Origin of the sequence: Leifsonia poae (assembly GCF_027921845.1) — a bacterium.
GTDB lineage: Bacteria > Actinomycetota > Actinomycetes > Actinomycetales > Microbacteriaceae > Leifsonia > Leifsonia poae.
This window is the reverse complement of sequence record NZ_BSEN01000006.1, coordinates 301,154-415,292: the sequence shown is the minus strand read 5'-3', so window position 1 is coordinate 415,292 and position 114,139 is coordinate 301,154. Positions and strand designations below refer to the sequence as shown.

Genomic DNA, 114,139 nt, shown 5'->3' with positions numbered 1-114,139 from the left:
GGCCGGTCATCGCCACCACGATCCTGACCCTGTCCGGGGTCTTTGCCGTGATCAACTTCACCGTCGTGCTGCTCAGCCAGGACACGAAGGTGGGCTTCGGCCTCGACGCCGCCACCTCGGCTCTCCTCTTCCTCGCGCCGCCCGCCCTGATCGGTGTATTCGCGGCGCCGCTCTCCGGCTGGCTGGCCGGAAAGCAGGGCTGGATCCGGATGCTGCGGGTCGGCATGGTGCTCTGCATCGCGGCGCTCGTCGTCATCAGCCTCCTGCCGCACAACGAGGCCGTCGTCTTCGCGATGATCGCGCTGCTCGGCCTCACCTACAACGGCCTCGTGCTGACGACCACGAACGGGCTGGGCGTGCTGCTCTCCCCGCCGGACGCGCCCGCAGCGCTCCCCGGCCTCAACGGCGCCGCGTTCGGCATCGGCGCGAGCCTCGGAATCGGTATCGTTGCTCCGTTCGCAGCGCAGGGGACGATCGCCGGCTACGGCACCGCGCTCTGGATCTCCGTCGGCATCACCGTGCTCGCCTTCGTCGCCAGCATGTTCATCGCGCCCCGCCGCGGCCAGACCATCTGATCCGCACCGAACCGCGGGGCATCCGGATCACCTGGATGCCCCGCACCACGACCTGACACTCAGAAACACGGAGCAACCCGCATGACAACCATCGACACCCCCCGCCGCCCGGTCTACTTCGACTGCGACACCGGCATCGACGACTCGCTCGCCCTCGCCTACCTGCTGGCGTCTCCCGAGATCGAGCTCGTCGGCATCGGCACGGTGAGCGGCAACGTGAGCGCCGCCCAGGCCGCGGAGAACACGCTGCGCATCCTCGCGCTCGCCGGACGGGGCGACATCCCGGTCGCGGTCGGTGCGCACGACGCACTGACCCGCGCGTTCGAGGGCGGGGCGCCGCACGTGCACGGCTCCAACGGAATCGGCGAGGTCGAGCTGCCCGAATCCGGGCTCACGGCGATCGACCTGGACGCGGCGCAGCTGCTCGTGCGTCTCTCGCACGAATACGAGGGACGGCTCGAGATCATCACCGTCGGACCGACGACCAACATCGCCCTGGCCCTCCGGCTCGACCCGACGCTGCCCTCACGGGTGGTCGAGGTGACGGCGATGGGAGGGGCCGCGTTCGCCTCGGGCAATGTGACCCCGGTCGCCGAGGCCAACATCTGGAACGACCCGGAGGCGGCCGCCGAACTCATCGCCGCCCCCTGGCCCGTCGTGCTCGTCCCACTCGACGTCACGGTCGAGAACACGCTCGAGGAGTCCCACCGCCAGCAGCTTCTCGACTCCGACCGCCCGCTCGCCCGCGCTGTCGGCGAGATGCTCGACTTCTACTTCGACTTCTACGTCGAGCTCTACGGCCGCCGGAGCAGCGCGCTGCACGACCCCCTCGCAGCGGCGATCGCGGTCGGCGGCGTGGTCGCCACCAACGCGCCCCTGGTCGACGTGGTCGTGGATGCGACGCACGGCCCCGGCCGCGGTCAGACCATCTGCGACCTCCGCGGCCAGCGCCTCGGCCCGGTCGATCAGACGGGCGCGCACGTGCGCGTGGTGCTCGGCACCGACCGCCCGCTCGACGCCCACCTCGTGGAGCGGCTCACGGCATCCGTGTAGGGCGGCCGCCGAGGCGTGTCACCCCCGGGAGGAACCCGCGCCCGCGACGCCCCTGGTCAGCGCCCGCCGGTTCTTCTCGTACCGGCCCTTGCCGATCGTGCGCCACAGGAACCGGACGGGCGCCGGCAGATTCTCGCGTTGCCACTCCGCTCCCTCGTCGGGCTGAGCCGCGAGAATCGCGCCGAGCGTCTCCCAGGTCTTGCCCTTGGGCGTCGCCTTGCGCCCGTGCTCGGCGAACCAGTCGATCTCCTTCGGCGTCAGCGTGGTCTCCATGACGGGAACGATGTTCGCCTCCTCGTCGGGCAGGTGAACGGCGAGGGCCGCGTTGATCCCGTCGAGAGCGGTCTGTATCGCTCGCGCATCCGCTTGCCGCCCGCTCGCCCGCCAGGCAGGTAGCGCCGCATCCATTTCGTTCAGGTGCACGAGCAGCTCGGCGTGGTGCTGCTTCATCCGCTCGACGTGCACGGTGCACGTCGGCGCGCGCTCCTCGAGCGTTCCCCACAGGTGGGTGTCTTCGCCCTCGTGATGGGCGTGGAGGGAGACGGAGAGCATCGCGAGGTGGTCGCCCACGACATCCGCGTGCGCTCGATCGCCGTCGGCGACGCCCGAGACCAGCCTCGGTGCCTCGGCGAAGCCCGCGCGGAACAGCCGATGGATCTCGGCCATCCCACGGGCATCGCAGGTCTTGACGTCACCGCTCGGGCGCTTCGGCGCATCGCCGCTCGGGGGCAGGGCTGTCGCGGGCATGAGTCCTCCGTTCGTCGATGAACCGGCGAAGGCACTCTATTCGGACTGCGGGCGGGCGACAAGACTTGCGTGAGAATTGCTCACTCGTCGCGAGGTTCCGCCCTACCCCCTCTGTGGCGCATCATCCGGAGGCGGTCACGCCCGTTCGATGTCGGAGAACAGACCGGTGAACGAGGATCCGGTGCCGATGAGCCGCTGGAAGAACTCGCCGGCAGCCGGAGTGGCGACGGCCGCGGACGCATCCTCGTAGCTGTCGAAGTACAGGTCGAGCGTCCGGTGCGCCGGCGTCGGGGTGCCGTCCTCCTTCGGCCAGACCTTGGCCGCCTCCAGGCGACGGAGCCCTGGAAGCCGTTCCGCCAGGGCGGACAGGCCGGGATAGTCGGCCTCGAACGCGGCGGGATCGGCCGGGTTGTCGATGATGAGGGTGATCTTGGTGGGCATGGTTTCTTCTTTCTCTAGGAGTTGATGGAGTCTCTAGGAGTTGTTGGAGGCGAGCCCGGTCATCGGGTGCCTGCTTTCGCGGTGCGGCCCAGGCGGATGGCGGAGACGAGGAAGAAGATCCCACCGAGGGTCGCGTAGCCGGCGAGCCCGACAAGTGACGGCGACGAACCGCTGGACATCAGGATGAACCCGAAGCCTGCGAGAACAGAGATTCCGCCGCTGATGATCATCGGCCACTGCCCGCCGAGACCGCGGCGGGTGAGCCCGACGATCAACTGAACAGCGCCGGCCGTGAGTGCCCAGAGACCCCACACGACCAACACGGCCGATGTGCCGGATGTCGCGGCGAAGCCGAGTGCGACCGCCGCGAGCAGGCTGAGCGCCATGTTCACGTAGAGCAGGGCAGCCGGTCGCGTGGAGCGCGTGGCACGGTGATCCACGACGGCCGCCGCAAGATCGAAGACCGGATAGAGAACCAGCAGGACAGCGACGAGCGGGCTGACCGCGGAGGCCGTAAGCGCGACGACTGCGGCCCACACGACGGCGAATCCGAAGCGGATGAAGTAGAGGCGTCTGAGAGCACCGGCGATCGTCGCCGTGTTCCCGCTTGTGGTGATCGTGGTCACGAAGGTCCGTCCTTTTGGCAGTTATTCGATGTAGAATGACTAGTCACTCTACAAGGAGTAACCATAGGCACCGATGGACCAGGAACGCAAGCAGCCAAGGAGGAAACACCTATGATCGACACCGTGAAGCCGTCGATGCGCGAGCGTCTGATCGAGTCCGCGACCGAACTCTTCTACGCCAAAGGACTGCGCGCGGTGAGCGTCGGCAGCGTCATCGAGCGCGCCGGCACGACGAAGGTCACTTTCTACCGGCATTTCAAGAGCAAGGACGATCTCGTCGTCGCCCACCTCGAGCTGCGTGCCAAGCAGGAACGCGACGGCATCACCGCGGCGATCGCGGCGAGCGCCGACCCGGACGGCGTGTTCCAGGCGATCGCGGGCGCGCTGGGAACGATGGCCTGCGAGCAGGGGTTCAGAGGGTGCCCGTTCATCAACGCGGCGGCCGAGTATCCGGATCCCGCCAGTGCGGTGCGCCAGACGGTCGACCAGCATCGTGCCTGGTGCCTGGCGACGTTCGAGGAGGTCGTGACCCCGCTCGGACTCCCCGACCCGCCGGCTGTCGCGCACGACCTCATGCTCATCCGCGACGGTGCGATGGTCGCCGGCTACCTCGACGACGCCGACATCCTGGCGGCGTCCTTCCTCCGGAGCGCTCGGGCTCTGACTCGCTCGAACGCCGCGTAGCGCGTGAAGAGTGCGACGATCGGTCGAAGGCCGAATGACTCCGTGCGTGCTCTTTAAGTCGGCATCCAAAGACCGCTTGGTGGCATTAGAGAGCTTCCACGTAGTGGAGACCCGCAACCGTTGTCTCCACAGGCGCGACGCCATCGGCTGACACGAGGAAGTCCACCGGACCGCTGCCCGTGCGGCGCACGACAGCAAGTGCTCGACCGTCGAACGTCGCATGCGCGGCACCGGCATAGTTCGAGCTGGGCGCCGGGTCGGCGCCACCGAAAGCGAGGAGTTCACCGTCGCCCGAGACCTGCACGGTCAGTGCTTTGTCGCGGTCGGTGAAAACACGACCTTCCGAGTCGGCGAGTGAGATGTCGATGAAGACGAGCCTGTCATCCGGGACGCCGGGATCAACCTCGATTTTCAGTACCGGCACCCCTGTCGCGGTCCGGAGGCTGTAGACCTCCGCCCTTTCTCCGCCACGAATTGCGGTCGCGATCAGCTCGCCAGCCTCGTACGGAACCTGGAACTCAGCCCTGAAGCGGTTCCGGGGGCCCGCCGCAGCGACGCCGAGAGACGTTGAATTGAGCGAAAGTTCGACCTCGTCGGCGTCGCTGTATACCTCGGCGGTGAGCGTTCGCCCTTCATTTCCGGACCAGGTCCACGAGCCGATGCTGTCGCTCCATGTCCACGGTCCCGCGTAGAAGGACGTACCGTCGGGGCGGGGTCGCTGAATGGCGATGTACGGTGCGGTGCGCAGGCCGAATAGGATCTCGCGATAGTACGAAGCCGGTCGTCGATTTCCGATCAGGTCAATGTCGCCGCACCAGGCCGCGATCCATGGGAAGGGGCCGCCGTGGGTGGGCGCTTCACCTTCCAGTAGATACTGTGGTCGGCCGATGCCGACCTCGCCGAGGTAGTCGAAGCCGGTCCAGGTGAAATCGCCGATTATGTGGCTGTTCTCTCGTACGAGCTGCCAGTTGACGTCGATGTGGGTGGGGAAGGTCTCGGTGCCCACGATGACACGGTTCGGGAAGAGTTCCTTGTCGATTTCGTAGCGGGCGTCGAGGTAGTTCATCCCGGCGATGTCGAGCACACCGAAGGATTCGGCCGTCTTCTCCGTCACCATCGGCGAGGCGCCGATCATGTTCATGAATTCGCCCGGACCGGACATCAGTGTGTTGATTCCGGCGCCCTCGTCGGCTCCAGCGCCTCGCTCGGCGGCGAGCTTTTTGATGTCGTCCATCACGGCGAGCATTCCGTTGACGGCATTGGTCACGAATCGTGTCGGATCGAGTTCACGCACTTTCTCGGCCAAGGCTCGCCCCGTGAGGCCACCTTCAGGAGAGCCGGTTTCGGGGATTTCGTTCCCGATCGAGTACATGATCACTGATGGGTGGTTGAAGTCTTTGGCGATCATGGCTTCGACGTCGCGCTCCCACCACTCGGCGAAATGGAGCGAGTAGTCGTTGGGCATCTTGCCCGAGGTCCACATGTCGAACGTCTCGTCCATTACATACATCCCGAGTCGGTCGCATGCTTCGATCATCGATGCGCTGAGTGGGTTGTGGGCTGAGCGGATCGCGTTGAAGCCTGCCTCCTTGAGAAGGCGAACACGGCGTTCCTCCGCGGCTGCGAAGGTGGCCGCGCCGAGGATGCCGTTGTCGTGGTGGATGCACGCGCCACGTAGTTTCACTGTCTCGCCATTGATCCTCAGGCCGTGCACGGGGTCGACCTGAAGGCGTCGGATACCGAACTTGGTGGCGGAGTGGTCGATGGGATCGTCTTCGAAACGAACGTTGACGTCCGCCGTATACAGCGCCGGGGACTCGGCTGACCAGAGGGCTGGGTCGGCGACGTAGAGTCGCTGCCGGCTGACGCTGGTGGTGTGCGCAGCAATCGTCACTCGTGCTGTTCCATTGGCGATCTCGGCGCCGGCCGGGTTGGCGAGGAGAGCCTCGAGGTCTACCGTGACGGGACGGTTCCGGGTGTTCTCGACAACGATCTCCACCTCGACGATCGCGCCCTCGGCGTCGATGTCCGGAGTCGAGACGCGCAGCCCGTTCGTTGGGATGTGCACGTCGGATCCGGTGAGCAGCCACACATCTCGGTAGATGCCGGCGCCGGTGTACCAGCGCGAGTCCTTGCCGCTACGGGCCTCGACCTCGAGGAGGTTTTCCTCTCCAGGCAAAAGGAACTGGTCGGCGTCGATGGTGAATCCGGAGTATCCGTACGGGCGCTGGCCCGCGAACGCGCCGTTGATGTACACCATGGCGTCGCGGTAGACGCCTTCGAACTCGAGCACGATCCGGCTGCCTGCGAGCTCGGCGGGGACGTTGAACAATTTGCGGTACTGGTACGCGCCATCCGGAAAGTACGCGACAGCGCCGTCGCCGTTCGGGTCTCGCTCTCGGGCGATCTGAGCGTCGTGCGGAACGACGATGTCCGTGTAAGGGGCAACTTCGCCGCCGAGCTCGGCAAACGGGTTGACCTTTTCACGGAACTGCCATCCGTCGTTGAACGGTGAACGCTTCATTGAATTTCCTCCTGTTGGACCTAGCCAGTCATCGCGTGCCGGATCAGGTCGAGAATCCCGAGGGTCTCGAGACTGTCGGCAAGTGGGTGGGTGGGGTGTTGGGTGAGTCCGGTCTCGATGGCCTCCCCGACGGCGGCGAGCATGGGCACGTACCCGAAGCCGCGCTTCTCGAAGGAGGTGACCTCGGGACTGCTGAGCGCGTCGGGGATCGAACCGCTGCGCGTCTCGAAGCTTGCGGCAGCCCAGAATGGCGCGGGCACGGTAATCCAACCGTCAGTGCCATTGATGGACGCGTTCGGCTCCAAGTACTCCACCATTGACGCACCGAGCTGGGCGAACCGGTGGTTGTCGTACTCCAGGGTGATGTGCTCAGCCAGGTCGACGCCGTCCGGTCTTATTCGCCCCGTAGCTGTGATGGCGCCGGGCCTGCCGAGCACATCGACAGCCAGTGTGACCGGGTAGATGCCTTGGTCGAGCAAAGCGCTGCTCGACCGCTCCGCGCTCCATCGTTCCGAGTCCGGCTTGTCGAACGGCAGACCGAACGACGCGCGCACGCTCCGCACCTCGCCGATGCTGCCGGCAGCGATTGCGTCGAGCATCGCACGATAGGCGGGATGGAAACGCATCCACATCGCCTCCATCGCAAATCGTCCGCTGTCGTAGGCAGCCGCGACGATCTGCTCCGCCTCAACTGCATTTGCGGCGATGGGTTTCTCGATCAGTACATGCTTGCCCCTCTGCAGAGCCGTGATTGCGAGCGTCGCGTGCGTCGAGTGGGGCGTCGCGATGTACACCATGTCGACTTCGGGCTCATCGAGCATGGCGTTGAAGTCGTCGTAGGCGCGTTCGAAGCCGAATTCGTCGCTGAGTTCGGCTGCCCTCGCCGCATCCCGGGAGCACACCGCGAAGCGTCGCGCTCCCGGGATGAGGGCAAGATCAGATGCGATGAGTCGGGACACCTGGCCGGTGCCCACGACCGCCCAGCCGAGTTCGCTTTGTGCCGTCATCGGATGGCTCCGTCAAGCCTGTGCTTCGGCGTCGTGTCGCTCCGCACGTCGCGCGGCGAGGTCCCGCTGAATCTGCGGCAGATTCTTGTCGATGTTGAGGAACCAGATGATGACGCCCATCAGCGCGGCAACGATCAGGGGCAGCCAGAGGTAGAGGAAGATCTCCATGCTCACGGCCGACGCTGGCTGGGTTGCTGCCTGCCCGTCGTAGTTACCGGCGGCGAGCAGCCAGCCGACGAGTGCGACACCGAGACCGGCTCCGAAGTTCTGGCCGGCGGTCGCGGCAGCGTAGGTCATTCCGTCGAGGCGCACGCCGCTCTTCCACTCGCCGTAGTCGACGACGTCAGCGACCAGGGCGAACAGTCCAGCAGCGATTGGGATGCCTCCGACGGCGCGCACGAGGCCTCCGCTGATGAGCAAGGTGAGGTTGGTCGGATCGATCAGCGAGATCAGAGCACCGACGACAGTGACGACGACGCCGATGAGGATGAGCCTGCGCTTGCCGAATCGTCCGATGACGGCCGGCATGAACCACAGCCCGATGATGAGCGGGAGGATCTGGATGAGGCCGAGGAAGCTGTAGATGTTGGGGTCGCCGAGCACATCCTTCGCATAGTAGATTCCGACGCCTGCCGCTCCGGTGAGGAGGTAGTTGAGCAGGAAGAATCCGAACGCGAGGAAGAAGTACGGGTTGCGGAACAGGATGCGCAGCGTGGCGCCCAGGGGCAGCTTCTCACCGTCATCCTTCTTGATGGTGCCCTTGACGCGTTCCTTGGTGCCGAAGAAGACGATGAGGAAGGTGACGGCGGAGATCACGCCATAGACGATCGAGATGAATGTCCAGCCGCCCTGGCCACCGCCATTGGCGGTGACGATCGGGATGGTGATGAAGTTCACCACGAGGGTGGTCACGAGCGCGAAGAAGGTGCGGATGACCGTCAGAGAGACGCGCATCTTCGAGTTGCTCGTGATCACGGAGAGCAGTGTGTGATAGGCGAGGTTCGATCCGACGAAGCCGACCCCAAGGCACAGGAAGTACATGACGAAGGCGTAGACCTCCTTCGCCCCGGTCGGCATCCCCGCCGGGATATTGAACAGCAGGATGAAGGAAATGACGACCACGGGGGCGCTGAACAGGATCCAGGGTCGCGCCTTGCCCCAGCGGGTCGAGGTGCGGTCGATGAGCGTGCCGAGCAGAAGATCCATCGTGCCGTCGAGGACCCGGCCGAAGAGCAGAAGGGTTCCGGCGATCGCGGCGCCGATCCCGACGGTGTCGGTGAAGTAGAAGAGGAGGAATGCGGAGATCGGCGCGAAGATCAGGTTGCCTCCGATGTCGCCGACGCCGTAGGCGAGGCGCTCACGGATCTTCAGTCGCTCACCACTGGTGTCCCCGACGGCCTCTCCTACGGCCCCGGCTGCGAGCGATGCGGTCAGCGAATCCTCTGTGCTGAGGGCAACGGCGGCTCGTTGCTGTTCGGCTGACGTGCGGGTTGAATCCTTCGCCATCGGTTGACTCCTTCGTCGATTACAGGTGCGGCGATCTAGTGATGCGAGATTAGGTGACACGTGTTACTGACACGCGACACTAAGATAGACACGTCAAGTGTCACGTGTCAACACGTATGTGACAGACTGGCTCAATGACCGTAGGGCTGCAGACGACGAGGCGTCCGACAAGCGCCGACGTGGCGCGGGAAGCGGGCGTCTCGCGCTCCACGGTGAGCCAGATCCTCAACGGAGACGACGAACGCTTTCCGCTCGCGACCCGCGAACGCGTCCGCTCGGCAGCCGAAGCTCTGAACTACCGGCCATCACGAGCCGGCCGAGCGCTCGTCACAGGGCTCAGCGACATCGTGGTCGTCGTGGTGCCCAACGCCACGTTCGGCCCACATCTTCAGGACTCGGTCGATCGCATCACCAACGCAACTGCGGCGTCTGGCATGAGCGTTGTAGTCCGCTTCGGCCGCCCAGACGACGAGTCCACGCTGATCTCGGTTCTCGACCTGCGCCCGGCTGCCGTCGTGGACATGGGCGTGTTCACCAATGCGCAACGGGAACGGATCGAGGCGGCCGGCACTCGCGTGGTGCCGCGACGACGCCTCGACACACCGACGGGTGACGTCGACCCTGTCGACATCCTGATCGGTCGTCTCCAGGTCGACGAGCTTCTCCGAGGCGGTGAGCGACAAATCGTATACGCGTCACTCGACGATGGCCGCCTCGACCCGTTCGGCCCACCGCGCTTGGAAGGCATTCGCCGCTCGACAGCCGCGCATGGCTTGGTCGAGCCGATCACCATACGGGTACCGCTGTCTGAGAGCGGAGCGGTCGAAGCCCTCCTGCCGCTGTTGCAGCTGTCCGATGGCCCACCACTCGGCATCTGCTGCTACAACGACGACGTCGCAATCGCCGTCATCGCCGCAGCGCGCCGACTTCGTCTCGACGTGCCGAACCGGATCTCGCTGATCGGAGTTGACCGAACCGACATCGGGCAACTTATTTCCCCCCGCTTGACGACCGTGGCGGTCGATCAGCCCGCGTTGATGGACTCCCTCAGCCGCGAGCTGGTGCGCAATCACAGTCGGGGCGACGAGGATGCCCCGGGTGATGCCGTCCTCGATGCGAGTCACCTAGTGCGTGTGGTGGCGGGCGAGACCTCCTGACCTGGAGCGCGGCAGCCGATTGAGCCGAGTTGACCATTCGTTCCGACACTCAGCCGGCCGTGGCGGGAGTCGGTTCCCCGAGCGACAGCATGAGCCGGTTCGCCCAGTTGAAGAACGCCGCCCCGTTGATCGCATCGATGATCGCCAGATCGTCGAGACCTGCCTCCCGAAGCTGCCGCACGTTGTCCGCGTCGAACGCGTTGGGGATCACGGTGAGGGCGACCGACGCGTCGATGACGGCGCGCCACTGCGGATCGTCCTGCTGCCCGAGGGGTCCCTCGTCGAGCAGGCGCTGCACGTCGTCCGGCCGCTTGGACTTGTGCGTGGCGAACCGGGAGTGGACCGACGCGCAGAAGATGCAGCCGTTGGTGCGGGAGGCACTGGCGGCCGAGAGCTCGCGCAGCGCGCGGGTCAGGCCGCCCTTCTCGTTGTAGAAGATGTCGTTGTCGGTGCGGGTGCGAGCGCCCAGGATGTCGGGGTCGCGCACGAGCAGACGGAAGTACGGGCTGTTCGCCCGCCCCTTGTCGACGAGTCCCTCGTAGTGGCGCTCGGTCAGCTCGTCGAGGGGCAGCGGCTCCAGCCACGCCTCCCAGCCGAGCTCGGCCTGGGTGAAGGCGTTGGGCGCCTCGATTTCGTGCCGGATGACGGTGCCGCTCATGCGAGCTCTCCTTTCAGGACGGTGAGCCCCGCGACCACGCGGAGCTGGAAACTGAGGAACGCGACCAGCTGGGACAGAGTGACGATGCCGGTCGTGGACCAGCCGGCGTCGAGCAGCACCTGCAGGGCGTCGGCCGACGAATCCCGCGGCCGGTAGACGAGCAGGTGCGTGTGGGCGAGTGCGGCGACGAGGCGCTCACCCGCCGCCCCGGTCAGTGCCGCGTCGGGCGCCCACACGAGACCGGCGACGTTCTCGACGGTCAGGGGTCCGGTGGGGTAGTCGCCGTACGGCCCCTCGGTGAGCGCCCCGGGCAGCGCGGCCTCGAGGACGGCGAGGAGGCCGGCGTCCTCCGCCGCGAGCAGGTCGCGGTAGTGGGAGGCGGTCGGCGACTGCGAGAGGGCGACCGTCCAGTAGGCGACGGCGAGCCGCTCGCGCTGACTGACGTCCTCGCGCTCGTCGGAGTGGAAGAGGGCGTCGTAGCTGGCCTGCGCGTTGGCGCGCGCGTTCGGCCGCTGGTCGCGGAGGGCGTCGAGGGCGTCGCCAGGGGCGATGCCGACGAGCTGATCGATGACGTCGGTGGGCATGGGCGGTCCTTTCGGTGATTCTCGGGTGTCAGTGGTTTCGACTGTCAGTGGTGCGCGGCCGCGGTCACGGCCGGCGTCCAGTCGAGGAGCTCGGGACCGACCTCGGCGGCGATGAGCTCGATGGAGCGCAGCACCGCGTCGTGCGGCGGGTCGATGGGGTGCTGCTGGAAGGCGACGTCGGTCGCCCGCGCCAGGATGCCGTCTGTCCGAAGCGTCGCCAACACCTGCTCCGGCGTCCCGATGTGGATGTCGAGCCAGGCCAGCAGCTCGGCGTCGGAGACCCCGCGCGGAACCTCCAGCCGCTGAGCGTCGATGAAGCTGCGCCCGCGGTCGATGCCGCGTCGAATCCACCGGTCCGCCTCCGCCTCGGTATCGACGACGAGCGCCGAGCGAGACGCCAGGATGCGCGGCTCGACGCCGTCGGGGAGCGCCGCCAGGTAGGCGTCGACGACGGCCTCCTGCAACTCGGGCGAGGTCGGGTCGGTCCAGTTCTTCCGCGGCTGGGTGCGGGAGAGCATCAGGCCGTTGCCCCGGCGTCCGATGCGTTCGGCCCCCGCCGCGGAGAAGGTCGCTTCCCACACCGCCCCGAGCAGATCGGGTGCGGCGGGGTACAGCGTGCCGCCATCCGACGTCAGCTCGTCACCACGCAGGGCGGCCACCAGCGTCTCGCGATGACGGTCGTAGATCGCCGCGCGGTCGCCCGACTCGTGTCCGAACGGCGGGAACGACGACGGGGTTCCTCCCGACCCGATCCCGAGCTCGACCCGGCCGTTCGAGAGCAGCTGCAGCACGGCTGCGTCCTCCGCGACGCGCAGCGGCTCCTCCAGGGGCAGCGTCACGATGCCGGTGCCGAGGTGGATGCGGGAGGTGCGCGCCGCCGCCTGCGCGAGCAGCACGAACGGTGATGGAAGACCGCCCTCGTCCTCGTGGAAGTGGTGCTGGGCGACCCAGACGCTGTCGAGCCCGACCTCCTCGGCGCGAACGAACTGGTCGAGCGCGTTGCGGTAGCGATCGAGGGCGCTCCCGTCGTCGAGGAGCCGGGTGAAGAACCCGAGCCGCTGGGGTCGCTGCACTGTGTCGGTCACTGTCCCGCCTTTCCGAGATACGCCTCTTGGATCTGAGGGTCGTCGAGCAACTCCTGCGCGGTGCCCTCGAGCACGATCGCTCCCGTCGCGAGCACGTAGCCGCGGGAGGCGATGGAGAGCGCCAGCTCCGCCTGCTGCTCGACGAACAGCACGGCTACGCCCAACTCCTGATTGATACGGACGATCTCGTCCAGCACCTGGTCGACGAGCTTCGGCGACAGCCCCATCGTCGGCTCGTCCATGCACACCAGGCGCGGTCGGCTCATCAGCGCGCGGGCGAACGCGAGCATCTGCTGCTCCCCGCCCGACAGCGTCCCGGCATGCTGGCGGCGACGCTCGGCGAGACGGGGGAAGTGGGTGCGCATCCGGTCGAGGTCCTCGGCGACGCCTGCCTTGTCGCGCCGCGTGTACGCGCCGGCGATCAGGTTCTCGTCGACGGTCATCTCGGGGAAGACGCGCCGGGCCTCCGGTACCGAGGCGATGCCGGCAGCGACCCGGCGGCGCGTGGGCGCATGGGTGACATCCTCGCCGGCGAACCGGACGGTACCGGTCTTCGGCCGGACCAGGCCGAGGATGGTCTTCATCGTCGTCGACTTGCCGCTGGCATTGCCGCCGAGGAGCGAGACGATCTCCCCCTCCCCCACAGTCAGCGAGTTGCCCCGCAGCGCGTGGAAGGGGCCGTAGTACACGTTCACGTCGTCCAGCGCGAGCAGCTCGGTCATTTGAGGTCCACCCCTCCCAGTCCGCGGCGGCGGCCGAGGTACGCCTCGACGACGGCGGCGTTCGTCCGGACCTCGTCAGGGCGCCCCTCGGCGATGATGCGGCCGCCGTCCATCACGATCACGCGGTCGGAGACGGCCATGACGAGGTCGAGCTTGTGCTCCACCAGCAGGATGGTCTGGCCGGCCGCCTTGAGCTCCAGCAACTGCTCGAGCACCTCCGCTGTCTCCGACTGGTTCATCCCGGCCGTCGGCTCGTCGAGCACGAGCAGCTTGGGTGCGAGAGCCAGGGCGCGGGCGATCTCGGTGCGCCGCCGGTTGGCGTAGCTGAGCGAGTACGCCGGGTCGTCGCGCCGTGGCCCGAGCCGCGCCTCGAACCGGTCGATCTCGGACTCGACGACCGCCGCGATCTCTGCCTGCTCCCGGCGGGAGGCGGGCGTGCCGACGATCGCGATGTACAGCTCGGCGAGCAAGGGGATCCAGCGCAGCAGGAACACATTCGACAAGCGGCGGAACGGGCGGTTCGCCGTCAGTGTCGAGTGGAGTCCGACCTCAATGTTGTCCGCCACGGACAGCGTCGCGAAGACGCGTCCGTTCTGGAAGGTGCGGGCGATGCCGTGCTCGGCGATCCGCGCGCTGTCCGCGCGCTCGATCCGCTCGCCCTCCAGAGCGATCGTCCCGCTGTTCGGCCGGAAGGTGCCGGTCACGAGGTTGAGCGTCGTTGTCTTGCCGGAGCCGTTGGGTCCGATGATGGAGACGACCTCTCCGTGTGCAACGGAGAAGGAGATGCCGTCGACGGCCTTGACGCCGTCGAAGTGCCGTTCGAGGTCGCGCACGTCCAGTAGTGGTTCGCTCATGCGTTCTTCACCAGGATCCCTCCCGGCCGGAACCGCACCGCGAGGATGAGGACCAGCCCGTAGACGATGATGCGCAGCTCGGGTGTGAACCGCAGCAGCTCCATCGCCCCGATCAGCACGATCGCGCCGATCACCGCCCCGTACGGCAAGTTGATCCCGCCCAGGATCACGATCGTCACCACGAGGAGCGACATCAGCATGGTGAAGATCGTCGGGTCGATGTAGGTGTACTGGTGTGCGAGCAGGGAGCCGCCCACGCCGGCGAAGAAGCCAGAGACGGCGAACGAGAGCGCCTTGTAGTTGCGGCCGCGGACTCCGGAGGCGAGGGCTGCGACCTCGTCCGAGCCGACGGACGAGATCACCTTGCCGAGGTGGGACCCGCGGATCCGCCACATCACCAGCAGGGTCAGCACGAGCACGCCGAAGTCGATCAGATAGTACGCCTGCGGGGTGTTCAGCGGCGTCCCGAACCACTCGGGGACGGGGATGTTGTAGAGGCCCTGCGGCAGCACCAGCTGGATCACCGCGACGATGGCGATACCGAGGCCGAGTGTCGCGATCGAGATGTAGTGGCCCTTCACCCCCCAGATCGGCGAGGCGAGGATCGATGCGACGACGGCGGCGACGATTCCGGCGACGGGCAGCGCCACCCAGAACGGGAAGTGCAAATACAGCGAGAGCAGCGCCGAGGTGTACGCGCCGATGGCGATCGGGCCCGCCTGCCCGAGCGCGAGCACGCCCGCCTGCCCGGCCGTCACGGTGAAGCCGGCGGCGATAATCGCATAGACCAGGACCTGGGTGCCGGTGGTCAGCACGTAGTCGTTCGCGACCAGCGGGATGACGACGCCGCCGACGAGGAACGCCACGAGCCACACCCACCGCGGGATGCGGATCGGCCGCCCCTTGCCGAGGAAGGTGCCCGTCAACGGCTCGCTCGAGACCAGCGGCACCTTGCCGAGCAGACCGCCCGGGCGCACGATGAGCACCACGATCAGGATGACGAACACGATGATCTGGCGCGCGGTGTCGCCGAAGAAGTGGATGCCGAACGCCTCCAGGACGCCAAGCACGAAGCCGCCGATCACCGCCCCGACGAGCGACCCGAGCCCACCGAGGGTGGCCGCGACGAAGGCGGTGAGCCCGACGTCGAGCCCCGAGTTCGGGTTCGCGATTCCGACGTAGAGGGCGATGAAGACGCCGGCGAGACCGCCGAGCGCTGACGCGATCACGAACGACACGTGCTGCACCTGGCCGACGGGGATTCCCATCTGCAAGGCCGCCTCCTGGTCCTGCGCGGTGGCCCGGATGGCGCGGCCGACCTTCCCGTACTTGAGGAACAGGGTCATCACGCCCATGATGACCGCGGTGGTCCCCAGCATGACGACGTCGGAGGTACCGAACCGCATGTTGCCGATCTGCAGGTTGGATGTCGGCAGTACGTCGGGGAAGACGCGGAACTGCGCACTGAACGCCATCTGGGAGGCGTTGTCCAGGATCAGTGAGATGGCGTACGTGGAGAGCATGGCCGCCAACGGCAGGTACTTCGCGAGCGGGCGCACGACGGTCACATTGATGAGCAGGCCGATCGCGCCGCAGACGACGAGCACGGCGATCAGTGCGAGCCAGAAGGGGAGCCCGAGCTTCACGATGAAGAACCAGGACAGCATTGCGCCGAGCCCGAAGAACGAGAACTGGGCGAAGTTGACGACGTTCATGACGCCGAAGACGAGTGAGATGCCGACCGCTCCGAGGGCGTAGACGTTCCCTCGGAGCAGGCCGGCGATCAGAGTGTCGAGCATGGTGTGTTCGGTGGCGTCAACGGGTCAACCGTTGTACGCGACCCAACTTCCGTCCTTCAGGATGCTCGGGGTCAGCTGCGGCGACGCGACGCGACGGGTCGACTGGTCGAAAGTGATCTTCCCGTAGACGACGCTCGGGACATCCTTGACCTTCTTGAAGCCCGCGAGGATGCCCTCCCGGCTGGTGCCACCGATCTTCGCCGCCTCGACAGCCACGTGGAGGGCGTCGTAGGCGCCCGCCTCGAAGCCGGTGACCTCGGTTTCCTGCGGGTACTTCTTCTTGAACGCCTTCACGAAGTCCTGGACCTCCTTCGCCGGGTTGGAGGCGAGGAACTCCGCGCCGTTGATGGCACCCTCGGCGTCCTTGGTTCCGTCGAACGACTCCTCGTCCTGGCCGCCGTAGAACGCCCCGTCGTAGCCGATCGCGCGCAGCTGCGTCACGATCTTCGCCGCGTCCGGGCCGTAGCCGATGTGCACGAACGCCTCAGGCTTGTCGGCCACGGCCTTCGTCAGCGACGGGCGGTAGTCGTCGGAGGTGTCGAGCACGCCTTCGGCGTCGGTGATCTTCAGACCGACCTTCTTCGCCTCAGCCTTGAACGCGTTGTATGCGGGGATGCCCCAGTCGGCAGTGTTCAGGTAGCTGACACCGACCGAGTCGATCCCCTGCTTCTTGATGTAGTCGGCCGTCCACGTGTAGGTGGCGCTCGTCGTGATGGATGTCGACCACTGGTACTGCGTGCCCTTTGCCGTGAAGTCGGGGTTGGAGTTGTTGAAGCCGTACTGCAGCAGCTTGCCCGCGGTGTAGATCGGCGACGCGGGGATGGATGCGGCCGAGGAGTAGTCGCCGAAAACGAGGCTGATGCTGTCGTCGCCGACGAACTTCTGCGCCACGGCCACGGACTGCTTCGGGTCGGACTGCGAGTCCTCGTACTTGAGCGCGACCGGGTGGCCGTCGATGCCGCCGTCGGCGTTGACCTCCTCGACTGCCAGGTCGAAGGCCTCTTTGAACTGCTCGCCGTACTGCGCGTACTGTCCCGTCGTCGCGGCGGAGACGCCGAAGTAGACCGGGCTCGTACCGGACGAGTTGTCAGACGATGCGCCGGCGCCGCTGGCGCAAGCGGCGAGGCCGACGATCGCGAGAGTCGCGACAGAAGCTGCGGCCGTGCTGCGGATAAGTCTCTTCATGATCGTTTCCTTCGGGCTGCGTGGTGGGGGTTCGATGCAACGCCGAAGCTAGAGGCTGTTTCTCGCGACAGCACCCCTCACAGTCACAGTCGGTAGTGATGCGTAATCAGCTGTCACGAAGATTGCGATTCGATATCGCAGAGGGCTAGGCGCGCTCTGTTCGTTTCCCAGGAACGACGAAACCCCCTCGCCGGAGGGGGTTTCATGAAGTGCGGAGACGGTGGGATTTGAACCCACGGTGCCCTTGACGGGCACTCCACCTTAGCAGGGTGGTGCACTAGGCCGAACTATGCGACGTCTCCTGAGCGTCCGGACCGCAGACGCACGACAGCCATCATAACGGACATCGCGCGGCGGTTCGGACAGCCGGTTCGCAGGTTAGACGCCGTAGCCACCGTAGGTGTGCATGAGGCCCATCAGCGACGAGAACAGTGTCGCCACCCAGATGATGGCGATGATGATCGACACGACGTACAGCCCGATGGCGACCCAGATCGGTGCGAGTCCACGACCCGGGGCGACCTTGCGGACGACGATCGAGCGGCCGATCACATAGACGAGGAAGCCGGGGTTCACGAAGACGAAGAACGCCCAGGCCCAGTGGAACGGGCGCTCGACGCCCTTGCGCTGCAGGTCCCGGTAATCGAGCCAGGCGAAGACCACGACGAGCGCGTCGACGATGAAGCCGCCGAAGATCAGGATGAAGTAGGCCGGGTTGAGCAGGAAGCTCGGGTCGGTGTAGGCGCGAACGCTGCCGTCGGCGGTGCGGGTGAGCGCGATGCCCGAGAGCGGGTTCCAGAACGGGAGCACCAGCACGAGCACGAACGGCAGAGCGACGACGAGCCAGATGTACGCGTTGTAGATGGCGGCGCCCGGCGCGAGCTTGGCGCGCTCGGGGACGACCGCGCGCGGATACGGGGTCGCATAAGTGGACGGCGCGGCATAGGCCGGCTGCTGCGCAGCGGCGGGCTGCGTGTATACGGGCTGCGTCGGGGCCACCGGCTGCGTCGGCTGCACGGGCTGTGCCGCCTGCGGGTCGGGAGCGTAGTGCTCCGTCCACTGGGCGCCATCCCACCAGCGCAGTTGCGGGCCTCCGTTGGGGTCGGCGTACCAGCCGGCCGGGACCTGTCCGTTCGTGTTGCTCATCGCACGACTCCAGTTCTGCCGCCTGCGGCGACGCATACCGTTCGATGGTATCGCCGCCGACCTATGGATCATCCGAGCGCTGCCCCATTTCGTTGAGGGCGGCAAAGCCTCCGTTGAGGGGTGGCAAACGCAGGTAAACACGCCGATGAAGCCCGCGTTTGCCGCCCCTCAACGAAGCCGGCGGACGATAGCCTCTTCCCTATGACCGCGCGCATCGCCAACGTCACCTTCCATGCCGAAGACCCGGCGGCCCTCGCCCGATTCTGGTGCGCCGCCATGGGCTATCCCGAGTGGACCTCCTGGGAACCGGACGAAGTCGCCGCGCTGAAAGAGGCGGGGATGGACGACGACCAGCTCGCCGAGCGTGCAGAGGCGTGGGACCAGAACCCCGCCCACCAGCGCTTCTACTTCACCCGGTACCACCACGAGCGCCGGCAGCGGAACCGCATGCACATCGACATCACACCGTTCGAGGACCGCCGCGCGTCACGCGAGGAACTGGAGGCCGAGCGGGACCGCCTCGTCGCACTGGGAGCATCCGTCGAGAAGACGCTCGACGGTTCGTGGGGACCGTTCGAGGAGTTCGCGATCATGATGCGGGACCCTGAGGGCAACGAGTTCTGCCTGCAGTGACCGGCCCGACCTCACGGAGCCGACGACCCTGAGCCTCGAGCGGCCTCCCACTCGCGGCGCAGGATGGCGTAGCCGAGCGAATCGGTGAAGTCACCGCCCGCGACCGGCCAGGCTTCGCGATAACGCGCCTCCTGCACGTACCCGCAGGCAGTGAACACACGTTGCATGCCGAGATTGTCCGCGCGCGTCGTTCCCTCGATCCGGCGGACGGCGGGGTCGGACTCGAAGACGCGGCTGGTGGCGAGGCCGAGAGCACGACGGCCGATGCCGCGTCCGCGATGGATGGTCGCCAGGCGGAGGTCGAGCATCGGCGATCCGTCATCGAGCTCGTCGACCGAGACGATGCCGGCGTGCGCGTCATGTGGCACGGCGATCCACCATGCCGCCGCTCCGGGCGGGCTGTAGAGACCGGCATCCAGTCGCCCGGCTGCGGCCGCAGCGCTGAGGGTCGCTGCCGAGTGGAACGGCCACGCGTTCGCACTGAGGAAGTCGATGACACGGTCACGGTCGCGCGGCAGGACCAGCTCTCGCAGTTCGATTTCCATCTCGCAACCCTAGCCGCGTCCGAGCGCGGGCCAACCGCTCAGTCGGAGTGCGCGTTCCTGCGAGCGCAGCGCATCCGGTGGTAGCTTCACGATTGTTACGAAGAGCCCAGCCGGCTGCCCCTTGCGGTAGGTCCGGCGCGTTTCGCCAGAGACTCTCCTCGAGGCGGGGTATTCGTAGATGGGATTCACGATGCTGTCGTTCTTCCGTCCTGCACTACTGCCCTCCCTCGCCGTCATCGCGTTGGCCGGTCTCGGCGTCGCCCTCGCGGCGCCTGCTTCGACCGGCAACGCGTCGAAGACGATCATCGTCGCGGTCGACGGTGACGACCACGCCTCGGGCAGCGTCTCCGCCCCACTCCGCACCGTGCAGGAGGCCGTCAAGCGCCTCAGCGGGAGCAAAAGCGGCGGCACCGTCGACATCCGCGGTGGACGCTACTACCAGAAGATCGATCTCACCGGCGTGACCAGGATCACCGTCGAGGCATATCGGCACGAGCACGTGATCCTCGACGGCTCCCGGTTCACGCCCGCCGACGGCCGGTCCGCGATGGTGAACATCAGCAACAGCTCGCACGTGACGCTCACGGGCGTGGAGATCACCGACTATCGGTCGAGCGCGCTCGATGCGATGCCGATCGGCATCTATGTGCACGGAGCAGACGATCACGTACTCATCAGCGGCAACCACGTGCACGACCTCGGCAACGACAACCAGACTCTCGGCAGCTTCGATATCAACGCGCACGGCATCGCGGTCTACGGTGACAACGCCGCCCACTCCATCACCGCCCTGACGATCACCAAGAACACGGTCGACCACCTCAGCCTGGGTGCGAGCGAGAGCGTGGTGGTGAACGGGAACGTCGACGGATGGGCCATCACGAACAACGACATCCACGACAACAACAACATCGGCATCGACGCGATCGGCTATGAGTCGACCCTGACCGGCAAGGATCGGTACACCGACCTCAATCGCGCCAGGAACGGTGTCATCTCGGGCAACCGGGTGAGCTACATCCGGTCGCAGGGCAACCCCGCGTATTACGAGGATGGCGTCTGGTGCAATTGCGCCGACGGGATCTACATCGACGGCGGCACGCACATCGATGTGACGAACAACGTGGTGACAGGCAACGACATCGGGATCGAAGTCGCCGCCGAGAACCCGCGCGGTTCGGCGGACTTCGTCGACGTGCGATCGAACACGATCGACAACAGCCTCTATGTCGGCATCGCCACCGGCGGGTACTGCGACGGCGCGAGCGACTGCGGCGGCGTGAAGACCGGCCAATCGCACGACAACAGATTCACCGGCAATACCTTGCGCAACAACAACAAGCTGAACGACGGGTCGCCGGAGATACTCATCCAGTTCTACGCCTACGACAACGTGATCCAGAACAACACGATCACGGCGACCAACGACGCCGGCGCGCTGCTCGGCACGGTCGATCGGGCCGGCGCCGACAAGGTCAGCGGCCACAACGTCAGCGATCGCAATCGGTTCGCAGTGAGCGGGACGACGAACGTCTCATTCGGATGGCTGGGAAAGACGTACTCCAGCCTGAACGCCTACCAGAAGGCGACGGGACAGGATCTGCACAGCACGCTGAGGGTGGGATGACCGCAACCGCTATAGGGTGAGCTTCATGAAGCGCAGCTGGCCGTTTCTCGTCGTGGGCGTGATCCTGGCCGCCATCGGGTTGGTGTGGACCTTGCAGGGACTCAACGTGCTGCGCGGCTCCGCGATGAGCGGCTCCTCCTTGTGGGGAACCATCGGTCCGATCCTGCTCGTCGTCGGTGTGGTGCTGATCGTCGTCGGGATCGTCCGCCGCCGCCGGGCGCGCTGACGAGAGGCCTTTCGGCAGCCGTCGCTACGGCTACCGCACCCGCTCGGCGCCCACCCGCTTGTGGAGCACCACGAGTCCGGCCGAAGCGATCAGCGCCAGCACGGCGGGGATGACGAACACGAGCGGCAGTCCGATCGTCGCCGCGCCGATGCCACCGGCCAGCCCGCCGAGCGCCGAGCTCAGGGCAGGCGCCGTGATGAAGATCGCCGATGCCGTCGCGATCGCGGTCGGAAGCAACCGCTGGGCCACGATGATCCCGAGCCCGGCGAAGACGCCCCAGACCCCACCCATCAGGATCTGACCGGCGAAGAGCCCGACCGCGGTCCCCGTCGTGGCGAAGAGCACGTTCGCCACCACACCGAACAGCGCGCCGACGACCATGAGCGGGATCATGCCCGTCCGTCGCGCGACGACCACCGCCAGCGGCATGAGCGCCAGCTCCACCAGCGGCTGGATGCCGATGATCGCACCGCTGAGGGCAGGCGGGAGGTGCAGCTGCTCGTTCATGTAGATCGGAAGGTAGGCGTACTTGATCGGCTCGCCCGCGTAGACGAGCACATACAGGCCGGTGAACGCGAGAAGGGGCAGCATCGACCGCACCGGCACGTGCGCCCGCGCAACAACCGCGCCAGAGGGGTGCGTCTCGGTGACGGGCAACACGTCGGCCCGTTCGCGCAGCGTCCCGATGGGAATGATCTGCGCGAACGTGCAGACCGCGGTTGCGATCAGCGTCACCCGCAGGCTGGTCTGGGCTGCGAGATACGTGCCGGCGACCGGGCCGATCACCCAGCCGAACGTCAGCGCCATCCGCACGATCGACACGACGCCGTCACCGACGGGTGTCGGCGTCGCCGCGAGCTCGTCGTGGATCGCAGCGAACAGCTGTGAGGCGGCGGCGCCCGCGAAACCCAGGATGACCGCGCTGACGACGAACGGCATCCAGAGCTGACCGGCGAAGGCGATCGCGAGCCAGCCGACGCCGCCGGCAACGGCGCACAGCCGGAAGAGCCCGAGCCGGCGCCCCGTGCGATCCGAGCGGCGGCCGATCAGATAGCCGGCGATCGGCGCGGTGAGGTTCGTGAGGTAGTACAGGCCCGCGACCGCGAGCGAGCTGCCGAGGTCGTTCACCAGGAACTGCGCGATCTGCGGTGCGGCGGCCGACGTGCCGAGCCCCGACAGGAAGAGCGCGACCGTCGCGCCCCGATAGAGCGGGTTCTGGAGCACGACGCGCACGGCAGACGGGGAGCGGGTGAGCTGGTCGGTCATGTGAAGTCGCGTCCCCATCGAGCGAAAGCAGAAAACCGTTAAGCGAACGGTTTCTGCGATGCTACGTGGTCGAATGGATGCACGCAAGAAGCCTCTCCACCGGCATCTGCCGAATGCCGGAACCACGGCGCGCGGTGCACGCGCGATGCCATAGTGGAACCCGACCGGCCAGAAGGGGGATCGTGTTGACACCCTCATTTCGACGCGATCAACGAGGAGCGCGGCCTGTTCGGCGGGCAGGGGTCACCTTCGAGGATTGGTCACGCACGAACGACGAGGCTCGCCGGCGCGCACGGCGCGCACTCGAAGGGTCCCGGTCTGTGGTGATCGACGCCACAAGCTCGCCCCGGTAACGTGCCGGCGGACATCGTGATGAACCGACTCCAGACCAATCGTGAGCCGGGATCGAGCCTCCTAACCCTGCTGCAGAATCCGGATGGCGTTGCCGAAGGGGTCGCGAACGCCCATGTCCGTTCCGTAGAAGTGCTCGGTGGGCTCTTGCGTGAAATCGGTGACGCCGCGTTCGCGAAGGGTGTCGTAGAGGGCGTGCGCGTCGTCGGTGATGAAGACGAGCCCGCCGCCCAGCGCGCCCTTGGTGATCAGCTCGCGGATCTGGTCGGCTGTCTGCTGGTCATGCAGCGGCGGACCGGGCTGTTCGAGCGAGATCTCGGTTCCGCCCTCGCCGGGCACGCGGACCGTCAGCCAGCGGTAGTCGCCCTGCTGCACGTCGTTGCCCTTCTCGAGCCCCAGCTTGCCGACGTAGAAATCCAGCGCCTCGTCCTTGTCCAGCACGAAGATGGTCGTGACATTCAGTGCAGTGATCATCGTGTTCTCCCGTTCCGTTCGCGTCAGTTGCCTCGATCCTAGGGAGCCGCTCCCTGGCGCGGCTTATCCGAATGTGCTCTGTGCTGCAGGGCGATGCACCGCGCCGAGAGGCCTCATCGCCGCGAGCTGTACGCAGTGCGGCGCGACGATCGGGCCGTGCCCCTCCCGATAGGCGGTCGGCGTCTGCCCGACGATCTCGCGGAAGGTCCGGCTGAACGTGCCGAGACTGCTGAAGCCGACATCGAAGCAGATCTCCGTCACCGTGCGTCGGGTCTCGCGCAGCAGGAACATCGAGCGCTCGACGCGGCGCCGCTGCAGGTAGTGGTGGGGCGACTCACCGAAGACCGCACGGAAGCAGCGGCTGAAGTGCGCGGGCGAGATGTGGGCGACCGCCGCCACGGCAGGCACATCGAGCGGATGGGCGTAGGCACGATCCATCGCGTCACGGGCACGCAGCAGTCGCCGGTTGAGTTCTTCCGCCTCGCGGCTCACCCTTCCAGGTTAAGCCGCCGTCGACGGCCGCGTCAGTCCTCGCGCTCCGCGAGCGCGTTCCCCAGGTCGCTGCGGAAGTAGAGCACGCTGCGCCCGTAGCGCGTCGACGTCACGAGGCGTGCATCCCGGAGCGCTCGCAGGTGCTGGTTCACGGCGGTGGTCGTGACGCCGAACCGTGCGGCCAGTTCGGTGGACGATGCGGGTTCGGCGACGGCGTGCAGCAGTGTCGTGCGGGTGCGCCCGATGAGCGCGACGAGGGCGCGGTCGTCGACGGGGGCGCCCTTCTCCCACATGATCCCCTGCCCCCTGGCCGCGTACAGGATCATCGGCGGCTCGCCGGCGGCGATCGGCGCAGACACCCGACGGGAGAACATCGTCGGCACCAGTGTCAGCCCATGTCCACCGATCAGCTCGTGGCGGTTGACCCTGGTGTGCAGCGTGACCGAGAGCACGCGGTTCTCGAAGTGCAGGTTCGGCGAGATGCCGTTCAGCATTCCGGCGACGCCGCCGCGGGCGACCTCGCGCCCGCGGTACACGATGTCTGCTTCGAGGATGCGGCGCATCCGCTCCCAGTGCGGCGCGAACGCGACGGTCCAGTAGTCCGCGAGCACGTCGACCATCCGGTTGATCGCGCGCGCAGGGGACCCGCGGAGCGGAGCGGGGAGCTCGCCGTGCACCTCGGTCAGCTGCTGCCGGAAGCGATCGGGGTCGAGCCTCCGCAGCGCGTCGAGTTCGTCGTCGATGCGGGTGAGCGGGCCCATCGGGCGCGGGTTGAGGAAGTCGGGCGTGGTGAGACCGTCGTTCACGAGGGCGTGCAGAACATCCTGATCGACGGTGCGCCGGGCGTCCTCGGTGAGCCGCACCCACGGCAACTGCAGCGGGTACAGGTCGGGCCGCTTGAGCGCGCGGATCGAGAGCCCCAGTTCGCTGAGGGGCGAGAGCGCGAGCCGGATGGCGCCGATGTCGTCCTCGTCGAGCTCGTACGTCAACATGAAGCAATACGCTACATCGATTCGCCGTGACGCGCGATGCTGCGATAACGGACAGGTGCTCACACAGACTCGCGCAACCCCGCCCCTCCTGACCGCCCTGGCCGATCCGGTGCTGCGTATCCTCGCGTCCGCTGCACTCGTCAACACGCTCGGGCGCGGCGTCTTCCTCACGCTGTCGATCCTCTATCTCACGTTGTTCGCCGGGCTGTCCGCGACGGCCGTCGCCATCGTGCTGACCATCGCCAGCGGGGTCGGCGTGCTCACGTCGATCATCGCCGGCCACCTCGCAGACCGGATGTCGCCCCGTCGCCTCCTCGTCACCCTGGTCGCCGTCGAGGGGTGCGCCCTCATCGCGTTCGCCTGGTCTTCGGAGGTCCTCGTCGTGACCGCACTCGCCTCTGTGACGATCGGCGCGAACCGCGCGTCGAACGCGGTCCGTTCCGCGATCATCGCCCGCGCCTTCGAGGGGCCGTCCCGCGCGGGGACCCGAGCGATCCTGCGGGCGGTCTCGAACGCCGGCATCGCTCTCGGCTCCGCGGCCGCCGGCATCCCGGTGCTCATCGGCACGACCGCCGGCTACCGGATCACCTTCGTGCTCGCGGGCTGCGCGACCCTGGCGGGCGCCGCGACGCTGCTCGCCCTCCCGCGTTCGGTCGACGTGTCGGCGCGCGGGGCCGATCCGTCGAACACCCCGACGGATGCGCGCACTTCCCTCCCGGTGGGCCGTTCACCGTTCCGAGACCCGCGCTACCTCTCCCTCACCCTGCTCGCCGGCATCTTCGCCATGCAGTTCGGCGTCGCCGAAGTCGGACTCCCGATCTGGGTCGTCGCACACACCCAGGCGCCCCACGTCATCGTCTCGATCGCCCTCATCGTGAACACGGCAGGAGTGATCCTGTTCCAGATCCCCCTGTCGAGAGGTTCCGAGAACATCCGGCGCGCCGGGAACATGACCGGCCTCGCCGGCATCCTGATGGCTGCGGCCTGCTTCGCGTACAGCGGAGCCTCCGGCGTGGTCGCGCCTGCAGCGGTGGCCGTGCTCCTCGTGGCGGTGCTCCTCCACACATTCGCCGAGATCCTGTCATCGGCCGGCACCTGGAGCCTCAGCTTCGAGCTCGCCGATCGCGCGCGCCCCGGGGCGTATCAGGGTGTCTTCGGGATGGGCTTCGCCCTCGGCAGCATGCTGGCGCCCCTGGTCGTCACCGTCACCGCCCTCGACCACGGGATGCTCGGCTGGGTCGCCCTCGCTTTCGTCTTCCTCGGCTCGGCTGGCGCCGTGCGTGCACTCACCGGCGGTCGGCGGACGCGTCAGTCCTCTCGCGTGGCGACGATGATCGCCTCCGGCCGCTTGCCCGGCTCCGGGGTGGAGGTGGGGTCCAAACGCGCGCGGACCTCCCGTACCATGAACCCCGCTGATTCGATCCGCTCCGAGAGCAACTCGACGGGCCAGTAGTAGGCCGTCGTCACGGCGTGGTCGAACGGTTGCAGCGCGGCGCCGGTGAAGAAGCCGACGAACAGAGACCCACCCGGAGCGATGACCCGGGCGAACTCCTCCAGCAGAGAGTGCAGGTCGGCCGGATCCGTGTGGATCAGCGAGTACCAGGCCAGCACTCCCCCAAGGCTTCCGTCGGCGACGGGCAGGCTCTCGGCCCGGCCTTCGTGGAAACGCGAGTCCGGGTAGTCCCGCCTAGCCGCCGAAAGGAACTCCGGCACGGGCTCCACGCCCTCGATGGCAACGCCATGCCGCCGCAGGTAGTCGGTCCATTGACCGGGCCCGGAGCCCACATCCAGCACGCGACCGCGAACACCCGTCGCCCACCGGAGAATGGCCTCCCGGTCGGCATCCGGCACATGCGCGATCCGCCCGACGGCCTCGATGTACTCCGCTGCCCGGGAGCCGTAGGCCGCTCTCACCGCGTCGAAAGTCACGGTCGGATGCTATCGAAGGGGCTCCCCCTCTTGCCCCGTACGCGCACACGGGCTTTGCTGGACGCAACGAGATTCCCCCTCGTCAGGCACGACGTGCCGGGTCGTCCGATTGGATCCACCATGATGCTGCACTCGAAGTCGACTGAACACATCCACCACCACGACCACCTGCCCAGCCCGGCCACACAGGCCGCGATCGCGGCAGCGGTCGTATGGACGCTCGCCTGGAAGGGCGCGTCGCTCTGGCGTGCGGCGAAGAACGACAGCAAGCCGTGGTTCGCGGTGCTGCTGGTCTCCAACACGCTCGGCGTGCTCGACGCGGTCTACCTGTTCGGCGTCGACCGGGCCCGGCGTCGGCGCGAGCGGGCCGCCGCGGTGCTGAGCGCCGCCGTCGGCCAGCCATCGCAGGCGGGTCACACCCTGGAGATGTGAACCACCGCGACCGAGCGGCCGCCCGTGACGGATCAGTGAGGCCAGAACCCGGCCCGCATCAGGTCGCACTGCGCCTCGTCGAAGAGGCGCTGGAAGTCCGCGGAAGGTGCCGCCTTCCCCGTCACGCTCCGCCGAGGATGAATGCCGGCGAGGCGCAACAGGTCTCGAACCGTGCGTCGCGGGCGCGGCGCAGCTGACTGCGGGATGGCGAAATCGGCCGACCCCCGCATGGAACGCTCGTTCTGACTCATGCCTCCACGTCGAACGAGTACGACCCGAATCGACAGTCAGCGCCCACAGAGCGCAGACCGGTCAGTCCGGGCTCTCTGGCTGAACGAGGTGCTCGTCGTCACCGGTGAGCCACCTCGCCAGGCGCGCATCCGGTGCGGCGCCGAGCAGGAGGAACCGCAGCAGCAGGCTGAGCGGAACCGCCAGGATCGCCCCGATCGGGCCGAGCAGCACCGTCCAGAGCACGACCGAGAAAAACGTCAGGGTGATGCTGAGCCGAACGGTCTTGCTCACGAACCGAGGCTGCACGAGCACTTGCAGCACGACGTTCACTGCGCAGTAGATCGCGACCACCAGCAGACCGAGCCCCCAGCCGCCGGTGACGATCGCGAGCACCACGGGCGGAATCAGGCCGATGACGAAGCCGATGTTCGGGATGTAGTTCGTCACGAAGGCGAGAACCGCCCAGGCGAACGGGGCCGGGATGCCGAGCGCCCACAGCGCGAGGCCGTCGATCACCGCGACGATCAGGCCGAAGATCGAGTTGACCAGGTAGTAGCGGCTCGTGCCGTCGGCGAAGTCCCGGAACGTGCGGATGCGCATGGCGTGGCCCGCCGCCACCTCCGCCGGGATGTCGCGGAACCGCGCCGCGTCCACCGCGAGGTAGATCACGTAGGCCAGCACGAAGAAGATCGCGGTGCCGAGGCCCAACAGGGACTTGCCCGCGTTCAGGAGCAGCGGCAGCAGGGCATCCGGCCGCAGTGCCGACCCGTCGAGGCCGAGACCACCGAAGAACACGGCCACCTGGTCCGAGCTCTGCTCCAGCTCGTCGCCGTAGTCGGTGAGCACGTGCCCGAACTGCACGAGCGCGAGCCCGACGATCACCGCCAGGCCGATCAGCACGGCGTAGGCGATCGCGATCACGACCGTGGTGCCGAGCCACCGGGGAAGGCCGCGCCGATCGAGCGGGCGCCGGGCCGGATGCGCGACGATCACCAGGATCGCGCCGAGCAGCAGGGGGGCCAGCAGCCCCCGGCCGGCGGAGATCGCCCAGGCGGCGACCCCCGCCGCCGCGAGCGTGAGCAGCACCCGCGTCGGCTGCGCGAGTGCTGCCGCACGCTGCGGCGGACGATCGGTCATCCGGAGATCATCCCGATCAGGGGACGACGATGTTGAACCCGGGGTCTCCCGGGTCGAGCACGCTCGTGAGCTGCGCGAGCACGCCGGCATCCCCGTCGACCGTGAGGCCGTCGGACGTCGTGTCACCGCCCGCGAGGGCGAGGAAGCGCGGTTTGGTCAGGGTCAGGTGCAGCTGCGCATCCCCCTTCGGTTCGCGCTCGACGTAGATGAACACGCCATTGCGCAGGGTCAGGTGGAAGCTGCGGCCGAGATCGCTGAGCGTCACGTCGAGCGACAGGTCGAGGTCCCACGCCTTCGGCCCGTCGACCGTGATGGCGATGGCATCGAAGATCTGCTCCGGCGACAGCTCGCCCATGATCGCCGGTGCGTTGGTGGAGATCGGCGTACCGAAGTTCCCCTCGCGCAGTTCCGTCGCTCCGGAGAGGAAGAAGTTGCGCCAGGTGCCGTTCTCCGACCCGTAGCCCAGCTGCTCGAGGGTGTCGGCGTACAGCGACTTCGCGGCCGCGTTCTCCGCATCCGCGAAGACCGCATGGTCGAGCAGGGTAGCCGCCCACCGGTAGTCGCCCTCGTCGTACGCCTGCTGCGCCAGTTCGACCACGCGGTCGACACCACCGATCGCGGCGACGTACCGTTCGGCGAGCGGCTTCGGCGGGTGCGGCCAGAGGCGCGCGGGGTTGCCGTCGAACCAGCCCATGTACCGCTGGTAGATCGCCTTGACGTTGTGCGAGACAGAGCCGTAGTAGCCGTGCGTGCTCCAGTTCGCCTCCAGCGCCGGCGGCAGCTCGATGACCTCGGCGATCTCCGCGCCGTTGAGACCCTGGTTGAGCATCCGGAGGGTCTGGTCATGCAGATAGCCGTAGAGGTCGCGCTGCACACCGAGGAAGCTCCTGACGTCGTCGTTCCCCCAGGTCGGCCAGTGGTGGGAGGCGAAGATCACGTCGGTGTCGGCGCCGTAGCGCTCGATCGCCTCGGTGAGGTACTGCGACCAGACGTGCGGGTCGCGCACGACCGCCCCCCGCAGCGTCAACAGGTTGTGCAGGTTGTGCGTGGCGTTCTCCGCCATGCACAATGCACGATAGCTCGGGATGTGGAAGTGCATCTCCGACGGCGCCTCGGTTCCCGGCGCCATCTGGAACTCGAACTCCACCCCGTCGAAGGTGTGGCTCTCTCCGGTGGTGGTGATCTCGAGCGTCGGGACCATGATCCCCGGCTGGCCGGTCGACGTCGTCTGGCCGAGGCCCGCGCCGACCTGGCCCTGCGGCCCGCGGGCGAGCGCCGCCCCGTACATGTAGCCCGAGCGACGGGACATCGCGGTTCCGGCGTAGACGTTCTCGGAAATCGCGTGCTCGAGGAAGCCCTCCGGCGCGACGATCTGCACCGTGCCCGCGTCGACCTCGTCCTGGCCGACGATGCCGAGCACACCGCCGAAGTGATCGATGTGACTGTGCGAGAAGATCACGGCGACGATCGGACGATCGCCCCGATGCGTGCGGTAGAGCGCGAGCGCTGCCGCGGCCGTCTCCTTCGAGATGAGCGGGTCGACCACGATCACCCCGGAGTCGCCTTCGATGAACGACATCACCGAGAGGTCAAGACCACGGGCCTGATAGATGCCCTCGACGACCTCGAAGAGGCCGTGCTTGGCGACCAGCTTCGACTGACGCCACAGGCTCGGGTTCACAGACGCCGGCGCATCCCCGTCGACGAAGTCGTACGTGGACGCATCCCAGACGACGTCGCCCGCCTCGTTGCGGATCGCCGGGTCGTCCAGGGTGCCGAGGAAGCCACGCTCCACCGCGTCGAAGTCGGCCGTGTCGGCGAACGGGAGAGTGCTCATCAGCGCCTCATTGGCCGCTGCGACGCTCGGAGTCGGATCGTTCTGCTTCATGCGATCTCCTTTCGGGAAGAGTCCCGTCTCACCTGACGATTCCGTAAAACAGCACCTCGCGTCTATAGGTCACGTCGCCCGGTCACGTCGCCCGGCGGGATTACAGCGTGCGCTCCTCGGCGACCGGCGTTGCTTCGACGGCAGGGGCATCCGCGGTCTTCTCGTCGGTGCCCTTGATCACCCAGAACACGACGATGAGTGCAAGCACACCGACCACAGGTGCCAGGAAGCTGGCGTACGGCACGCCGAGAGGGGCGTGACCGACCGAGAACACCGAGACGTCCCACAGTCCGTGCAGCAGCATCGCCCAGATCAGCGACCCGGTCACCCGGCGCACGATGTAGAACGCGGTTCCGGATGCGAACGCGAGGACCACCTGGGGCAGGGTGCTGCTCAGCGGCGACCCGAGGGCGGCGTTGACGAGGTGCATCAGGCCGAAGAGGACGCTCGAGAGAAACCACGCCCAGCCTTCGTGCAGCCGCGACCGGAACGCGGTGAGCACCAGACCGCGCGCCATGATCTCCTCGTTGAACCCGACCAGGATGCCGAGCGAGACGAGCGCGAAGATGAACGACGCATCGAACTCGGACCAATCGGTGCTGAAGATGTTCACCAATGCCAGCACGGCCATGACGATCGGCACGAAGATCGGCCATTTGTGGTGCGAGCGCTTCCGCTCGAAGAGCGCCGGCCGCCACCACCCCAGCGCCGAGGTCGTGATCACGAGCAGCACGGCCGCGACGGCGAGGTCGACCACCGCGCCCTTCCAGGTCTCCTCCGCCGTGGCGCCGATCCTGGTGTATGGGACTCCCATCAGTTTCGTGACCAGGAACACCACGAAGACGTAGCCGATCCAGATCACGAAACCCATCCAGAGACGAGGGTGGATGCGCATGCGTAGTGCCTTTCTAGGAGGAGACGGGGGTCAGCCGGAGAAATGCGTGTACGCCATGAACCTACCGGGGAGCCGGGACCTTGGTCCTCGGCAGGAGCAGTGCGGCGATGAGGCCGACGACCCCGAGGATCCCCAGGACCGCCATCGCGATACCGTATGCTGTGCCGCCCGCGTCGATGTTGGCGACGAGGATCGTCCCGGCGATCGCCGTGCCGAGGGTGGAGCCGAGGTTGGAGACGCTGCGCGAGAGGCCCGAGATCTCACCCTGCTCCTTCTCGGGGAAGGCCGACTGCACGACGTTGACCGACGGGGTGAGCATGAGGCCGAGCCCCGCGCCGATCAGGAAGAGTCCGGGAACGAAGGACCACGAGTTGGAGCCTCCCGCGACCAGCCAGATCAGCAGCGCGACCCCGGGAACGCAAAGGACGAACCCGGTGATGATCAGGCTGCGCTGGGAGAACCGCTTCGCCAGGCGTCCGGCCAACAGCGAGGTGAGCAGCAGCCCCACGGTCGCCGCGGTGAAGATCACACCGGTCTGGATCGCGTTGTGGCCGCGGACGACCTGCAGGTAGGCGGACACGGTGAAGGACGTGCCCATCAGCAGCACCCACTGCAGGTTCTGGGTCACGAGCGCGATGTTCGACATCCGGTTGTGGAAGAGCGACGTCGAGAGCAGCGCCTCCTTGCCGGTGCGCTCCCGCCGCCGAATCCACCAGAAGAAGAGCACGAGGATCACGACCCCGGCGATGACCAGTGTGACCATCAGCGGAACGCTGTTGTCGGCGGCGAGAATGCCGAGCACGAGCACGAAGAGCCCCAATGCCGAGAGCACGGCACCCACCGTGTCGAACGGGCGGTCGGGCTGCGGCGGGATCGGGTCGGTGAGGCGTCGGCTGAGCAGCAGGATGATCACGATGATGAGCGCCTGGAAGAGGAAGGCGGCACGCCAGCTGATGGCGGTGGTGATCAGGCCGCCGATGAGCGGACCAGCCGCAGCGCCGATGCCGCCGAGGCCGCTGATGATGCCGAACGCCCACGCTCGCGTCGCGATGTCCGACAGGTAGATCGTGGTGAGGATGTAGACCGGCGGAATCAGCAGGGCCGTGCCGACACCCTCCAACAGGCTGTTGCCGATGATGAGCGCCCACAGTCCGGGCGCCGCGGCGCTGACCAGCGCACCGACACCGTAGATGGCGAGGCCGAGCACGAAGCAGCGTTTGCGACCGAGCTTGTCGGTGAGCTTGCCGGCGGGGATCATGAGCGCCGCCATCGTCAGCAAGAAGAGGGTGATGCTGATCTGGATGCCCTGGACCGTCGTATCCAGATCGCGCGACATGTCGTTGATCATCACGTTCATGTTGGAGCCGGCGAAGCTGCAGATGAACTGCGCCAGAGCCAGCGGCGCGATGAGGCGACGGGCGGTCGCGCGGGACACCTCAGGCGTGGATGCGGTCACGGCCGACTCCCGTCCCGGAAGGCGGCCTTCCGATGGGACCACATGCTAGTCCGCACACGTCCGGGAGGATAGGCCGCCCGTGGCGGACCCCTCGTAAGACCCGCCGGATCATCCCGTCCGGGTGATGTCCGCCAGGAGGTGATGGCTCGAAGCTGTGCGTGGGTGCCGCATCCCCATGCGGCGAAGGATCGTGGTCGGCCGAGCGGTCGGCGGATGAGGACAGGAGCTGTGACATGGCTGATGAGCCCTACGTAGCGATTGCTGCGCAGTATGCGAGCGAAGACGACGCGGTGGCCGATTTCGACCGGATACATGCGCACTTCAAGGATGAGGGAAAGCACGCAGCCTTCGACGCCGCGGTGGTCGTCCGCGACAAGGAAGGGAAAGTCTCCATCCCGAAGCGCGACGACGGAGCCAAGCATCACGGCGGCAGGAAAGGCCTCGCCATCGGCCTTGCGGGCGGACTCGTGGTCGCGCTCTTCCCTGCGGTCGCCCTGGGCGGCGCCCTCCTGGTCGCGGGCGGCGCCGGCGCCGGCATCGGCGCGATCGCGGGCCACATCTCGAACAGGTCGTCCGCGGAAGATCTGAAGACGATCAGCGAGACCCTCGACGCCGGCAGCGCAGGAATCGTGATCGTCGCGGCCCCCGGCGAGGTCGACGAAGTCGAGAAGCTGCTGACGCACGCGACGAAGGTGACGAAGAAGGAGATCGCCGTCGACGACGAAAAGCTGGAGAACGAAGTCCAAGACGCCAGCGAGTAGCGCGCGAAACCGGGATAAGGGGTAGGGGTGCAGAGGCTCCGTGTAGCGGCGGCGGCGGCGGCCGCGGCTGTGTCCGCCGTCGTCGTGCTTGCGGGATGCTCGGATGCGAGCCCCGTCGACCGTGCGCAGGCGCAAGTGTCCGCCAAGGAGAAGGCCGTCAAGGATGCCACGACCGCGCAGGCGGCCGCATCCGACAAGTTCTGCACGTCGAGCAAGACCTACATCGTCGCGCTCGACCGGTACGGCGATGTGCTGAACGCCACCGCGCCCACGGTCGGCGACGTCACGGATGCCGGCGAGGATCTCGCTAAACCGCGTGCGGACGCGTTCGACAGCGCTGAAGCAGCGGTCACGGCGCAGCAGGAGCTCGAGACCGCCGAAAAGGAGCTCGCCGAGGCGCGCGCGGCCCTCGACCGGGCGAAGGCGGGACCGTCGAGCTCGGCCTCCCCCTCCCCCGCCACTCCCGCCCCGACATCCACCCCGCTGGTTCCCGCCGCCACGGTGGACCGCGTCAAGCAGGCCGACTCCGAGTTCGCCGCGGCGCAGGAGACGATCACCGACAAGACGGCGCTAGCGGACGCCTCCGAACAGTTCAACAGCGCAGCCGTCGCGCTCGAGTTCGCCTGGCTGCGACTGTTCGCCGAGGCGGGATGCCTGACCGATGAGCAGGCCCAGGCGAGCGTGAGTTCGTACGTGACCGCGCTCCAGCAGGATCTCGCGGCGGCGGGATACTACGGCGGCGCGGTGGACGGCGTCTATGGGCCGCAGACCGTCGCTGCGGTCGAAGACCTGCAGAAGGCGAGCGGCCTGCCCGTGACGGGAGCGGTCGACAAGGCCACGGCCGCAGCGCTCGAGGCGAAGCTCCAGGCGCTCGGTGGCGCGGCCGCTCAGCAGAGCGCCGCGACGACGGCAGCGGTGCAGCAGACACTGAAGCTCGTCGGGTTCTGGGACGGACCCGTCGACGGCGTGTGGACGCCCGCTTTGACCGACGCGGTGATGGCGTTCCAATCGAAGCTGGGCGTCGAACCGACGGGCAAGGTGGACGCCGCGACGGTCAACGCTTTCGAGAAGGCGTTGAGTGCGGCGAAGGCGCCGAAGCCCACCGCGAGCCCGTCGCCCACCCCGTCCCGTTGACGGTTACCGGGCTTGCGAACGATCCGGGGCCTCAGGTTCGGCGCCGATCTCATTCCAGCAGGATGATGCCGCCGATTCTGCCCGCAGCTAATTTCGGCAGCATCAGCTCCCGCGGAGCTGCGGGTGAACGGAGAGATTCATGTCACACATCGACCCGGCGGCGGTCACCGCGCCGGTGACGCACTCCATCGATATCACGGCGGTCTTCGAGCAGAACGCCGCACCCGTCACGCAGCCCACCAGCGACACCGAACCGAAGGAGAAACAGTCATGACCACCGTCGACCGCACAGTGAACACCGGATGGGGCCGTTTCGCCGCCCTCATGGTGCTCATCGCCGGGCTCTTCAGCGTGCTCCAGGGCATCGTCGCCGTGTTCGCCCCCGACCCGTACTACGTGGTCGCGAACGGGTCCCTCTTCATCCTCGACATCTCCGGCTGGGGATGGTGGAACATGATCATCGGCGTCCTCGCCGTGCTCACCGCAGGCGGTCTGTTCGCCGGCCAGACGTGGGCGCGCATCATCGCCGTGATCCTGGCCGTGCTGAGCGCGATCGGCCAGCTGTTCCTGATCCCCGCCCAGCCCTGGTGGTCGGCGATCCTCGTCGCCATCGATGTTCTCGTCATCTACGCGGTCACCGCACACGGCGGCCAGGTTAAGGAAGAGGTCCGGTCATGAACTTCTGGGATTTCATCGTCTATTCGTTCTGGATCTTCGCGTGGATCGCCTACCTGATGGTGCTCTTCTCGATCATCGCCGACATCTTCCGCGACCACACCCTGAACGGCTGGCTGAAGGCGGTGTGGATCATCTTCCTGGTGTTCGTCCCGTTCATCACGGCTCTCGTCTACCTGATCGCGCGCGGGCCGAGCATGACGAGACGCAAGATGGGGGACATCCAGAGGGCGCAGAGCGACACCGACTCCTACATCCGCACGGTGGCGTCGACCAACTCGCCTGCCGAGGAGATCTCCAAGGCGAAGACGCTGCTCGATTCCGGCGCCATCACCCCTGCGGAGTTCGAGACGATCAAGGCGCACACGCTGGCTTCATCGTGATCGCATGACCACGGCAAAGGATCTCCGTCCCCGGAGCGTGACGGTGGCCGCAGCGTTGACCTGGCTCTCGGGCACGGTCAACCTGGTCACCGGCGTGCTGCTGCTCTTCCAGCTCGGCAACGCCGACCTGGTCGCGCGGTTCGGAAACGCAGCCCTCGTCATCGTCATGGCCGTCGCCGTCATGATCCTGGGGGTGGTGATCCTGATCGTGTCGAGCGGCCTGTTCCGCGGAAGCAACGGCGCCCGGATCGTCGCGACGATCTTCCAGTCCGCCTCCATCCTGGCGGCGATCGCACTGTCGATCAGGGCGCCATCCTTTCTGTTGGCCTCCGTCGTCAGCATCGTCGTCTCGATCACCGTGATCGCGTCGCTCTTCAACGACCGCGCGGCGGAGTACTTCCGCGCCTCCTGAGCCTGGCCAGCAACGGGCGTGAGCCGATGAGCTAGTCGAAGTGGATGCTCAAGTCTCCTTCGATGAAGCCGGAGTCCGGCCCCAGCGGGAGGGCTGCGCGCGGCCCGAGCGCGCGGATGGCCGCTTCGTATCGTTGGACGAATTCTTCATCCTGGAGGTCGTCGGTCCCGTCTTCCTTGGTGGCCATGAGCTGGCTGGCCGGACCGACGAGCAGGAGCGCTTCGTCCCGCACACCGGACGGGGAAAGGCAGGGCACTCTCATCTCTTCTGCAGCCGACTGTTTCGCAAGGGCTTCCGCGTAACGCAGCACGACATCCGCGATCGCGTCACCGGTCACGAGCGTCCCGCCCGCGTAATGGATTCTTCTCACTATCGCTTCGCACCTTCCATCGGGACCCTGTCTTCTTCGTCGTCCACGCCGTTGGGGGACGGTTCCGCCGTGACGATCATCCCCATCGGACCTTCGGCTGACGCATTGAGCTCCGCCAGCCACTCCCGGTTGATCGACGGCACCCTCGAACCGTCGAAATGGAACATCAAGGGGATCGACGGGTGCACCCACACGGTGGTGCGCCCTCCGCCCTGGTCGCGCGCGTCGCGCCAGGAGAGCGCGAACGGCTGCTCACGCTTCAGCCTGTTGATCGCAACGACCTGGAGATGCGTCAGGAGCCGGTCATCGATGTCGATCTCGCGTGATCCGTAAACCAGCTTTCCCATCTTCTCCTCTCCCCTCGTTCCTGAATTCCGCTCGTACCGAATCGATCCTGAAGGACGGTGGGCGGGGGTCGCCGGTCGGCCTCGCCGGCGACCCCGCGGTCTCTCGGGAAAGCATTCAGGTCGCCCGCCTGACGCGGTCCGACATGCACATCCGAGAGGTGCCCGATGGCGGATCAGGCCGCGACGGCCTGCTGCCTGGTCTCACTCGCCGACCCGATCGAGATCTTGCGGGGCTTCGCCCGCTCGGCGATCGGAATCACGACGCTGAGCACTCCGTTGTCGTAGCTCGCACTGATGCCTTCCGGGTCTACGTCGTCGCCGATCGAGAACTGCCGCATGTACGAACCGAACGGACGCTCCTGCGCCAGCCAGCGCCCGTTCTCCCGGTTGCCCACGGAACGCTGGGCACGAATGGTCAGCAGATGACCGTCCACGTCCACGTCGACGGAGCCCGGATCCACTCCGGGCAGGTCGGCGTTCAGCACGTACTGATGTCCCTCCCGGAACAGATCAACCGGCATGATCCGCGGCTGCCGGCTGGTGTCGAAGATGCTCTGAGCGATCCGATCCAGCTGGCTGAAAGGATCAAATGACATCGACATAATGAGATTCTCCTTTCGATCGTGGGTACGCGACGGGGTCGGATCAGGATGCTGCGCGCATCCGGACCCTGTCCTGTCGCTGCAAGTTATCTTCATCACTTGCTGCATATTTTCTACAACGATTCTTGACACTCTGCAAGTGGAACCCGCACAATTTTTCTATGAGCGAGAACCCCGAGAGCCGGCCGGTCTACAGCATGGCCGTCGCGGCCGAGCTCCTCGGGCTACCCGCGGCGACCCTGCGCCTGTACGAGCGCAAAGGACTACTCACTCCGGCCCGCACCGAGGGGGGAACCCGCCGGTACAGCGCCGACGATATCGAGCGGATGCGGCGGGTCTCCGAACTGCAGGACGACGGGGTCAACCTGGCCGGCATCGGCAAGGTGCTCGCCCTCGAAGGCGAGAACGCCGCCCTCCGCCAAGAGGCGGCCGACCGAACCGAGAACGGAGCGGAGGCGGACGCAGGCTAGTCGGACGTCGCTGCGCCGGCCGCCGCGGTTCCGGCCGTTTCGTTCGCGGCGGATGCGGCCCAGCTGGCGAGCAATCGGAGGCGCTCTGCCGACGGGGATCCGGGCTCGGCGGTGTAGACCATGAGCACCAGGCCGGGCTCGGCGGTCACGGCGAGTTCCTCGTAGGCGAGGGTGACCTCCCCGACCACCGGATGCACGAAACGTTTCGTTCCCGCCCCGTGGGTACGCACATCGTGCGCGCCCCAGAGCTGCCGGAACACGTCGCTTCGAGTGGAGAGCTCCCCCACCAGATCCTGCAATCCCTTGTCGTGCGGGTCGCGACCGGCCTCGGCACGCATGATGGCGACACACATCTCGGCGAAGACGTCCCAGTCGGGATAGAACTCGCGCGACGCCGGGTCGAGGAATTGGAAACGTGCGAGGTTCGGAGTGCGGCCGCCGTCGCCGATCAGCGGCGAGTAGAACGCCGTTCCGAGCGCATTTGTGGCGAGGAGGTTCTGCTGGGGGTCGCGCACGAAGGCGATGCCCTCGGTGATCGCGTTAAGGGCCCACGCGAGACTGGGTCGTGCCGCTGCCGACTTGGTCGCGCGGCGGCGGGGCCGTCCGGAGAGCGGGATGCCGTCGGCGGCCCGCGCGAGGTCGAACAGGTGCGCCCGTTCGGTGTCGTCAAGCTGGAGCGCACGGGAGATCGCCTCGAGCACCGACGAGGAAGCCCCGGCAATCGCGCCGCGCTCCAGCTTCGCGTAGTACTCGACGGAGACGCCGGCGAGCATCGCCACCTCGGATCGGCGCAGCCCCGCGACGCGACGGTTGCCGCCGGACGACAGGCCGGCCGCTTCGGGGGTGACCTTCGCCCGCCGGGACGTGAGGAACTCGCGCACCTCTGACCGGTTGTCCATGCGACCAGGCTACGTCCGCATCCGTCGGGGTGGGGTTCCCTCCGAGTACACCCCTCGGCAGAGACTCCCTCACCGTGCGGCGATCGCATTGACTGGTGAGACGACATTCAAGACAAGGAGCACCATGCGTGGAGTAGTCATGTACGGCCCCGGCGACGTCCGGGTCGAGGAACGCGAGACCCCGACCATCGTCGAGCCGACCGACGCGATCATCCGGCTGGCCGCCACCTGCATCTGCGGATCCGACCTGTGGCCGTGGCGGGGAGCAGACGACGTGGACGCCACCCCGATGGGCCACGAGTACGCCGGGGTGGTGACGGCGATCGGGGACGACGTGAAGAACGTCCGGGTCGGTGACTTCGTCGTCGGCTCCTTCTTCGCCTCCGACAACACCTGCGAGATCTGCCGGGCCGGATACCAGTCGCGTTGTGTGCACGGCGAGCCGGGAGCCCCGACCGGCGCCCAGGCGGAGTTCGCGCGCATCCCGCTTGCCGACGGGACGCTCGTCGCCACGCCGGGACAGCCGGATGCCGACCTCATCCCCTCTCTGCTCGCGGCCTCAGACGTGCTCGGCACCGGCTGGTTCGCCGCCGTCGCCGCCGAGGTCGGCCCCGGCAAGACCGTGGCGGTCGTCGGCGACGGCGCGGTCGGACTTCTCGGCGTGCTCGCCGCCAAGCAGCTCGGAGCCGAGCGGATCATCGCGATGAGCCGTCACGCCGACCGGCAAGCGCTCGCCCGCGAGTTCGGCGCCACCGACATCGTCGAAGAACGCGGCGACGACGGCGTGACCAGGATCAAGGAGCTCACCGACGGTCTCGGCGCGCACTCGGTGATCGAAGCGGTCGGAACGCAGGAGTCGATGATGCAGGCCATCCGATCCACCAGACCCGGCGGACACGTCGGCTACGTCGGCGTCTCCCACGACGTGGAGCTCCCCGGCCAGGAGCTCTTCTTCTCCGGTGTCCACCTGCACGGCGGACCGGCGCCCGTCCGCCGATTCCTCCCCGACCTCATCCAGCTCATCTGGAACCGGGAGATCGACCCCGGGAAGGTCTTCGATCTCACCCTGCCGCTCGCAGACGCAGCGGAGGGCTACCGGGCGATGGACGAACGTCGCGCGATCAAGGTGCTGCTCACCGTTGACTGAGCACACGACCCACTCCGCCCCCGTTCAGACCCTCGGCCGTCGCCGTGGGCGACTTCCCGGCGCCATCTACGTGCTCGCCGCCGGCACGTTTCTGATGGGCACGACCGAGTTCGTCATCGCCGGCCTCCTCCCGGAGTTCGGAGCGGACTTCCACGTGTCCGCGGCGACCGCCGGCACGGCGATCACCGTCTTCGCGATCGGGATGATCGTCGGCGCGCCGGCGATGGCGTTGCTCACCCTCCACCTCCCCCGACGGCTGACGCTCGTGCTCGCCCTCGCGGTGTTCGCCGTGGGTCACATCGTGGCTGCCATCACCCCGAGCTTCGAGGTACTGCTCGTCGCGCGCTTCGTGACAGCCCTCGCGACGGGTGCGTTCTGGGCGGTCGCCGCTGTCGTCGCAACGCGCTTGGCCGGCCCGGGTTCCGCATCCCGGGCCTTGGGAATCGTGCTGGGCGGCGGGATGCTCGCCAACGTGCTCGGTGTACCCCTGGGCGCGTGGGCCGGCCAGCTGCTGGGCTGGCGGGGGCCGTTCTGGGCCCTCGCCGCTCTGGCCGTGGTGGCCGCCGCCACCGTCGCGCGCACGATTGCCGCCGATCGACCCGACCAGGCGGCACCGTCGATCCGCGCCGAGCTCGCCGGACTCCGGTCACCACGCCTGTGGCTGGTGCTCGCCATCTGCGCCACCGTCACCGGCGGTGTGCTGTCGACGTACAGCTACATCGCGCCCCTGATCGAGCGAGCCGGCGTTCCCGCCGTCTGGATCCCGTTCGTGCTCCTGCTCTTCGGGATCGGGGCGTTCGCCGGCTCGCTCCTCGGGGGTCGTGCGGGCGATGCCCACCCCTACAGCACGCCGGTGGTGACGGCGGCGATCACCGCGGTGGTGACGATCGGGCTGGTGCTCGGCTCATCCGTGGCCCTGCTGACCGTGCTGCTGTTCACGATCCTCGGCTTCGCCGGGCTCTCCGCCAACCCCGTGCTTGTCTCGCTCGCCGTGCGCTACGGGCATCGCGCACCCACCCTCGCCAGCGCGATGGCCACCTCCCTGTTCAACCTCGGGACCGCTGTGGGCACCGGCGTGTCGGCGGCCGCGATGGGCACGTCGCTCGGCGTTCTCGCGCCGCCGATCGTCGCCGTCGGTTTCGGCGCGATCGGAGTCGTCCTCGCCGGCACCCTCGCTGTGCTCGAGCGCCAGCGCCGATCAGCGGGAAGGCGATGGCGCTCGAGCTGAGGGCCTCAGGAGATCCGCGAACGCTCCTCGGCCACGATGGCGTTGACACGGGCACGCTCGGCCCGGCCGTAGGTCTCGCGGGTGACGAGGATGCCGATCAGTCCGATGATTGCGGCCGACATGTAGAGCAGCGATGCACCGGGCCACCCGAGCCAGCCCACGAGAGCGGCGGCGAGCAGAGGCGCGAAGCCGCCCAGTGCCGCGGCGATCTGGTAGCCGAGAGAGGCGCCCGAGGTGCGGGTGGAGGTACCGAACTGCTCGGTCAGCAACGAACCCTGGGTGCCCGTGAGTGAAGCGTGGATGAAACCGATGCCGAAGATGAACACGGCGATGACGAGCGCAGGCGTGCCGTCGTTGGTGAGCAGGTACATCGGGAATGCGAACAGGATCGCAACGATGCAGGCGACGATGTAGATCGGGCGACGCCCGACCCGGTCGGTGAGCGAGCCCGCCAGGAAGGTCATCACGATCGCCACGATGCTCGCGGCGGTGAGGGCTCCGAGCGCCGTGGGCCGGATGTCCGGGAATCGCTCGGTGAGGTAGTTGAGAAAGTATGTAGCCGTGGAGTAGTAGGCGAACGACTCGACGATGCGCAGCGCGATGACGCGGAGTACGCTCTTCCAGTCTCGCCGGATGGTGGTGAGGAACGGGTTCTTCTCGATCTTGCCTTCGGCCTTCGCCTCCTCGAACTCGGGCGATTCCGACAGACGGGAGCGCACGATGAGGGCGACGATCACGAGAACAGCGCTGAGAAGGAACGGGATGCGCCAGCGCCAGTCGCCCTCGAGGTTGGCGCAGATGAGGAACATGGCGCTGGCCAGGGCGATGCCGAGCGGGTTGCCCGACTGCGGGATGGCCGCATACATACCGCGCCGGTTCCACGGGGCGTGCTCATACGTCATGGTGATGGCGCCGCCCCACTCGGCACCGAACGCGAGGCCCTGGATCATTCGGATGATCACGAGCAGGATCGGGGCGAGCACGCCGACGGTGGCATACGTGGGGAGCAAGCCGATGAGGAAGGTGGCGCCGCCCATCACGAGCATCGCACCCACGAGAACGGGCTTGCGGCCGAACTTGTCGGCCAGATAGCCGCCGATCGCGCCGCCGAGCGGGCGCATCAGGAAGCCGACGGCAAGGGTCGCGAACGAGAGCATGGTGCCGACGAAGCGGTCGCTCTCGGGGAAGAAGACCGCACTGAAGTACAGGGCCGATGCGGTGCCGTAGGCGATGAAGTCATAGTTCTCGACGCTCGTGCCCAGGGCGGCTGCGATCGCCGTCTTGTTCCGGTCTTTCGATCCCAAGGCAGATGTCTGCCGGATCGTGGTGGTGTTCGTCACTGATGGATCTCCTTTGATCGATTGGGGAGGGGCAGGGGTCAGGGGTTAGTGGTCTGCAGCGATGAAGGTCTCGGGCACGAGCTGGTCGAGAGCGTTCAGCTTCGCCACGCGGCGGCGGGTGTCCAGATCGTCGTCGAACGTGGCCGCAAGGAACTCGGCCACGATGTCGTCGATGAATGCGGACGGCGCGAGCCAGGCCCCGAGAGCGATGACATTCGCGTCATCGTGCTCGACGGCCTGATGCGCTGAGTACGACTCGTTGGCGAGACCGCAGCGGATGCCGGGGATCTTGTTGGCGGCCATGATGGCGCCGGCTCCCGTTCCGCAGACCAGCACGGCACGCTCCGCGCTCCCGTCGAGCACGCGGGCGCAGGTCGCCTGGGTGATGTCGGGGAAGTCGACCGGAGCCGTGCTGTCTGTGCCGCAATCGATCGCGGTGTGGCCGAGCCTCTCGATGGCGTCGATGACGCGCTGTTTGAGGGGGAAGCCGGCGTGATCGGCTCCAACGGCTACTCTCATGCGGAAGTCCTTTCAGGGGTGGCTGCGAGCATCCGCTCGACGTCGCGCAGGGCGGGGATGGACGAAGATGCACCATCGCGGGTGACGGCCAGTGCCCCTGCGGCTCCGGCGAGTTCGAGTCGCTCGCCCAGTGGCAGCCTTAGATGCGCGGCGAGATAGCCGACGAGCGTGTCACCGGCGGCCGTGGTGTCGACCGCGTCGACTCGCGGAGCGCGGACGCGGCCGGAGCCCTCGGCCGAGACGTAGACGGCCCCGTCGGCGCCGAGCGTGCACACGGCATCGACCGCCCTGTCTCCGTTGTGGCGGATCGCATCGACCGTCTTTGAGAGCAGGCGCGCGGTGTCGTCCGCTCCGTCGCTTCGAGGTTGTTCGACACCGAGGAGTGCCGCAAGCTGAGCGAGTTCGTTCTCGTTGACGACGAGCAGGTCGATGTCATGGACGAGATCCTGGGGAGCGACCGGCGCGGGTGCGGCGTTCCAGACGACCACCGCACCGGCTCTGCGAGCAATGTCGGCAGCGGCGCGGTTGGCGGCAGCGCTCACCTCGTTCTGCAAGACGAGTACGTCTCCCGCGCCGATGGTCGCGAGTTCCGCGACGGCGACGCTGTCGTCGAGCAAGGCATTGGCGCCTGGCAGCACCACGATCGAGTTCTCGGCTTCGTCGTCGACGAGCACGAGCGCCCGGCCTGTCAGCGCATCCCGCCGTGCGACGATGCCGTCGACCCCGACTCCGCGGTCATTCAGGGCCCGGATCATGACCGCCGCTTCGGCGTCGTCGCCGACCGCGCCGATCATGAAGGTCGGTGCGCCCGCACAGGAGGAGGCGATGGCCTGGTTCGCGCCCTTGCCTCCGGGCGAGGCATCGGCACTGGAAGCGAGAACGGTCTGCCCCGGAAGCGGCAGGCTCGGAACCCGGTAGCACGTATCGGCATTGATGCTGCCGAAGACGAAGACAGTCGATCGTTCTGCGCGAGCCATGTGCACCTCCTCGTGAAACGTTTCCATGGAAACGATTCCACGGCGTCGACGTCAATGATGCATCAGTCGCTCGCGATCTGCAAGTCGAGCGCGCGACTCAGGAGAGCGCGCGGTCCACGAGGCTGGTGGCCACACGCCGCGAGCTCACCGGGCGGCCCTCGATGAGGTCGATGAGCCCGGCTACCCCGAGCCGGCCGATCTCCGCCGCTCCGATCCGCACAGCGCTGATCGGAGGTGTCGCAAGCTCGAACCAGTCCACATCATCGAAAGAGATGACTTCGACTCGCGCGGCTTCGACGGCACCGAGACGGCGTCGCAGACCGCGCACCGCCCCCAGAGTCGTCGGTTCGTTCACACCGAATACTGCCGTCGGCCGTTTCCCGCGATCGAGAACGCGGAGCATCGCGGCCTCGGCACCGTCGGCGAGGAAATCTCCCTCATCGATCAGTCGGTCATCCATGCTGATGCCGTGCGATCCGCGCCCGGCGAGATAGGCCACCCGGCGCTCCGCGGCCGTGGAGAAAGCGGTCGGGCCGCCGATGAACGCGACCTCCGTGTGACCGCGACCCTGCAGCCAATCGAGAACCAGGGCGACTCCCTGCGCATTGTCGGTGGAGAAGAGAGGAGCGTCGAGACCGTCGAGGCTCCGATTGAGCAGAACCACGGGCAGCCTCGATGCCACCAGTGACTCGAGCTGCGGGGAGATCGGCCCCTGCGGAGAGAGCAGCAGCCCGTCGATGCGCTGCGTGGCGAAGATGCGCAAGTACTCGTCAGCCTGGGCCGCGTCCTCGTTGGCGTTCGCCAGCAGCACCGCGTAGCCGCGGCGCATCGCTTCGCTCTCCGCGGCGTGGGCGAGCTCGGAGAAGAAGGGGTTGCGGATGTCCGACACCAGCAGCCCGAGCACTTCTGTGCGGGACCGGCGCAGCGCCCGCGCCGTCCCGTTCCTGACATAGTTGAGCTCCGCCGCCGCGGCGAGGACGGCCGCCCGGGACTCGGGAGAGGTCTGGGCGCTTCCGCTCAGAACGCGCGATGCCGTGCCCAGTGCGACTCCGGCGCGCTCGGCGACATCCTTGATCGTCGACATCGATCCCCCTCGAGTGGAAACGTTTCATCCTCACGGAATACAGTAGCTCCCACGGTTCCAGGACGCCGGATGCTCTAGAACCAGTGCCTCTTCTTGAGAGCGATGTAGGCCCAGAGCTCGAGGGCGACGATGAGGGCGACGATGAGCACCCACCCGTACGGCCAGTTGGTGGCCGGGAGATCCTTGAAATTCATCCCGTAGATCCCGGCGACGACCGCCGGGATGGCAAGGAGGGCGGCGAAGGCGGAGATGGTTCTGGAGTCGCTGTTCTGCTCCGAGGCGACCGCGTTCTCATGACTCGAGATCACCCCGTCGAGCGCCGAGCGCTGGTCGTCGGCGAGTCGAGCCGCACCGGCGAGGTCCTCGATGAGGTCGAGCACGTACGGGGCAAGACCGGGGTGAAGCCGGGAGTAGTCGACGAGCTTGTCCCGGCTGTTCCCGAACGCGACGGCGAGTGTCGTCACGGCTCGGTCGACGCGGCCGATTCTGCGACGGAGCTGATAGATGCGGAGGGTGTCGTCTTTCTGCGTCTCGTCGAACACCTGGTCTTCCAGCCCCACGAGGTCTTCTTCGATGTCACGGGCGACGGCGAGGTAGCCGCGTACGACTCTCGCGACGATTGCGTGCACGCCGCCGAGGGTGCCGAAGCCGAGAACGCCAGGGTAGGCGGCATCGAGCGCCGCCGACACGTCGAAGCTTCCCGAACCTCGCCGGGAACCGACCGTGACGAGGAGGCCCGGCCGGGCGAACACGTACAGCTCGGACATGGTCGTCTCGGAGCCGTCGGCGGCCGACTCGAGCACCCGCAGCACGATGAACAGCTGCTCGTCGAACCATTGCACCTTGGGTTGCTGGCGCCCGCCGGCGATGTCGTCGCGGACCAGAGGATGCAGCCCCACGCCTGTTCCGAGAGCTTCGAGCTGCGCAGGGTCGTGGCCCGCCAGCCCGATCCAGACAAAGCCGCCCGCCTCGCTCGAAGAGTTGTCACCGATGTCGTCGGTGGAGATCGTGTCTGATTGGGTGAACGCTCCGTCCGCGCTGTAACGCCGAACGGAAAGCGCGCGCCCTTCCGCGCTGGACAGTTGCATGAGGCGATTCTGGTCGCGCAACCGTATTTCCGCCAGCGGTCGCCCGACATCCGGTAAGCACTCCGAACTCAGAGACCGCTGGGGCTTGTACCGGCGTCGACTCGGGGGGACTATTCGGAGTGCGGAGGTAGAGGCGATCGAGTGCCCTTCCGACACCCTCCTGGTCCCACCTTCCCGCTCATATCTCAACGCACTCCTGTGCACGGCAGCGATACCGGGGATGGTACCTGCCGCGCAGAGCGATCGGGGAAACCCGAGCCAGACTCCGACGATCAGGATGGTCTGGGCAGTCTCTGATTTTCTGGGCAGCCCTGCTCTGCTCCTGAAGGGGCCGTGATCGCCGGCGCATCGCAATACGTGGAACATCATCCATGGAAGGAAAGATCATGAAAGCAGTCGTGTACGAAGGCGCGCGCTCGGTCAGCGTCAACGACGTTCCGGACGCTCGCATCAAGCAACCGACGGACGTCCTGGTCCAGATAACAACGACCAACATCTGCGGCTCCGACCTTCACATGTACGAGGGGAGGACAGACTTCGAGACCGGCCGCTGGTTCGGCCACGAGAACATGGGGCAGGTCATCGAAGTCGGCGATGGCGTCGGCAAGGTGAAGGTGGGCGACTACGTCGTCCTGCCGTTCAACGTCGCGTGCGGCTATTGCAAGAACTGCGAACGAGGCCTCACCAACTACTGTTTGACGGCGCAGCCGAAGAAGGAGTGGGCCGGCGCCGCTTACGGGTTCGCCGACATGGGCCCGTGGGCAGGCGGACAGGCCGAACTGCTGCGCGTCCCCTGGGGTGACTTCAACTGTCTGCGGCTCGGAGAAGACGCGGAAGAGAAGCAGACCGACTACGTAATGTTGGCCGATATCTTCCCGACGGGGTATCACGCCACCGAGATGGCGAACGTCAAGCCGGGAGATCAGACGGTCATCTATGGCGCGGGGCCGGTCGGCTGCATGGCTGCCTATTCCGCCATCATCAAGGGCGCGGGCAAGGTGATGGTCGTCGACCGCCACCCCGATCGCCTGAAACTGATCGAGGAGATCGGGGCGATCGCGATCGACGACTCCAAAGTCGACCCGGTGGAGGCGGTCAACGAGATGACGATGGGACTCGGGGCCGACAACGGCTGCGAGTGCGTGGGATACCAGGCGCACGACGTGGAGGGCCACGAGCACCCGAACATCACGCTGAATAGGCTGGTCCAGTCGGTCCGGTTCACGGGCGAGATCGGAGTGGTCGGCGTCTACATCCCACAAGACCCCGGCGCGTCCGACGAGCTGGCCAAGCAGGGAGAGGTGGCCTTCGATTTCGGTGAATTCTGGTTCCGCGGTCAGAAGCTGGGCAGCGGCCAGGCCCCGGTGAAGAAGTACAACAGGCGACTGCGCGACCTCATCGCCGGAGGGAAGCCGAAGCCGTCGTGGATCGTCAGCCACGAGCTCGACCTCGACCGGGCGCCCGAAGCCTACGAGCACTTCGACAACCGCGATGAGGGGTGGACGAAGGTCGTCCTCCACCCGGCCGCCGCACTGGCGGGGTGAGGTCGCCCCTTAGTGCTTCAGCGGCCGCCCAGTGCTGTCGCGCACCCTCAGTTCGGGCTGAATCAGCGGGATGGTGCCCGACGGTTCGCCGCGCAGGGCGCGCAGCACGCTGTCCACCGCACGGCGGCCTACCTCGGTGAAGTCGAGCCGCACCGTCGTCAGGGCGGGCTGGAAGTATGCGGACTCGTCCCGGTCGTCGAACCCGACCACGCTCACATCGCCGGGGATGGAGATCCCGCGGTCGTCGAGCGCCTTCATGACGCCGAGGGCCATGGCGTCATTGATCGCCAGGACCGCCGTCACCGATCGGTCGCCGGCGATCCGGACACCGGGTCTGTACGACGTCTTCAGGGTGGGCTCGAAGATGTTCGAGAAGCCGACCATCCGCCGCACCTTGCGCATAGCATGCGCCACAGCCAAGGCGATCGCCGGATGCGCCGTCCCCGCCGCGTACGTCACCGAAGACGATCATCTCGTCCGCTATTCGGGCAAGACGAGTCGCAGACTCGATCTGCTGGTGGAGGCTCGCGCCGGCATCGACGGGGTACTGGAGAACGACGCCGTGTGGCGCTACGCACTGTTCTTCCGGGGAAACGGCAAGGTCAAAGGAGCGTTCGCGCTCCAGACGGAAGCCGAACCGTCGCGCGAGGAGATGTTCCTGCTCCACGCGCTGGCCGAGCCGACAGGGGCTGCGCTGGCCACGGCCGAGCTCATCGACCGAGAACGTCGGCAGGCGAAAGACCTCCGACAACTCGGCGAGGCGCAAGCGGGCTCGAACCGCTCGATGGCGGCGACGATCGTACGCCTGAACGCTCACCAGCAGATCCGGGATTCGATCGTCGCAGCGGCCGGCACCAGCAATGCCGAAACTCAGATCGTCACGGCGTTGAGCGCGATCACGAAGCGATCGGTCGTGCTGCAGGACTCCTTGGGCAACGAGCGCGCGTTCATCGAGGTCGACGACTCCAGTGCGCCGGCCGCGCTACCGGAGACCGGATGGCAGTCCACCCCGATCCGCTCGGGCGGCGAGGCCCTCGGCGTGATCGGAATCTACGATCCGGATGACGACCGGAGCGACGATGATCGATTCGCGGTCGAGTTCGCCGGTGCGATGATCGCCGTGGAGCTCGCCCACCACCGCCGCGTCGCGGAAGTGGAGATCCGCCTTGGCCGCGACCTCGCGGACGAGCTCGTGACCGGCGGCGACGTTGTCGACGCGCTCGCCCGCGCCGAGTCGCTCCACTTCGATCTGAGCGGCTTTCAACGGGTCGTGATCGTCTCCTGGGAGTTGCCGACGCCGAACGGTGTCGACATCAGCGAGGCCATGCGTCACGAACTCGCAGAGCTGCGAGTGCCGGCCCTCATCTCACGGCGATCTGACACGGTCCTCGCAGTGGTCAACGACAGCCGCGACTTCTCGAGCCTCTACGAGAGACTGTCATCCACCGTCTTGAGCACGCTGGGCACGGTCGGTGTCGGTGGACGCAGCACCGTCGACGATCTGCCCCGCTCCTTCGCCGAGGCGAGCAGGGCCCTACAGATCCGCATCGAGTCTCGTCGGCCCTACGGACTGTCCAACATCGACGACCTCGGCCTGCTCCGCATCCTCGACACATCGGACGACGGGTTGGAGCTCGACCGGTACCTCGACGAGTGGCTCGGCGCCCTGGTCGATCACGATCGGGATCACCACTCCGACCTGGTGCACACGCTCACCGTCTACCTGGATTCGGGGGGCAACTACGATCGCACGGCGAATTCGCTGATCATCGGGCGCAGCACGCTGCGGTACCGGCTCAGCCGCATCCGCGAGGTGAGCGGCCGCGACCTCGCAGATCCGGACTCACGGCTCAATCTGCACATCGCCGTCCGGGTCCGGGCGGCTCTGCGAGACAGCCTGCGCTGAACGGCTCTCTTGTCCTCTGGGTCGCTCGCAAACCGTGACTCGCCTGGCGTGCTCCGGTCATGGTCGCAGGGTGCCTGGCATCATGCGGATCGAGTGCGATGGCCGACGGGATCTTTTCGCGGACCAATGGGCCGCGATTTCCGTGCAACGAAGAAGAAGTGGATGGACGTTTATGGGGGCGACCTCTGCTGAAGCGGTGTTGGCGCAGTTCACGGCGGCGGTCGATTCGGAGGGGCTCGGCGTTTACGGTGTACACATCCGAGTGGGCGAGGAGACGGCGTCGCACCGTTGGCGTAGCGATGATCGCGAAAACCTGTACTCGGTGTCCAAGGGTGTGTGCGTGTTGGCCACTGGCATGGCCATCGATGAGGGCCTGCTCGACCTGGACCTCCGCGTCATCGACGTTTTCGGGGACTTATCCCTCGGGGAGGGAGTCGGTGACGTCACCCTCAGACAGCTGCTCACAATGACCAGCGGAATCGACTTCCTGTGGTTCGGCCACGAGCCGATCCCCTGGCCCGACCTGGCGGCGGAAATGCTTCGCCGTCCCTCTGCCGGTCGTCGGTTCCAGTACTCCGACGTGAGCACGTATGTGGCGATGCGGATGCTGGCCGAGCGGGTGGGTGATGTTCGCGACTGGCTGATGCCACGCCTGTTCGAGCCGTTGGAGATCGACAACCCGCAGTGGCATCGTTGCCCGCTCGGCTTCATCATCGGCGGCACCGGCCTTGAACTTCGCACCGACGAACTGGCGCGCATCGGCGATGTACTCATCGATCGCGGGAGCTGGAAGGGCGACGTCCTCGTGTCACCGGGCTGGGTGGATGCCATGCACACCTCCTGGGTCGAAACAGGGCGCCCGTCACCGATGGACCGATACGGATTAGCGACCTGGGCGGGACCGGACGAGGCCTGGCGACTCGAGGGACGATACGGCCAGTTCGTCGTTGTGCACGGCGACGCCGTTGTGACGATCACGGCGCACGAGGAGTCGCTCGAGGACCGACTCTCCGAACTAGCGGTTCAGTTCACTGCCTGAGGCACGACCACGCCGTCCTCGGTGTGCGATTTCAAGCTTGTTCAGGTGGTCATTTCGGGCCGGGGTGGCCGCCACGGGAACTCGTTGTGTGCAGCCAGATCGGGTTGGTCATCGCTGCCATCGACCCGAAATTGAGCTTTGGCCCCATGGAGGTTGCACCGGCTGATCCGTCGGCCATGGGGTGGCGGACTTCAGCCCGCACATAGGCGGCGATCTCCGGTCGCGTGAGCCAAGTGATGGTTGCGGCGCCGGACGCGGGCAGGGTCGACTGAAGCATTTGACCCTCGTCGGTGAAGAGGCGAACCGTGCCATTGGGCACACCGGAAACGTCGACGGTGACAGTGATGTCTTCGTCGCGCGCGGCCCGCAACGTCTCGCCGATGCCGGCCACGACACCGCGTGACGTCGCGGCGACGAAGGTCAGATCGACATCGGCTGACTCCGCGAGCCATGACCGCCCGGCTTTCAGCCCCGCCAGGATCGCAGTCCGGGAGAGATCGTCCGCCAGCACGACATTGTGAGGCAGCCCGATCACATCGGTCGGGTTGTGCGCGTCGCTGTTCCCAAACGCGGGCAACCACTTCTTGCCTGTGCGTGCGGACTCCGCGAGCAGGTTGTCCCAGGTCGAGACCGCAGCGTCATCGTCCCAGCCCCAGGGACCGGTCCAAACCTCGGTGCCGTCGAGACCGTCCCAGCCGTACTTCCACTCGCTCGCAATCCACGGGCAGTACATATGTGCCGACACATTGAGGCCCCCGTCGGCTTCAACCCGTTCCTGGAACTTCGGGAACACGCCGTCCCGCGCCCGGTAGCGCCAATCGATGAAGTCACCAGGTCGAGTTCCAAGTGCGAGCCAGTGACCGTTTCTAGTCGTGACCTCTTCGCCGGTGATGATCAAGAGATCCGGCCCCGCGAGCGGACCCCAGACACCATGCGATGAGGTCGTGTTGTGATCAGTGGAGACCATGAAGTCGAGTCCGCGGGCGCGGGCGCCGGCTGCGACCTGGTCAGGCGTATTACGTCCGTCGGAGTACACCGTGTGCAGGTGACAGTCGCCGCGGTACCAAGCGCGGCCGCGCCCCGAGGCAGTCGTGGCGGGGTAGGACGGCTTGAATGCAGCGCCGCGCGCGCCAGAGACCAGGGTGACCTGGACCTGGTAGTCCATGCCCTGAGGTGCGATCTGGTAAGGGCCGAGCACCACGTGCCACGTGCCGGGCATCACGTCGCCGGGCAGATAACCGGGTGTCGCCTCCGAGCGGCTGATGGAGAACTCTGTGCGGAATCCGCCGGACCAACCGCGAAACCCTTCGCCGCCGACATCGATACCGCGCGCGTCGAATATGCCGATGTCGCACGCGTTTCCGGGCGTTCCAGCTGGGACGCCGGGCTTCGAGTATGTGTACGAAACCGAGATCTGAGCTGTACCTGCCGGGACGACCACCGGCAGGTAGACAAAGTCCGGAGAACCAGGAACGAGGTGCCCCGTGATCGCCTTGGTCTGCGTCCCAGCAGTGGTAGCCGCCTGTGCTGACACCTCGGAGAAGACCATCGGAAGAAGCGCCACACCAGCACCGGCTCCGATCGCAGCGAGAAGAGAGCGCCGCGAGAGGCCCGCTTCACGGGGACCAGATGTCACACTGTCTTCACGAAAGTCCATGCCTCGACAGTCTCCGACCGCATCGTCGAGAAAACGACGCACGAGTGAACCGCGATCGACCACTAGCTGACCGTTGCGTAACCCGATCAGGGGACACCACCAGGGCGAGACCGCCCTCGCTGGTCTCTTTGTACTCGGTGCTCAGCCGGCTACGTCGGGGTCGGTGAGTATCCGGGTCAGTGTGCTTCGGCCGAGGGCGCTCATTTCCGGGTTCGATTCCCGGTAGTACCACGGGAGGCCCATCGCCTGCTGGAACGCCCAGGCCGCACCACGCTGCCACTCGACGTCGTCGCATCCCAGCTCGGAGCGAAAGGTCGCGCGGGCATCGCCGTCGAGCATGTGCCAGGCAGCGACGAGGTCGAGCGCCGGGTCGGCCGGCGCGAAATCGCCGCCGTCGAGGACCCCGGCGAGTCGCTCACCATCGACCAAGACATTGGCCGGGATGAGGTCGCGATGGCTCATGACGACCTCGGCGGCCGGCGGAAGGGAGCGGAACCCGTTCCAGAGGGCACGGAGCCGCTCGACCGGGAGTAGACCTTCGCTCTCGCGAAAACAGACGTCCATCCATTCGTCGGAATCCTGCAACCGACCGCCGCGCCCCGTACTCATGAACCCGCGCCCTCTGGTATCCGCGCCACGGAACGCTTTCAGCAGGGCAGCGAGATCTCGTGCGAATCGCGTGGACCCGGCCAAACCATCGGGTGTCGCAACGTCCCCGGTCAGCCACGTCTGCACGGACCACGGCAGCGGATAGCCGTGGCCGGGTTCACCCATCGCGACGTGGACGGGCGTCGGGAACGGGCAGCATGCACTCAACTCCCGCATCGCTTCGGCTTCCCGGGCGATGTCGGCCGCAACGTCCGCCGGGTCGATGTCTCGGAGCGGGAACCGTGCGGTGAACTCAGACCCGATCCGGTAGATCGCGTTGACGGTTCCGGTGCTCGCTACGCGGCGGATCGGCTCGTGCCGCCACGTCGGGAACTGCTCGACGATCAACTGCTGGACAAGCGCATCCTCGATCTGGAGTTCGTCGGAGTGCATAGCCATAGGGGCGACCCTAGCCGAACACGTTACGAGCGGTCAGGGCACGTACGACCCGTAGCCGGGGTAGTCGATCGCCTCGAGAAATGGTGCCGAAGACCGAGTCCCTTTCGTGCCCGCTGGCGTTGAACCGGCGGGTCGAGGTCAGCCGACCGGCCTTGGTCGGCGGGGGCTGACGCGGTTACCGTGGTGGCATGAGCCCGTCGTCGAGATCCGAGACGTTCCTGGAGGTCGCCGGTGAGAAGGTGCGCATCTCGCATCCCGACAAGGTCGTCTTCCCTGAGCCGGGCCTGACCAAGCTCGACCTGGCACGCTATTACGTCGCCGTCGCCGACGGCGCCCTCCGTGGCGCGGGCGGGCGCCCGATGGTGCTCAAGCGCTTCGTCAAAGGCATCGCGCAGGAGCCGTTCTTCCAGAAGCGCGTCCCGGATGATCACCCCGGCTACATCGAGACGGCGACGCTCCACTACGCGCGCGGCACCTCGGCCGAAGAGGCCGTCCTCCGGAACGCCGCCGGACTCGTCTGGGTGTCGAACCTCGGCTGCCTCGACCTCAACCCGCACGCCGTGCGCGCCGATGACCTCGACCATCCCGACGAACTGCGGGTGGACCTCGACCCGATGCCCGGCGTCGACTGGTCGCAGATTGTCGACGTCGCATTCACGGCACGCGAGGTCCTCGAGGATCACGGTCTCGTCGGCTGGCCGAAGACGAGCGGCTCACGCGGTCTCCACATCCTCGTTCGCATCGCACCGAACTGGGGATTCGCCGACGTGCGCCTCGCCGCTGAAACGCTCGCCAGGGAGGTCGAGAACCGCGCGCCCGGGCTGGCCACGGCGCGCTGGTGGAAGGAGGAGCGCGGCGAGAGCGTCTTCGTCGACTTCAACCAGAACGCCAAGGACCGTACCGTGGCGTCCGCCTACTCCATCCGGCCGCTGCCGGATGCCCGGGTCTCGACGCCGCTCGACTGGGACGAGGTGCGCTCGCGGCGCCCCGAGGAGTTCACCGTGCCGACCGTGCTGCAGCGGTTCGCCGAGCGCGGCGATCCGCACGCCGGCATCGACGACGCGGTCGGTTCGCTGGACGCCCTGCTCGCCCTCGCCGAACGACTCGGGCCGTCGGAAAAGCCGCCGCGGACGGCCGACGGCGGGGGCCGCCGCGTCTCGCTGATGCCGCTCATCGAAATCGCGCGCACGAAGACGAAGCCCGAGGCGCTCGCAGCGCTGGAACGGTGGCGAGTGCAGAATCCGGTCGCCGCCGGCCACCTGCATCCCGCCGACGAGCTCGTGGACGGGATGCGCGGCGCGAGCTCGCTCTGGTACCGCGTCCGGGTCAACCTGCAGCACGTGCCCGAGGGCGACCGACCCGCGCAGGGCCCACTCCTCGCCGAGTACGACCCCTGGCGCGGACGGGCCTGACCTCAGATCGGCAGGGAGGCGATCAGTCCGTCGACGCGGCCCCGGATGTCGTCGCGGATGCGGCGGACGGTATCGATGTCCTTGCCCGCGGGGTCCTCGAGTTCCCAGTCCTCGTAACGCTTGCCGGGGAAGATCGGGCAGGCGTCGCCGCAGCCCATGGTGATCACGACGTCCGACTCGCGGACCTGCTCGGTCTCCAGAATCGAAGGGACCTGGTCGGAGATGTCGATTCCTTCTTCGGCCATCGCCGCAACGGCGACCGGGTTCAATGCTGTGCCCGGTTCGGATCCGCCGGAGAGGACTCGGACGCGGTCGCCGCCGAGTTCGCGCAGGTAACCGGCGGCGATCTGTGAACGGCCTGCGTTGTGGACGCAGACGAAGAGGACGGTCGGCGTGATGTCGGTCATAGGTGTCTCCGTGAATTCGTTGGGGTGGGCCGCCACCCGGGAGGGGCGACGGCCCGTGACGTGTCAGCAGCAGTCAGGCGCGCACGAACCGTCGGGCAGCGTCTGGCAGTCGTCGCAACATCCCATGATGATTCTCCCTTCTTCATCGACGGTTGTCGATGAACCCAGGGTGAACGAATACATTGACGTTTGTCAATGTATCGATGAGAATCGATGCATGTCGACCATCGAGCTCCTCCCCTTGCGCGATCTGCAGGCCTGCTGTGCGCCGATCACCGGGGAGGTGATCAGCGAGGAGAATGCGATCTCGTTGTCCCGCGCCTTGAAGGCGCTCGCCGACCCGGCACGGTTGCGGCTGCTGTCGATGATCGCCGCGCATGCGGATGGGGAGGCGTGCGTGTGCGACCTCACCGAACCACTGGCACTGTCGCAGCCGACCGTGTCGCACCATTTGAAGATTCTGACCGACGCCGGCTTTCTGACCCGCAGCAAGCGCGGGACCTGGGCGTATTACCGGCTCGCCCCCGGGGCGCTCGACACCGTCACCTCGTTTTTCGCCGCCGTCTAGGTCGGGCCATCGCTGCGCGCGGGTGGCGGAAGCGCTGAGGGGCACAGCGTTCCCATCCCCGAATTCAGACGTAGGTGCGCAGCAGTTCCCAACCGCCGTCGGCGGCGGGGCGGACGTCGAACATCCGCACGTCGCCGTCAGCGACCGAGCAGCCCTGGAATCGCCAGCCGAAGATCCGGCCGGCCGGGTGCGTCAGGGCGTCGTGCCAGGTGTCCCGCAGCAGCGGTGTCGGCTGATCGGTGACGACGTAGCGGGTGCCACGCCAGACGATCCGGGTGGGGCGTCCGTTGTCGGTCCAGACAGAGACGATGTCGGTCGCGTGCGTCATGCTCATGAGGGCCTCCAAAGGGGTCGGGGATGGTCCTATTGAACCATTAACATTCGAACATTTGTTCGAGTGAATTCTGGGCTGGCGGCGACGACGGATGCGATAGTGGAGTGCCGATCATGAGAGAAGGGGACTTGTCCGGATGCGCGCGATCGTTGTCGAGCAGTACGGCGGACCAGAAGCACTGCGCCTCACAGACGTGACGGCGCCGACGCCGGGCGGCGACCAGGTGAGCATCGCGGTGCAGGCCGCGGCAGTGGGTCTCATCGACGTCCTGTTCCGCCGCGACGGGCTGGGCGGGCTGGTCCCCGTTCCGTTCATCCCTGGCATCGAGGTCGCCGGCCGGATACTCGAGGTGGGCGACGATGTGGAAGGGCTGACGCCAGGGCAGCCAGTGGTCACCCTCAGCCGTCCGGGCACCTCCGGCTACGCCGAGATCGTCGTCGTGCCGGCGAGCGTGGTCCTCCCGCTCGATGACGATTCAGGGCCGATAGCGCCGGACACCGCCGTTGCCGGCATCCCCAACGTCGTCACGGCACTTGCGGCTCTCGACGACGCGGCGCGACTCCGGGCGGAGGACGAGGTCCTGGTCCTCGGTGCCACGGGCGGCCTTGCAAGCGTGTTCCCGTCGGTTGCGAAGGCGCTCGGCGCCGGCAGGGTGACTGGCGCCGTCAGCCGGGCCGGCAGTGTCGAGCGGGCGCTCGCCCTGGGATACGACGACGTTCTGCTCACCGACGAGTTGCCCCACACGGCGGCACGGTTCGACGTGATCGTGGACCCGGTCGGTGGCGCCTCGAGGGTCGCGGCCCTCAGTCTGTTGCAGCCCCTCGGGCGCTTGATCGCCGTCGGCAACGCGTCGGATGCCGAACAAGTGCTCGTCGGCACCAACGATCTCTGGCTCAGCAACACGGGGGTGGTCGGGTTGAACATCGCCGCGCTTCTGGAGGCCCGTCCGCAACGGGTGCGATCTTTGGCCGCGCGGGCCATCGACCTCGTGCGCGCAGGCGCGGTGATCGTGCCGGTCGAAAGCCTTCCGCTGGAACAAGCCGCCGAGGCTCACCGCCGATTGGAGAGCCGCGAGGCGGTCGGCCGAATCGTGCTCACGCCCGTGACCTCAGAACGTCGACTTTAGACGGAGTTCCAGTGCCGGAGCCCAGCCGGTTCGAGACGAATCCAGATCATGGTGATGAATCGGCCCGTGAAGTCCACGGCGACCGACGCGATCGGCGCTCCGGCACGAGTGATGATCAGTCCGGCCTGATTGTTCACCGATCGTTCGTCGACGAGGACATCCGCCGTCCGCGTGAACCCGTGCTCGAGCACGATGGAGGCGTCCTCGAAGCCCTGAACGACACGAATGCCCGAGGGCCCGCCGTGGCCGGAGTCGACAACGACCGAGACAGTCGGCGCCACGAAAGTGCGCAGCCTGTCTCTGTCGTGCGTCTCGGCGGCCACATGCAAGTGGTGGACAGCTCGATAGTGAAGCGGACGCGCGAGCCACTCCCAGACGGACCAGCCGCAGCGAGCGATCGCAGGACCGAGCATCCGTCCCGTCGCCGTCGCCCCTCGTGTGATCTCGGACATTTCGATCGCCTCCATCCGGCCTGCTCTCAGCGCCGCTACAACTAAGACCGATCGGGCGAGGGTTTTGTGACCCACATGCGGGCAAAGGTCGCAGGCGCCGGTGGCTCAAGCCCGCGAGGCGTAGTCGACCGAACTGCGAACGGGTCAGCTCCCGTCGATGAGTTCCTGTACGGCCGCGGCGAACGCGACCGGCGCCTCCTGCGGCACGTTGTGGCCGACACCTTCGATCAGGCGGTAGGCATAGCGACCGGTGAACTCGGCACGCTCGATGTCGCCCCGGGGCGACCCCGTCACGCCGTCCGCGCCGGCCTCCAGCACAATGGTCGGCACCGTGATCGGCGGCCGCTCGGCCAGCGCGTCCTCAACCGGCTGCAGACGCGGGTCGCCCTCTGCCAGCCCGAACCGGTGCCGGTACGAGTGAACGACCACCTCCACAAAGTCCGGGTTGGCCAAGCTCTCCCTGCTGCGCTGAAACGCCCCTCGGCCGGCCGTCCAGGTCGGCGACCAGGTCTCCCACAGCACTCGGGCGAACTCCTCGGGGTCCGCAGCGAACGCGGCAGCTCCCCACTGCGAGTGCAGATAGTACTGATACCAGCGCCGCCTCTCGTCCTCCGGCGGAAGCGGGCGCGGCTGGCCACTCAAATCCTGCACGTTGTAGCCGTCGACCGTGACCAGCCCGGACACCCGCTCGGGGTGCAGTGCGGCGAGAATGCACGCCGCACGCCCACCCCAGTCGTAACCGGCGACGACGCAGCGCTCGAGCTGCAAGGCATCGAGGAGTTCGAACAGGTCAGTCCCGAGGGCTGCTTGCTGGCCGCTCCTGATCAGCTGATCGCTCCGAAATCGGGTCGGCCCGAAACCCCGCAACCACGGCACGATGACGCGAGCGCCGTGGAGCCGTCGAGCGACCTCGTCGTAAGCGCTCACGTCATACGGGAACCCGTGAAGCAGGACTACGGGCACCCCCGCCGCTTCCCCGCTCTCCAGGTACGCGACCTCGAGATCGGTGGTGCGCGCGAATCGGGGAGACAAGGTCACCCTCGTAGCCTAGGCATCCGTTCGTGCGCCGACGGTATGGCGTGCCGAATCGCCGGGTGTCAGGACTCGGGCCTCCGTCGGCCTGTGCGAGGCCCCTAGCCTGGCTAGCAGATCGCTCATATTCTGAGTTCATGGCTGATCTCGCGATCTATCTGAGCTACCCGGAACCAGCCCCGGTCATCGATTGGCTTCAGATTCTCGGCTTTCGCATCGTCGTCCGGAATGAAGAGGGCGGTCGAGTCAACCATTGCGAAATGCGCCGCGGCGACGCAGTAGTGATGTTGGCAGTTGACGATGCGCAATACACCCGTCCCCCGCTGCTGGGGGCCTCAACTGGCGTCGGCGCCTACCTGGTTGTCGAACCGATGGAGGTCGACGAGCTCTATGCCGCTGCCGTAGCTCGGGGAGGTCAGGGCGTGTTCGCCCCGGAGGAAACCGCGTGGGGCGCACGGCGTGCGCGGGTGCTGGACCCGGGAGGGCGTGAGTGGACCTTCGGAAGCTACCGCCCCGGCGAGGGCTAGCCGGCTGTATGGCCGCTCGTTCTTCTCACTCCGCCTGAGACCGGCGAAACCGGGCAGGGGTGTCACCGAGCTCTGCGCGGAAGGCGCGGGCGAAAGCCGACTCCGAACGAAATCCCACGGCGGCGGCGATCGCGGCGACGGATAGATCCGTCCCCACCAGCTGATCCGCCGCCGTCATGAGGCGCGCACGCGCTAGAAAGCGGCCGAAGGTCATGCCAGTGGCCGCCTGAAAGTGCCGGATGAATGTCGCGCGCGACATTGACGATCGCCGCCTCAACCGGTCGATCGACCAGTCCCCGCCCGGATCGTCGAGCACGAGGCGCACGATCTCGCCCATCCTCGGTTCGCTGACGGCGGTCCAGAGGAGCGAGTTCCCCCCACTGCTGGCCGGCGTGCGCAGCACGAGCGCCATCAGCACCGTGCAGAAGGCGGACATGATGGCGGCCGACCCGGCGCCGTCGTGGGAGGCTTCCGATCGCATCAGCGAGCTGAGGCCGGTCAGCAGGTCCCGTCCACCCTCGGAACGGAACAGCGACACATGGGTCGGGGTCGGAAGGGAACCGAAGAGGATGGCCCCGGCTCCGGCGCCGACCGTGTAGTGACCGCAGAACAGGTCGATCACCGGATGCCCGCCGCCCTCGCTGCTCGTCAGCGCGAAAGTCCGACCCTGGCGCTCCGTAGTCGGCCGCAGCACGCCGGCGCCCTCGGTGACGACGCGATGACTGCTGCCGGCGGGGATCACCACCACGTCTCCGGCGCATCGTGATCAGCGTGCCCTCCACCTCGAGCCGGCATTCCCCCTCCAGCAGCACGTGGAACGGCACCTCGCGTTCCCCCATGCTGTCGACTTCCATCCGGGTGGAGGCTGCCAACAGGCAGCGCTTGTCGAGGGTGGCGTCGAGGCGCGCCATCCTCAGCAACCGGCTGATGTCGTCCATGTGAGACTTTCGGGCTATTTGTTGCGACGAAACGGACTATTCGTATCACATCGAGCGATACAGACTCAAGGCATGGACACAACAACAGCACTCACCGCCGACGTCCTCGTGATCGGTTTCGGCAAGGGGGGCAAGACCGCAGCACACGCCCTCACCGACGCCGGCAAGCGCGTCATCCTCGTCGAGCAGTCCGATCAGATGTACGGCGGCACCTGCCCGAACGTCGGCTGCGTGCCGACGAAGATGCTCGTGCACTACTCCAACTCCAAGCGGCTGGAGGACGAGGCCCAGCAGTTCTTCGCCAACTCGATCGAGGGCGTCCGCGCTCTGACGAGCGCGTTCCGGGCCGGGAACTTCGCCTCCTTGGACGGCAAGGACACCGCCACCGTCATCACGGGTGCCGCGCGGTTCGTCGACGAGCACACCGTCTCGATCGGCGAAGGGGACGACCGCATCACGGTCACCGCGCCGACGATTCTGATCAACACCGGCTCGGAGCCGATCGTGCCCGACATCGAGGGTGCCGGCGCGAGCGCCTTCCAGGTGAGCAGCACGGATCTGATCCACGCGGAGCGGCTCCCCCGCCACCTTGCGATCATCGGAGGCGGATACCTGGGCCTGGAGTTCGCGTCGATCTATCGGCAGTTCGGCGCGCAGGTCACCGTTCTGGAGGAGGCAGACCGGCTCCTGGCGAAGGAAGACACGGACGTCGCCGAGGTCGCCACCGGCATTCTCGCTGGCGACGGCATCCGGATCATCACCGGTGCCACCGTCACGGGAATCACCGACACCGCGTCGAACGCGGTCATCACGTACGTGAAGGACGGCGAGAGCCACACGGTCGAGGCGGACGCGTTCCTCGCTGCGACGGGCCGCCGGCCCGCCACGGACTCGCTGGACCTCCCGGCCGCGGGGGTCGAAACCACCGCACGCGGCGCCGTGATCGTCGACGAGCACCTGAGGACGAGCCGGCCGCACATCTTCGCCCTCGGCGATGTGAACGGCGGACCGCAGTTCACCTATGTCTCCCTCGACGACGCCCGTATCGTCATCGACCAGTTGCTGGGAGACGGTACGCGTGCTACCAGCGACCGCGTCGCGGTCCCGAGAACCCTGTTCATCACCCCGCCGCTGGCCACCGTCGGGCTGACCGAGCGCGAGGCGCGCGAACAGGGACTGAACATCCGGGTGGCACGCGAGAATGTGGCGGACATCGTCGCGATGCCCCGCGCGTACACGGTGGAGGAGACCCGCGGAGTGATGAAATTCATCCTCGACGCCGACACCGACCTCATCCTGGGCGCAGCGATCCTCAGCATCGACGCGCAGGAGATCATCAACACGGTCGCTCTCGCCATGCGCCAGCGCGTCACCGCGACGACTCTGAAGAACGCGATCTATACCCACCCGAGCTCGACCGAGGCACTGAACGAAGTGCTCGGCGTGATCGTCGGATAGTGGCTACCCGCCGATGATCAGCGCAGCCGGTCGAGCAGGTGATCGCCCACACGGAGAGCGTTCGCCATCGCGGTGAGGGCCGGGTTCACCGCTCCGATGCTGGGAAAGAAGCTGGTGTCGACGACATAGAGGTTGTCCACCTCGTGCGCTTTGCAGTCGGAGTCCAGCACCGATGTCGACGGATCGCGGCCGAAGCGCACCGTCCCGGCTTGGTGCGCACAGCCGGCGACGGGGATGTCGTTCTTCATGTAGGCGTCGCGTGGAATCAAGTGATGCGGGTGCATGCCCAGATGGCTGAGGTGACCCTTCACCCGGCGATAGAGCTGCTCGAGCGGCTCCCGGTTGTTCTGGGTGTAACTCAGCACAACATCGCCGTCTTTGTTCAGCGTGACCCTGTTGTCGGGAACCGGCAGATCTTCTGCCGAGAGCCAGAAATCGACCGCGTGCTCGGCCATCTCCTGCAGGGTGAACTCTGGCGCGAGCTTCGCGATGTGCTTCTCGCCCCGGTACATCGGCGGCGATGATTTGCCGACCATCTGCACGTTGCCCATGGGGAACTCGAAGTCGTCGTCGCCGAGATACCAGTCGTTGAGTCCGAGTGTCTTCTGGAATCGGGTGTCGTTCTTCTCCATCGAGATCGCCAGGAATGCCCGGCTGTTGTGGAAGACGTAGTTGCGGCCGACCTGATCGGACCCATTGGCGAGCCCGCTCGGGTGACGGTCGTTCGCGCTGGCGAGCAGAAGCTTCGCGGAATTTGCCGCACCGGCGGAGACCACGACGATCGAACCCGTGAACCGCTGTTCTTCACCGTCGACATCCGCGACGATGGAGGTCACGGCGCGGCCGGATGCGTCGGTCTCGAGCCGTCGGACCTCCGCATTGCGCACCAGGGTGACGTTGTCGTGCGTGATCGCGGGACGAACGGCGATCACCTCGGCGTCCGATTTCGCATGCAAGAGACAGGGGAACCCGTCGCAGGTCGCCGAGCGGATGCAGGGGCTGAACGCGGGATTCGCCTCGTCGAGCATGACACCGTTCGGGGAGTGGAAGGGATGCAACCCCACCCGGCTCAGGTCGTCGAACAACTCCTGGATGCGCGGCTCGTGAGACACCGGCGGGTACGGGTATGGTCCGCCGGGCGGGTCGGTGGGATCCTCACCACGGATGCCGTGCACCTGATAGAGGTCTTCGGCTTGCTCGTAGTAGGGCGCGAGGTCGGTGTAGCTGATCGGCCATGCCGGCGAGATGCCCCCGTGGTGCTTCAGCTCACCGAAATCTGCCTCACGCAACCGGTACAGAGCAGCCCCGTAGAACTTCGTTGCGCCGCCCACGAAGTAGTGCACCTGAGGCTGGAATGCCTTCCCGTGTTGGTCGTACCAGGTGTCCTTCGAGATGTAGCGGTTGTCGACGAAGACGGCCGTCGCATCCCAGTTCTCAGGTTCTCGGGGAAGCCAGTCACCGCGTTCGAGGATCAGTATCCGCTTGCCGGAGGTCGCGAGCCGGTGGGCGAGCGTGCCTCCCCCGGCACCCGACCCAACGATGATCACGTCGTATTCATCAGCCATGACTTCTCTCCTCCAGGATTACAGCGACAACTCTGCGAGTCGATCGGCGAGGATGATTCGGGCCCCCGCTTCGATGAGCGCCAAATGGGAGAACGCCTGCGGGAAGTTCCCCAGGTGCCGAGAGCGGCCGACCTCGAACTCCTCCGCGTACAGGCCGAGCGGCGACGCGATCCTCAAGAGGCGCTCGAGCAGGTCGGCGGCCTGTTCGCCCTCCCCGACGATCGAGAAGGCTGAGACGAGCCAGAACGAGCAGATCAGGAACGTGCCCTCCTTGCCCGACAGCCCGTCGTCGGTCTCGCCCGTGACGTAGCGCAGCACGAAGCCGTGCTCCGTGAGCTCCGTCGCGATGGCATCGACGGTCTTCCTCATCCGCTCGTCATCACCGGGCAGGAATCCGAAGATCGCTGCGAGCAGCGTTGAAGCGTCCAGCGCGTCGGTGTCATAGTGCTGACGCAGCACACCGCGTTCGCTCACGCCGTGTTCGAGAATGTCGGCGCGAATCTCGTCCGCGGCCGCGCTCCAGGACTTTTCGAGCTCGAGGTCTCCCCTGATCTCGGCGAGCTTCGCGGCACGATCCAACGCCACCCACCCCATCAGTTTCGACGACACGTAGTGTTGCGGCGCTCCGCGTGCTTCCCAGATGCCCTGGTCGGGTTCTCGCCATGAGGCCAGCGCGGACTCGGCTTGCGCTTTCACAAGCGGCCAGAGTCGCCGGGGCAGGTGCTGGTTGCGTCGCGTGTGCAGGAGAAGCGAGTCGAGAACCGCACCGTAGACATCGTTCTGTCTTTGGTTGAAGGCTCCATTCCCGATCCTGACCGGTCGAGCGCCCTCGTACCCGGAGAGGTCATCCCTGGTCGACTCGGTCAGGTCGCGACGGCCATCGATGCCGTACATGATCTGCAGGCCGCCGTCCTCGTTCGGTTCCAAGTCGGCCACGAACTGCATGAACTCATCGGCTTCCCAGTCCAGATTGAGGAAGTGCAGCGCCTGCAGGGTGAAGGTGGTGTCCCGCATCCAGGTGTACCGATAATCCCAGTTCCGCTCGCCGCCCGGCGTCTCGGGAAGCGAGGTCGTTAGTGCGGCGACCGTTGCGCCGGTCGGCATGTAGGTGAGGCCCTTGATCGTCAGTGCGGACCGCTCAAGTGGGTGTCGAAGAGGGTGGTCGGGGATGCGCGCTCGGGCCAGCCAGCGGCGCCAGAACAGCACGGTGCGTTCGATCCGGTCTGCGGCATCGTCCACGTCGCGCGGGGACGCGAACTCCTCAGCCCAGGACAGCGCGCAGTACGCCTTCTGGCCCGCCGCGAGGGTATGCCGCGCGCGGGCAGAACTGCCCTCCAAACCGATGGCCATGTTCGTGCTCAGCCGGAACTGCTGCCCAGCACCCGTGGCGTCGGCCGCATGCAGGTCGTCGTCGACGAGCGACCAGCCCGCGGGCTGGCGGCCGTAGTCGAACGCCGGCTCGCAGTTCAGTTCGACTTCGACGGAGCCCTCGAGACACTCCACCAATCGCACCAACATATGGTCTGCATCGTCGTCAGCGGGAGGTCTCGTGTGCGGCGTGATGCGGTCGGGACCAGTACGCGGGCCCATCGTCAGGGCGTCGTGCACCAGCAGCCATCCACCCGGCGTGTGCCAGGTCGTCGTCAGCACGTTCGTCCCTGGCACGTAGGACCGCTGGGTCGGCACGTTGATGCCGTACGGGCCGAACCGGAATGAGCCGGCTCCCCTGTCGAGCAGGTTGCCGAATGCGCTCGGCGAGTCGAACGCGGGTACGCATAACCAGTCGACCGAGCCGTCCGGAGCGACGAGCGCCCCGGTGTGACAGTTCGACAGGAACGCGTAGTCGGCAATGGGCGGGAAGGGCGACGTGAGGCTCATTTCGCGTCTCCCTCGGACTCCACGATCCACGGGCCCTGCCAGCCACCGTGATCCGCCACGAGGGTCGACGCGATCGCGGGTCCCCAGGTTCCCGGCGCGTACGGATGCACGGCCGGCGGGTTGTCGATCAGCGGCTGCATGATCCGCCAGTTCTCCTCCACCACGTCCTGGCGCTTGAAACGGCCGGAGTCTCCGACGATGGCCGCGTGCAGCAGCACCTCGTAGGGGGTGGCTCCCTCACCGCCCTCGTCCGCGAACTCCGCGTCCAGTGTTATCGCCTGGGGCCCCTTGCCATCGGCGCGGTGCGCATCCACGACGAGGCGAGCACCGGTAGAAGGATCCAGCTTGACGACGAATTCGTCACGGACGGGCTTGCGATCCTCGCCGGCACCCAGCCCGAGGTGCACGGGAGGCGGCGCACGGAAGACGACGCGCAGTTCCGTCTGCGTGACAGGAAGCTTCTTTCCGGTGCGGATGTAGAACGGCACGCCCGCCCACCGCCAGTTGTCGATCTCGAGCCGCAGAGCCGCGTAGGTCTCGGTCGTCGACCCCTCGGCGACTCCCTTGATCCGTTGATAGCCGTCGTACTGTCCCCTCACGTAGTGCGCGGGATCGGCTGCCTTCACGGCCCGGAACAGCGTGACCACCGCGTCGCGGAGTGCGTCAGGATCGTCTCCGGACGGCGGCTCCATCGCAGCCGCGGCCACCACCTGCATCAGGTGGTTGACGACCACATCCCGCAGAGCACCGACCGGGTCGTAGAAGTGGCCACGGTCTTCGACGCCGAAATCCTCGGCCATCGTGATCTCCACGCACTCCACGTAGCTGCGATTCCACAACGGCTCCAGCACGGTGTTGGCGAACCGGAGGTAGAGGATCTCCTCGTAGCCCATCTTCCCGAGGTAGTGATCGATCCGGTACAGCTGCGCTTCATCGAGGTATTTGTGCAGTTCGGATGCCAGTTCCTTCGCGGACTCGAGGTCGTGACCGAACGGCTTCTCCACCACGACGCGCCCGGCAGCAGTGAGGCCGGCCTCCGAGAGTCCCTGTGCGACTCTGCCGAACAGGAACGGGGGAATCTCGAGGTAGAACACCGGATGCTTGGCTCCGCTGATCGCCGCACCGACCCTCTCGTACGTCGCCGCGTCGCCGAAGTCGCCCTGCACATAGGCCAACCGTCCGGCGAAGCGTTGGAACACATCCTCGTCGAGTTGTTCGCCGGTGGCGGCGATCGAGTCCCGCGCGCGCTGCACCAATTGTTCAAGCGTCCAGTCGTCGACGGCCACGCCGACGATGGGGCAGTCGAGGAGCCCGCGGCGTTCGAGTCGATACAGGGAACGGAAGGTCATCACCCGGGCGAGGTCGCCGGTTATCCCGAAGATCACCAGCACGTCGGCGACGGCCGACCACTGGTCCTGGGCTGAGGATGTCGTCGGCGCGGTTGAGCTTGTCATCGCTGTCTCCATACTTTTGATCAGTCCGCGGCAGCCGCTGCAGACTCTGTGGTTGACGGTTCGGCCGTCGGCGGTGGTCCGGCGACGCGGCGGCGAAACACGACGTACGAGTACGCCTGGTACAGCAGGACGATGGGGAAGCAGACCAGCGCGACGATGCTCATCACGCTCAATGCGTAGTCCCCTGATGCGCTTCCCGCGACGGTCAGGCTGTTCGAAGCGCTCGTGCTCGACACGAGCACATTCGGGTAGAGGCTGACGAACAGGGAGGCGACCACGGCCGCGATCGCGATCGAGCTCGCCGAGAACGCGAGTCCGTCCCGTGCGCGGAACTGGGCGATGAGCGAAGCCAGCACCGCGAGCAGCGCCACGGCGAGCACCGCGTAGCCGCCCGGCCCCGGATGCGCGACCAGAGCCATCCACAATCCGAAGACCGCGACCATGGCCAGGTCGACGAAACCGATCACGTGACCGAACCGACGGGCGCGCCCCCGCACCGCGTCGGTCGTGCGCAATGCGAGGAAGGTGGAGCCCTGCAGAAGGCAGAGCGCCAGCATGGTGAGACCGGTCCAGACGCCGAGACCCGTGAACAGACTCGCGAAGTCGCCGGTGAAGTTGCCATCGCTGTCGATCGGGAGACCGGCCACCAGGTCGCCGAGCGCGATCCCCAGCACGGTCGGCGCGACGATGCTGCCGAGAGTGAGGCACAGACTCCAGCCCCAGCGCCAGCCGTCCCCTCGACCCCGGCCGCGCCATTCGAACGAGATCCCGCGCACGATCAGGGCCACGAGCAGAAGCACGATGGCCAGATACGACGCCGAGATCCAGGTGGCGTACCAGGCCGGAAAGGCCGCGAAGATGGCGGCAGCTCCCACGACCAGCCACACTTCGTTGCCGTCCCAGAACGGACCGACGGTGTTGATGGCGACGCGCCGTTCGGTGTCGGAGCGGCCGATGACGGAGTGGATGGCGCCGACACCGAAGTCGAAGCCCTCGAGCACGAAGAACCCGGTCCAGAACACGGCGATGATGATGAACCACAGATCGGCAAGATTCACGGCGCGCGCTCCTCCTCGGCTCTATCGGTCAGTAGGTCAGGACAGGGGTGTCGGTGCGGGCGTCGTCGTCGGAGCTCTCATCGATCTCTTCCAGATCGCGCCGGCCGAAGCGCAGCATCAACACCAGATCGAGGACGGCGAGCACGATGTAGACCAAGAAGAAGGCCACGAGGCTGATGATCAGCTCCGTGGCGGAGACCGTCGTGCTGGCCCCGTCAGAGGTCTTCATCAGGCCCTGCACGATCCACGGTTGACGCCCGTTCTCGGTGAGGAACCAGCCGGCCGTGTTGATGATGAATGGTATGGGCACAGCCCACGTCGCGATGAACAGGAACGCTCGGGACGTGGGAAGTTTGCGCCGCAATGCCAGCCACGCGCCCCACAGAGCGAAGAGGAACACGAGCGTTCCGAGATACGCCATGACGCGCATCCCCCAGTACTGCACGAACACATTCGGCACGTAATTGCCGGCTCCGTATTGCTCGACCGATTGTTGCTGCAGTTCGTTGAGCCCGACGACTTTGCCGTCCCAGGTGCCGGTCGCCAATATCGAGAGAAGGTGCGGGACTTCGATGATCTTCGTCGGCGTCTCGTCGTTGTTGCCCCCGCCGATCTGGAACAGCGAGAACGAGCAGGGCTGGCACGTCGTCCATTGCGCTTCCGCGGCAGCGATCTTCATCGGCTGATAGCCGGTCTCGATCACGCCGAGGTGGCTCCCGACGCCGAGGGCCAGAGCGGAGGCCGGCAGCAGGACCACGAGCGACAGCACCGCGGATGTCTTGAAGAGCCTCCGCCCTCTGCGCAGCTGCCACGCCGACACCGCGAGCATCACCATCGCCCCGGTCACCAGCGATGCGAGGATCACGTGGAGGTATCCCCACACGAACACGGGGTTGGTGAAGAGGTCGCCGATCGAATTGAGGACGGGTCGCCCGGTCGCCGTATCGGTGGCGTACCCCACCGGATGCTGCATCCACGAGTTGGCAGCCATGATGAACGCCGCCGACAGCACAGCACCCGCCGCCACCAGCCAGACCGAGAGCAGATGCACGCCGCGTGGCAGCACGTTCCAGCCGAACACCCAGAGCCCGAGGAACGTCGACTCCAGGAAGAACGCTGCCAGCCCCTCCATGGCCAGAGGAGCACCGAACACATCGCCGACGAACACCGAGTACTTCGACCAGTTCATCCCGAATTGGAACTCCTGCACGAGCCCGGTCACCACGCCGATCGCGACGTTGATCAACAGGAGAGTGCCGAAGAATTTCGTGAGGCCCTTGTGCCGCGGATCGTGGGAGCGGAACCACGCGGTGTGGAGGAGCGCCACGAGGAACGCGAGCCCGATCGTCACCGGAACGAAGAAGAAGTGGTAGATGCTCGTCGACGCGAACTGCAGTCGAGCCAGGTCTACCAGATCCACGACAACGGCCCCCTCTGGTCCGTCCAGACGGGAATCCCGTCCCGTCGAGCGTGTTCACGCAATCGGCTCGAGCCTGCGTAACGGTCGAAACCGGCGGTCGCGGGTCCTAGTGTGCTCCCCCCCACGACCCGACCGCAACGGTTTGAGGAGATCCGACGTGGCGCCGTGTCACAACCCCGCCAGGCGCTCGTCTTCGTAGACGAGCGTCTCGTTCTTGGGCGTGCGATCGGGACATCATCCCCGACGGGTGATGTGACTTCCGTTCCGTCTCCCATACCTTCGCATCACGTCGCCGCTGCCGTTCCAGCTGGAGGAAGCTCATGAAACCCGATCGCCACGCTCGCGCACTGCTGCCGATTCCTGACCGCCCGGCACCCGGTTTGACCACCTATGACGCCAGGGATCCCGACACGGCGTATCCACCCATCGAGCCTCTGATGCCGCCTGAAGGCGCACCGAATGTGCTGATCGTCCTGATCGACGACGCCGGGTTCGGGGCGACGAGCGCGTTCGGCGGTCCGTGTGCGACCCCGAACGCTGAAAGGCTCGCGGCGGGCGGTCTGAAGTACAACCGGTTTCACACGACGGCACTCTGTGCGCCGACGCGGCAGGCGCTGCTCACCGGCCGCAATCATCACTCCGTCGGGATGGGGAGCGTCACCGAGACCGCGACGTCGGCGCCCGGCAACAGCTCGGTGCGGCCGAACACCAAAGCCCCGCTGGCGATGACTTTGAAGTTGAACGGGTATTCGACGGCGCAGTTCGGCAAGTGTCACGAGGTGCCGGTGTGGCAGTCCTCCCCGATGGGTCCGTTCGACGCGTGGCCGTCGGGTGGGGGCGGGTTCGAGACCTTCTACGGCTTCATCGGCGGGGAGAGCAACCAGTGGGATCCCGCTCTCTACGACGGGACGACCGCGGTGGAGCCGCCTGCGACACCGGAGGAGGGGTATCACCTCACCGAGGATCTCGCCGATCACGCGATCAGCTGGATCCGGAGCCAGAAGGCCCTGATGCCGGATAAGCCGTTCTTCGTCTACTTCGCGCCCGGTGCGACGCACGCACCGCACCACGTCCCGAAGGAGTGGGCCGACAAATACAAGGGCCAATTCTCGGACGGGTGGGACGCCCAGCGCGAGCGGACGTTCGCCCGCCAGAAGGAGCTGGGCGTGATCCCGGCGGATGCTGAACTCACGGCGCGCCACGCTGAAATCCCGGCATGGGACGACATGCCCGCCGCGCTCAAACCGGTGCTCGAACGTGAGATGGAGGTGTACGCCGGGTTCATGGAGCACACCGACTTCCACGTCGGCCGGGTGCTCGACGCCATCGAAGACCTCGGCATCCTCGACGACACGTTGATCTACTACATCATCGGCGACAACGGGGCGTCCGCCGAAGGAACCCTCAACGGCGCCTTCAACGAAATGGCGAATTTCAACGGGATGGCCGGCCTGGAGACGCCCGAGTTCATGGCATCCAAGATGGACGAGTTCGGCGGCCCCACTTCGTACAACCATTACGCCGTCGGGTGGGCCTGGGCGATGGACACCCCGTTTCAGTGGACGAAGCAGGTCGCTTCGCACTGGGGCGGCACGCGCAACGGCACGATCGTGCATTGGCCGAACGGCATCGAGGAGAAGGGCGGCCAGCGCTCCCAGTTCACTCACGTGATCGATGTCGCGCCGACCGTCCTCGAGGCAGCCGGTCTACCCGAGCCGACCGTCGTCAACGGTGTGCAGCAGTCCCCGATGGAGGGCACCAGCATGGTCTACACCTTCGACGAACCCGCCGCGCCCGAACGCCATGACCTCCAGTACTTCGAGATGTTCGGCAACCGAGGCCTGTACTACAAGGGGTGGAGCGCCGTCACCAAACACCGCACTCCCTGGATCATGACGGGCGAGAAGATCCCGGCATTCGACGACGACAACTGGGAACTCTACGACGGCAGCAACGACTTCAGCCAGGCCCACAACCTTGTCGCAGATCATCCCGAGCTGCTCGCCACGTACCAACGACTCTGGCTCATCGAAGCAACGAAATACAACGTGCTGCCCCTCGACGACCGTGGTGCTGAGCGCTTCTCCCCCGACACCGCAGGTCGGCCGACTCTTGTTCACGGCAACACCCAACTCCTGTTCGCGGGCATGGGCCGACTCTCCGAGAACAGCGTCATCAGCATCAAGAACAAATCGTTCTCGATCACCGCCGAAATCGTCGTGCCCGAGTCCGGAGTCGATGGTGTGATCGTCGCCCAGGGCGGCCGCTTCGGCGGATGGAGCTTCTATGTGAAGCAAGGGATACCCAAGTTCGCCTACAACGTGCTCGGCATCCAGGAGTTCGTCATCGAAGGCGCACAGCCGGTACCCGCAGGGACGCATCAGGTTCGGACAGAATTCGCCTACGACGGCGGCGGTCTCGGTAAGGGCGGAGACGTGACCATCTACTGCGACGGCGACGCCATCGGCAGCGGACGAGTCGAGGCCACGCAGGCGATGATCTTCTCAGCCGACGAGACCACAGACGTCGGCTACGAATCCGGCACGGCGGTCGCAGCCGACTACACGCCGCAGACCAGCAGATTCACCGGCAAGATCAACTGGGTCCAGATCGACATCGGTGACGACGACAACGACCACTACATCGACCCGGAGGAACGCTTCCGCATCACGATGGCCAGACAGTAGGTGCGGAGGGCCGCGATCCTGGGTAGTCGCTCGCTTCAGCAGCACATACGCGTCGGACATGCACGTGCCGTGCCGAGCGTGAAACCGCTCCCATCCGAGTGTTTGCCTAGGCATTGCGTGTTTACCGAACTGTTACCGGAATATGTTGCCACACACACCGAATAGGCACACACTTTAGGAGCCATCGCTCACCGTCGAGCCTGGCCACCCAGGAGAGTGCCCTCCTCGCATGAGAAAGGGAGAGACATGAAGAAGTCTTCATTGATCCCCGTCACACTGGTTGTTGCAGCGTCCGCGCTGCTGCTCAGCGCTTGTTCCGGATCAGGCAGCGGCGGCTCCGGTACCAGCACAGGCGCCGCCACGGCCACCCGGGCGTGCGTCATCCTTCCCGACTCGTCATCATCCCCACGATGGGAGAACGGCGACCGCCCCGCCCTCGACAAGGCGTTCACCGATGCCGGCTTCACCGCCGACATCCAGAACGCGCAAGGCGACCCGAACAAATACGCCACGATCGCCGACCAGCAGCTCACCAAGGGCTGTGGCGTCATGATCCTGGTCGACTACAACGGTGCCGCCGTCGCCGTGACCGAGAAGGCCCAGAAGCAGGGCATCCCGGTCATCGCATACGACCGTCCGATCACCACAGGCACCGCGGCCAACCCGTCGATGCTCGCCGACTACTACGTGTCCTTCGACAACAAGAAGGTCGGCGCACTGGAAGGCCAGTCCGTCGTCGACGGTCTCAAGGCCGCAGGCAAGGACCCCGCGACAGCGAAGGTCGTGTACATGGGTGGAGACCCGACCGACGGCAATGCCAAGCTCTTCCACGATGGTGCCGTCGAAGTGATGAGCGCCGCTGGAATCAAGCCGGCCGCTGAGCCGACCGGTGTCTGGGACGGCCAGAAGTCGGCGACCAACTTCGAGCAGGCCCTGACCTCGCTCGGCGGTAAGGTCGACGCCGTCTGGGCTGCCAACGACACCAACGCAGCTGGCATCATCACGGTTCTCGACAAGAACGGACTGAAGGTTCCCGTCTCCGGACAGGACGCCTCGACCGCCGGACTGCAGAACGTGCTTCTCGGCAAGCAGACCGCCACGGTCTACAAGCCGTTCAAGCTCGAGGCCGACGCGGCATCCAAACTGGCGATCCAGTTGCTGAAGGGCAACAAGCCGTCAACGGATACCCAGCTGTACGGAAAGCCGTTCATCGCCACCACCCCGATCCTGATCACCCCGGAGAAGGTCGAGACGGTCGTCACCGCCGGCGACGCGAAGGCATCCGACATCTGCACGGCTGAGGTCGCCGCAGCGTGCGCCAAGTACGGCGTCAAGTAGACAGATAGCCAGACGAGAAGGCTCCGCGTCGTCCCAGAGGATGCGACGCGGAGTCTTCTCGTGGACGGCCCGGGCGACCCCGCGGCCGTCTCTCCCTCACGAGGACCGCGACGCCTGAGCGATTGGGGCGTCCGAGATCAAGGAATCAGGCATGAACTCGCCCATCATCGAACTGACCGACGTCAAGAAGAGCTTCGGTCCAGTGAGCGTCCTCAAGGGCGTCTCGCTCAGCATCTATCCCGGTAAGGTCACGGCACTCGTCGGCGACAACGGCGCCGGAAAGTCGACGCTGATCAAGGGCCTCGCCGGGGTGCAACCCTACGATGAGGGCGAGGTGAGGGTCGACGGCGAGCTCGTCGCATTGCACAACCCTCGCGAGGCCGCACGGCTGGGCATCGAAGTCGTATACCAGGACCTCGCGCTCTGCGACAACCTGGATATCGTCCAGAACATGTTCCTCGGTCGCGAGGAACTCGCCGCCGGCACCTTCGACGAGGGCCGGATGGAACGCGAGGCATCCGAGACCCTGCGCTCGCTGTCCGTGCGGACGGTCAAGTCGGTGCGGCAGAAGGTGTCGTCGCTCTCCGGTGGGCAACGACAGACGGTCGCCATCGCGCGTTCCGTGCTCAAGTCCGCCAGAGTCGTCATCCTCGACGAGCCGACGGCCGCACTCGGTGTCGCACAGACCGAACAGGTGCTCTCGCTCGTCAAACGACTTGCCGAACGCGGCGTCGGCGTCTTGATGATCAGCCACAACCTGGTCGACGTCTTCCAAGTCGCCGACCACATCAACGTTCTCTACCTCGGCCAGATGGTGGCCTCCGTCGAGAGATCCAAGACGACCAGCGACGATGTCGTCGGATACATCACCGGCAGCAAGACCTACACGGGAGCAGAGAGATGAGCGCACTCGAAGAATCAGTGACCCCCGCGCCGGAGACGTCGCCGCCCGACCTCATCGGAAGCGGCCAGGAGGGCAACCTCCGCGATCAGGTGACTGCCTACCTGCAGCGACTCCGCAATGGCGACATGGGCGCGCTCCCCGCCATCGCCGGGTTCATTGTGCTGAGCATCCTGTTCACTCTGCTCAGCCCGTACTTCCTGACGGAGCGCAACTTCGCGAACCTCCTGACCCAGGCGGCAACGCTCGTGATGCTGGCGATGGCCTTGGTATTCGTGATCCTGCTCGGAGAGATCGACCTCTCCGCCGGTGTCACCTCGGGCGTAGCGATGTCTCTGTTCGTCGTGCTCTCCGACCCAGGTGGCCTCGCCATGAACTGGATCGTGGCGCTCATCGTCGCCCTCGTCGCCGGCGTCATCATCGGCCTGTTCATCGGGTTCTTCGTCGCCCGCGTCGGGATCCCCTCGTTCGTGGTGACACTCGGTCTGTTCCTCGGCTTTCAAGGGGTGCAGCTCATCATCATCGGCAATGGCGGCCTCTATCGCATCCAGCAGGCCGAGATCCTGGCGATCCAGAACAGCAACCTCCCCACCTGGGGCGGGTGGGTGATGCTGGCCATCATGCTTCTGGTCTCCGCGGGCACGTCCTACTTCGATCGCCGTCGACGCACGCGAGCGGGTGTGCCGAATCGCACGATCGCCCTGGTGTGGGCTCGTCTCATAGCGATCGCCGTCGCCGGCGGAGTTGTCGTGGCCCTCCTCAATCAGGACCGCGGCACGGGCTTCCTCGCCGTGTCCGGCGTGCCCATCGTGGTTCCGATCACTCTCGCGATCCTCTGGCTCGGCACGTTCGTGCTCGATCGAACCCGGTTCGGCCGCTACATATACGCGATCGGTGGCAACGCGGAGGCCGCCCGCCGTGCGGGCGTGAAGGTGATCGCGATCAAGTGGGCCGCCTTCGCAGTGTGCTCCACCCTCGCCGTCGTCTCCGGCGTGTTCAGTGCGAGCAAGGTGGGGTCGGTGGATGCGGCGTTCGGCCGCGACATCGTACTCAGCGGTATCGCGGCCGCGGTGGTCGGCGGCGTCAGCCTTTTCGGCGGACGCGGACGGCTCATCCACGCCGCGATCGGCGCCCTGGTGATCGCCGTCATCACGAACGGTCTCGGCCTGCTCAACCTCCCCGGCGGCGTGAACTTCTTGGTCACGGGCGGCGTCCTCATTCTCGCCGCGACCGTCGATGCGCTGTCGCGGCGTCGGGCCGGCGGTTCACTCATCAGACAATGAACGCTCGTCTGCCTCGTGGGGATGCAGGCCTCGAAGTGGCCGTGCTCGATGGCCACGTCGAGGTCGCGCTCGGGTACCTGGGCCACGCCCGGTGGTCGGTCACCGCGAACGGCCGGTACGCCGGTATCGTCAGGGAATGGGGCAACGGCTACCAGGCACGGTGCCCCGGGGATGAGTCCATCGGCGGGGCGGACCGGGAGGACTGGACCGTCGCGCTGCACCTGCTGCTGATGGAGGCGGACATAGCGGTCGCGGTCTCGGCCAGAGCAGTGTTCCGTTAGCGGTCCGGCGCATGTACTCGCACGCTACCCAGGGCCGTGTCTAGCCCTCGCTGACAGGCTGCCGCCAGCCCGGACGCTTCCAGTCGTGGCGGTGGATCAGGGCTCGGGCTCAGACGGGGGCGTCGCGGCGCGTCAGCCCACGGAATTCTGCGCGCAAGCTCGCGCGGGGGATCAAGGCATGAGCGCAGCGGTGCTCGTGCGCACGATCAATTCCGGCACCGGAAAGTGGGCCGGCTCGGGCGGGGTCGAGCCTTCGATCTCGGCGATGAGCAGGTCGATCGCACCGATGCCGAGCAGGCTGAAGTCCTGACGCACCGTCGTCAACGGGGGCGAGAAATGCTTCGCCTCCGGGATGTCGTCGAAGCCGACGACGCTGATGTCGCCGGGGACCGAGAGCCCGAGATCCGCCGCGGCGTGGATGATGCCGAGAGCCATCTGATCATTGGAGGCGAACACCGCGGTGAAGTCGCGCGGACGAAGGAGCTTGAGCCCGACGTCGTAGCCGAGATCGGACGTCCAGTCCCCGAGCGCGGGCGGCGGAGGGGCGATGTCCCATGACGACATCTCCTCGAGGAATCCGTGCATCCGCTCCTCGGCCTCGTTCCAGTCCTGGGGACCCGCTAGGTGCAGGATGCGCGAATGGCCGAGCTCGAGGAGATGTCGGGTGGCGAGCCTCGCTCCTTCCCGCTGGTCGAACGCGATGACCCGCTCACCGGGCGCATCCCGCCATTGGAGGCTGATGAACGGCACCCGGATCGAGACACGCTGCAGCGCCTCGTGAGCCCGCTGCTGCGGAGCGATCATCACCACTCCGTCGACGCCGTGCGCAAGAAACGTGTCCAGCGCCGCGGCGAGACTCGCCTCGTCTTCACGGGCGAGTGTCGCCGACACGATCGCGTACCCACGCGCTCGTGCCGCTTGGTCGACGGCCGCCGCAGCACTGAAGGGCCCATAGTGGGATCGCGCCGTGACGACGACCCCGATCGTCTTGAACCGGGACGTGGCCAGAGCGCGCGCGGCGCTGTTGGGGCGCCACGCGAGCTCGTCGATGACCTTGCGCACCTGCGCCTCGGTCGACGGCTTGATGTATCGCTCCCCGTTGAGCACGCGGGAGACCGTCTGGCGCGAGACGCCGGCGAGCCGGGCGATGTCGCGGATCGACAGCGGGCGGGAGGACCCGTCTTCGACCTTGTCCGTCATACCTGCTCCGGTTCCGGGCGGTGCGGCGGCGACGCCGGCACTCGCGGTGATGTGCTGATCTTAGAGCCGACGGATGGCGCGCGGCCCACAGCCGATGGGCGCCCGTCGGAGACGACTTGCGGCGTGCTGCTTGACGCGTGGGTGAGATGGGGCATAACGTCTTACCGTTCTGGGACCGGTCACAGATTTGGGACAAACCTAGCGGACGACGAGGGAGTCGCACACACGATGGACCACGAGTTGCAAGGAAGCGATTCGCTCCACGACGCCGCCGAGGTACTGCCCGCACCGCGAAGGACCGTTTCCCGATCACTGGAATCCGCGCGCGATCTGCGCGCGGCCCACTACCTCTCTGGAAGGGAATCACAGTGAAGTTCAAGAGAATCGCGATCGGGGCCGCTGCTATCAGCGTGGCCATCATGCTCGCTGCATGTTCCGGCGGTCGGCCGGCGACAGGATCCGGCGAAGGAAGCACGGACAACAAGGGCGCGCTGGTCGGCGTCGCGATGCCGACCAAGGTGTCCGAGCGCTGGATCGCCGACGGCAACGCCGTCAAGAGCGACCTCGAGAAGAACGGCTACAAAGTCGATCTGGAGTACGCGAACAACGACATCCCCACGCAGGTGCAGCAGGTCAACACGATGATCACCAAGGGCGCGAAGGTCCTCATCGTCGCCTCCATCGACGGCGGTTCTCTGACCGACCAGCTCGACGCGGCAGCGAAGGCGGGCATCAAGGTCATCTCGTACGACCGCTTGCTGACGGGCGACAAGAATGTCGACTACTACGTGTCGTTCGACAACTACAAAGTCGGCGTCTACCAGGCCAACTCCCTGCTGACCGGTCTCGGCGTTCTCGACGCTTCCGGCAACAAGACCGGAGCCAAGGGTCCGTTCAACATCGAGGTCTTCGCCGGTAGCCCCGACGACAACAACGCGACGTTCTTCTTCAACGGGGCGATGGACACGCTGAAGCCGTACATCGCCGACGGCACTCTCGTGGTGAAAAGCGGGCAGACCGCGTTCAACCAGGTGGCCATCCTGCGTTGGGACCCGGCGACCGCCAAGGCGCGCATGCAGGACCTGGTCGCCAAGTCCTACTCCGGCGGAGCAGCCGTGCAGGGCGTGCTCTCACCGTACGACGGACTCTCCGACGGCATCCTGAGCGCACTCGAGGGCGCAGGCTACGGGTCGGGCGGGAAGAAGCTCCCGATCATCACCGGCCAGGACGCCGAGGTCGCCAGCGTGAAGCAGATCATCGCCGGCACGCAGTACTCGACGATCTACAAGGACACCCGCCAGCTCGCCAACGAGGCCGCCAAGATGGCCAACGACATCCTCACCGGCACGAAGCCCGAGGTGAACGACACGAAGAGCTACGACAACAAGACCAAGATCGTGCCGAGCTACCTCTTCCAGCCGGTCGTCGTCACCAAGGACAACTACCAGAAGGTGCTGATCGACAGCGGCTACTACAAGGAATCCGACCTGAAGTAGCCCCGCCGGGCATCAGACGGGTGGGCGTGGTCATCGGCCACGCCCACCCGCACGCGACGAAGCAAGGGAGACCATGTCCACCACGATTCTCGAGATGCGAAACATCTCGAAGACCTTCCCCGGCGTCAAGGCCCTGCAGGATGTCTCGATCTCGATCGAAGAGGGTTCCGTGCATGCCATCTGCGGCGAGAACGGCGCAGGAAAGTCGACGCTCATGAAGGTCCTGTCCGGGGTGTACCCGCACGGCACGTTCGACGGCGAGATCCTCCTCAACGGCGAACCCGTCGAGTTCAAGTCGATCAATGACTCCGAATCGGCCGGCATCGTGATCATCCACCAGGAGCTCGCGCTGTCGCCCTACCTCTCGATCGCCGAGAACATCTACCTCGGCAATGAGCGGCAGCACGGCGGGTTCATCGACTGGAACGAGACGAACCTCGAGGCCGGCAAACTGCTGCGACGGGTCGGGCTGCGCGACAACCCGATCACGAAGATCAAAGACATCGGCGTCGGCAAGCAGCAACTCGTCGAGATCGCGAAAGCGCTCTCGAAAGAAGTGCGCATCCTCATCCTGGATGAGCCGACCGCCGCCCTCAACGACGACGACTCGGCGCATCTCCTCGAGCTGATCCGCCAGCTCCAGGAGCACGGGATCACGTCGATCATCATCAGCCACAAGCTCAACGAGATCAAAGCGATCGCCGACCGGGTGACGATCATCCGCGACGGCAAGACGATCGAGACGCTCGAGATGCGCGGCGACGACACCAGTGAGAACCGGATCATCAAGGGGATGGTCGGCCGGGATGTCGCGAGCCGCTTCCCGGATCACGTGCCGCACATCGGCGAGGAACTCCTGCGTATCGAGGACTGGACCGTGCACCACCCGCTCGACCGCACGCGCAAGGTCGTCGACGGAGCGAATCTCACGGTGCACGCCGGGGAGATCGTGGGGATCGCCGGGCTGATGGGCGCCGGCCGCACAGAACTCGCGATGAGCGTCTTCGGGCGCAGCTACGGCGTCAACATCAGCGGCCAGGTCTACAAACGCGGCGAACCGATCTCGGTGAACACCGTCTCGAAGGCGATCGCGAACGGCATCGCCTACTCCACCGAAGACCGCAAGCGCTACGGACTCAATCTGATCGACAACATCCAGCGGAACATCTCGATCGCCGCCCTCGACAAGCTCGTCGATTGGCTCAAGTTCGTCAACGAACTCAAAGAGCGCACCGTCGCCGAGGGCTACCGCAAGAGCATGAACATCAAGACGCCGAGCGTCTCCACGCTGACCGGCAAGCTCTCCGGCGGCAACCAGCAGAAGGTCGTGCTGTCCAAATGGATGTACGCCGACCCCGACGTGCTCATCCTCGACGAGCCCACCCGCGGCATCGACGTCGGCGCCAAGTACGAGATCTACACGATCATCGACCGGCTCGCCGATGCGGGCAAAGGGATCATCGTCATCTCGTCCGAACTGCCGGAACTCCTCGGGATCTGCGACCGCATCTACACCCTGAGCGAGGGGCGCATCACGGCGGATGTCCCCCGCGAGAAGGCAACCGCCGAATACCTCATGCAACTCATGACCCAGGAACGCGAGAAGACCACAGCATGAAAGCGCTCACCACCGCCCTCAACTACCTGACCAGCCAGCTCCGCCAGATCGGCCTGTTCATCGCACTGATCGTGATCGTGCTGTTCTTCCAGATCACGACCAACGGCATCACGCTCGCGCCGATCAACGTCTCCAACCTCATCGTCCAGAACAGCTACATCCTGATTCTGGCGGTCGGCATGGTGATGGTGATCATCGCGGGGCACATCGACCTCTCCGTCGGTAGCGTCGTGGCCTTTATCGGCGCCATGGCCGGCGTCATGATCTCGACCTGGCACCTTCCGTGGCCGCTCGCCGTCGTGCTCTGCCTCGTGCTCGGGGCTCTGGTCGGCGCCTGGCAGGGATATTGGATCGCCTACTTCGGAATCCCGGCCTTCATCGTGACGCTGGCGGGCATGCTCGTCTTCCGCGGTGCGGCCCAGATCGCTCTCGGCAACCAGCAGATCTCCTTCTTCCCGAAAGAGTTCCGGGCGATCGGCTCAGGCTTCCTCCCCACGTTCGGCACGTCGGGCTACGAACCGCTCACACTGATCATCGGCCTCCTGGCATCCATCGCGATCGTTGCCGGAGCCGTCCGTCAACGCCTGGTGCGCCGCAAATACGATCTCGAGGACGAACCGATCTGGTGGTTCCTCCTCAAGGTCGTCTTCCTGGTGCTGCTCGTGATGATCGTCACGCTCCTGCTCGCGAGCTACAACGGCACGCCGATCGTGCTGATCATCCTGGGCGCGCTGGTCGTCGGCTACACGGCGATCATGAACCGGTCGGTATTCGGACGGCACATCTACGCGATCGGTGGCAACTTGGCGGCCGCGCAGCTCTCCGGCGTCAAGACGAAGCGGGTGACCTTCCTGCTCTTCGTGAACATGGGGGTGATCTCGGCGATCGCCGGCCTGGTGTTCACCGCGGGCCTCAATCTGGCGAGTCCGAGCGCAGGAACAGGGTTCGAGCTCGACGCGATCTCCGCGGTGTTCATCGGTGGCGCCGCGGTCACCGGCGGCATCGGCACGGTGCCAGGCGCGATCATCGGTGGCCTGATCATCGGCGTGCTGAACAACGGCATGTCCATCCTGGGCGTCGACAGCGACTATCAGCTGCTCATCAAGGGGCTCGTGCTGCTCGCGGCCGTCGCGTTCGACGTGTACAACAAGCGTCGCTCGGTCGGGGTGTGAACCCGTCGGCTGCCGGTCGACTCAGCCGGCAGCCGACCCGCAAGCCCGCCAGCAGGCTCATCCTCAGGGGGTCGCGTCGCGTTCTGCCCGCAAGGCGTCGACGGCGAGCGTGGCGAACCGACGCGCTGCCGCATCCCGGCTAGGCGCGGACACGGATGCCAGCCCGCGGCCGGCGAGCAGTACGAGCACCAGGTCGTCGATCGTGAAGTCGGGCCGCAGTCGTCCTCGCCTCTTCGCCCTCGCGGCGAGGCCGCCCAGCATCCCAAGCAGTTCGCGTCGATGCTGGGCGAACACAGCTGCGCCGGGGCCGACGGAGAGGAAGGCGTCGACGAAGCCGTGGTTGCGGACGTTGAGGGCGGTCAGGCGCTCGATGACCGTGGTGAAGCCGTGCCACGGATCGGGATCGGCACAGCCTTCTTCGACGATCGTGCGGCACGCTGCCAGCTCGATGTCGAATGCCTCGTCGATCAGTGCCTGTTTCGTCGGGAACCGACGGTACAGCGTGGCGGGGCCGACCTCAGCGCGGCGGGCGACCTCGCGCATCCCGACGTCGAGGCCGCGTTCCGAGAAGAGCGTGCGCGCTGTCGTGAGGATGCGGTCCCGGTTGTCCTGCGCATCTGCGCGGAGCATCTGAGTCATGCACCCTCTTGTCGTTCTCACTTCGGCCAAGCGGACGGGGGCGTCCACTACCGTGAAGAGAATACCGCAGCGAGAAGGAGAACACGTGCGTGCGATTGCGATCCAGGAATTCGGCGACCCGGGCGGGATGGCGGTGGTTGATCTCCCCGCACCAGAACCTGGCGCCGGGCAGGTGCTGATCGAGACGGAGGCGATCGGGGTAGGCGGCGTCGACGCGGTCATCCGGCGGGGAACGCTCGGCTCCGGCTACCCGCGTGGGATGATCCCTGGCAGCGAGGTCGCCGGCACGATCATCGGCGTGGGTGCCGGCGTTGCTCCCTCATGGATCGGTCAGCACGTCTGGGCGTTCACGGGCACGGCGGGCGGTTACGGTGAGCTCGTCGTCGCGGAGGCGGTCGACGTGACCCCGCTCTCCGCCGGCCTGTCGCCGGTGGACGCCGTGACGATCGGCAGCGCCGCCACCGTCGCCAGGTTCGCCCTTGCCCGAGCACCCTTCGCTTCCGGCGAGTCGGTCCTGATCCGCGGCGCGGCGGGCAGTATCGGCATTGCCGCGGTGGAGCTCGCCGCACGCGGAGGAGCGTCCGTGGTCGCCGTGACCACGTCATCCGCGGAGCGCGGGCGGCGGCTCGCGGCACTCGGAGCCACCGACGTGCTCGACCGATCCGGCAACGGCAGCGGCGGTATCGTCCGGCGGTTCGACGTGATCGTGGACATCGTCGGAGGCGACGCCGTGCCGACCTTCATCGACCGGCTCGCACCCAATGGCCGCATGGTGCTCGTCGGCGCTGTGGCGGGCTTCCCGCCCGCGGACTTCGGGATGCGCCTCCTACAGAGCTTCCAGGAGTCACGATCCGTCGCCACCTTCAGCCTCGCCTCCATCGCCCCGTCCACGCGATCGTCCGCTCGCACCCAACTGTTCGAGGCGACCGCGCGCCGCGAACTCCACCCCGTCGTCCACGCGATCATGCCGCTCGAGCGTGCGGCGGAGGCGCACCGCCTCATGGACGAGGGCACCGTCTTCGGCCGCATCGTCCTGACCCCATGACCGACTCGGTCCAACATTGTGCGGACTCACTCCGGCTCGTCGGTGCTCCTGGTCGCAGGCTCCAGATCGGTGACGCCGTTGCCGGTTGCGATGTCGAGCGGGACAGAGACCTGGTCGTGGGCGATCACCCACCCGTCTCCGAGTCTCCGAAAGCCGAATGTGGCGCGAACCCACATCCCGCTTGTCGCCACCCCGTTCTTCAGCGTCCCACTCAACCGGCCGAAGCCGTGCCCGAATGCGACATCGTCACTCGCCACCACCGTGAAATCGCGGATCTCGTATGCGAGCTCGTCGAAGAACGCGAACGCGTTCTCCCAGTTCTTCATTTTCGCGTCGAGCCCGACATGCTGCAGCGGCGGGTCGATGTCGAAGGACACGACGTCCGTTGTGTACAGCCGGCGTAGGCCTTCGACATCCTTCGCATGCAGGCAGTATGCGAGCCTGTCGACCTGGCGTCGGATCGCGGCTTCGTCCACCTCGTGTTGTGTCGGCATTGCTCCACTCCTCCCGCTCATTCGTGTGTCATCGTGCTTGTCATGCCGGCCGGATCAGAATCCGATGGCAGCGCGCAGCAGTAGTACTGTGCTGCGACCGGGTTGCGGCTCTGCGTTCAGGACGAGGACGTGGTTCACTGCACTCGGCGCGCCATAAAGGGCCTGGGCACGACCACTCTCCAGCGGGAGGCAGTGTTGCTCGATGCGCTCCAACGCAGTGCTCAGGTCGGGAACGATCTTCTGCGCTCCCACGACCCAGATCCGGTTGGCAGCGCCTCCGGAGTATGAGGGCAGCTGACTTCCGGTTGCGGAAGCGATGACTAGCGAGCCCGCTTCCGTGACGGCTGCGACACTACCGACGACGACGTCGGGCGCGGCGAGCAGCTGTCGGATGTCGTTCAGCTGGGTGGCACGGTCCATGCTCACCGCGAGGGGCTTCAGCGCGTTGTAGCGGCCGCTGGCATTGATATCGCCTTCGATGCCGGAGAGACGAAGCGTCTCGCTCGCGCTGGTGAACACACTGGCGCTTTCGGGAATCAGTTGCCGAACGCGAACTCGCGCCGCATCCGGACCATCGAGCACTTCAGCGGCGAACCCCCGAGCACTCAGGGCATCGGCGACCCGTTCCAACCGAGACGCGGATGCCGGTTCGGTGAAGAGTGCGGCCGGCGTCACGCCGGTCATGACGGCTTCCGCTGCTGAAGCTCGGCCAGGCGATTCTCGATCTCCTCGTCCGGCACCTCCCGCAGGTGCTGATCGAACGCCCAGCGATGCCCGGAAGGGTCGAGAACCTCACCCGTCCGGACACCCCAGAACGCGTCATGAACGTCAGCGCTCACCACCGCCCCGCCCGCCACCGCCTGCTGCATCGCCGCGTCGGCATCGTCGACACCGAGCCGGTAGGCAGCCACGGAGACCCCGGTCGAGGAGGGAGCGGCCAGCGTCGTGCCCGGAACCGGCTTAGCCAGAGCGAGCTGCAGACCGTGCACGCGCAGGTCAGCAGTCGCGATGGACCCATCCGGCAGGCGAAGGATCCGGGTCACCGTCGCGCCCAGAGCCTGCTCGTACCATGCGATGCTGCGCTCGATGTCGTCGACGATCAGATGCAATGCGAAGTGAGGTGTTGTCGTGGTCGACGGATCCATATCTTCCTCCGGGGGTCGTGAACAAGTCGTTTCATCAGTACGACGACGCAGCCTGCGGAATGTGAGGGACGGTTCCCGGCCTAGGCCCAGTTGCGCAGCTTCTCGGGGTTCCTGATGACCCAGAGCCGTTGGACACGGTGCTCCGCGATGTCGAATGCGTACACGGCGACCGTGACGCCCTCGTCGATCGCGACGAGGCCCGGCTGGCCGTTGACCGTACGTTCGAGCAGCGCCAACGCACCGGCTCGCTGTGCGAGGGCGACGAGGTAGCGGGCGATCTGCTCGCCACCCTCGATAGGGATTACCGACGCAGTGGCACGGCCGCCGCCGTCCGCCACGGCTGTAGCCGACGGGTCGAGGACTTCGATCAGCGCACCGATGTCCTTCAACTCCCATGCTCGCTTGAACTCCCGGACGACTCCTGCCCGTTCAGCCGCGGGAACCGCAGCCGGCCTGGCATCTTTGATCCGACGCCTGGCCGAAGACGCCAGTTGGCGGCAGGCCGCCGGTGTGCGCCCCACGATCTCGGCGATCTCGGGGAACGGGAACCGGAAGACATCGTGGAGGAGAAACGCTACGCGTTCGGCGGGAGTCATCGAGTCGAGTATCACCAGGAAGGCCATGTCGACAGACTCGTCGAGCGTGATCCGGTCCGCCGGATCACGAGGGTCCCCTGCCCCGCCGCCGTGCCACTCGACCGCATCAGGCACGGGTTCCGGGAGCCATTCGCCGACATAGCGCTCCCGTCGGGCGCGCGCCGAGCCGAGCAGATCGAGGCATACGCGACTGACGACGGTGTTCAGCCAGGCGCCCGGCGATGTGATCGCCTCCTGCTGTTCAGCGGAAAGGCCGTACCACCGGGCGTATCCCTCTTGAACGGCATCCTGCGCGTCGGCAAGGGAGCCGAGCATCCGGTAAGCCAGATTCAGCAATGACCGCTGCTCGGCGAGGACGGAGTGTTCCCTGGGCACGTCCTCGTCTGTACGTCCTTGTCTGTCGTTCACGATGTCCTCCACTTCTTCGACGAAGCAACGGGTCCTACTGTGAGCCATCGCCATCATCATCGCGCGCTGTCGTGACCGGCGCGCCGACGTTGCCGCTAGGGACCTGGCCGCCATCGCCGATGACTTCGATGGCGGCCAGGAGCTATTCGCCGGCAACAGGAGCTATTCGCCGGCAAGCGGCAGGAAGACTCTCATCGTGCTCGGTCCGCGGTTCGCCCACTGGAAGTAGGGGCGAAGTTCGACGGTCGTCTCGGATCGTCCGTCGGCGGACGGGGATGAGCCGTACGGCCACACCGCGGAGCCAGGCTCGGTGATCGCGATCGACACCGAGGCGCCGTCCGGCGTCTCCCGCAGCGGGCTGCCGGTTCTCAGGCTGACGGAGTCCACCTGCAGCGCCGCGGGGAGGTCGGTCGATTCGACGCACAGCACCAGCGGGCCGCGTTCGACGGCGGCGGTGCCACGCAGTGCATCGATGCGGGGATCGGGATATGTCAATCGCGGGGCCAGCGGAAGGTCGAGCAGCAGCGGCTCGTTCGGGTCGAAGCGCCTCCGCAGGCGCACGTACCCGTCCTCGGCGGCGAGCGTTCCCCCGCCGATCGTGATGGCAGCATCCCCAGCCCACGACGGGATGCGCACGCTCAACTCGAGCTCGTCGTCCGCCTCCACAGTGATCGAGACGTGTCCATCGAAGGGGTAGCCGAGTGTTCGCATCTGCAGCCGGACCGGCGAGCCGTTGACGGACGTCGCGACATCGAGGTCGCCGAACTGGTGGAGCTGCAGGCCATCGGACGACGCCGTCGCGAAGTAGGACGCGACGCTCGCCAGGGTGCGGGCGACGTTGGTCGGACAGCACGAGACCTCGAACCAGGGCGCCCGGAGACTCGCTTCGGCACGCTCGCTCAGCTCGTCCTCCACGGGTTCGGACCCGAGGGTTCGCTGGTGCAGGGTGTTCGTGTAGTAGAAGGCTTTCCCGTCCTCCCTCGGTGATACGAGTACGGCGTTGAGCAGGGTGCGCTCGATCAGGTCCGAATACTTGGCCTCGCCGGTGGCGAGGAGCAGCCGCCAGCTGAGCATCACCGATCCGATCGCAGCGCAGGTCTCCGCGTAAGCCCGATCGGCGGGCAGCTCGAAGTCGCTTCCGAACTCCTCGTTCTGATGATGCGACCCCACTCCGCCGGTGAGATACGTCCGCGCAGCCAGCGTGTTCGTCCACTGACGTTTCACGGCGTCGAGCAGCTCGGCGTCACCGAACTCGGTCGCAACGTCGACGGCACCGGCCGCGAGGTACTCCGCTCGCACGGCGTGACCTCTCAGAACGTTCGCGTCTCGCACGGGGATGTCGTCGAGGAAGTACTCGCTCGATTGGAAGAGTGTGGTCTTGAGCCGGCCGCGGCCGCGGCGCTCGATGAAGATACGGGCGAGCTCCAGATACCGGGGTTCCGACAGTGCTCGTCCTAGTTCGGCGAGCGCCGGTTCGATCTCGGGATGCCCGCAGATCGCGTCGCGGCCGTTCGGCCCGAACTCGATGTACACGTGGTCAGCGAGACGCCGGGCGACGTCGACGATGAGGTCGTCGTGCCCCGTTCGAAGCCGGGCGACCGCTGCCTGGAACAGGTGCCCGAAGCAGTAGAGCTCGTGACCCCATTCGAGGTCGGAGAACCTCGGCCTCTGGCCTTCACGCCCGAACGAGGTGTGTAGATAGCCGTCCGGCTCCTGCGCTGCCGCGACACGGGAGACGAGGGAGCGGTAGGTCCGGTCGAGTTCGGAATTGTTGCTTCGGCCCAGTTCCCACGCCATCGCTTCGAGCAGCTTATAGACCTCCGAGTCGACGAACTCGATTCCGTCGTGATGATCGGCGACGGTGCCGTCTGCGGCACGGTCGAAGTTTCCGATCCAGCCGATGCGCTCCATCCAGGTGAGGCAGTGGTCGATGATCGTGGTCGCGTTGAGGTCCTGCTTGTGCGCCCAGAAGCCGCCGACGATGCGCGCTTCCTCCGATCCGAGCGGCCGGAAGACCGATCGGGACGGGCTGACCGGACCACCGGCCGTGGTCGCGTCGAGGGTGTCGGTCATCGTTCTCCTGAAGTCTTGGCACGGTTGCGGCGTGCCGCATCGGTCGTCAAAGTGAGGTAGCAGCTCGCGGTCCAGGTGTACGCGCGATCACGGAGGCCTTCGCCGGTCACCGCGTCGAAGTTCTCCGCGAATCCCGAGCGCTCGCACGCTGCACGGAAGCTGCTGCTCACCCGGTCGGCGAGGTCGGTGTGACCCGCGCGCCGCAATCCGTCCTCGATGAGGAAGGTCGACGGTGCCCAGATCGGACCGCGCCAATAGCCGTCGCTCTCATAGAGGTCGGAGGCGACCGGCTCGGTCGCCGGTCCCCACTCCGTCAGGTGCTCTCCGATCGTCGCCGCGAGAACAGCGGCGACGTCGTGCGGCAGTTGATCACCGAGAACGATCGGCAGCGAGTTCAGCAGGCTCGTCGCCGGTGCCGTCGCACCGCTGACCGCATCCTTGGCGATGAAGCCGGAGCCGGTCCACAACTCCGAGAACAGGGCTGACTCGATCGCCGCAGCGGCCGAGTCCCACTCGTCGCCCGATTCATCGAGAACGGCTGCCAGGGTGCTGAGTTCGCGGAGCTGCAGAAGGAGGAACGCGGCGAGATCGGGCGAGACGATCACCCGAGACGCGTCGAACGTGGTCGAGTTGTCCCAGCCGCTGTCGTTCCCGTGCTGATAGTAGGGAAGTGGTGCTCCTGGCGCCCGACGGTAGTTCAGCCAGAAGCGGGACCAGTCGGCCAATCGTCCGTGGACCAGCTTCAGCTCCTCGGCGGTGAACGGTCGTGCGGATCGCGCCCTCAGCTGGGCGAAGGCCCAGCCGTGGATCGGGGGTTTGACGAAGTTGTAGAGCACCTCGGAGTGAGTGATGGAATCCGGCAGTGCGCCCGATGCGTCCTGGTGGTCGAAGGGCAGCAGGAACTGGGCGAGAGCAGCATCCGGATCGGCATCGGCCAGAGCGATGGCGTTGAAGCAGTGATCCCAGCTCCACACCTTGTCCATCCAGTGCTTCGACATCAGGATCGCTTCTCTACCGACGAAACCCGACGGAGAGACAGTGGCCGACCAGAGCACGTACGCCGCCTTCACCTGTGCAGCGCTTTCCCCGGGGTCGCCGAGTACTCCGCGGGCGTACTTCTGGAACTCGAGCCGCTGCCGGGAGAGAAGCTCGTCGAAGGTCGAGCGGCGATCGTACGGAGAAGCGGCCGTCTCGAACTCCTCGAGCGCGATCTCCCACGGAACGGCCGAGTCGAGGGTGATGTCCCGCTCCGCCGCTCCGACGACACCGGCCCCGGTTACGCGGGAATCGCCGGTCACGACCGTGAGACGGTAGCGCCGCCCGGACTCGTAGCTCGTGAGAACTGTCGAACCGTCGAACGGGTCGATGAAGAGGTAGCCGCCGGTGAACGGCGTGAGCTCCGACGACGCGACGAACCGCATCCCGAGCCCGGTGCCGCGCAGGCGGATCGCGCTCGGTCCGTCGAAGACGGCCTCGATGGATCCGGCGGACGAACGCCAGGCGAGCACATGCGGCATCATGACCGTGTCCGCGGAGACCGGTTCGTCGCCCACCACCGGGATCAACCCGAGAATCGGGTGCATTCCCGTCTGGTGGGTGACCAGATGCACTTCGTCGGAGCGCCGGTGGAGTCCCACGACTCGGGAGAGGTCGATCCAGGCGCCGCGAGTGGAGAACGGCACCTCGTCGATGTCGAGTTCGAGGTCTGTGGTCTGCAGCACGGGCTCAGTCCTTGACCGCACCGGCGGTCACGCCGGCTGCGACGTACTTCTGGGCGATGACGAGCAGCAGCGCGGCGGGTATGGATGCGACGACCGCGGTGGCCATGATGGCATTCCATTCCTGGTTGTTGTTGCCGATGTACTTGTAGATGCCGAGTGTGATCGTCTGCATCGTGCCGCCGCTGTTGAGCGTGGACGAGAAGATGAAGTCGGACCACGCCCACAGGAACGCGAACAACGACACCGTGACGATCGAGTTGCGGCTGACGGGTAGCACGATCGAGCGGAACGTGCGCCACGTGCCTGCGCCGTCGATCTTCGCGGCGCTCATCAGCTCGTCGGGGATGCCCGACATGAAGGCGCTGAAGATCAGCACGCCGAACGGGACGGCGAGCGTGGAGTCGGCGATGATGAGTCCCCAGAGCGTGTTCAGGATGCCGAGGTTCAGGTAGATGGCGTAGAAGCCCATCGCCATGATGATGCCCGGGATCATCTGGGCGATCAGCAGCACGAAGTTCATCGCTCCGCGACCCTTCGGGCGCAGCTTCGCCAGGGAGTACGCGGCCGGTGCCGAGATGGCGACGGTCAGCACGACCGTTCCGAGTCCGATCAGCAGGCTGGTTCCGAGGTATGGGAGCTGGTCGCTCAGCACCGCCTGATAGCCCTCGAATGTCGCATGGATGGGGAACAGGTTCGGCGGGCTCTTGCGCATCTCGGTCGTCGGCGTGAGCGAGACGTTGATCATCCAGTAGACCGGGAAGAGCATGATGAGCGTCAGAACGAGCCCGACGATCGTCTTCCACCAAGGACGCTTCCCGTTCATGCGATGTCCTGCTTTCGCTGGGTGCGGATATAGATGAATCCGAAGATCAGGGCGATGACGATCAGCACGTTGCCGACCGCGGCCGCCGGGCTGAAGTCGGGCAGGGTCGATGCGAACCCGAGCTGATACGACCACGTCGCGAAGGTCGTCGACGATGTGCCGGGACCTCCCCTGGTCATGATCCAGATGATGTCGAACACCTTGAGGGTGTAGATGAGGCCGAGCAGGATCGTGATCGCCGAGACCGGCTTCAACAGCGGGAAGGTGATGCGCCAGAACTTCTGCCACCCGTTGGCGCCGTCGAGCGACGCCGCTTCGTAGAGGTCGGTGGGGATGTTCTGAAGACCCGAGTAGATGATCACCAGATTGAACGGGATGCCGATCCAGATGTTCGCGATGATGACGCTCGTGAGCGCCCAGTCCGGCGACGTCAGCCAGTTGATGCCGTGCAGCCCGAATGCGTTGAGCACCGAGTTCACAACGCCGGAGTCGCTGTTCAGCATCCACGACCAGGTGGACGCCGAGACGATGAGCGGAAGGAGCCACGGAACGAGGAACAGCGCGCGAAGAGTCGCCGACAGACGGAAGTTCTGGTAGAAGAACACGGCCAGCGCCATGCCGATCGTGAACTGGAAGATGATCGACACGATGGTGAAGAGAGCCGTGTGCAGGAAGGCCGGCCCGAAGGTCGGGTTCTGGAAGATCTTGATGTAATTGTCGAATCCGACGAACGGCGCACCCCCCTGAACGAACGAGCGCACCGTGTAGTCGCGCAGGCTCAGCTCGATGTTGCGATACAGGGGGTAGGCGTAGAACACCGCCAGGTAGATCACTACCGGAGCGAGGAACGCCCAGGCGGCCCACTGCGGGGATCGCCGGCGCCGGGGTCGAGGCCGCGGCGGGGTGGCGGAGGCCGCCACCCCACCGGGGTGTCCGACAGAACCGGGAGGAACTGTCTGAGTGGTTGTCATCGGTTTACCTTTGGTGCGTTGTTTCGATTACTTGGTCGCCGCTTCGGCCGCGGATTGGGCTGCCTTGAGTGCGGCCTGCGGCGTCTGGGAACCGCTCAGCGCATTCTGTACCGCACCCCACAGCTGCTGCGAGATCTTCGGGTAGTCGGTGCCGAGGTCGTCGCTGGTGCGGCCCTTGGCTGCGGCGACCGCATCCACCCAGGGCTTCAGCTCGGGGTTGGCTGCGACCTGCTCCTTCTGAGCAGCCTCTGTCGGAGCGATGTACGAGAGGGTCGTGTCGGTCTTGACGAAGTTCTTCGTGCTCGTCAGACATTCGGCGATCTTCTTCGACGTCGCATACCGCGCGGTGTCCTTCTGGACGGGAAGCGTCATGAATTCGCCACCGGTCGGCGCAGCAGCGTCTCCGCCGTCGATGCCGGGAACGGTGAGGATGCCGTAGTCGATGCCCGCCTTCTTGACGTTGCCGAGCTGCCACGTGCCGTTCTCGCCGAATGCGAAGTCACCCGTGGCGAACTCCTGCCAGCTGGTGGTCTGCGTGTTGTTGATCACCGAGTTGGGTGCGTACCCCTTCTTGACCCAGTCGGTCCACAGTGCGAGGGACTGGACGGCCTTGTCGGAGTCGAGCTGCTTGAGGTTCGCGCCGGAACCCCAGAACCACGGCAGGAACTGGAAGCTGCCCTCTTCGGTGCCGATCGCGGAGAAGGTGATGCCCTTCTTGCCCGCGGCGGTGACCTTGCCGAGAGCATCCGTGAGACTGCTCCAGTCCTTGACAGTGGCGATGTCGACGCCGGCTGCCTTCAGAACAGTCTTGTTGTAGTACAGGGCCAGGGTGTTTGCGCCGATCGGAACTCCGTAGGTCTTCCCGTCCAGCACACCGGCGGCCAGGATGTTCTTCTGGATGTCGGCGGTGTCGAGCTTGTTCTCCGAGGTGCTGGTCAGGATGCCCGCATCCGCCAGGGTGGAGACGACCGGGTTGTCGACGAGCAGCAGATCGGGCGAGCTCCCCTGCTGACCGGCGAGCAGGGCCTTGTTGGTCAGATCGCTGGTGTCGTAACCGGTGCGCTTGACGGTGACTCCCGCATCCGTGCCGCACTGCTCGACCAGCTTCGTCCAGTCGGACGACGCGTCGAACTGGGGGTACGGATCCCAGAATGTGTACGAGCCTCCAGCGCTGCCGCTGGACCCCGAGCCGGAGCTCGAGCAGGCTGCGACGCCACCGACGACGGCGGCGGCGAGCACCGCCGCGCCGATGAGGCGCGCGCGCTTGTGTGCGATCACAGTATTCCTCCTTGAATTGTGCATTGTGTGGCTCGGGAAGCTGAATGTGCTGTCATGGTCACGGGTCTATCGGGTGCTTCCGCGAACGGTGAGATCGGGTGCGATGAACCGGGTGACCGGTGCTCCTGCGAGCTCCGGTTCGGCGATCCTCCGCACCAGTTGCCGGACCGCTTGCTGGCCCAGCTGATCGGGCGAGCTCTCCACCGCCGTGTACGGCAGGGAGAACGCTCGACCGAAGTCCTTCGAATAGAGGCTGACGACCGAAAGGTCGTCGGGCACGCGGGTTCCGCGTGTAGCGAGCACCGACGGCAGGGCCGCGATGGTCGCGTCGTTGTGCACGATCAGCGCGGTCGCCGTGGGTCGTGCATCCAGGATGGCGTTGATGCTCAAACCGATTGCCGGCTGCTGAGCCTCTCCGTAATAGGGATGGATCTGGAGTCCGTAACGCGCGCCGCGCTCGAGCGCAGCGTCCCGGAACCGCCAGCCGTATGCACCTCCACGGTCGAAGACGTGCCGAGGCGGCGAGACAACGATGATCTCCCGGTGTCCGAGCGCGTGCAGGTGGTCGACGAGAATTCGCGCCGACTCACCGAAATCGAGGTCGAAGACGTCGAGACCCTCGGTGCGTTTAGGGAGCCCGACCAGGGCGCCGGGCTGCGGCGCCGCACGCAGCGTGTCGAGGCGGGGATCCTCGTGCACGACGTCGAGCAGCACGACGCCGTCGACCATGCCTGTTCCGGTCACCCGGCGCAGCGCTCCGGTCGCATCCGTCTCGGTCACGAGCAGGATGTCGTAGCCCAGTTCCCGCGCCGTGTCCGAGACCGGGAGCACGTACTGGAGCATCGCGGGCGCGAACTCGTCCTGGTGGAACTGCGTGAGCAGTCCGATGACCATGGTCTGGGATGTCGCGAGCGCCCGCGCTCCCGCGTTGGCCGTGAATCCGAGGGCGACGATCGCCTTGTCGATGCGGGCGCGGGTCGAGGGGGAGATGGGCCGCTTGCCCGAGATGGCGTACGAGACGGTGCTGGGCGATACGCCCGCATGCCGCGCCACGTCCATGATCGTGATCGCCACACTCCACCTCCTCATCGTCGAACCGGTTCGATCAATGTAGCGCCCACCGGGCGCGGAAACAAGTCGAAGCGGTTCGACAATTTCGATGCGACCATGCGAGGGCCATCAAGATGCGGCCGGATCAGGCGAGCGTGCGGGTGCTCCCCCGGTCGACAAGCACCGGCTCCACGAAACGCACGAGGGGCGCCCCGACGTCCGGGTCCCCCGCGATCCGCCGGATCAGCCGCCTCACGGCCTCCTGCCCGAGCCGGTCGGGCGACGTCTCCACCGAGGTGAACGGCAGCGAGAACGCTTGCCCGAACTCGCGCGAGAACACGCCGACGACCGAGAGATCCTCCGGCGCGTGGAGCCCCCGTTCGTGCAGGTACGACGGCAGAGCTGCGATGGTCGCGTCGTTGTGGATGATGAGCGCAGTGGCTTCCGGCGAGGAGGCGAGCGCCGCATCCAGCGCCTCGACGATGGCCGGCTGGCGCGAATCGCCGTAGTGAGACGAGACCCGGATGCCGTAGCGGGCAGCGCGCTCGATCGCCGCGTCCCGGAAGCGCCAGGCATACGAGCCTCCGCGATCATAGACGTGGCGTGGCGGCGTGATCAGCACCACATCCCGATGCCCGAGCTCGGCCAGATGGTCGACGACGAGTCGGGCCGCTTCGCCGAAGTCGAGGTCGTAGCTGTCGAATCCCTCGCCGTTGCGGGCGTATCCGATGAGAACGGCGGGCTGGACCGCCTCACGCAGAGCCTCGAGACGCACGTCGTCGTAGGTCACGTCGAGCAGGACGACGCCGTCGACCATCGCGGACGACGTGGTGCGTTTCACCGCACCGGCCACGTCGCTGTCGGTGACCATGAGCAAATCGAACCCGTTCTCGCGGGCCGCGGTCGAGACCGGAAGCACGTACTGCAGCATCGCCGGCGCGAACTCGTCCTCCTGGAACTGCAGATACAGTCCGAGCACCTTCGTCTGCGACGTAGCGAGAGCGCGGGCGCCGGCATTGGGCGTGAAGCCGAGTTCGGCGATGGCCGCCTGGATGCGATCCCGCGTCTCCTCGGAGATCGCGCGCTTACCCGACAGCGCGTAGGAGACGGTGCTCCGTGAAACACCGGCCGCACGTGCGACGTCGCCGATCGTGGCCGCCATCTTCCTCCTCGAACATCCTCACGATTGTCCCACGGTGCGTGCTCATCGGCCGGGAGCGGTGCCGCGACGGTTCGCATCCGCTCGCCGCCGCGCTTCGAACCGCCTGTCGAATCGGTTCGCCAACTGCTCTTGACGAATTCGTTCGGACGGGTCTAATTTGCAAACATCACATGTCGAACCGGTTCGACATTTGATCCTCTCGGCAGGCACCGACCGCCGCCGACGCGATGCAAGGGAGCATCTCTGGTGAAGCACCTCCTCGATGGCGAAGGCTGCTCCATCCGCTGCATGTCCCCTGGCACACGCCGCCGACTCTCGCACGCGCATCCGATGCGCTGCCTGTTCCATCCTCTGAAAGACGGAGACCACGCATGTCCATCTCACCAGCGGCACGGCGCGCAGCGCCGATCCGCCCAGCGGAAGAGGTCCGCGCACAGCGACGACGGAGCACGATGCTCCGGCTCACGGCAGGGATCGCCGGCACGGCGATGCTCGCCGCGGGCGGTGTGCTGAGCGCGTTGCCGGCCCAGGCGGCCCCCTCGGCCGCATCCACCCTCGTCGTCAACGCCGACCAGCCGTTCCGGCCCGTCAGCCATGTCGCAACAGGATCGTTGTACGGGCTCGCGAACGCCACCACACCATCCGACAGTCTTGTGCAGGCCATCAAGCCGAACACGTTCGTGATGATGCCAATCGGCGGGCATCAGCAGGGCTCCGGCGACATCGGCAAGACCTGGCAGAAGGCGGCGGCAGCCGGAGCCAAGGTCGTCGACCGCCTGTCCGACTACTACGCGGGCTGGCCGTATCAGTTCAGCTGGAGCACCTGGGATCAGGTCGTCACCGACCAGATCCAACAGGTCAAGGCGTCAGGAATGACGAACCTGACCGCCTACGCGCCCTGGAACGAGTCGGACAACACCTGGCTGGCCGCGAACGGCACGTTCGAGGACTTCTGGACGCACACCTACCGGCTGATCAGAAGCCAGGATGCGACCACCCCGATCCAGGGGCCGAGCTTCTCGGACAACATCAACGACATGCAGAACTTCCTCAACAACGCGGTCGCGACCAACACCGTTCCGGACGTTCTCGCGTGGCACGAGCTGATCAGCTCGTCGAAGATCGCCGGCGACGTCGCCAAAGTCGAGGCCATGGAGGATGCGCTCGGCATCGCCCGTCGCCCCATCGACATCGAGGAGTACGCGGCTCCCGCCGAGGTCGGGATCCCCGGCTCGCTGGTGGGCTATATCGCCAAGTTCGAGCGACTCGGCATCCACAACGCAGAACTCGCGTTCTGGAACCAGTCCGGTGCGCTCGGCGATCTGCTGACAGGTCAGGGTGGCAGCCCGAACGGCGCTTACTGGCTCTACAAGTGGTACGCCGACATGAACGGCGACATGGTCACGACCACCCCACCGGGCAACAACAACTTCGACGCGGCCGCCAGTGTGACCGCCGATAAGAAGGAAGTGGATGTGATCACGGGCGGCACCTCCGGAGCCGCGGGCATCCGCGTCGCCGGTCTGGACAAGCTCGCCCTCGGTGCCAAGGTCAACGTCAAGGTGGAGTTCACCCCGTCGTACGGCCGCACGACAGCCGTCGCAGCGCCCACCACGATCTCGAGCACCGACTACCAGGTGGGCGCGGACGGGTCGATCACGGTTCCGATCGTCATGAACCCGGCCTACGGCTATCACGTGGTTGTCACCCCGGCCGGGGATGCGACCGATCTGTCGGGCACGTACACGATCACGAACGTCAACAGCGGTCTGGCACTCGACACGAAGACGTCGGGCACCGCATCCGGCACAGTCGCCGTTCAGAGCACGCCTGCTGCAGGCGGCAGCAGCAGCCAGACCTGGAAGCTGGTCGCCGCAGGTTCGGGTCTCTACAAGGTCGTCAACCCGGCGACGGGCCTCGTCCTGGGCATCCAGGGCGCGTCGACCTCGACGGGCGCACCCGCAGTGGTGTGGACGGACAACGGCGATGACGATCATTTGTGGCAGGTCATCCCCGACGGCAAGGGAAACTACCGACTGGCGGACTACGGCACCGGCCTGGTGCTCGCGGTCGACGGGATGAGCAAGGCGTCCGGTGCCGGGGTCGTGCAGTGGGCCGACGGCTCGTCGACCTCGGGATGCACCGCGACCGGACCGCGTCAGACCGGCAAGATCGGAGCGGCGCTGTCGTTCTGCAACAGCACCGCGTACGCGACCCTGCCGACCGGAGCGGTCAGCAGCCTCACCGCCGACTACACCGTCTCCACCTGGGTGAACCCGGCGAGCAACGCCACCTGGCAGCGCCTGTTCGACATCGGTTCCAGCAGCAACGCGAGCATGTTCCTCACGTTGAACGACGGAACCGAACTGCGCTACGCGATCACGACAACCGGTGGCGGAGGGGAACAGCGGCTGAACAGCAGCGCGAAGACCCTCCCGCTCAACCAATGGTCTCTCGTCACGGTGACGGTGGCCGGCACGACCGGCACGCTGTACGTCAACGGTCAGGTGGTGGCGACAAACACCAACATGACGATCCACCCGTCGGCCTTCGGCCAGAGCACGAAGAACTACATCGGCAAGTCGCAGTACGGCGGAGATCCCGCCCTCAACGCGACGGTCGACGATTTCAACGTGTACAGCCGGGCACTCAGCGCCACCGAGGTCGCGACGCTGGCGTCCGGCCAGGCGGGAAGCGGCGACGTGGTGCACTACGCGTTCGACGAGGCCGGCGGAACGACTCTCGTCGACTCGTCGGGCAACGGTCGCAACGGCGCCGTGGTCGCGGGCACATCCGCCACGACGAACACATCCGCCACGGATGCGGCAACCGCCGACCACTTCTGGACGCTCCACTCCGTGAGCGCACCGGGGGTGCCGACGGGAGTCAGCGCAACCAGCAGTTCCTCCGCGGTGACGGTCAGCTGGACCCCGTCAGCCGACAACGGCGGCACTCCGATCACCGGGTATCGCATCTACCGGCAGGGAGCCACCGACCCGGTGGCGACGGTCTCCGGCGATGCCACCTCCGCGTCGATCACCGGTGTCTGGCCGGGCGACACGGCGACGTTCGCGATCTCCGCCGTGAACGCTGCGGGCGAGAGCGCGACCTCGGGCTGGAGTGCGCCGGTCACAGTCCCCGATGGCGCGACCGGCAAACCGGCTCAGGCCGCGCTGTCGAACGACAACGGCTGGGACACGGGGCTTCAGGATGGTGACTACAACATCGTCATGAACCTCTGGTGGGGTGAAGAAGGATCGATCTACCGCCTCTACGAGAACGGCAAGCTCATCGCGACCAAGCAGCTCACGTTCGGTGGTGTCGGCGCTCAGTCCGTCTCCATCCCCGTACAGGGCAAGCTCAACGGCAAGTACGTCTACACGGGCGAACTCGTCAACAGCAAGGGCACGACGGCGACCACCTCGACCACGGTCTCGGTGACGCAGGCGAATCCCGGGACACCGGTGCTCAGCAATGACAACTGGAGCGGGGGCGGCACGTACACCGTCACGGCGAACATGTGGTGGGGCACCAATGCCACCTCGTACAAGTTCTACGAGAACGGCACGCTCGCCGGTCAGGGCGACCTGACCGCAGCGACGCCGAACGCGCAGAGCGCCACGCTCAAGGTGGAGGGGAAGGACAAAGGCACCTACGTGTACCGCGTCGACTTCATCAACGCCGCCGGCACGACCAGCAGCAAGACCATGACGATCACGGTCGTCAAATAGTCGAGCAGTAGCACAGAACGCGGGCGGGCTCGTTAGACCCCGTCCGCGTTCTGTGCGTTCTCGACGCTGTGACGGCGACCGGCCGCTTTGATCCGATCAGCGTGCTGTGCGCATCCTGTCTCGTCGCCTTCGGTCGGCCGCGATACTCCTGTACGTATTGCCGAGCCGGTGGTGGCTAGCGCGGTAAGGTCATATGTATGGCGACCGAGTCGACGGACACCTCCCGCTTGATCCCTCAAAGGCTGCCCGTGGGGCGCCTCGGGGTGGCTGTGGTCGCCGAGCTGGTGGACCTGATCGTGACCGGTCAGTTGAAAGAGGGCGACCTCCTGCCTCCGGAGGGCCCGCTCAGTGAGCATTTCGGCGTGAGCCGAACGGTGCTCCGCGAGTCGGTCAAACGGCTGGAGGAGAAGGGCCTCGTGATCGTCTCGCAGGGTCGAGGCACGCAGGTCCGGGCACCCGGATACTGGAACATGCTTGATCCGATCGTGCTCTCCGCCCTGATCGACAACGACGAGAGCCTTGGTGTCCTCGACGAGCTGACAGTGGTGCGGGCGAGTCTCGAATCGGCGATGGCAGGCGCGGTAGCCGAGTCTCACAATCCCGATGAGCTCCGCCGCCTCGAGAACGCCCTCACCGCCATGCGGGAGAGCGAATTCGAGACGGATTCGTTCCGGCAGGCTGACGTAGTGTTCCACTACGCCCTGATGGAGATCTCGCGCAATCGCCTGGCGGAGAACATCGCGAAGCACCTCTACAAGCGAGCGGTCGAGTCCAACCGGTACCAGGGGATCAATCCGCCCGACGCGGTCGCTCTGACCTTGGAAGAGCACGGCGCAATCGTCGACGCCATCGCTCGCAACGATGTTGCGGCCGCTCAGCAGGCAATGCACGACCACATCCACGTGTCGTGGGAGCGCCGGCGGCTGCCGGACCACTCTCCACGGGTTCGCGCACTCGCAGACGGCGATCAGTCGAGCGAATAGACCGCTACAGCGTTCAGCCCGAAGACGCGTCGGCGTTCTTCGTCCGTGAGTTCGGCGAGGAGGTGCTCGGCGGCAGCGCCCCATCCTGCGGCGCCTCCGCCCAATTCGGCCAGCGGCCAGTCGGACCCGTACAGCAGCCGTTCCGCGCCGAAGGCGGTCAGTGCGATCTCCACCACCCGTCGCAGGTCGTCCACCTGCCACGAGCCGGGAGCGAGGCCGGAGATCAGACCGGAGAGCTTCGCTACTACGTTCGGGCGACTCGCCAGGTTCCGGAGGCCGCTTTCCCACTCGCTGAGGTCTTCACCAGGAGCTGGAGGGCCGCCCAAATGATCGAGCACGAAGATGAGGTCGCTGTGCCGCGACGCGACCGTACGGGCCTGCGGCAACTGCCAGTCACGCACGACGAGATCGAAACGCATCCCCTCGTCCGCCAGTGCGGAAAGTCCACGACCGACATCCTCGCGCAGGAGCCACTCGGGATCGGGGTCGATCTGGACAAGATGCCGCGTTCCGACAACAGGCACCGTTGCCGTAGCGCGGATGAGATCGAGTTGCGCGACGACATCCCCCGTCAGATCGACCCACGCCACCAGACCCGCTACGACCTCCGGATCGAGACGCGAAAGCCGCACACTCTCTTCCACACTGTTCGACGCGTGCACGACGACCGCGCGGTCGACGTGCGTTTCGTCCAGCATCGAACGCAGGTCAGCTTGCCCGAAATCGCGATCGATCGGCGCCATGCTTTGCGGGTCTATCCAGTCCTGCGGGTCGGTGGCACGGTTCCAGAGGTGCACATGCGAGTCGACGCGCACCGTCATGCCAGATGCCACACTTCGTCGATGGGCTGCCAGAGCGAACCCGGCTCCCGCTCGTCGGCGATCCTCACCTGGCACGGGTCCGTGTGCGTCCACCACTCCTGCGACACCGGGTCGGCCGCGATGCGCGCCATGTCGGCGTCGTGGTCGTCGCCCACGTATTCGTAGTAGGCGAACAGCACATCACCGAAGATGTGGATGCTGTAGTTGCGGATGTTGCATTCGCTCAGCGTGGCCTCGACTCCCGGCCAGACGGCACTATGAAGCCGAAGGTATTCTTCTCGCTTCTCCGGGCGCACCCCGACCACGAGTGCGTGCCGCTCCGGCGCCTTCTCCGTCACTGTGCCGGCCTCAGCATCGCAGCCAGGGAGTCGTCGATGACGTCGGGCTCCGCGACAAGACGCAACGCTGCCCGTTCTGGTCTGATGTGGGGGCCGCTGGCGGGAAGGTTGATCGGCGCTGTGTCGAACGGGACCATCTTCGACTCGTCGACAACGATGCCGAGGCCCGGTCGATCGCCCAACACGATGCCTCCGTCTTCGAACTGCTGGTCGACGTCCAGTCCGACCGGGAAGTTCAAGTCCTGCACTTCATGCGTGAGAAGGTTGGGGACCGCTGCGGCTGCATGGGCGACAGGATTGCAGTTGTACGCGACCGGACTCACGGGCAGGTCGTGCGAGTGGGCGACGGCGGCGACCCGGAGGAAGTGGGTGACACCCCACACATTGCCGACCTGGACGATATCGAGTGCGCGAGCGTCGAGAAGGGGACGGTATTGCTCCAGCCCCGTCAGGTTCTCCCCGCTGGCGATCGCCGCCCGGACTTTTCCGCGCAGCGCGGCCATGCCGGCGGCGTCCCAGCGGCGCAGCGGCTCCTCGACCCAGGTGAGGTCCATGTGCTCCTCGATCGCGGAGACGAAGCGGGTCGCCTGCGCGTGGTTCCACGACTCATTGACGTCGAACATGATGGCAGGGCGCTTCGAATTTCGGCTGAAGACGTCTCTCATGATTTCCAGTCGCGGCAGGTCCCTGTCGAGGTCCCGGCCGCCTTTGAGCTTGCCTGCCTTGAACCCGCGATCGGCGAACCGCTCGTAAAGCCCAGCCAGCTCATCGTCCGCGAGGCCGAACTCGAGCCCCGATGCGTACCCGGGCACGAACCGCTCCCTCGCACCCAGCATGCGCCACAGCGGCTCCCCCGCGGCCTTCGCCTTGAGGTCCCAGAGCGCCATGTCCACGGCGCCGATCGTGCCGAAGGTCGCGCCGGAGTGACCGGCTTTGAACACCCAATCGAGCATCCGGTCGTACAGTGCCACCACCGACCGCGGGTCTTCGCCCTCGATAGCCGGAAAGACGCGTGCGATGTCGACGTGCGCCCCGAGACCGACGCCTTCGAGTCCTTCGTCCGTTTCGATGATGAGGACGGGCACGGTCGTGGTGTTTCCGTTCATCACACCGTTCACGTCACCGGTGATTCGGCCCCAATCGTGTACGGTGCTCAGACTGCGATAGCCGGTGATCTTCATAGTGCGCTCTCCTGATGGGCGGGGATGATCATTCCTTCGTCCCTCCCGCCGTCATGCCGGAAACGAGGAATCTCTGCGAGAACAGGAACACGACGAGCACTGGCAGAATCGAGACGATTGTCGCCAGGGCCAGGGTCGGCAACTGAACGGAGTCTGATCCCGCCGAGCTCGGATTGAAGGCGGGAGTCGCCGCGAGCAGCGACGTCAACCCCACCTGTACCGGATAGCCGTCGCTCGACGGCAGCATGACGAACGGCAGGAAGAAGTTGTTCCAGTTCTGAACGAAGCTGAAGAACGCGACGAGCGCCACGATCGGGGCAGCGAGCGGCAGCGCGATGCGGGTGAACACCTGTGTCTCACTGCATCCGTCGATTCGGGCCGCGGCTAGGAGATCACGCGGGATGCTCGTCGAGAAGTAGATGTAGGTGAGGTACACCCCGAAGGGGAAGAACGACATCGGCAGGATGACGGAGAGCGGTGTTCCGATCAGTCCCACGGTATTCAGTTCCAGGAAGATGGGCAGCACGAGAGCGGTGCTCGGGATGAGCATCACCACGAGAGTGAGGACAAGAAGCGCCTTGCGCAACCTGAACTCGGTGAGCGCCAGCGCATACCCGGCGGGCACGCTCACCACGAGCGTGATCACGAGCGCGCCGATCGTGTACAGGGCCGAGTTGCCGATCCATACGGTGACCGCGCCATCCTGGAAGCCGAACAGCTGATTCCAGTTGGCTACGAAATCCGCCCAGGATCCGATGGAGAAGGGGTTCGCCACGGTCAGCGCGTGCGACGACTTCGTGACGGCGAAGAGCAGCCAGACGATCGGGATGATGAAGAACAGCACGAAAAGAACGAGGACGAGGCCGGCGACCGAGCGCCCGCTCCAGGTTCCAAGCCGGCTGCTGTGCTGCCGTTCGGCGGAAAGTGCGGTCATCGTCATTCCTTCTCAAAGAGGCCACCGCGCGTCACGAAGACCCACGACAGCAGTAGTGCCACGACCAGCAGGATGAGCGAGATCGCTGCCGCGCCGTTGAAATCGTTCTGCTGGAACGCGTACTGGTAGGCGAGCTGGTTGAGCGAATAGTCGTTGGGAACCACCGCGTTGCTCGCCTGACTGAGCAGCTGAGGCTCGACGAACAACTGCGTGCCCGCCGCGAGAGACATGACTCCCATGTAGGCGATCCACTTGCGGAGCATCGGGAGCTGGATCCGGATCGCGATCTGCACAGCGTTGGCACCGTCGATGCGGGCCGCTTCGAGCACGTCGGTACTGATGTTGTTCAGTGCGCCGTACATGATGACGATCCAACCGCCGGCCCCGGTCCAGAATGCGATGATCGCGAAGATGAGGGGGAGGTTTCCCGGCTGGATCACCTGCACGAAGCTGTTCATGCCCATGAGATGCAGCAGACCGCTGACCGGGCTGGCCGTCGGGTCCAGCACGAACAGCCAGAGGAGCACACTCGAGGCGCCGGCGAGAGCGCCGGGAAGATAGTAGATGAAGCGCAGTGTGGTGCCGGCCCAGCGCAGCCTCACCGCGTGGACGATCAAAGCCAGTGCAACCACGAAGATCACGAGCATGATCAGCCAGATCACCAGGTAGAGCGTGACGTGGAGTACAGCGGGCCAGAACCGGAAGTCGGTGACGACCTTGACGAAGTTGTCAATGCCGGCGAAGCCGCCGTCGGTGTTCGTAAACGCCAGGAGCACGGCGTACAGAGCCGGGAGGATCCCGAATGCGAGTGCGAGGAGCGTGTAGAGCGAGACGAAGACGTACCCGATCGGGGTGCGCCCGGGAGCTCGGCCTTCGGGCCGGGCTGACCGCCGACGCGATTTCGCGTCGGCGGTCAGCTGATCGCTCGGTGGAGCGAGGGTCATATCAGTTCACCTTGTATCCGTCGACTTTTGCCTGGTTCTCGATCGCCTGCTGCCAGGTGGGCAGCAGTTCCTCGATCGTTTTGCCGCCGGCAACGGCCGGAGTGATCGTCTTCGCCCAGATGGCTTCCTGGCTGAAGAGGCCGTAGCCCCATCCATCCCAGATCTGCGATCCGGCGGTGGTGATCGGCTCCAGCGAGGTGGCGAAGTACTTGCTGGACTCCTGCTTGGCGATCCACTTCGTCGCGGCATCCGCATACGCCGGATAGCCGGGGGCGACATCCACCTGATAATCGGGCGACGTCGTGACGAACTGCGTGAACTTCTCGGCGGCCTTGAGGTTCTTCGAGTGGCTCGAGATGAACCAGGTTCCGCCGCCGACATTGCCGGTGACCGCTTTGTCCTCACCCTTCCAGGGCAGCGGGGCTGCGACGCCGAGCTGTCCAGCCGGGACGTTCAGCGACTGCGGGTTGTTGAAGATGGCACCTGCGTACCATGCGGGACCAGGCATCATCAGCACTTTGCCGCTGTAGTTCTTCACGAACTCCGGCGTGAACACGCTAACGGCGGGAACCGTTCCGTTCTTACGCAGCGTGTCGAGCAGCGCGGCAGCGCGCTTGCACTCAGTCGTGTCGGTCTTCACCGTGACGGCTTTCGGCCCGGTCACATTGTTGGCCTCGCATTTGCTGGCCCACATGTACACCTCGGGGGTCCAGGCGTCTCCGGCGGTTCCGACGATGTAGCCGGGGTGCTCGCTGGCGACCTTCGTTCCCAGTTCCTGGAACTCTTCCCAGGTCTTCGGAACGCTGTAACCGAACTGATCCATGAGCGACTTGTTGTACCAGAGAACCGCCTGGGCCAGGTCGTTGCGGAGGCAGTAGACGTGCCCCTCCACCGTGCACGGGTTCAGCGCCCCCTCGGCGAACCCGTCGAGGGTGTCTTTGCTCACCAGTCCCTTGTCGAGAACCGCGGCGAAGGCTTGTTTTCCGTTGCTTTTCTGGCTCGCCCACGAGGCATCCGTGTTCTGCGAGGAGAAGACCACATCGGGCCAGCCGCTGCCCGCGCGGTCGAAGAGCTGCATCTTCGTACGGAACGAGTTCGAGCCGTTGGCCGAACCGTCGTAGGTCACGACCTTGATTTTTGTGTCCGGGTTCGCTTTCTCGAAAGCCTTCGCTGCGGCCTGACGGTCCGCATCCACCCAGACGGTAATCGTCGAGGAGGTGTCCTGCTTGGCTTCGGGAAAGCCGTACGACCCGTTCGCCGAGCTCCCACCGGTACTGCAACCGGTGAGAGCCAGGAGCGCCGTCGCGGCGCCAAGTGCGGCTACAGTCAGCGCCGAGCGACGACGTGAATGCACCACAGTGTGGATTCCGACCATGAGATGTCCTTGTCTTGTCGACTTCGTTGACGACTCCGAGGAGGCGTGTGATTGACTATAGAACATACGTATGATGTTTACTACAGTTTTCTAACGCGAGACCGGATCGTTACTTCCGTCGCCTGACGGCAGGCGGTCACCGCCCAAGCCAGCCGCCATCGACGGGGAGGATCGCCCCCGAGACATAGCGCGCGGCATCCGACGCGAGAAACACCGCGGCACCTCCAAGGTCCTCCGCGTCGCCCCACCGGCCAGCCGGAATGCGCTCGAGGATCGAACGGGATCGGTCCGGGTCGTCCTGCAACGCCTGCGTGTTGTCAGTGGCGATGTAGCCGGGCGCAATACCGTTCACGGTCACGCCCCCGCCGGCCCACTCGTTCGACAGGGCGCGTACCAGGCCGGCCACCCCGGACTTGGCTGCCGCGTATCCGGGCACGCTGATACCCCCCTGGAACGACAGCAGCGACGCAGTGAAGATGATGCGGCCGCGACCGACGTCGAGCATCCGCCGCCCGAGTGCCTGACTTAGCACGAAGCCGCTGGTCAGGTCGACCTCGAGAACCTCGTCGAACCATTCCAGCGGATGATCCGCAGCGGGAGCCCGGCGGATGGTCCCGGCGTTGTTCACCAGGATGTCCACCGCACGCTCCTGCGAGGCGAGACGCGCGCCGAATTCCACAACCTGCCCGCGGTCGGCGAAGTCGACACGGTGTCCCTCGAAATGCCGGCCCAGTTCGCGGACCCGGTCGCCGATGCGTGAGGAGTGGGGGTCAAGTGTGGCGGATACGCCGATGATGTCGGCGCCGGCGGCGGCAAGAGCGTCCGCGATCGCGAACCCGATCCCGCGTTTGGCTCCGGTCACGACGGCGAGCCTGCCGGTCAGATCGAAGGGAGTCACTGCGGCACCTCGACGAGCAGCTTCATGGCCTGACCGGCCTCCAGCGCCTCGAAAGCAGAGGCCACCCCGGTCAGGGGGACGACCCGCGTGATCAGCTTGTCGGCAGGGATCGCGCCCTGTGCGACCAGTTCGACCGCTCGTTCGAAGTCGCGGCGCTGATAGACCCTCGCTCCCAGGATGCGCAGCTCCCGCCAGAAGACGCGGTGCAGATCGATGGGCCGCGGCTGCGAGTGAATGGCGACGACCACGAGAGTGCCCCGCACCTTGGCGAGGCTCGTCGCACTGAGGACAGCGGCCGCCGAGCCCGAGACCTCGAACACGACGTCGGCGCCGGCTCCGCCCGTCCACCGCTCCACCCAGGCGACCTGGTCGACCGATGAGGGGTCCAGCGTCTGAAGTCCCATCTCCGCGGCGGCGGCCCGCCGATTCGGGTCGAGCTCCGAGATCACGACATCCGCCCCGAACGCAGCAGCGACGGTGGCGATCAGCACCCCGATGGGCCCGGCACCGATGACGACGGCCTTGTCGCCGGGGCCGAGCTCGGAGCGACGGACATCGTGCACCGCCACGGCCACCGGCTCGACGAGGGCCGCGTCGCGCAACGACAGTTCCGCCGGAAGCCGCACCAGGGTCGAGGCCGGAACGTTCCACTGCTCTTGCAGGGCTCCAGGGCTGTCGATGCCGATGAAGTCGAGGTTCTGGCAGATGTGCTCGTTGCCGGCGAGGCAGGCCGGACAGGTTCCGTCCCAGGCGAGCGGCATGACGGTCACGGCATCGCCGATGGACCAGCCGTCGACGTCCGGTGCGACCTCGAGGATCGTGCCCGACATCTCGTGCCCGATGGTCGCAGGCCGCGTCACCCGGGTATCCATGTCGCCGTGGAATACATGGAGATCGGTTCCGCAGATGCCGACAAAGGCCACGCCGATGCGCACCTCCCCCGGACGCAGTCCGTCCGGCTCGCGTTCGTCGACCGTGATGGTCCGGTCACCTCTATAGTTCGCCGCCAGCATCGCCGGACGCTCCTCTCTCGCATGCGCCGAGGCCGAACGGCCGACGGCGGGCGTCAGCCTATCCAACCGACACCGCAAACATAATACGTATGCTCTCCGAGATTAGACTCTCGATGGCAACTCCACTCGAACGAAGGCGTATCAGGCGATGACACACACACTGCCCACCAGGAGCATCCGCACCGGACACCAGCTCACCGAACTCGGGTTCGGCGCGGCCCAGCTCGGCAATCTCTTCGTGGAGACCACCGACGAGAGCGCGCAGCGAGCCGTCACCGCCGCCCGGGTCGCGGGTATGAACTATTTCGACACCGCGCCGCACTACGGCCTCGGCCTCTCCGAACGCAGGCTCGGCCGCGCACTGCACGACACGCCTAGGGACGACGTCGTGATCTCCTCGAAGGTCGGCCGCCTTCTCGTCGACAGCCCGGAGACCGCCGGCCGTCTCGATGACGACGGCTTCGTCGTTCCCGCCACCACGCGCCGCGTCTGGGATTTCAGCCATGACGGGATCCTCCGCTCGGTGGAGGAGTCCCTCACACGGCTGGGGACCGACCGACTCGACATCGCCTACCTGCACGATCCCGACGACAAGTGGGCGAGCGCGTCGTCCTCGGGTATCGACGCCCTGATCGAGCTGCGCGACCAGGGCGTCGTCGGCGCCATCGGGGCCGGCATGAACCAGTCGCCGATGCTGACCGAGTTCGTGCGGCGCACCGATGTGGACATCGTCATGGTCGCCGGCCGCTTCACCCTGCTCGACCAATCGGCATCAGACGATCTGCTCCCGATGGCCCACGAGCGCGGCGTCGGCGTCGTGGCCGCGGCCGTGTACAACTCGGGACTGCTCAGCAGCGAGACCGTCGACCGCGCAGCCCATTACGACTATGGTCGAGCCCCGGAGGATGTCATCGAGCGCGCCGCTCGGATCATGGAGGTCTGCGCCCGGCACGGCGCCACGCTTCCGGCGGCCGCGATCCAGTACCCGCTGCGCCACCCCGCCGTGGTCTCGGTCGTCACGGGCATGCGCACCGACGAGCATGTGCGCAGCACGGTTGCGCGATACAACCTGGCCATTCCCGAGTCGCTCTGGGAGGAACTCGACGCGACGGGACTTGCTCCCGATCCCGCTCGCCTCACCGCGAGACTCTGACTTCGCAAACATCACACGTCCCTTGCGAGAAACATCATACGTATGATAACCCTGTTGCGGGGGCACCGACGCCCTCCATCACAGGAAGCGATCGAACATGACATTGATGTCAGACACGCACCGATCGACGAAACGGCAAAGGGGACGCAGGTCGGCCATGCTCGCGCTCCTCGGGGCCGGCGTCGTCATCGCATCTGCGTTGATACCGCTTGAAGCGCAGGCGGCACCGTCGTCCATCTACTACGCGGCACCCGATGGCAAGAACGCTGGGCATTGCAGCGCATCCATGCCCTGCTCTCTCGAACGCGCCCAGCACGTGCTGCGCCCGGCCGTGAAGCACGGCGACGTGACCGTACAGCTGGCCGACGGCACTTACCGGCTCTCGCAGCCCCTGACCTTCGACGCTGGTGACGGCGGCGGGGACAACACCGTCACCTGGACCGCGGCACCCGGCGCGCACCCGGTGATCACCGGCGCATCCCAGGTAACCGGATGGTCCAAGTCCGACGCGGGCACCGGCATCTGGGAAACCGACACCCCCGCGGGACTCGACACCCGCCAGCTCTATGTGAACGGCGTTACCGCTCCACGCGCCGCAATCAAGCTCGCCAATTCCGATGTCACGCCGACGGCGACCGGTCTCACCATCAAGAACCCGGCGCTCAGCTACCTCGCCACTCTCCCCGGCCAGGGGCGCATCGAGTTCGAGTCGCTGGGCGACTTCACCAACCGCTACTCTCCTGTGCAGAGCATCAGCCCCACCCAGATCACGATGAAGCAACCGGCCTGGGACAACAACACGTGGGGCTGGGACACCGTCCAGAACTCGTTCCTCGCCGGACCGAGCTGGTACCTGGACAACTCGCTGCGATTCCTCACCTCCACCGGGCAGTGGTACATCGACCCGGCAGCGGGAAAGCTGTACTACAAGCCGGCGCCGGGGGTCGACCCCAACACGCTCGACGTGGAGCTTCCGCACCTGCAGTCCCTCATCAGCGTGAGCGGCACATATGACAAGCCGGTCACGGGTCTCGCCTTCGCCGGCATCCAGTTCTCGGGCACTTCCTGGCTCGGCCCGTCGACCGACGGCTACGCCGACCAGCAGAACGGAACGTACATCAAGGGCACCTACGACTACCGCCCCACCGACGCATTCACGAGCTGCTCGCGTGGCTGCGAGATGTTCGAACGAGCCCGAACGAACTGGTACCAGGAGCCGGCCGCTGTTCAGGTGTCCGCCGCCAACCGGGTCTCGTTCACCGGCAACACGTTCACCAACCTCGGCCAGTCAGCGCTCGGCATCGGCAACGACGCCAACGCAACGCTCTCCGGAGTGGGCCTCGGCGCCAGCAACATCGACGTGGTGGGCAACCGGTTCACCGAGGACGGCGGTCACGGCGTCTCCGTCGGCGGCGTCCTCCCCGATGCGCACCACCCGAGCGACGTCCGGATGACGAACAAGGACATCCTGATCCAGGACAACACGATCGATCACGTGTCCGTCGATTACAAGGACAACAGCGGCATCCTCAGCACCTACGTCACGAACGCGCAGATCCTCCACAACGAGGTCTCGAACGTGCCGTACGACGGCATCGACACCGGCTTCGGCTGGGGAATCAACGACGCCGGAGGCTCGAACGACTATGTGGACCGCGGCTACTACAAGTGGAACCCGCTCTACACGACGCCGACCACTCTGAAGAACAACCGGGTCGAAGGCAACCTCGTGCACAATACCAAGGCGCGCTTCGCTGACGGCGGATCCGTGTACAACCTGTCTGCGAGTCCGGGCTCGGTCGTCGACAAGAACTACCTGTTCAACATCTCAGGCGTCGGTCTGTATCTCGACGAAGGATCCAACTCGCTGACCTACGAGAACAACGTTGTGCAAGGCGGATCATTCGTATTCACCAACGCATACAGCCTTCGCAACAACACCAGCAACAACGTCATCCGGAACAACTGGTACAACAGCGGCGGTGCTTCCGCTCCGAACGCAGCCGCCCACAACAACACGCTGACCAACAACGTGAAGGTGACGGGCGCCAACTGGCCGGCGGACGCGCAGGCGGTGATCTGTGGCGCTGGAGTCGCTGCCCAGTACCGCACGTCGCTCAACGCGAACCTGTTCGGCTTCACCGGCTGCCCGGCGACCGCTCCGGTTGACTCCGGGCTGAGCACCGCGGGCGCGTCGGCGGCTTCCTCAGTGTTCGGCCAGCACGGCGGCGCCTTCGGGGTTGCCGCACGGGGCGCGGACATCTGGGGAGCCGGCGGCCAGCACGACGACCAGTTCGGTGCGATCTACCGTGCGGGCTCCTTCGCTGACGGCTCGACCGTCACTACACGCGTGGTATCGGTCAACGATGCCAATGCCTGGGCGAAGTCCGGGGTCATGGTGCGCAACGACATGACGAAGGCGGGGGCGTCTGCCGGATACGCCGTGGTCGCCGTCACCGCCAGGAACGGTGTGGTGTTCGCATGGGATTCGAACGGTGATGGCTACATCGATGCCCAAGTCCAGGCGAACATCGACATCTATCGGCCGATCTGGGTGCAGTTGACCCGCGCAGGCACGTCGTTCTCGGCTGCGTACTCGTACGATGGCGCGAACTTCGTGTCCGTCGGGACGCCGGTGACGCTGGCGTCCGCTGCCGCGACGCAGGATGCGGGAATCTTCTCGACCTCGCACGATGTCGCACAGTCGGCGATCAACCAGTTCGACTCGTTCTCGATCGACAACACAACCAGGCACTGAGCCCAGGCGAGGGCGACGACTGCAGCGTCGCCGCCCTCGTCCGAACCCTCACCGAACGGACTTCGACCGACTTCAGAGGGGGCCAGTATCGGCCTCTAGACGGAGTCGCTGCATTTGCTCATAGGCTCGGCCATCCCGGAGTTTGTTCCGCCAAGCGGAGGGCGTGGGATTCGAACTGGTCCTCTGGGGTGCCGCTGCCGACGCATTTGGTGCCGGGCGCGGGCTGTGGATATTCGGCCAGGAGGGTGCCAGGGGAGTCGGAGATCAGCAGGCGGCGGGACACCGAATAGCGCTTCGCGCCGAACTGGGACGACCGTCCCATTTCTTGCTACACTCCGGCGCGTGATGATGCACCCCCGACGACGACGTCGGACAGCCGGCGACCCCCACCCGGCACGGCGTCCCCTCCTCGCCGTGGTCGCCTTCGCGATCCTGCTGGCCCTCGGGGCGGGGATCGCCTTCGTCCTCACCGACGCGCTCGGCATCCGGTCCGAAGCGTCCGACGTGCCCGCCGAGACCCCCTCAGTCGCACCGGCCACCGCAACGCTCGCGCCTCCCCGGGTCCTGCACCCGGCGGCGACCGGCAGCACCAGAGTCGCCACCGCCCTCGCCGAGCTCGACGACGCCGTCGGCTCAGCGGCGACGACCTCCGGAACTGCGACCCTGTCGGTCGACGTGACCGGAGCCGCAGCTCCCGGCGTCGCTGCGGACGACGACACCTACACCTTGAGCGGCACGGCCTCCGCCCTCCGCGTCTCCGCCGCCACGGAGGCGGGGGCGGCGCGCGGCGTCTACGACCTGGCCTCGGCGGTGCGCGACGGCACGTCGGTGTCCGCCCGGCTCGGGCAGACCGTCACGTCGCGACTCCCGTTCCGCATGGCCGACCTCGGAGCCGTCGGGGTGGTTCCCGACGAAGAGGAATGGTCGAAGGGCGACGACTACTCGCACAACTCCAAAGCGTTCGAGAACGCCATCCTGCCGCACGCGCCGTACGTCGACACGGTGGCGCTGGCCGCGGCACGCACCGAGTTCGACACGTACGTACGGCACCTGCTCGCCGAGGGCTACACGGCCATCGCCATCCCCGGGCTGCTGGAGTACCTGACGTTCTCCGACGTCGGCGACGGCCGGCAGGTCTACCACGAGGGCGACGAGCATGTCGCCCGGGCGCTGGCGATGCGCCAGGAGTTCGGGGCGATGTGGGAGTCGGCGCACGACGCTGGGCTGAAGGTCTACTTCCGCACCGACATGCTCACCCTCACCCCGCCGTTGCGTGCGTACCTGACCGAGCACTTCGGCGGCCTCGACACCGAGAACCCCGACCTCTGGTCGGTGTACGCGAAAGGGCTGGACGAGCTCTACCGCACGATGCCCTACGTGGACGGCGTGCTGATCCGGATCGGAGAGGCCGGCTCGGTGTACGACCTGCCGGGCTGGGATTACACGTCGGAGCTCGCGGTGACGACCGTCGCTTCTGTGCGCACGATGCTGACGACGCTGCTCGCCCAGGCCGAGCACGTCGACCGGGAGGTGATCTTCCGCAGCTGGAGCGTCGGGGTCGGAGCGGTCGGCGACATGCACACGAACCCCGCTTCGTATCACGCGGTGCTCGACGGGATCGACTCCCCGCACCTGATCGTCTCGACCAAGTACACCCTCGGCGACTTCTACAGCCATCTCCCTCTCAACACGACACTCGAGACCGGCGACCAGCGACGCATCATCGAGTACCAGAGCCGACGCGAGTTCGAGAACTTCGGCAGCTTCCCGAACGACCTCGGCCCGCTCTACGCCACCGCGTTCCAGGAGCTGCTCGCCGCGAACCCGCACATCGAGGGCATCTGGACCTGGACGCAGGACGGCGGTCCATGGCGGGCGGGCCCGCTCTCGCTCGAGCTCAAGACCGGGTTCTGGCAGCTCGCCGAACTCGACACCGTCCTCGCCGTGCGACTCGCCCGGGACCCGTCCACCGATCCCGCCGAGGTGACGGCCGGCTGGGCACGGCGCTGGTTCTCGGACGACCCCGCCACCCTCCATGCCATCACAGAGGCCATGGCGAGCTCTCGGGAGGCCATCACGCAGGGCCTGTACATCGGTCCCTACGCCGACAAGAGGGTGTTCGCGATCGGGCTCGAACCGCCGCCCATGATGTGGATCTTCGAGTGGGACATCGTGACAGGCGACAGCGCGGCACTCGACGTCATCTACGCGATCTCCCGCGACCACCTCGATGAGGCCATCGACGGCGGCGCGGTCGCGAACGCGGCCGTCGCCCGAATGCAGGCTCTCGTCGGCGCGACGGACCCGTCGACCTGGAAGGATCCGTCGCTCCGGAGCATGTTCACGAAGACACTCGCGTACGAGGCGAGCACGCTGCGGATGCTCGGGGACTATCGTGCGATGGTCCTCCGCAAGGCGGAGTGGAACGACACCGGCGATCCCACCGCCTACGCCGAGTGGCAGACGGCACGCACGGCATTCCTCACCAGCTCGTCAGCCCACGAGTCGCAATACGGCGGCGACCCGTACTACCCGGCGTACAACCTGACCGCGGCGCACCTCGGCCTCGACCGCGCGGACCGCGACCTCCCGATGGCGTGGGCGTCCGGCATTCTGCTGGCACTGGTGGTGCTTTGGCTGGCCTACGGCGCCGTCGCGGGAGGCGTCGGGCCGGTGCAAGGGAGGTTCGCGTCGCGGGTCTCCCGCTGGCCCGGCGCCCGTGCCGCCCGTGCACTCGTGATCGCGGGCACCCGTCCCTGGCGCGCGGCGGAGGCCGTGGCCGGTCTGGGCGTCGCTGATCGTGTGCTGCTCCTGGCGACGCCCGCTGTCGCCCTGGTGCTCAGCCGCGCCATCCTCACCTGGTTCGCAGCGCCCGCGCACCTGGTCGTGACGCTCGGCGCGTGGGCCGTGTTCGTCGCCGCTCTCGTCGCAGCGACCCGCCTGCTCGGCGGCCGCGCACTGCCCGTGCTCGCCGCGGTCGGCGGAGCCGGCCTGCTGCGGGTCGTACTGCTCTCGGCGGTCCTCCTTCCGACCGGGCCCGGAGGCTACTGGTTCGGGTTCTGGACCGACCCGGTGTCCCGGTCGCTGTACACGATCGCGGCGTTCGCCCTGTTCGCGTGGGTGATCGTCGGTGCGGCGTGGTCGCTCGTGCCTTCATGGGGCCGTCGGCGGGCGGTCGGGATCGTCATGGCGGCATCCGGCGCGGCGGTCGCACTCCTCGCGACGCTCGTGGGGGCGATCGGGCTGGAACAGGCGCTGACCCTGTGGAACGACCAGTTGGCGCTGCTGCCCTGGGGCCTGTCCCGCATCCTCGGCATCAGCGTCTATCTCGGGATCCCGGCCGAGACCCCCTGGTGGGTCGCCGCCGTCGGCGCGGTCGCCTTTGTCGCCGGCCTCGCCTTCGCAGTACCGAAAGCAAACCGCCGAGTACGCGGACAATCCGCG

At 66.4% G+C, this 114,139-nt stretch carries 106 protein-coding genes, 1 tRNA gene and 1 pseudogene (1 of these 108 only partly in view); 40 read left to right on the top strand and 68 right to left on the bottom strand.

Translation table 11 applies throughout. The features are described 5' to 3' along the window. A protein-coding gene (locus PKE84_RS08945) for an MFS transporter (protein WP_271176880.1) crosses the window boundary here: on the top strand, positions 1-575 show its 3' end. The gene continues 847 nt to the left of window position 1, outside the view; the window shows 575 of its 1,422 coding nt (coding positions 848-1,422); its start codon lies off the left edge, out of view; its stop codon occupies positions 573-575. Positions 576-656: 81 nt separating this feature from the next. Beyond that, positions 657-1,628 carry a nucleoside hydrolase gene (locus PKE84_RS08940; RefSeq protein WP_271176879.1) on the top strand — a complete coding sequence of 324 codons (972 nt, stop codon included), beginning with the start codon at positions 657-659 and terminating at the stop codon, positions 1,626-1,628. An 18-nt stretch (positions 1,629-1,646) separates the two neighbouring features. On the opposite strand, the gene PKE84_RS08935 is transcribed toward PKE84_RS08940, so the two are convergent. The 3 genes from PKE84_RS08935 to PKE84_RS08925 all read right to left on the bottom strand — a co-directional run bounded on the left by PKE84_RS08935 (position 1,647) and on the right by PKE84_RS08925 (position 3,442). Beyond that, the gene (locus tag PKE84_RS08935; RefSeq protein ID WP_271176878.1) at positions 1,647-2,375 is read right to left on the bottom strand and encodes a hemerythrin domain-containing protein; all 729 of its coding nucleotides are present in this window, start codon (positions 2,373-2,375) and stop codon (positions 1,647-1,649) included. A gap of 135 nt (positions 2,376-2,510) precedes the next feature. Beyond that, positions 2,511-2,816, bottom strand: a complete 306-nt coding sequence (locus tag PKE84_RS08930; RefSeq protein WP_271176877.1) for an EthD family reductase — start codon at positions 2,814-2,816, stop codon at positions 2,511-2,513. A 59-nt stretch (positions 2,817-2,875) separates the two neighbouring features. Beyond that, complete coding sequence (locus PKE84_RS08925; protein WP_271176876.1) at positions 2,876-3,442, bottom strand: hypothetical protein; 567 nt, start codon at positions 3,440-3,442, stop codon at positions 2,876-2,878. Between the two features lie 111 nt (positions 3,443-3,553). Here PKE84_RS08925 and PKE84_RS08920 point away from each other — a divergent pair, with 111 nt between their 5' ends. Then, entirely contained in the window at positions 3,554-4,126 is a 573-nt protein-coding gene (locus PKE84_RS08920; RefSeq protein ID WP_271176875.1) for a TetR/AcrR family transcriptional regulator, read from the top strand. 85 nt (positions 4,127-4,211) lie between these two features. Here the strand turns inward: PKE84_RS08920 and PKE84_RS08915 are convergent, their stop codons facing one another. The 3 genes from PKE84_RS08915 to PKE84_RS08905 are packed head-to-tail and all read right to left on the bottom strand — an operon-like array spanning position 4,212 to position 9,163. Further along, positions 4,212-6,650, bottom strand: coding sequence for a glycoside hydrolase family 2 TIM barrel-domain containing protein (locus PKE84_RS08915; RefSeq protein WP_271176874.1), 2,439 nt, complete (start codon positions 6,648-6,650; stop codon positions 4,212-4,214). Positions 6,651-6,670: 20 nt separating this feature from the next. After that, positions 6,671-7,657, bottom strand: a complete 987-nt coding sequence (locus tag PKE84_RS08910) for a Gfo/Idh/MocA family protein (RefSeq protein WP_271176873.1) — start codon at positions 7,655-7,657, stop codon at positions 6,671-6,673. A 12-nt stretch (positions 7,658-7,669) separates the two neighbouring features. Beyond that, positions 7,670-9,163 carry an MFS transporter gene (locus PKE84_RS08905; RefSeq protein WP_271176872.1) on the bottom strand — a complete coding sequence of 498 codons (1,494 nt, stop codon included), beginning with the start codon at positions 9,161-9,163 and terminating at the stop codon, positions 7,670-7,672. Positions 9,164-9,297: 134 nt separating this feature from the next. Between PKE84_RS08905 and PKE84_RS08900 the strand changes: the two genes are divergently transcribed. Continuing rightward, positions 9,298-10,320 (top strand): LacI family DNA-binding transcriptional regulator, encoded by a 1,023-nt coding sequence (locus tag PKE84_RS08900; RefSeq protein WP_271176871.1) that lies wholly within the window; start codon positions 9,298-9,300, stop codon positions 10,318-10,320. 49 nt (positions 10,321-10,369) lie between these two features. Here the strand turns inward: PKE84_RS08900 and PKE84_RS08895 are convergent, their stop codons facing one another. From PKE84_RS08895 to PKE84_RS08855, 9 genes are all read right to left on the bottom strand, one after another. Beyond that, positions 10,370-10,978, bottom strand: a complete 609-nt coding sequence (locus PKE84_RS08895) for an alkylhydroperoxidase domain protein (protein WP_271176870.1) — start codon at positions 10,976-10,978, stop codon at positions 10,370-10,372. Continuing rightward, a complete protein-coding gene (locus tag PKE84_RS08890) occupies positions 10,975-11,562 on the bottom strand; it encodes a CMD domain protein (protein WP_271176869.1) in 588 nt (195 codons plus the stop codon). Before PKE84_RS08890 ends, PKE84_RS08895 begins: the two co-directional genes overlap by 4 nt. Before the next feature lie 44 nt (positions 11,563-11,606). Next, a complete protein-coding gene (locus PKE84_RS08885) occupies positions 11,607-12,647 on the bottom strand; it encodes a putative FMN-dependent luciferase-like monooxygenase (protein ID WP_271176868.1) in 1,041 nt (346 codons plus the stop codon). Then, the gene (locus PKE84_RS08880; protein WP_271176867.1) at positions 12,644-13,369 is read right to left on the bottom strand and encodes an ABC transporter ATP-binding protein; all 726 of its coding nucleotides are present in this window, start codon (positions 13,367-13,369) and stop codon (positions 12,644-12,646) included. The genes PKE84_RS08885 and PKE84_RS08880 overlap by 4 nt, the downstream gene beginning before the upstream one ends. Further along, on the bottom strand, positions 13,366-14,223 hold the full coding sequence (locus PKE84_RS08875; RefSeq protein ID WP_271176866.1) for an ABC transporter ATP-binding protein: 858 nt from the start codon (positions 14,221-14,223) through the stop codon (positions 13,366-13,368). Before PKE84_RS08875 ends, PKE84_RS08880 begins: the two co-directional genes overlap by 4 nt. Next, a complete protein-coding gene (locus tag PKE84_RS08870; RefSeq protein ID WP_271176865.1) occupies positions 14,220-16,022 on the bottom strand; it encodes an ABC transporter permease in 1,803 nt (600 codons plus the stop codon). The genes PKE84_RS08875 and PKE84_RS08870 overlap by 4 nt, the downstream gene beginning before the upstream one ends. Before the next feature lie 24 nt (positions 16,023-16,046). After that, positions 16,047-17,207 carry an ABC transporter substrate-binding protein gene (locus tag PKE84_RS08865; protein ID WP_271176864.1) on the bottom strand — a complete coding sequence of 387 codons (1,161 nt, stop codon included), beginning with the start codon at positions 17,205-17,207 and terminating at the stop codon, positions 16,047-16,049. Between the two features lie 212 nt (positions 17,208-17,419). Then, positions 17,420-17,509, bottom strand: a tRNA-Ser gene (locus PKE84_RS08860). 76 nt (positions 17,510-17,585) lie between these two features. Next, positions 17,586-18,353 carry a DUF2510 domain-containing protein gene (locus PKE84_RS08855; protein ID WP_271176863.1) on the bottom strand — a complete coding sequence of 256 codons (768 nt, stop codon included), beginning with the start codon at positions 18,351-18,353 and terminating at the stop codon, positions 17,586-17,588. Positions 18,354-18,554: 201 nt separating this feature from the next. On the opposite strand from PKE84_RS08855, the gene PKE84_RS08850 reads away from it, so the two are divergent. Continuing rightward, positions 18,555-18,986 carry a VOC family protein gene (locus tag PKE84_RS08850; protein ID WP_271176862.1) on the top strand — a complete coding sequence of 144 codons (432 nt, stop codon included), beginning with the start codon at positions 18,555-18,557 and terminating at the stop codon, positions 18,984-18,986. A gap of 11 nt (positions 18,987-18,997) precedes the next feature. On the opposite strand, the gene PKE84_RS08845 is transcribed toward PKE84_RS08850, so the two are convergent. Beyond that, positions 18,998-19,531: a GNAT family N-acetyltransferase gene (locus PKE84_RS08845; RefSeq protein ID WP_271176861.1), complete on the bottom strand. Its 534-nt coding sequence runs from the start codon at positions 19,529-19,531 to the stop codon at positions 18,998-19,000. Positions 19,532-19,709: 178 nt separating this feature from the next. Here PKE84_RS08845 and PKE84_RS08840 point away from each other — a divergent pair, with 178 nt between their 5' ends. Next, a complete protein-coding gene (locus PKE84_RS08840) occupies positions 19,710-21,158 on the top strand; it encodes a right-handed parallel beta-helix repeat-containing protein (RefSeq protein ID WP_271176860.1) in 1,449 nt (482 codons plus the stop codon). A gap of 25 nt (positions 21,159-21,183) precedes the next feature. Then, a complete protein-coding gene (locus PKE84_RS08835) occupies positions 21,184-21,384 on the top strand; it encodes a hypothetical protein (RefSeq protein ID WP_271176859.1) in 201 nt (66 codons plus the stop codon). A 30-nt stretch (positions 21,385-21,414) separates the two neighbouring features. On the opposite strand, the gene PKE84_RS08830 is transcribed toward PKE84_RS08835, so the two are convergent. The 4 genes from PKE84_RS08830 to PKE84_RS08815 form a co-directional block, all read right to left on the bottom strand. Then, a complete protein-coding gene (locus PKE84_RS08830; protein ID WP_271176858.1) occupies positions 21,415-22,650 on the bottom strand; it encodes an MFS transporter in 1,236 nt (411 codons plus the stop codon). A 414-nt stretch (positions 22,651-23,064) separates the two neighbouring features. Next, positions 23,065-23,475 carry a VOC family protein gene (locus tag PKE84_RS08825; protein ID WP_271176857.1) on the bottom strand — a complete coding sequence of 137 codons (411 nt, stop codon included), beginning with the start codon at positions 23,473-23,475 and terminating at the stop codon, positions 23,065-23,067. 63 nt (positions 23,476-23,538) lie between these two features. Continuing rightward, positions 23,539-23,967 carry a helix-turn-helix domain-containing protein gene (locus PKE84_RS08820; RefSeq protein WP_271176856.1) on the bottom strand — a complete coding sequence of 143 codons (429 nt, stop codon included), beginning with the start codon at positions 23,965-23,967 and terminating at the stop codon, positions 23,539-23,541. Positions 23,968-23,999: 32 nt separating this feature from the next. After that, positions 24,000-24,959, bottom strand: coding sequence for an ArsR/SmtB family transcription factor (locus PKE84_RS08815; RefSeq protein WP_271176855.1), 960 nt, complete (start codon positions 24,957-24,959; stop codon positions 24,000-24,002). On the opposite strand from PKE84_RS08815, the pseudogene PKE84_RS08810 reads away from it, so the two are divergent. Further along, positions 24,919-26,139 (top strand): annotated as a pseudogene (locus PKE84_RS08810) (MFS transporter); the annotation flags it as partial. The gene PKE84_RS08815 and the pseudogene PKE84_RS08810 overlap by 41 nt on opposite strands. 128 nt (positions 26,140-26,267) lie before the next feature. Here PKE84_RS08810 and PKE84_RS19555 read toward each other — a convergent pair. Further along, on the bottom strand, positions 26,268-26,888 hold the full coding sequence (locus tag PKE84_RS19555; RefSeq protein WP_373877129.1) for a class I SAM-dependent methyltransferase: 621 nt from the start codon (positions 26,886-26,888) through the stop codon (positions 26,268-26,270). Between the two features lie 120 nt (positions 26,889-27,008). On the opposite strand from PKE84_RS19555, the gene PKE84_RS08800 reads away from it, so the two are divergent. After that, positions 27,009-27,320 carry a DUF5652 family protein gene (locus PKE84_RS08800; protein ID WP_271176853.1) on the top strand — a complete coding sequence of 104 codons (312 nt, stop codon included), beginning with the start codon at positions 27,009-27,011 and terminating at the stop codon, positions 27,318-27,320. 312 nt (positions 27,321-27,632) lie between these two features. Here PKE84_RS08800 and PKE84_RS08795 read toward each other — a convergent pair whose 3' ends face one another. The 4 genes from PKE84_RS08795 to PKE84_RS08780 form a co-directional block, all read right to left on the bottom strand. Beyond that, on the bottom strand, positions 27,633-28,688 hold the full coding sequence (locus PKE84_RS08795) for an AI-2E family transporter (RefSeq protein WP_271176852.1): 1,056 nt from the start codon (positions 28,686-28,688) through the stop codon (positions 27,633-27,635). Between the two features lie 16 nt (positions 28,689-28,704). Beyond that, complete coding sequence (locus PKE84_RS08790) at positions 28,705-30,576, bottom strand: alkyl/aryl-sulfatase (RefSeq protein ID WP_271176851.1); 1,872 nt, start codon at positions 30,574-30,576, stop codon at positions 28,705-28,707. A 100-nt stretch (positions 30,577-30,676) separates the two neighbouring features. Next, the gene (locus PKE84_RS08785) at positions 30,677-31,471 is read right to left on the bottom strand and encodes a CPBP family intramembrane glutamic endopeptidase (RefSeq protein ID WP_271176850.1); all 795 of its coding nucleotides are present in this window, start codon (positions 31,469-31,471) and stop codon (positions 30,677-30,679) included. Positions 31,472-31,532: 61 nt separating this feature from the next. Continuing rightward, positions 31,533-32,927: an MFS transporter gene (locus PKE84_RS08780; protein ID WP_271176849.1), complete on the bottom strand. Its 1,395-nt coding sequence runs from the start codon at positions 32,925-32,927 to the stop codon at positions 31,533-31,535. Between the two features lie 233 nt (positions 32,928-33,160). Between PKE84_RS08780 and PKE84_RS08775 the strand changes: the two genes are divergently transcribed. The 6 genes from PKE84_RS08775 (at position 33,161) to PKE84_RS08750 (ending at position 36,292) form a co-directional block, all read left to right on the top strand. Continuing rightward, on the top strand, positions 33,161-33,688 hold the full coding sequence (locus PKE84_RS08775) for a DUF1269 domain-containing protein (protein WP_271176848.1): 528 nt from the start codon (positions 33,161-33,163) through the stop codon (positions 33,686-33,688). Positions 33,689-33,715: 27 nt separating this feature from the next. Beyond that, on the top strand, positions 33,716-34,822 hold the full coding sequence (locus PKE84_RS08770) for a peptidoglycan-binding domain-containing protein (protein ID WP_271176847.1): 1,107 nt from the start codon (positions 33,716-33,718) through the stop codon (positions 34,820-34,822). A gap of 139 nt (positions 34,823-34,961) precedes the next feature. After that, complete coding sequence (locus tag PKE84_RS08765; RefSeq protein WP_271176846.1) at positions 34,962-35,096, top strand: hypothetical protein; 135 nt, start codon at positions 34,962-34,964, stop codon at positions 35,094-35,096. Further along, entirely contained in the window at positions 35,093-35,500 is a 408-nt protein-coding gene (locus tag PKE84_RS08760; protein ID WP_271176845.1) for a DUF7144 family membrane protein, read from the top strand. Before PKE84_RS08765 ends, PKE84_RS08760 begins: the two co-directional genes overlap by 4 nt. Next, positions 35,497-35,880: an SHOCT domain-containing protein gene (locus PKE84_RS08755; RefSeq protein WP_271176844.1), complete on the top strand. Its 384-nt coding sequence runs from the start codon at positions 35,497-35,499 to the stop codon at positions 35,878-35,880. Before PKE84_RS08760 ends, PKE84_RS08755 begins: the two co-directional genes overlap by 4 nt. Before the next feature lie 4 nt (positions 35,881-35,884). Further along, positions 35,885-36,292 (top strand): DUF7144 family membrane protein, encoded by a 408-nt coding sequence (locus PKE84_RS08750; RefSeq protein ID WP_271176843.1) that lies wholly within the window; start codon positions 35,885-35,887, stop codon positions 36,290-36,292. A 31-nt stretch (positions 36,293-36,323) separates the two neighbouring features. Here the strand turns inward: PKE84_RS08750 and PKE84_RS08745 are convergent, their stop codons facing one another. From PKE84_RS08745 to PKE84_RS08735, 3 genes are all read right to left on the bottom strand, one after another. After that, positions 36,324-36,662, bottom strand: a complete 339-nt coding sequence (locus tag PKE84_RS08745; protein ID WP_271176842.1) for a hypothetical protein — start codon at positions 36,660-36,662, stop codon at positions 36,324-36,326. Next, positions 36,662-37,009, bottom strand: coding sequence for a DUF7882 family protein (locus PKE84_RS08740; RefSeq protein ID WP_271176841.1), 348 nt, complete (start codon positions 37,007-37,009; stop codon positions 36,662-36,664). Before PKE84_RS08740 ends, PKE84_RS08745 begins: the two co-directional genes overlap by 1 nt. Before the next feature lie 173 nt (positions 37,010-37,182). Next, positions 37,183-37,611, bottom strand: coding sequence for an Hsp20/alpha crystallin family protein (locus tag PKE84_RS08735; protein ID WP_373877128.1), 429 nt, complete (start codon positions 37,609-37,611; stop codon positions 37,183-37,185). Positions 37,612-37,772: 161 nt separating this feature from the next. Here PKE84_RS08735 and PKE84_RS08730 point away from each other — a divergent pair, with 161 nt between their 5' ends. After that, positions 37,773-38,081: a MerR family transcriptional regulator gene (locus PKE84_RS08730; RefSeq protein ID WP_271176839.1), complete on the top strand. Its 309-nt coding sequence runs from the start codon at positions 37,773-37,775 to the stop codon at positions 38,079-38,081. On the opposite strand, the gene PKE84_RS08725 is transcribed toward PKE84_RS08730, so the two are convergent. Further along, positions 38,078-38,980, bottom strand: coding sequence for a helix-turn-helix transcriptional regulator (locus PKE84_RS08725; RefSeq protein ID WP_271176838.1), 903 nt, complete (start codon positions 38,978-38,980; stop codon positions 38,078-38,080). The two genes, PKE84_RS08730 and PKE84_RS08725, sit on opposite strands and share 4 nt — an antisense overlap. Positions 38,981-39,104: 124 nt before the next feature. Between PKE84_RS08725 and PKE84_RS08720 the strand changes: the two genes are divergently transcribed. Next, a complete protein-coding gene (locus PKE84_RS08720; RefSeq protein WP_271176837.1) occupies positions 39,105-40,127 on the top strand; it encodes a zinc-dependent alcohol dehydrogenase family protein in 1,023 nt (340 codons plus the stop codon). Further along, positions 40,120-41,355 (top strand): MFS transporter, encoded by a 1,236-nt coding sequence (locus PKE84_RS08715; protein WP_271176836.1) that lies wholly within the window; start codon positions 40,120-40,122, stop codon positions 41,353-41,355. The genes PKE84_RS08720 and PKE84_RS08715 overlap by 8 nt, the downstream gene beginning before the upstream one ends. 5 nt (positions 41,356-41,360) lie before the next feature. Here the strand turns inward: PKE84_RS08715 and PKE84_RS08710 are convergent, their stop codons facing one another. The 5 genes from PKE84_RS08710 to PKE84_RS08690 form a co-directional block, all read right to left on the bottom strand. Next, on the bottom strand, positions 41,361-42,695 hold the full coding sequence (locus PKE84_RS08710) for an MFS transporter (RefSeq protein WP_271176835.1): 1,335 nt from the start codon (positions 42,693-42,695) through the stop codon (positions 41,361-41,363). Between the two features lie 45 nt (positions 42,696-42,740). Then, on the bottom strand, positions 42,741-43,214 hold the full coding sequence (locus PKE84_RS08705; protein ID WP_271176834.1) for an RpiB/LacA/LacB family sugar-phosphate isomerase: 474 nt from the start codon (positions 43,212-43,214) through the stop codon (positions 42,741-42,743). Further along, positions 43,211-44,191 (bottom strand): ribokinase, encoded by a 981-nt coding sequence (locus PKE84_RS08700; protein WP_271176833.1) that lies wholly within the window; start codon positions 44,189-44,191, stop codon positions 43,211-43,213. Before PKE84_RS08700 ends, PKE84_RS08705 begins: the two co-directional genes overlap by 4 nt. A gap of 97 nt (positions 44,192-44,288) precedes the next feature. Continuing rightward, entirely contained in the window at positions 44,289-45,275 is a 987-nt protein-coding gene (locus tag PKE84_RS08695; protein ID WP_271176832.1) for a LacI family DNA-binding transcriptional regulator, read from the bottom strand. A gap of 74 nt (positions 45,276-45,349) precedes the next feature. After that, positions 45,350-46,363, bottom strand: a complete 1,014-nt coding sequence (locus tag PKE84_RS08690) for a CorA family divalent cation transporter (protein WP_271176831.1) — start codon at positions 46,361-46,363, stop codon at positions 45,350-45,352. Between the two features lie 371 nt (positions 46,364-46,734). Between PKE84_RS08690 and PKE84_RS08685 the strand changes: the two genes are divergently transcribed. Next, a complete protein-coding gene (locus PKE84_RS08685) occupies positions 46,735-47,907 on the top strand; it encodes a glutathione-independent formaldehyde dehydrogenase (RefSeq protein WP_271176830.1) in 1,173 nt (390 codons plus the stop codon). Positions 47,908-47,916: 9 nt separating this feature from the next. Here the strand turns inward: PKE84_RS08685 and PKE84_RS08680 are convergent, their stop codons facing one another. Next, positions 47,917-48,291: a substrate-binding domain-containing protein gene (locus PKE84_RS08680; protein WP_271176829.1), complete on the bottom strand. Its 375-nt coding sequence runs from the start codon at positions 48,289-48,291 to the stop codon at positions 47,917-47,919. Here PKE84_RS08680 and PKE84_RS08675 point away from each other — a divergent pair. Then, the gene (locus tag PKE84_RS08675; protein WP_271176828.1) at positions 48,272-49,813 is read left to right on the top strand and encodes a PucR family transcriptional regulator; all 1,542 of its coding nucleotides are present in this window, start codon (positions 48,272-48,274) and stop codon (positions 49,811-49,813) included. The two genes, PKE84_RS08680 and PKE84_RS08675, sit on opposite strands and share 20 nt — an antisense overlap. Positions 49,814-49,883: 70 nt before the next feature. Then, the gene (locus PKE84_RS08670; protein ID WP_309297483.1) at positions 49,884-50,852 is read left to right on the top strand and encodes a serine hydrolase domain-containing protein; all 969 of its coding nucleotides are present in this window, start codon (positions 49,884-49,886) and stop codon (positions 50,850-50,852) included. A gap of 49 nt (positions 50,853-50,901) precedes the next feature. Here PKE84_RS08670 and PKE84_RS08665 read toward each other — a convergent pair whose 3' ends face one another. Both PKE84_RS08665 and PKE84_RS08660 read right to left on the bottom strand, forming a co-directional pair. Beyond that, entirely contained in the window at positions 50,902-52,509 is a 1,608-nt protein-coding gene (locus PKE84_RS08665; protein ID WP_271176827.1) for a CehA/McbA family metallohydrolase, read from the bottom strand. Between the two features lie 141 nt (positions 52,510-52,650). Continuing rightward, on the bottom strand, positions 52,651-53,550 hold the full coding sequence (locus tag PKE84_RS08660) for an aminoglycoside phosphotransferase family protein (RefSeq protein WP_271176826.1): 900 nt from the start codon (positions 53,548-53,550) through the stop codon (positions 52,651-52,653). A 194-nt stretch (positions 53,551-53,744) separates the two neighbouring features. On the opposite strand from PKE84_RS08660, the gene PKE84_RS08655 reads away from it, so the two are divergent. Beyond that, on the top strand, positions 53,745-54,968 hold the full coding sequence (locus PKE84_RS08655; RefSeq protein WP_271176825.1) for a DNA polymerase domain-containing protein: 1,224 nt from the start codon (positions 53,745-53,747) through the stop codon (positions 54,966-54,968). Positions 54,969-54,970: 2 nt separating this feature from the next. Here PKE84_RS08655 and PKE84_RS08650 read toward each other — a convergent pair whose 3' ends face one another. Beyond that, positions 54,971-55,375: an arsenate reductase ArsC gene (locus PKE84_RS08650; protein ID WP_271176824.1), complete on the bottom strand. Its 405-nt coding sequence runs from the start codon at positions 55,373-55,375 to the stop codon at positions 54,971-54,973. A gap of 217 nt (positions 55,376-55,592) precedes the next feature. On the opposite strand from PKE84_RS08650, the gene PKE84_RS08645 reads away from it, so the two are divergent. Further along, on the top strand, positions 55,593-55,943 hold the full coding sequence (locus PKE84_RS08645) for an ArsR/SmtB family transcription factor (RefSeq protein WP_271176823.1): 351 nt from the start codon (positions 55,593-55,595) through the stop codon (positions 55,941-55,943). A gap of 64 nt (positions 55,944-56,007) precedes the next feature. Here the strand turns inward: PKE84_RS08645 and PKE84_RS08640 are convergent, their stop codons facing one another. After that, positions 56,008-56,277 (bottom strand): hypothetical protein, encoded by a 270-nt coding sequence (locus PKE84_RS08640; protein ID WP_271176822.1) that lies wholly within the window; start codon positions 56,275-56,277, stop codon positions 56,008-56,010. A 223-nt stretch (positions 56,278-56,500) separates the two neighbouring features. On the opposite strand from PKE84_RS08640, the gene PKE84_RS08635 reads away from it, so the two are divergent. After that, positions 56,501-57,403: a quinone oxidoreductase family protein gene (locus PKE84_RS08635; RefSeq protein ID WP_271176821.1), complete on the top strand. Its 903-nt coding sequence runs from the start codon at positions 56,501-56,503 to the stop codon at positions 57,401-57,403. Here the strand turns inward: PKE84_RS08635 and PKE84_RS08630 are convergent. Both PKE84_RS08630 and PKE84_RS08625 read right to left on the bottom strand, forming a co-directional pair. Then, positions 57,400-57,855 (bottom strand): hypothetical protein, encoded by a 456-nt coding sequence (locus PKE84_RS08630; RefSeq protein WP_271176820.1) that lies wholly within the window; start codon positions 57,853-57,855, stop codon positions 57,400-57,402. The two genes, PKE84_RS08635 and PKE84_RS08630, sit on opposite strands and share 4 nt — an antisense overlap. Before the next feature lie 144 nt (positions 57,856-57,999). Continuing rightward, complete coding sequence (locus PKE84_RS08625; protein WP_271176819.1) at positions 58,000-58,893, bottom strand: alpha/beta fold hydrolase; 894 nt, start codon at positions 58,891-58,893, stop codon at positions 58,000-58,002. Positions 58,894-59,024: 131 nt separating this feature from the next. Here PKE84_RS08625 and PKE84_RS08620 point away from each other — a divergent pair, with 131 nt between their 5' ends. Further along, positions 59,025-59,414, top strand: a complete 390-nt coding sequence (locus PKE84_RS08620; protein ID WP_271176818.1) for a VOC family protein — start codon at positions 59,025-59,027, stop codon at positions 59,412-59,414. Between the two features lie 25 nt (positions 59,415-59,439). Here the strand turns inward: PKE84_RS08620 and PKE84_RS08615 are convergent, their stop codons facing one another. Further along, a complete protein-coding gene (locus tag PKE84_RS08615; RefSeq protein ID WP_271176817.1) occupies positions 59,440-60,162 on the bottom strand; it encodes a helix-turn-helix domain-containing protein in 723 nt (240 codons plus the stop codon). A gap of 262 nt (positions 60,163-60,424) precedes the next feature. On the opposite strand from PKE84_RS08615, the gene PKE84_RS08610 reads away from it, so the two are divergent. After that, entirely contained in the window at positions 60,425-61,810 is a 1,386-nt protein-coding gene (locus PKE84_RS08610; protein WP_271176816.1) for a dihydrolipoyl dehydrogenase family protein, read from the top strand. A gap of 17 nt (positions 61,811-61,827) precedes the next feature. Here the strand turns inward: PKE84_RS08610 and PKE84_RS08605 are convergent, their stop codons facing one another. The 5 genes from PKE84_RS08605 to PKE84_RS08585 are packed head-to-tail and all read right to left on the bottom strand — an operon-like array spanning position 61,828 to position 69,185. After that, a complete protein-coding gene (locus PKE84_RS08605) occupies positions 61,828-63,375 on the bottom strand; it encodes a GMC oxidoreductase (RefSeq protein WP_271176815.1) in 1,548 nt (515 codons plus the stop codon). Between the two features lie 18 nt (positions 63,376-63,393). Next, positions 63,394-65,253, bottom strand: a complete 1,860-nt coding sequence (locus PKE84_RS08600; RefSeq protein ID WP_271176814.1) for a glycoside hydrolase family 15 protein — start codon at positions 65,251-65,253, stop codon at positions 63,394-63,396. Then, on the bottom strand, positions 65,250-66,707 hold the full coding sequence (gene zwf, locus PKE84_RS08595) for a glucose-6-phosphate dehydrogenase (protein ID WP_271176813.1): 1,458 nt from the start codon (positions 66,705-66,707) through the stop codon (positions 65,250-65,252). Before zwf ends, PKE84_RS08600 begins: the two co-directional genes overlap by 4 nt. 20 nt (positions 66,708-66,727) lie before the next feature. Next, a complete protein-coding gene (gene cydB, locus PKE84_RS08590) occupies positions 66,728-67,765 on the bottom strand; it encodes a cytochrome d ubiquinol oxidase subunit II (protein WP_271176812.1) in 1,038 nt (345 codons plus the stop codon). Between the two features lie 28 nt (positions 67,766-67,793). Then, entirely contained in the window at positions 67,794-69,185 is a 1,392-nt protein-coding gene (locus PKE84_RS08585; RefSeq protein WP_271176811.1) for a cytochrome ubiquinol oxidase subunit I, read from the bottom strand. Positions 69,186-69,505: 320 nt separating this feature from the next. On the opposite strand from PKE84_RS08585, the gene PKE84_RS08580 reads away from it, so the two are divergent. From PKE84_RS08580 to PKE84_RS08560, 5 genes are all read left to right on the top strand, one after another. Beyond that, a complete protein-coding gene (locus tag PKE84_RS08580) occupies positions 69,506-71,872 on the top strand; it encodes an arylsulfatase (protein ID WP_271176810.1) in 2,367 nt (788 codons plus the stop codon). 246 nt (positions 71,873-72,118) lie between these two features. Beyond that, a complete protein-coding gene (locus PKE84_RS08575; RefSeq protein WP_271176809.1) occupies positions 72,119-73,210 on the top strand; it encodes a sugar ABC transporter substrate-binding protein in 1,092 nt (363 codons plus the stop codon). 151 nt (positions 73,211-73,361) lie between these two features. Continuing rightward, positions 73,362-74,114: an ATP-binding cassette domain-containing protein gene (locus PKE84_RS08570; protein ID WP_271176808.1), complete on the top strand. Its 753-nt coding sequence runs from the start codon at positions 73,362-73,364 to the stop codon at positions 74,112-74,114. Next, the gene (locus PKE84_RS08565) at positions 74,111-75,394 is read left to right on the top strand and encodes a sugar ABC transporter permease (RefSeq protein ID WP_271176807.1); all 1,284 of its coding nucleotides are present in this window, start codon (positions 74,111-74,113) and stop codon (positions 75,392-75,394) included. Before PKE84_RS08570 ends, PKE84_RS08565 begins: the two co-directional genes overlap by 4 nt. Next, positions 75,391-75,675 (top strand): hypothetical protein, encoded by a 285-nt coding sequence (locus PKE84_RS08560; RefSeq protein ID WP_271176806.1) that lies wholly within the window; start codon positions 75,391-75,393, stop codon positions 75,673-75,675. The genes PKE84_RS08565 and PKE84_RS08560 overlap by 4 nt, the downstream gene beginning before the upstream one ends. Before the next feature lie 171 nt (positions 75,676-75,846). On the opposite strand, the gene PKE84_RS08555 is transcribed toward PKE84_RS08560, so the two are convergent. Then, on the bottom strand, positions 75,847-76,875 hold the full coding sequence (locus tag PKE84_RS08555; RefSeq protein ID WP_271176805.1) for a LacI family DNA-binding transcriptional regulator: 1,029 nt from the start codon (positions 76,873-76,875) through the stop codon (positions 75,847-75,849). Between the two features lie 368 nt (positions 76,876-77,243). Here PKE84_RS08555 and chvE point away from each other — a divergent pair, with 368 nt between their 5' ends. The 3 genes from chvE (at position 77,244) to mmsB (ending at position 81,161) form a co-directional block, all read left to right on the top strand. Then, positions 77,244-78,371, top strand: coding sequence for a multiple monosaccharide ABC transporter substrate-binding protein (gene chvE, locus PKE84_RS08550; RefSeq protein ID WP_309297482.1), 1,128 nt, complete (start codon positions 77,244-77,246; stop codon positions 78,369-78,371). 73 nt (positions 78,372-78,444) lie between these two features. Continuing rightward, the gene (gene mmsA, locus PKE84_RS08545) at positions 78,445-79,989 is read left to right on the top strand and encodes a multiple monosaccharide ABC transporter ATP-binding protein (protein ID WP_271176804.1); all 1,545 of its coding nucleotides are present in this window, start codon (positions 78,445-78,447) and stop codon (positions 79,987-79,989) included. Continuing rightward, on the top strand, positions 79,986-81,161 hold the full coding sequence (gene mmsB / locus PKE84_RS08540; protein WP_271176803.1) for a multiple monosaccharide ABC transporter permease: 1,176 nt from the start codon (positions 79,986-79,988) through the stop codon (positions 81,159-81,161). Before mmsA ends, mmsB begins: the two co-directional genes overlap by 4 nt. A 63-nt stretch (positions 81,162-81,224) precedes the next feature. Here mmsB and PKE84_RS08535 read toward each other — a convergent pair whose 3' ends face one another. Next, positions 81,225-81,800, bottom strand: a complete 576-nt coding sequence (locus PKE84_RS08535) for a TetR/AcrR family transcriptional regulator (RefSeq protein WP_271176802.1) — start codon at positions 81,798-81,800, stop codon at positions 81,225-81,227. Between the two features lie 85 nt (positions 81,801-81,885). On the opposite strand from PKE84_RS08535, the gene PKE84_RS08530 reads away from it, so the two are divergent. After that, positions 81,886-82,845, top strand: a complete 960-nt coding sequence (locus tag PKE84_RS08530; RefSeq protein WP_271176801.1) for a zinc-binding dehydrogenase — start codon at positions 81,886-81,888, stop codon at positions 82,843-82,845. Between the two features lie 26 nt (positions 82,846-82,871). On the opposite strand, the gene PKE84_RS08525 is transcribed toward PKE84_RS08530, so the two are convergent. From PKE84_RS08525 to PKE84_RS08475, 11 genes are all read right to left on the bottom strand, one after another. Further along, complete coding sequence (locus PKE84_RS08525) at positions 82,872-83,339, bottom strand: YybH family protein (RefSeq protein ID WP_271176800.1); 468 nt, start codon at positions 83,337-83,339, stop codon at positions 82,872-82,874. A 54-nt stretch (positions 83,340-83,393) separates the two neighbouring features. Next, a complete protein-coding gene (locus tag PKE84_RS08520; protein ID WP_271176799.1) occupies positions 83,394-84,023 on the bottom strand; it encodes an LUD domain-containing protein in 630 nt (209 codons plus the stop codon). Then, complete coding sequence (locus tag PKE84_RS08515) at positions 84,020-84,484, bottom strand: VOC family protein (protein ID WP_271176798.1); 465 nt, start codon at positions 84,482-84,484, stop codon at positions 84,020-84,022. Before PKE84_RS08515 ends, PKE84_RS08520 begins: the two co-directional genes overlap by 4 nt. Before the next feature lie 80 nt (positions 84,485-84,564). Further along, entirely contained in the window at positions 84,565-85,500 is a 936-nt protein-coding gene (sigJ, locus tag PKE84_RS08510) for an RNA polymerase sigma factor SigJ (RefSeq protein ID WP_271176797.1), read from the bottom strand. Between the two features lie 150 nt (positions 85,501-85,650). Beyond that, positions 85,651-87,561, bottom strand: coding sequence for a glycoside hydrolase family 127 protein (locus PKE84_RS08505; protein WP_271176796.1), 1,911 nt, complete (start codon positions 87,559-87,561; stop codon positions 85,651-85,653). Beyond that, positions 87,558-89,282, bottom strand: a complete 1,725-nt coding sequence (locus PKE84_RS08500; RefSeq protein WP_271176795.1) for an amylo-alpha-1,6-glucosidase — start codon at positions 89,280-89,282, stop codon at positions 87,558-87,560. The genes PKE84_RS08505 and PKE84_RS08500 overlap by 4 nt, the downstream gene beginning before the upstream one ends. A 4-nt stretch (positions 89,283-89,286) precedes the next feature. Beyond that, positions 89,287-90,105, bottom strand: a complete 819-nt coding sequence (locus tag PKE84_RS08495) for a carbohydrate ABC transporter permease (protein ID WP_271176794.1) — start codon at positions 90,103-90,105, stop codon at positions 89,287-89,289. After that, on the bottom strand, positions 90,102-90,938 hold the full coding sequence (locus PKE84_RS08490) for a carbohydrate ABC transporter permease (RefSeq protein WP_271176793.1): 837 nt from the start codon (positions 90,936-90,938) through the stop codon (positions 90,102-90,104). The genes PKE84_RS08495 and PKE84_RS08490 overlap by 4 nt, the downstream gene beginning before the upstream one ends. Positions 90,939-91,103: 165 nt before the next feature. Further along, the gene (locus tag PKE84_RS08485) at positions 91,104-92,354 is read right to left on the bottom strand and encodes a sugar ABC transporter substrate-binding protein (protein WP_271176792.1); all 1,251 of its coding nucleotides are present in this window, start codon (positions 92,352-92,354) and stop codon (positions 91,104-91,106) included. Positions 92,355-92,420: 66 nt separating this feature from the next. Next, a complete protein-coding gene (locus PKE84_RS08480; protein ID WP_271176791.1) occupies positions 92,421-93,428 on the bottom strand; it encodes a LacI family DNA-binding transcriptional regulator in 1,008 nt (335 codons plus the stop codon). A gap of 121 nt (positions 93,429-93,549) precedes the next feature. Continuing rightward, positions 93,550-94,566 (bottom strand): LacI family DNA-binding transcriptional regulator, encoded by a 1,017-nt coding sequence (locus tag PKE84_RS08475; protein WP_271176790.1) that lies wholly within the window; start codon positions 94,564-94,566, stop codon positions 93,550-93,552. Between the two features lie 371 nt (positions 94,567-94,937). Between PKE84_RS08475 and PKE84_RS08470 the strand changes: the two genes are divergently transcribed. Further along, positions 94,938-98,297 (top strand): LamG-like jellyroll fold domain-containing protein, encoded by a 3,360-nt coding sequence (locus PKE84_RS08470; protein WP_271176789.1) that lies wholly within the window; start codon positions 94,938-94,940, stop codon positions 98,295-98,297. 248 nt (positions 98,298-98,545) lie between these two features. Beyond that, the gene (locus PKE84_RS08465; RefSeq protein ID WP_271176788.1) at positions 98,546-99,280 is read left to right on the top strand and encodes a FadR/GntR family transcriptional regulator; all 735 of its coding nucleotides are present in this window, start codon (positions 98,546-98,548) and stop codon (positions 99,278-99,280) included. On the opposite strand, the gene PKE84_RS08460 is transcribed toward PKE84_RS08465, so the two are convergent. From PKE84_RS08460 to PKE84_RS08425, 8 genes are all read right to left on the bottom strand, one after another. Next, entirely contained in the window at positions 99,265-100,101 is an 837-nt protein-coding gene (locus PKE84_RS08460) for an amidohydrolase family protein (RefSeq protein WP_271176787.1), read from the bottom strand. The two genes, PKE84_RS08465 and PKE84_RS08460, sit on opposite strands and share 16 nt — an antisense overlap. Then, a complete protein-coding gene (locus PKE84_RS08455; RefSeq protein WP_271176786.1) occupies positions 100,098-100,439 on the bottom strand; it encodes an L-rhamnose mutarotase in 342 nt (113 codons plus the stop codon). The genes PKE84_RS08460 and PKE84_RS08455 overlap by 4 nt, the downstream gene beginning before the upstream one ends. Beyond that, positions 100,436-101,620, bottom strand: a complete 1,185-nt coding sequence (locus PKE84_RS08450; RefSeq protein ID WP_271176785.1) for a mandelate racemase/muconate lactonizing enzyme family protein — start codon at positions 101,618-101,620, stop codon at positions 100,436-100,438. The genes PKE84_RS08455 and PKE84_RS08450 overlap by 4 nt, the downstream gene beginning before the upstream one ends. 28 nt (positions 101,621-101,648) lie before the next feature. Continuing rightward, complete coding sequence (locus PKE84_RS08445) at positions 101,649-102,554, bottom strand: carbohydrate ABC transporter permease (RefSeq protein WP_271176784.1); 906 nt, start codon at positions 102,552-102,554, stop codon at positions 101,649-101,651. A gap of 2 nt (positions 102,555-102,556) precedes the next feature. Beyond that, positions 102,557-103,498, bottom strand: a complete 942-nt coding sequence (locus PKE84_RS08440; RefSeq protein ID WP_271176783.1) for a carbohydrate ABC transporter permease — start codon at positions 103,496-103,498, stop codon at positions 102,557-102,559. 1 nt (position 103,499) lies between these two features. Continuing rightward, the gene (locus tag PKE84_RS08435; RefSeq protein ID WP_271176782.1) at positions 103,500-104,873 is read right to left on the bottom strand and encodes an ABC transporter substrate-binding protein; all 1,374 of its coding nucleotides are present in this window, start codon (positions 104,871-104,873) and stop codon (positions 103,500-103,502) included. Between the two features lie 136 nt (positions 104,874-105,009). Continuing rightward, the gene (locus PKE84_RS08430) at positions 105,010-105,771 is read right to left on the bottom strand and encodes an SDR family oxidoreductase (RefSeq protein ID WP_271176781.1); all 762 of its coding nucleotides are present in this window, start codon (positions 105,769-105,771) and stop codon (positions 105,010-105,012) included. After that, complete coding sequence (locus PKE84_RS08425; RefSeq protein WP_271176780.1) at positions 105,768-106,784, bottom strand: zinc-dependent alcohol dehydrogenase; 1,017 nt, start codon at positions 106,782-106,784, stop codon at positions 105,768-105,770. The genes PKE84_RS08430 and PKE84_RS08425 overlap by 4 nt, the downstream gene beginning before the upstream one ends. Positions 106,785-106,932: 148 nt before the next feature. On the opposite strand from PKE84_RS08425, the gene PKE84_RS08420 reads away from it, so the two are divergent. From PKE84_RS08420 to PKE84_RS08410, 3 genes are all read left to right on the top strand, one after another. Further along, positions 106,933-107,937, top strand: a complete 1,005-nt coding sequence (locus PKE84_RS08420) for an aldo/keto reductase (RefSeq protein ID WP_271176779.1) — start codon at positions 106,933-106,935, stop codon at positions 107,935-107,937. Between the two features lie 157 nt (positions 107,938-108,094). After that, a complete protein-coding gene (locus PKE84_RS08415; protein ID WP_271176778.1) occupies positions 108,095-110,695 on the top strand; it encodes a right-handed parallel beta-helix repeat-containing protein in 2,601 nt (866 codons plus the stop codon). 345 nt (positions 110,696-111,040) lie between these two features. Next, the coding region (locus PKE84_RS08410; RefSeq protein WP_271177137.1) for a hypothetical protein at positions 111,041-114,139 on the top strand (3,099 nt) is incomplete at its 3' end.

Bases quoted from the DNA above. Each gene is read 5' to 3' on its own strand.
- PKE84_RS08760 (WP_271176845.1), top strand. From the start codon at position 35,093: ATGACCACCGTCGACCGCACAGTGAACACCGGATGGGGCCGTTTCGCC.
- PKE84_RS08930 (WP_271176877.1), bottom strand. From the start codon at position 2,816: ATGCCCACCAAGATCACCCTCATCATCGACAACCCGGCCGATCCCGCC.
- PKE84_RS08695 (WP_271176832.1), bottom strand. From the start codon at position 45,275: ATGTCGACGATCAAGGATGTCGCCGAGCGCGCCGGAGTCGCACTGGGC.
- PKE84_RS08655 (WP_271176825.1), top strand. From the start codon at position 53,745: ATGAGCCCGTCGTCGAGATCCGAGACGTTCCTGGAGGTCGCCGGTGAG.
- PKE84_RS08610 (WP_271176816.1), top strand. From the start codon at position 60,425: ATGGACACAACAACAGCACTCACCGCCGACGTCCTCGTGATCGGTTTC.
- PKE84_RS08840 (WP_271176860.1), top strand. From the start codon at position 19,710: ATGGGATTCACGATGCTGTCGTTCTTCCGTCCTGCACTACTGCCCTCC.
- PKE84_RS08920 (WP_271176875.1), top strand. From the start codon at position 3,554: ATGATCGACACCGTGAAGCCGTCGATGCGCGAGCGTCTGATCGAGTCC.
- PKE84_RS08890 (WP_271176869.1), bottom strand. From the start codon at position 11,562: ATGCCCACCGACGTCATCGATCAGCTCGTCGGCATCGCCCCTGGCGAC.
- PKE84_RS08825 (WP_271176857.1), bottom strand. From the start codon at position 23,475: ATGATCACTGCACTGAATGTCACGACCATCTTCGTGCTGGACAAGGAC.
- PKE84_RS08650 (WP_271176824.1), bottom strand. From the start codon at position 55,375: ATGACCGACATCACGCCGACCGTCCTCTTCGTCTGCGTCCACAACGCA.
- PKE84_RS08800 (WP_271176853.1), top strand. From the start codon at position 27,009: ATGATGCTGCACTCGAAGTCGACTGAACACATCCACCACCACGACCAC.
- PKE84_RS08870 (WP_271176865.1), bottom strand. From the start codon at position 16,022: ATGCTCGACACTCTGATCGCCGGCCTGCTCCGAGGGAACGTCTACGCC.
- PKE84_RS08835 (WP_271176859.1), top strand. From the start codon at position 21,184: ATGAAGCGCAGCTGGCCGTTTCTCGTCGTGGGCGTGATCCTGGCCGCC.
- PKE84_RS08575 (WP_271176809.1), top strand. From the start codon at position 72,119: ATGAAGAAGTCTTCATTGATCCCCGTCACACTGGTTGTTGCAGCGTCC.
- PKE84_RS08555 (WP_271176805.1), bottom strand. From the start codon at position 76,875: ATGACGGACAAGGTCGAAGACGGGTCCTCCCGCCCGCTGTCGATCCGC.
- PKE84_RS08640 (WP_271176822.1), bottom strand. From the start codon at position 56,277: ATGAGCATGACGCACGCGACCGACATCGTCTCTGTCTGGACCGACAAC.
- PKE84_RS08775 (WP_271176848.1), top strand. From the start codon at position 33,161: ATGGCTGATGAGCCCTACGTAGCGATTGCTGCGCAGTATGCGAGCGAA.
- PKE84_RS08415 (WP_271176778.1), top strand. From the start codon at position 108,095: ATGCTCGCGCTCCTCGGGGCCGGCGTCGTCATCGCATCTGCGTTGATA.
- PKE84_RS08795 (WP_271176852.1), bottom strand. From the start codon at position 28,688: ATGACCGATCGTCCGCCGCAGCGTGCGGCAGCACTCGCGCAGCCGACG.
- PKE84_RS08425 (WP_271176780.1), bottom strand. From the start codon at position 106,784: ATGCTGGCGGCGAACTATAGAGGTGACCGGACCATCACGGTCGACGAA.
- PKE84_RS08680 (WP_271176829.1), bottom strand. From the start codon at position 48,291: ATGGTCGGCTTCTCGAACATCTTCGAGCCCACCCTGAAGACGTCGTAC.
- PKE84_RS08905 (WP_271176872.1), bottom strand. From the start codon at position 9,163: ATGGCGAAGGATTCAACCCGCACGTCAGCCGAACAGCAACGAGCCGCC.
- PKE84_RS08675 (WP_271176828.1), top strand. From the start codon at position 48,272: ATGTTCGAGAAGCCGACCATCCGCCGCACCTTGCGCATAGCATGCGCC.
- PKE84_RS08740 (WP_271176841.1), bottom strand. From the start codon at position 37,009: ATGGGAAAGCTGGTTTACGGATCACGCGAGATCGACATCGATGACCGG.
- mmsB (WP_271176803.1), top strand. From the start codon at position 79,986: ATGAAAGCGCTCACCACCGCCCTCAACTACCTGACCAGCCAGCTCCGC.
- PKE84_RS08915 (WP_271176874.1), bottom strand. From the start codon at position 6,650: ATGAAGCGTTCACCGTTCAACGACGGATGGCAGTTCCGTGAAAAGGTC.
- PKE84_RS08880 (WP_271176867.1), bottom strand. From the start codon at position 13,369: ATGACCGAGCTGCTCGCGCTGGACGACGTGAACGTGTACTACGGCCCC.
- PKE84_RS08725 (WP_271176838.1), bottom strand. From the start codon at position 38,980: ATGGACAACCGGTCAGAGGTGCGCGAGTTCCTCACGTCCCGGCGGGCG.
- PKE84_RS08750 (WP_271176843.1), top strand. From the start codon at position 35,885: ATGACCACGGCAAAGGATCTCCGTCCCCGGAGCGTGACGGTGGCCGCA.
- PKE84_RS08580 (WP_271176810.1), top strand. From the start codon at position 69,506: ATGAAACCCGATCGCCACGCTCGCGCACTGCTGCCGATTCCTGACCGC.
- PKE84_RS08445 (WP_271176784.1), bottom strand. From the start codon at position 102,554: ATGACCGCACTTTCCGCCGAACGGCAGCACAGCAGCCGGCTTGGAACC.
- PKE84_RS08755 (WP_271176844.1), top strand. From the start codon at position 35,497: ATGAACTTCTGGGATTTCATCGTCTATTCGTTCTGGATCTTCGCGTGG.
- PKE84_RS08665 (WP_271176827.1), bottom strand. From the start codon at position 52,509: ATGGACTTTCGTGAAGACAGTGTGACATCTGGTCCCCGTGAAGCGGGC.
- PKE84_RS08845 (WP_271176861.1), bottom strand. From the start codon at position 19,531: ATGGAAATCGAACTGCGAGAGCTGGTCCTGCCGCGCGACCGTGACCGT.
- PKE84_RS08690 (WP_271176831.1), bottom strand. From the start codon at position 46,363: ATGCAACTGTCCAGCGCGGAAGGGCGCGCGCTTTCCGTTCGGCGTTAC.
- PKE84_RS08460 (WP_271176787.1), bottom strand. From the start codon at position 100,101: ATGACGGTGCGCGTCGACTCGCATGTGCACCTCTGGAACCGTGCCACC.
- PKE84_RS08700 (WP_271176833.1), bottom strand. From the start codon at position 44,191: ATGGCTCGCGCAGAACGATCGACTGTCTTCGTCTTCGGCAGCATCAAT.
- PKE84_RS08440 (WP_271176783.1), bottom strand. From the start codon at position 103,498: ATGACCCTCGCTCCACCGAGCGATCAGCTGACCGCCGACGCGAAATCG.
- PKE84_RS08900 (WP_271176871.1), top strand. From the start codon at position 9,298: ATGACCGTAGGGCTGCAGACGACGAGGCGTCCGACAAGCGCCGACGTG.
- PKE84_RS08475 (WP_271176790.1), bottom strand. From the start codon at position 94,566: ATGGCGGCCACGATCGGCGACGTCGCACGTGCGGCCGGTGTTTCACGG.
- PKE84_RS08520 (WP_271176799.1), bottom strand. From the start codon at position 84,023: ATGACCGGCGTGACGCCGGCCGCACTCTTCACCGAACCGGCATCCGCG.
- PKE84_RS08600 (WP_271176814.1), bottom strand. From the start codon at position 65,253: ATGAGCCTCACGTCGCCCTTCCCGCCCATTGCCGACTACGCGTTCCTG.
- PKE84_RS08620 (WP_271176818.1), top strand. From the start codon at position 59,025: ATGGCTGATCTCGCGATCTATCTGAGCTACCCGGAACCAGCCCCGGTC.
- PKE84_RS08720 (WP_271176837.1), top strand. From the start codon at position 39,105: ATGCGTGGAGTAGTCATGTACGGCCCCGGCGACGTCCGGGTCGAGGAA.
- PKE84_RS08420 (WP_271176779.1), top strand. From the start codon at position 106,933: ATGACACACACACTGCCCACCAGGAGCATCCGCACCGGACACCAGCTC.
- PKE84_RS08435 (WP_271176782.1), bottom strand. From the start codon at position 104,873: ATGGTCGGAATCCACACTGTGGTGCATTCACGTCGTCGCTCGGCGCTG.
- PKE84_RS08535 (WP_271176802.1), bottom strand. From the start codon at position 81,800: ATGACTCAGATGCTCCGCGCAGATGCGCAGGACAACCGGGACCGCATC.
- PKE84_RS08865 (WP_271176864.1), bottom strand. From the start codon at position 17,207: ATGAAGAGACTTATCCGCAGCACGGCCGCAGCTTCTGTCGCGACTCTC.
- PKE84_RS08815 (WP_271176855.1), bottom strand. From the start codon at position 24,959: ATGTTGACGTACGAGCTCGACGAGGACGACATCGGCGCCATCCGGCTC.
- PKE84_RS08765 (WP_271176846.1), top strand. From the start codon at position 34,962: ATGTCACACATCGACCCGGCGGCGGTCACCGCGCCGGTGACGCACTCC.
- PKE84_RS08515 (WP_271176798.1), bottom strand. From the start codon at position 84,484: ATGGATCCGTCGACCACGACAACACCTCACTTCGCATTGCATCTGATC.
- PKE84_RS08935 (WP_271176878.1), bottom strand. From the start codon at position 2,375: ATGCCCGCGACAGCCCTGCCCCCGAGCGGCGATGCGCCGAAGCGCCCG.
- PKE84_RS08830 (WP_271176858.1), bottom strand. From the start codon at position 22,650: ATGACCGACCAGCTCACCCGCTCCCCGTCTGCCGTGCGCGTCGTGCTC.
- PKE84_RS08850 (WP_271176862.1), top strand. From the start codon at position 18,555: ATGACCGCGCGCATCGCCAACGTCACCTTCCATGCCGAAGACCCGGCG.
- PKE84_RS08735 (WP_373877128.1), bottom strand. From the start codon at position 37,611: ATGTCGATGTCATTTGATCCTTTCAGCCAGCTGGATCGGATCGCTCAG.
- PKE84_RS08605 (WP_271176815.1), bottom strand. From the start codon at position 63,375: ATGGCTGATGAATACGACGTGATCATCGTTGGGTCGGGTGCCGGGGGA.
- PKE84_RS08685 (WP_271176830.1), top strand. From the start codon at position 46,735: ATGGAAGGAAAGATCATGAAAGCAGTCGTGTACGAAGGCGCGCGCTCG.
- PKE84_RS08730 (WP_271176839.1), top strand. From the start codon at position 37,773: ATGAGCGAGAACCCCGAGAGCCGGCCGGTCTACAGCATGGCCGTCGCG.
- PKE84_RS08645 (WP_271176823.1), top strand. From the start codon at position 55,593: ATGTCGACCATCGAGCTCCTCCCCTTGCGCGATCTGCAGGCCTGCTGT.
- PKE84_RS08790 (WP_271176851.1), bottom strand. From the start codon at position 30,576: ATGAAGCAGAACGATCCGACTCCGAGCGTCGCAGCGGCCAATGAGGCG.
- zwf (WP_271176813.1), bottom strand. From the start codon at position 66,707: ATGACAAGCTCAACCGCGCCGACGACATCCTCAGCCCAGGACCAGTGG.
- PKE84_RS08495 (WP_271176794.1), bottom strand. From the start codon at position 90,105: ATGAACGGGAAGCGTCCTTGGTGGAAGACGATCGTCGGGCTCGTTCTG.
- PKE84_RS08525 (WP_271176800.1), bottom strand. From the start codon at position 83,339: ATGCCGACACAACACGAGGTGGACGAAGCCGCGATCCGACGCCAGGTC.
- PKE84_RS08895 (WP_271176870.1), bottom strand. From the start codon at position 10,978: ATGAGCGGCACCGTCATCCGGCACGAAATCGAGGCGCCCAACGCCTTC.
- PKE84_RS08785 (WP_271176850.1), bottom strand. From the start codon at position 31,471: ATGCGCATCCACCCTCGTCTCTGGATGGGTTTCGTGATCTGGATCGGC.
- PKE84_RS08705 (WP_271176834.1), bottom strand. From the start codon at position 43,214: ATGAGAGTAGCCGTTGGAGCCGATCACGCCGGCTTCCCCCTCAAACAG.
- PKE84_RS08450 (WP_271176785.1), bottom strand. From the start codon at position 101,620: ATGAAGATCACCGGCTATCGCAGTCTGAGCACCGTACACGATTGGGGC.
- PKE84_RS08910 (WP_271176873.1), bottom strand. From the start codon at position 7,657: ATGACGGCACAAAGCGAACTCGGCTGGGCGGTCGTGGGCACCGGCCAG.
- PKE84_RS08505 (WP_271176796.1), bottom strand. From the start codon at position 87,561: ATGACCGACACCCTCGACGCGACCACGGCCGGTGGTCCGGTCAGCCCG.
- PKE84_RS08570 (WP_271176808.1), top strand. From the start codon at position 73,362: ATGAACTCGCCCATCATCGAACTGACCGACGTCAAGAAGAGCTTCGGT.
- PKE84_RS08875 (WP_271176866.1), bottom strand. From the start codon at position 14,223: ATGAGCGAACCACTACTGGACGTGCGCGACCTCGAACGGCACTTCGAC.
- PKE84_RS08470 (WP_271176789.1), top strand. From the start codon at position 94,938: ATGTCCATCTCACCAGCGGCACGGCGCGCAGCGCCGATCCGCCCAGCG.
- PKE84_RS08560 (WP_271176806.1), top strand. From the start codon at position 75,391: ATGAACGCTCGTCTGCCTCGTGGGGATGCAGGCCTCGAAGTGGCCGTG.
- PKE84_RS08660 (WP_271176826.1), bottom strand. From the start codon at position 53,550: ATGCACTCCGACGAACTCCAGATCGAGGATGCGCTTGTCCAGCAGTTG.
- PKE84_RS08565 (WP_271176807.1), top strand. From the start codon at position 74,111: ATGAGCGCACTCGAAGAATCAGTGACCCCCGCGCCGGAGACGTCGCCG.
- mmsA (WP_271176804.1), top strand. From the start codon at position 78,445: ATGTCCACCACGATTCTCGAGATGCGAAACATCTCGAAGACCTTCCCC.
- PKE84_RS08630 (WP_271176820.1), bottom strand. From the start codon at position 57,855: ATGTCCGAGATCACACGAGGGGCGACGGCGACGGGACGGATGCTCGGT.
- PKE84_RS08855 (WP_271176863.1), bottom strand. From the start codon at position 18,353: ATGAGCAACACGAACGGACAGGTCCCGGCCGGCTGGTACGCCGACCCC.
- PKE84_RS08940 (WP_271176879.1), top strand. From the start codon at position 657: ATGACAACCATCGACACCCCCCGCCGCCCGGTCTACTTCGACTGCGAC.